We start from the raw sequence: 115343 nt of genomic DNA, 5'->3' as shown, positions 1-115343 counted from the left end.
TAGCCAAGCCGCGATGGAGTGCTGATGCTGTTCACAATCCTGATACTCGTCTATCAGCACTCGGTCATAGGAGGCCTTGATAACCTCTTGGACGACCGGGCTCATCAGGATGGATACCGCGCCAAGGTACACATCGTCCCAGTTGGGTTTGTTAAGGCTCAGCGCCGGCCTTCCCGAGCGACTTGGGAATGCTTGAGCATATCGTCGGGCCCAGGATGCGATCGTATCGACCACCACGGTATCTGTGGGCACGTGCATTCGCTTTAGTCGCGCCCTGATGGCATGAACACCTGCGTGGGTGTGAGTAAGTACTAGAGTTCTTCGGCCTAGCGCTGCGACCTTGGCGATCAGCTCTGTTTTCCCATGGCCAGCCGGGGCCACTATGGCCCTGCGGCTAAGGGAGAGGATGGACTCAGGCGTTACCATATAGCCAGTTCTCGACGGTGTTGAAACATGCGCCTATCGCCGATGCAGGCGAGCCATTCATGATCTCCAACACAATAGGAGATATGGCCCGACCGCGTTCAGCAGTCTTGAACCAGCTTTTCTCGGCAGCTAAATCGCTCATGCGAAACCGAAGGTTAGCGTCGTCGCCTACCAGATCCCACTCGTCGAAGCTCTCTGTCACATCTATGGCTGGAAATCCTTTTTCAAGATGATCCATCAGCGTAGGCTCGCTTATGAAGCCAGTCACCAGTTCAAGGAGGCTCTCGATTTGAGTGTTATTGGCTGATTGGAAGACCGCTCGCTCAGTATTGAGCTCCCCACCGTATTCGATGACCCGCACGCCTTGCGCTTGGAGTTTGGTAGCAAAATGAGCATCTAGCTTTCGATCCGAATCTCTGAACAGACCGACGTGGTATCCGAGAGCCCGCAGAGCGAGTGCCAATGGTGGGCCCGCTGATCCACCGCCATCGATGATGGCAGAGCCCAGCTGCTCTATAGGGACGCCACCATGCCGATCTGGGTAGTGCTCCCTAACTCCGAGCATTAACCCCAACTCCGTTGCACCCTCACAGAGTAAGATTCGCCTAGCAAACAATGCCTGTGGCGCGCCTTTCAAAACTCGGGAGATATCGCCACTGGATAAAGCATGCTTTATTTCGGAAACCGAGCCTAAAGAGCGGGAAACGATAAAAAGTGAGGGGGCGGGTAACTCTGCCAAGACGACATCCGAGTGAGTCGTCATTAGGATCTGACCTTTAGCGAGATGTGCGCTTTCTGCTTCATTCTGCCATTTTTTCAACTGGGCCATCGCCCCAAGAACACGATGAGGCTCAAGCCCTTGCTCTATCTCATCAACCAGCACAATTGCCCCTTCGCTGATTGCTGAACGCTGCACTGCCAGAGTGGCTAAGCGCCTGGTGCCGAGCCCTGCTAACCGCAGCGGCACGGAGCCGTCGTGTAGTGCAATCGAGCCCGAGCTGAACCCGCCGCGACCCAGTTCAAGATCAGGGTTGTAACTCTCATTGATATAGGCCCCGAGTGATCGAGCCGCAGTCTCGGCGGATATCGCTGCCCGAGCCAGCTCTGGGATAGAGCCAAGATCTGCGCTTTGACGAGCTGAGCGATAGGCATTAGCCAGCATTTGAGCAGTCTCATCGTTCGCTTCTGTCATCTTCGACAGCACTGATCCTTGCGCCCAGGTCAAATGCCGTGCTTCGTCACCAGCAAGGCGAACGAGACAGAACATTGCTTTGTCTCTGTTCGATAGAATCCTAGGAACGGGATAACGATTGCAGACCAATGACCACACTGGCTCCATGGTCGCATCGACCGATAACCTTACCGTGAGAACAGGGTCGTCTGTGTCCTCAGGCTCATCGTTGAGCTGTCCTTCGGAAGAAAGGCCACGAAGGTAAAGGCCGAAGCGCCCGTCGGAAAGCAGTGCACGCGACAACTCTCCGATCGTGACCTCAACCTCGATGTCCTCCGCTGTGTTGGCATGGTGGAAGTCGGCTTCGTTGAAGGTCATCCAACGTGGGGACAATGCTGCCTCTACGGCATCCAAAATGGTGGTCTTAGCGCTGTCTCCAACGCCGATCAGGCAACAGATCGACTGCGCCATGAGGTTCCATTCGAGATGTTTAATGCCCCTGAAATTCTTGACCTTCAACTGTTCAACGCGCATCAATCACCCGAAAGAAATGGCCTAATGCAATCAAGGGTAGCTGCAGCGGTAGATAACTCAACAAATCACTGTCATTGCAAGGCCATGCCCCTTCGACAAAAAGGGCTTACCGCTTCCACGACCCTGAAAGAAGCCCCAACTCTCCCCGATCTACTGCGAGTCACTTCGCATTAAGGTAAGCGCGAAGTCGATCAATCGATCTGCTCTGCTTTGGAGAATGTTACATGGCAAGTCTTGAGAAGATGTTCTCCCAAGCAAAGGCGCTGATTTTTGACTGCGATGGAACACTGGTGAACAGCTTTCCCGTTTACTCAATCGCTTGGTCAGCTGGCTTCGCGCTTTCTGGCGTAATGATGAGCTTCGATTGGTACGAAGCTAGGAACGGCCTTTCCGAGCAAGTACTGATGGATCAGTTTGAACGTGACCACAACGTGATCCTCAGCAGAGATGATGTGATCGACACCATGAGGCGTCACTATCTGGATCATCTGTCGATGAACCTTAAGGAGATTGCAGCTGTGACCAACATCGTCAGACGATTTTCCGGAAGGATACCCATGGCAGTGGCCTCAGGCGGTTCTCGTGAAATAGTCACTACTTCCCTTGAAGCGCTGGGTCTTACACATTTGTTCGATACGCTCGTCACCTTCGACGATGTGCAAGTGGCGAAACCTGAACCTGCTTTGTTCCAAGAAGCGGCGATGCGATTGGGAATAATGCCGGAAAGATGCTTGGTTTTCGAAGACAGCCCCCAGGGCATCGAAGCTGCCAGGCGCGCAGGTATGGCGGTTTGGGATGTGGCGCAGCTGCTTTGAGCTTCATTATGTATAGGGCAAAACGAAAACTGTACTTCAAGCAAACTCAAAGCAGCACGGCGCTTACCCGCGATTCCCGTTCCCCCTATAACAACAGTCGTGAAAAATCACAGCACTCCACCGCCAGTTGTGCGACGTTCTGATTTAGGCCGAACTGACGATCCGTGCGGTGTAGCGCCGCGTAGCGAATGCGCGGTAACCCTGGCTTCGTGACCAATGCGCGTAATGCACCACGTTCGATCAAGTGGGACAGACAAGCTTTAGGAAGGTAACTGACGCCGACCCCGGATAACGTCAGTCCGACCTGCACAAGCAAATTGTGACTGGTGATGGTCTTAGGCATTTGCACGTTGTGCGAGGCCAGCCATCGCTCGTAGATCAAACCAGTGCCGGATTGAGAGCCTTGGGTCAATACTGTGCAGCCAGCCAGAACTTCGAGACTCACAGGATCTGGATCAGAGATCAGGCTCGGGGCGCACATCCAGGCATTCTCAACGCTTTTCAGTGGCGTACTTACGAATCGAGCATCGCTATAAACGTCCGGAACAATGACCAGATCGAGCTGATCATTTTCCAGTTTGCGAAATAACTCACTGCTGAGCTCCACCGACGGTTCGATCTGCACTTTGGGATAAGCCTGCCGTAGTGCCTCGACAAGTGCAGGCAACCAAGTTAGCGCAGTGAGTTCAGTGACTCCGAGGCGAAACCTTCGCACCAACACTTCACGGGCACTGACTCGTTCCAGCAAATAATCGCGGCGCTCCAGCAAGTCCTTGGCGTAATCGAGCAGTTCCCCGCCTTTCTCTGTCAGCCTCGCGTTGCGCTTGCTGCGGTCGAAAATCTCCACGTCGAAGGTTTCTTCCAGTTCCTGGATACGCTTGGAAATAGCCGACTGGGACATGTTCAGCTTGTTCGCTGCCGCCTCGAAACTGCCCAATTCGGCGATCCAGTACAACGCGTCAATCTGTTTGAACGTGATCATCGAAACCACCACATGAAAAAAAGCGATGATACTTCATAATAAAATATCGCTAAAACTGTTTGTTTATCACTCCTAAGATCGAGCCACAGCCCTGATCGGCTGCTACCTCATTCTTCCGGAGATCAGCCATGTCCTTGCCCGGTTCACGCATTCTTCCTAATCCGCCGCTAGCAGCTACTGAAGTGCTCGAAGCATTCTCCAATGTCGTTACCCCGCACATCAGCGACAACCTCGGTCGGCACATTGGTGCTCGCGGTCTGACCCGATACAACCGCAGCGGCAAACTGGTGGGCACAGCCCTGACCGTTAAAACCCGCCCTGGCGACAATCTGCTCATCTACAAAGCAATGAGCATGCTCCAACCCGGCCATGTGCTGGTGGTGGACGCTCAGGGTGATACCAACAACGCAGTGATCGGCGAGTTGGTCAAGCTATATGCCCAACAACGCGGGTGCGTCGGTTTCGTCATTGACGGGGCGATTCGTGATGTCGCCAGCTTCGACAATACGCCCTGCTATGCCCGCGCCATCGTTCACTGCGGCCCTTACAAGAGTGGCCCAGGCGAAATCAACGTGCCGGTGTCAATTGGCGGAATGCTGATCCAGCCAGGTGATCTGCTGGTAGGCGATGAAGACGGTCTCGTGGCGTTCCCCCAAGCGGATGCTGCCGAGGTTCTACGACGCGCCGCGCAACACGCAGCGCACGAAGAAGACGTCAAAGCCGAAATCGCAACCGGTGCTGTCCGCCAAAGCTGGATGGACAAGGTCTTGCAACAAGCCGGCCTGGCCGATTGAGGAGAACGTCATGAGCACTGTCTTTTTGTCTGACCGGGTGCTGGGCATCGAGCCCTCACCGAGTATTGCCGCTAATGCACTGGTGACCGAGTTACGCGCCCAAGGCCGGGACATCGTCAATTTCACAGTGGGCGAACCGGATTTCGACACCCCCGCGCATATCCTCGAAGCTGCCAGTGCCGCGATGCACGCCGGCGACACACACTACACCGCGACCAACGGCACACTAGCGCTGCGCCAGGCGATCTGCCGCAAACTTGAACGCGACAATGGTCTGTATTACGCACTGGATGAAGTGGTCGCAGGTTGCGGCGGCAAGCACATCATTTACCACGCCCTGGCCGCGACTTTGAACCCAGGCGATGAAGTGATCGTTCATACGCCTTACTGGGTGTCTTACCCTGACATCGCAAGATTGAACGACGCCACCCCAGTCATCATCCCCGGTGACGAAAGCAACGGCTTCAAACTCTCGCCCGAGGCGCTGGTGGAGGCGATCACGCCGCGCAGCAAATGGGTGATTCTCAACAGCCCAAACAACCCCAGCGGCGCTGTCTACAACGAAACCGAGCTGTTGGCACTTGCTGCCGTGCTGCGAAAGCACCCGCATGTGCTGATCATGGCCGACGAGATCTATGAGCAATTTGTGTATGGCGATACCGGTCACGTGTCGCTGACCAAACTCGCCCCAGACCTCAAAGCGCGCACGTTGATTGTCAACGGAGCATCGAAGGGTTACGCAATGACCGGATGGAGGCTGGGATTTGGTGCAGGGCCTGCGTGGTTGATCGGGGCCATCGGTAAATTGCTGTCGCAGACCACTACTTGCCCCAGCTCGATCAGCCAGGCCGCAGCGGTGGCGGCATTTGCTGGTGACCAGGCACCCATTGCCGGCATGCGTGAGGTCTATCAGCACCGGCGAGATCGCATGCTGGAACTACTGAAGTCGATAACGGGGTTGAGTTTCACGCCGCCGGATGGCGCGTTCTATGTGTTCGCCAATGTTAGCGGGCTCATGGGCAAGACCACTGAAAGTGGCGAAACCATCCAGAACGACTCAGAACTGGTCACCCACCTACTCAAAGAGCACGGACTGGCCACGGTCAGCGGCGCGGCGTATGGCATGTCGCCCTATATCCGGCTGTCGTTCGCCAGCTCCCTGGACGTCATCGAAGAAGGCTGTCGTCGCCTCAAAGAAGCGTGCCAACGATTGCGCTGACGGTTGATTGCAACACTCGACAGCCACCGGACGGCTGCTCATTGACTGCCTAGAACAACACTCATAATCATTGTCATCAAATGAGGCATCCCCATGCACAAGCCCCGTATCGCGCTGGTATGGCAAATCATGATTGGCCTGCTCGCCGGCATTGCCATCGGCGCCCTGCTGCACCGTTTTCCTGAGTCCCGTCCGTGGTTGGTCGACAACCTCCTACAACCGGCGGGCGACATTTTTATCAAGTTGATGAAAATGATTGTCGTACCCATCGTATTTTCCTGCATGGTGGTCGGTATCGCCGGTCACGGTGACGGCAAATCCCTTGGCCGCATCGGCGTTAAATCGCTGACCTATTTTTTCAGCATTACTACCTTGGCGATCATCGTCGGACTGGTGATTGGCAACCTGCTTAAGCCCGGAGCCGGCACCGATCTGGCGAGCCTTAAAGCCGCTGCAATCACGCTCCCTACCAGCAATGGAGCCGGTCATAGTCTTGGGCAGATTATCGTCGGAATCATCCCCGACAATGTGATCAATGCCATGGCCCAAGGCAGCCTACTTTCAGTGCTGTTCTTCGCCGTGATGTTTGGCCTGGGCGTTTCCAAATTGAGCAACGAACGCAAGGAACCAGTGATTTCACTTCTGCGTGGGGTGTCGGAGGCGATGTTTAAGGTCACATCAATGATCATGGCCTACTCGCCTATCGGCGTGTTCGGAATGATCTCCGTGACTGTGGCCAATTTCGGTTTCAGCTCTCTCCTGCCATTGGCCAAGCTAATCATGGTCAGCTACGTTGCCATTGCCTTCTTCGTACTGGTGGTACTAAACCTGGTTGCACGATTCTGCGGAATCAATCTGTTCGCCCTAATGCGCCACATCAAAGATGAATTAATCTTGGCCTTCTCTAGTGCCAGCTCGGCAGCCGTGATGCCCCAATTGATGAAGAAACTGGAAACCTACGGCGTACCATCATCGCTCGTGAGCTTCGTGGTACCGGTAGGGTATTCCTTCAACCTTGATGGTGCCTCGCTGTTCCTTGGTATCGGCACCTTGTTCGTGGCTCAGCTATACGGCATTGACCTGAGCTTTGGTGATCAGGCTTTGCTCGTGGTCACCATGGTGCTGACATCCAAGGGGGCTGCCGGAGTACCAGGGTTCATGTTCGTGATTTTGTCAGCCACGTTGGCCAGTGCCGGTTTGCCTTTGGAGGGGATTGCCTTTATCGCAGGCGTATACCGCCTGATGGAAATGCCAACGACTGCATTGAACGTATTGGGTAATGCCCTAGCACCATTGGTAATCGCCAAATGGGAGGGGCGCGCCGCACATTGCCTGAAGGTTACACCTGCCTAGATTTAAGCCGTCAGAGTTCGATAAAGTAGTGGCGTAGGTGACTCACTAAATCCGCATGTAGACCAACAACTCTGCGCCCTTAAACGTAAGGCGCTGTGCCCTACTACTCAGACTGAACTCGTAAAAAAACTTCTACAAAAAGGGCCCTCAAAAGGCCCTTTTTGTGCTCAAAGCAAAATCACTTGGACAGCCAAGACTCGACGATAGGCGACCGAGCTTAAGTGGTGGACGCGGGTCACGCGAGCTTGTTGGCTCCGCCCTGGATATCGTCACGCGCCATTCGCAAGTCATTGGCGTCTTGGTTGAGCCGATGAATCAGGTTGAGCAATCGCTGGCGCAGCACCTCATCATGAAGCTGCTCAGCAGCACGCATCACATCAAGCGCCGCTGCCTCATTATTGGAGGCAACGGCGTCCAGCAGTTTGCGCATGCTTCTTGATGGCCGATTCATCTCCAACCCTCCTAGGTTTCGGTGACGCGAATCATATGGCCGGAATGTTTCGTCAGTGTTTCAGCTGCTCGAACAAGTTATGAATCACCGACTCTTGTCGAAGGGGGCTCGGCAAGCGGGTTCAAGATCAGAGCTGAAGTAGAGTCTGTTTGCATCGACTGAACACCGAGCATCCATGTGAGATAGCAGTATGCAGCTCCGCACCGCTAAGCCCCCGCTGATCTGCTGGTCACTCAAGGGCCAAGCGCAGGGTAACTGTTTTGAATTTATGAATGCCGAAAGAACCGGCATGGATTCTCGTTCAGAAGGGACGCTATTGACCTTCTTGAGGTTGAGTCGCTGACACTCATTTTCGGATTCTTCTCGGGTCTGGTAGGTCAGCTTCAGTCGACGCTCAATCAGCTATTGTTAATCCTAGGCCTTGATACATGATTCAACAATCAGGGGCCTGCTACACAGCCTTATGAAGGTTATTCACCCATTCATATTTTCAATACTCGGTCACTGAATTTTTCTCGACGAATTACTGAATTGAACTCACAAGGCCGCGCGTTTTTGAAGGACTAATCATCAAGCGCCTCTCACCGTAGAGTGGAATCACACCATTGTAGGAAAATGAAAATGACTGATGTAACTGTAGTAATCGGTGCTGGTTCAATTGGCCAAGCCATCGCTCGGCGCGTGAGCGCTGGCAAACATGTATTGCTTGCCGATCTGCGGCAAGAAACCGCTGATGCAGCCGCGAAAGTTTTGAGCGATGCAGGTTTTGAAGTCACCACGTCCAAGGTTGATATCTCGTCCCGCGAGTCTGTCCAGGCACTCGTCGCACTTGCTGCAAGCATTGGTGACATTACCGGAGTCATCCACGCAGCAGGTATTTCTCCATCTCAGGCTGCACCTGCCACCATTCTCCTGGTCGACCTGTATGGCACCGCTTTAGTGCTGGAGCTGTTTGGAGATGTAATCGCAAAAGGTGGTTCGGCAATCGTCATCGCCTCGCAGTCAGGTCACCGCTTGCCGGCGCTCACCGCCGAACAGAACAAAGCCTTGGCGTTAACCCCGACTGAAGATCTTCTTGCTTTACCGATGCTACAGCCCGAGCTAGTAACCGATCCCCTGAACGCCTATCAGATATCCAAACGTGGCAACTCTCTGCGTGTGGCTGCGCAAGCCGTTCGATGGGGAAAGCGTGGGGCGCGTGTTAACACGATCAGCCCTGGCATTATCTTCACTCCTTTGGCCCGGGATGAACTCAATGGCCCGCGTGGGGATGGGTACCGCCGCATGATCGAATCGTCCGCAGCCAAGCGCGGAGGTACGCCCGATGAAGTGGGTGCGGTCGCTGCTCTGCTTATGGGCCCTGAAGGGACGTTCATCACCGGCAGCGATATCCTTATGGACGGCGGCGTTACCGCTCAATACTTGTATGGCGATGACCAGTAGCGCCACAGGCCAGCAGGAGTGGTTTCATTCTTGCTGGCGTGCCCACTCGCGCACCGCTTCCGCGAACATCCGCAAGGCCATAGGCGGGTGCCGATTAGCTGGGTAGTAGAGACATGCGCCGGCATAGTAAGGGCCCCAGTCAGGCAGCAGATGGACTAGGCGCCCGGCCTGCAAATGTTCCTCGGCCTGATGCTCAGGTACCCACGCAATACCAATGCCGGCCAAAGCAGACTCTATCATCAGGTTGATGTTATCCATGGTCATGGGCCCGTCGACATCGATGCTGGCTGATCTGCCCAGATGATCGAGATCCCAACGAAACAGCGTGCCGCTGGCAAAGCGAAACCGGATGCATCGATGAGCCTTGAGGTCGTGTGGTGCCATGGGCGCCGGATGCCGACTCAGGTACTCGGGCGAAGCCACTGCAGCAAATCGCACATCGGGGCCGAAGCGCACCGCGATCATGTCGCGCGGAACATCGTCAAACAGCCGAATGCCCGCATCGAACCCATCGGCAACGATATCGACCAAGCGGCTTTCAGCCACGCACTCGATATGGATCTGCGGATTGTCCTGGAGAAATTGAGGCATGACGTGACGGATCAAAAGTTTGAATGACGATTCGGATGCACTCAGTCGTATCAGGCCTGAAGGGGTATTGCGCTCTGACGTGACGTCGTTGACCGCACATTCGAGTTCGCCCAACAGTGGCTGCACTCGCAAGAAAAGTTGCTCCCCCGCCTCGGTCAAGGCGACTGAGCGGGTTGTCCGATTGAACAAGCGAAGTTCAAGGCGCGATTCAAGCCCGCGCATTGAATGGCTCAGTGCCGAGGCCGAAACACCTAACATCCTGGCAGCGCCGCTGAAGCTACGTTGTTCTGCGATGGCTACAAAAGCAGTTAATTCCGGAAGGCCGGCACGGATCATTAGTGAATTCTCCTCAACTCCCCATGAAACGGTGCGCCAATTGTTGAATTAGGCACAGGAATTTAAAGTGTACCTGTCAGCCACAACTTTGCGAAGGAGACGAAACATGCAGAAACGTCAGCTAGGCAAAAGCGGTTTGGAAGTGTCCTCCATTGGCTTGGGCTGCATGGGCCTGAGCTTCGCGTATGGCCCCGCCTTGGAGCGTAACGCAGCAATTTCTCTGATCCGTAATGCTTTCGACAAGGGCGTCAACTTCTTCGACAGTGCAGAGGCTTATGGGCCTTACACCAACGAGGAACTGTTAGGCGAAGCATTGGCCTCGATCCGGGATCAAGTCGTCATCGCGACCAAGTTTGGCTTCAAAAATGGAGTTCCTGGTGAAGGTCTCGATAGTCGCCCCGACACCATAAAAGCGGTGGTCGAGGCCTCGCTGAAGCGGCTCAAAACCGACCGCATCGAGCTGCTCTACCAGCACCGCATTGATCCTCAGGTGCCGATTGAAGACGTTGTGGGTGCCGTGAAGCTACTGGTCGAGGAAGGCAAAGTTCTGCACTTCGGGATGTCAGAAGCGGGGCCAGATGCAATCCGCCGCGCGCACGCCGTGCTTCCTGTTGCCGCCCTACAAAGTGAGTATTCGTTATGGTGGCGCGAGCCTGAAGAGCAAATTTTGCCGGTGCTGGAAGAGCTCGGAATCGGCTTCGTTCCATTCAGCCCGCTGGGCAAAGGCTTTCTGACCGGAACCATCGACGCCGACACCAAATTCGCGGACGACGACTTCCGCAATGTGGTTCCGCGCTTCACCGAAGAAAACCGCAAGGCCAATGCGAAATTGGTCGAGGTGCTCGGTCAGATCGCCGACGGTAAAGGCGCAACACGAGCGCAGGTTGCCTTGGCTTGGCTGTTGGCGCAAAAGCCTTGGATCGTACCCATTCCAGGTACCACCAAGTTGAATCGACTGGAAGAGAACATCGGTGCAGCCAACCTCCTCCTGAACAAGGCCGATCTTGTTTCCATCGCTACGGCACTTGAGCAGATCAAGGTCGTGGGTGATCGCTACCCTGCTCATTTGCAGAAGAACGTTAACCGCTAACTTCCACCGCCCCAGCCAACCGCCGGCGCCCGTAGATGGGCGTCGGCGGTCTTGTTTTATTCAACCCGATTTCAAGAGTATCGCTGACCATGCCACCGACAGAACGCCACATGGAGACAGCTCAGCCGTCCGACAAACAAAGCCTATGGATTCTGGCGACCCTCAGTGCCTTGATGGCCTTTGCTTCCATCTCAACCGATCTCTACCTGCCTGCCATGCCCGCCATGGCTAAGTCGCTGCACGCTAACACGGGCCAGTTAGAGCTTACGATTTCCGGCTACCTGATCGGCTTTAGCCTAGGCCAGTTATTATGGGGGCCGGTCGGCGACCGATACGGACGGCGGCTGCCAGTCGCGTTGGGGTTGCTGCTGTTTATTGCGGGTTCCGCCGGCTGCGGCCTGTCGACGACGGCGCCAATGATGATTGGCTGGCGTGCGGTACAGGCGGTGGGCGCATGCGCAAGTGTGGTGCTAGCCCGTGCAATGATCCGCGATCTTTATGAAGGGCACCGGGCTGCGCAAATGCTGTCGACCCTGATGACAGTCATGGCCGTGGCCCCGCTACTGGGCCCGAGCATTGGCGGGATAATTCTTAAATTAGGCTCCTGGCATCTGATTTTCTGGGCGCTGGCGGTGTTTGGCGGCGGGACGCTCGTTGCCGTGTATACGCTTCCGGAAACCCTTCCTTTCGAACGCCGCAATCACGCCCCACTCTGGGGGGCCTTTCGCCGATACGGAAAACTGCTGACCGATCGCCGCGTTCTAGGTTATGCCTCAGCCGGTGGATTCTTCTACGGGGGAATGTATGCCTACATCGCGGGAACGCCTTTCGCTTACATCGATTACTACCACGTATCCCCGCAGACCTACGGGATCCTGTTCGGTGTGGGTATCGTGGGGATCATGCTGGCTAACCAACTCAACGCCAGGCTAGTCAGGCAAGTAGGTACTGATCGATTGATGCGACTCGGAGCCCTGATTGCCGCTCTGTCGAGCTTCTGGCTGGTAATCGACGCATGGAGCGGCACTGGCGGGCTGGCGGGATTAGTCGCGCCGCTGTTCGTGTTCGTCGCAGCAGCGGGCTTAATCGTCGCCAACTCGATCGTCAGTGCGCTGGACAGTTTTCCCCATATAGCTGGGGCAGTTTCTGCATTGATTGGGGCGCTGCAGTACGGAACGGGGATACTCGGGTCGGGCTTGGTCGGCGTACTGGCAGATGGTACCCCGAAGCCCATGGCGACAGTGATCGCATTGTTCGGAGTAGCCAGTATGGTGTGTGCGTTCTGGGTGGTTAAATCGAAACCTGAAGAGGACATCGAAACCCAAGGTGATGAGACAGCTACAGAGCGTTAGAACCAGGGCAGGCAGCCACTACGCTGCCTGCCCTACCCCCAATCGGTTCAGCTCACTTTACGCCCTTCGACCGGGTAGCCCGGATCAGTGAAGCCGTGGGTCGATGCATGGCCCGGCACAACCAGGCTGTCGACCAGTTTTTCGTCATCCGGCCCTAGTTCCAGCCCCAGAGCTTCCAAATAGCTGTCCCAATGCGCCTCGGTACGAGGGCCTGCAATAGCCGCGCTAATCAGCTGATTCTTCAATACCCAAGCGATGGCAAAGGCAGCTGAAGTGATGCCGCGATCAGCCGCATGCTGGGCGATGGTCTGCGCGATCTTCAAAGACTCGGGACGCCATTCAGTCTGCTGGATACGCTTGTCACCGCGCCCTGCTCTTGTGTCAGCCGGTGGTGGCGCGTCCACGGCATACTTACCGCTGAGAACGCCACGGGCGAGCGGGCTGTAAGGGACAACCCCGATTCCGTAGTTGCCTGCAACGGGCAGTTGCTCGACCTCGGCGATGCGATTGACGATGTTGTACAAAGGTTGGCTGACGGTTGGCCGCTGGATCCCCAACGCATCGGCAATGCGCACCATCTCGGCGATTTTCCAACCGTGGAAATTGGAAACCCCGTAATAGCGGATCTTGCCTTGGCGAATCAGGTCGTCGATTGCGCGCAGGCCTTCTTCCATCGGCGCATCACTCAAAGTGCGATGGAAATACAGGATGTCGATATAGTCGGTGCCCACGCGCTTCAGGCTGGCTTCGACATTCTGCATGATCCACTTGCGCGACTGCCCTTGTTGATTCGGGCCTGCATCGGCCGACGACGGATAGCCGAACTTGGTCGCCACGACCCAGTTGTCACGCTGAGCCGCAATGGAGCGGCCCACCACCTCTTCGGAACGTCCAGCGTGATAAGCATCAGCAGTGTCGATGAAATTGATGCCTGCGGCACCCGCCTTGTCGATGATGCGCTTACTGGTAGCTTCATCGGTCTCGCCGCCGAACATCATGGCACCCAGGCACAAAGGCGATACTTTCAGGGCGCTGCGGCCCAGATAACGGTAATTCATCATTAACCCTCAAAGGCGTTTAAAAGATGAATTGATCCTAGACCCATTCGTATTGGTGATTAAGGTGCAAAAAAGGGATACGGCCATGAGACTAACTCATGAATGATTTACGCCTTGTAACGCAGTGCATCCACTACAAGAGCAAGTGCCCGTGAAGACTGCCGCCGGCTCGGGTAGTAGATGTGCAAGCCCGGGAAGGTCGGAAACCACTTCTCCAGCACCCAACAAAGGCGGCCGGCTGCAACGTACTCTTTAACCAGATCCTCAGGCAGATAAGCCACACCGCACCCGTCCAACGCAGCCGCGAGCATCGGGTATGTGCCATTGAAGGTCAGTTGCCCCTGCACCCGAAGCTGTAACTCGCGGTCACCGTTAGCCAGTTCCCATGGGTAGCAACCCCCATGAGTGGGGAGCCTTAGGTTGATGCAGTTGTGAGCTGCCAGATCTTCCGGTAACTGCGGCGCTGAATGCACTTTCAGATACGCCGGTGAGGCGACCATCGCCATGCGTAAGTCGGGGCCGATTCGAACGGCAATCATGTCCTGGGCAACTTGGTTCCCCAGGCGCACGCCAATGTCATAACGCTCTGCAACGATATCGGTCAGCCCGTAGTCGGTCATGATTTCAATCTTGATATCTGGATAGCGCGGCATGAAATCCGCCAGACGCGGCCACAGCACCGCGTTGGCGGCATAGTCCGTGGCCGAAATACGAAGCGTGCCGCGAGGCGAATCCCGCAGCTCGACCACTTCGGCAAGGTCGGCCTCGATCTCGTCGAAGCGCGGGGCCAACTTATTGAACAGCTGCTCTCCGGCTTCAGTAGGCGCCACACTTCTGGTGGTTCGCGTCAGCAAACGCACGCCAAGTCGGGCTTCCAGCGCGCGGATGGTATGACTCAGAGCCGACTGCGAAACGCCGAGCTGAGCGGCTGCGCGTGTGAAGCTGCGTTCCCGCGCAACAGCCACAAATGCCAAAAGGTCGCCGTATCCTTCGCGCGCCATTCATGAACCTCATTCATATAGTGATTGCTGAACAGCGTATCTCACATCAATTGGAAGATGTCATAGCGCTCCAGTCCTCCCACCTTATTGATGATCCTGGCTCATAACTCCATGCAGGTTATGCCTCTTAATCAATGGATCTCAGTTGCCTACCATGGGTTGGTCTATTCATTCGTTTCAAATGTTCGAGGTATGCAATGAAGACCATCGGTTACGCCGCACAAACGCCACAAAGCCCTCTCGCCCCCCTACGGTTCAATCGCCGCGAACTACGCCCCAACGACGTTGCCATGGAAGTGCTCTACTGCGGTGTGTGCCACTCCGATCTTCATACTGCTCGTAACGATTGGGGATGGACGGTCTACCCTGCCATGCCCGGACACGAGATTGTTGGCCGCGTCACCGCCATCGGAAATGAAGTGAGCCGCTACAAAGTCGGTGACGCTGTTGCCGTCGGCTGCATGGTCGATGCGTGCATGACGTGCGACCAATGCCGCAAAGGCGAAGAACAACTGTGTCGCGAGGGGAATACCAACACCTACAACGGCAAGGATCGTCTGAGCGGTGAGAACACCTTCGGCGGTTACTCCAAGCACCTGGTGGTGCGTGAAGAGTTTGTGCTGCGCGTCCCTGAAAGTCTTGACCTGTCAAAGGTCGCCCCGCTGCTGTGTGCGGGTATCACCACTTACTCCCCGTTGCGTACCTGGAACGTCGTTACCGGCAGCCGTGTTGGCGTAATCGGTCTCGGCGGCCTGGGCCATATGGCCGTCAAGCTGGCAGTGGGAATGGGGGCCGAGGTGACGGTTATCAGCCGCACGCGGGACAAGGAAGCCGATGCCCTGGCCTTGGGTGCCACATGCCTTCTGCCATCGAGCGACAGCGCTGCCATGGCCGCTGCGGCTTCAAGTTTCGATCTGATCATCGATACGGTGCCAGTCAAGCATCAGCTCGATGGTTATGTATCGCTGCTCGATGTCGATGCGACCCTGGTGATGGTTGGCCAAGTCGGGCCGATGGAAGAGCAGAACACCGTGCCGATGATTCTCGGCCGGCGCCGCATTGCTGGCTCGCCCATCGGCGGCATTCAAGAAACCCAGGAAATGCTCGACCTGTGCGCCGAGAAGAACATCCTGCCTGAGTGCGAAATGATCCGTATGGATCAGATCAACGAAGCCTTTGACCGGATGGAGCGCGCCGACGTGCGCTATCGCTTTGTCATCGATATGGGTTCGTTGCCAGCGCCTGCGCCAACCTGATCGCCAGCCGTACCCTCAGGTTCGCGGGCAACGGATCCAGGCCCGCGAGCATTTCGACACTCCAATGGGAACGCTCGATGAAACTGCTCACCGCTACGACCTTCGCCACCCTCCTCTTCGCCGCCGCCGTGGACGCTGATCAAGCTCAGCCGCGTCCCGATCCGAAGCCGTCACCCGACGTACTGGAAATCACCCCGCAGCTATACAAATACACCACCGAGCTGCTGTTCGGCGAAGTGTGGAAACGTGCAGAGCTGATACCGCGAGATCGCAGCCTGATTACCTTGTCTGCCCTGATCGCCAGCGGCCAGATCCCGCAACTCACAGGGCACATCAAACTGGGGCTCGACAATGGTCTCAAGCCAAGTGAGATCAGCGCATTGATTACCCACTTGGCGTTCTACTCTGGCTGGCCTAACGCGATGTCTGCAGCCGGCGTCGCCAAGCAGATATTCAGCGAGCGACATATTCCAGCTGATCAGATTTCGCCACCAGCGGGCGCTCCCCTGACACTTGATCCAGAGAGTGAAGTAAAACGCCGTGCCGCAGTCGAGGCTGGTGTTGGAGGCGTGGCGCCGGAGCTGGCTCGATACACCAATGACGTGTTGTTCGGTGACCTTTGGCGGCAAAGCAATCTCAACGCCCGAGACCGCAGCCTGGTCACCGTCGCCGCTCTTATTGCCCAGGGCCAAGCGGCACAGCTCCCGTTCCACCTCAACCGAGCCATGGACAACGGCCTGAGCCAAGCCCAAGCCGCCGAGGTGGTGACGCATTTGGCGTTCTACGTTGGCTGGCCGAAGGCGATGTCGGCGGTGCCGGTGCTCAAGGACGTATTAGCTTCACGCAAGCAAGGCTGATACTCAAAGCTAGAGCGCGTGACGCTGTATACCGTTGGACACCCGCAGGATATCGGCCATCACCGCCATGGCGATTTCTGCAGGGGTCTTGCTGCCCAAGCGCAGGCCGATGGGTGCATGGATCCTTTTCAGGCTCGCGTCATCGAGACCACCAATCCGCGCCAGACGTTCAAAACGTTTACTGCTTGTGCGCTGCGAACCCATCGCGCCAATGTAGAACGCCTGAGTACGTACTGCTTCAAGCAGTGTGAGGTCGTCCAGGCGCGGATCATGCGTCAGAGCTACCACGGCTGTTGACGCATGGCATCCGCCATTGGCGATGTAGACCGCCGGCAGCACCTCATGTACTTCAACCCCCGACAGTGTGAAGCCGGCAATCAGTTCTTCCCGTGGCTCGCACAGAATCACCTCATAGCCCAATGCAATGGCAAAGCTGGCGCAGAACTCCGCGACGGGTGAAAGCCCGGCCAGCAGCAAACGCTGCACCGCGCCAATACGAATTGCCATCTGTTCCACGCCGACTTCGACTCTCGCTACATCCATGCTGCCAGGGTCAATGCGACGGTGATCGGTGCCCAGCAGCACTTGACGAGTTATCAAGCCCGATCCAGCGAAAGCCGCCTCAACGGCCGCAAGATGCGCGTCGGTATCGCTGGTCGGAGCCAGATATTCCACAAGCACGTCTAGAACGCCACCGCATGGCAACGCCAAGTTTGGTGCCAGACCTCCCTCGCCATAGCGAACCACTTGGTTCACCGGCCTGAAGAATTGACTAGCGACCCGCTCAAGAAAATCATCCTCGACACACCCGCCAGACAGTGAGCCCCGATGCTCGCCAGAACTCAGACAGACCAACATCGCCCCAGGGCCGCGCGGCGCCGAGCCGAAGGTGGCAAGGACAGTGCAAAGCCATACAGGCTGGCCCTGTGCGATCCAGGCTCGGGCCTGCTGAATGACCTGAAGATCAAGCTGTTTCATGGCATCGATCCTCAAATAGTCATTAGCTTTTCCTTGGTGATGGGCAAGCTGCGAATGCGTTTTCCAGTTGCGTGGTAGACTGCATTGGCAACCGCTGCTGCAAGGCCGGTAACGCCGATTTCACCGATCCCTCGGGCACCGAACTCACTGAGGTTGTAATCCGGATAGTCGAGCAAAGTCACGTCGATGTCGGGCAAGTCTCCATGCACGGGCACCACGTATTCGGCATAGTTGTTGTTGACCGGCAAACCGCTGCTGGGGTCATTCTCCGACGCTTCGAACAGCGCCATCCCCACGCCCATGATGATCGCTCCTTCCACCTGATTTCGCGCCGCCAGCGGGTTAACCACCTTGCCCACATCGATGGCACTGACTACCCGTGCTACGCGCAGGCGCGAAATGCCTGGATCCCAACGCACCTCGACAAAGTGCGCGCCGAAGGAACGATAGGAAAAGTCTCCGCCCTTGGCTCCGCTCTGGAAGTGCCCCTCGGCTCGGCCCAATCGCTTGTGACGAAGTACATCGGCAAAACTTGCACGCTGGCCATCCTTAACTAATTGACCACCCTCCACCGTCAAGCTATCTGGCTCACCACCCACCAGTAGCCCACCGTCCATGACAGCGTGCTGCCGCAACTTTGCGAGCGCAGCCCGGGTGGCGCCTGCGATGGCCGGCAAGATACTTGCAGTGGCCCACGAACCACCCGCCAACGCGCCCGGCGGAAACGTGGAGCTGCCCAGCTCAACCTCAATACGCTCGAACGGCAGGCCAGTCAGTTGAGCGACGGTCTGCGCCACCACTGTATAGGTGCCGGTGCCGATATCCTGCTGACCGCATTGCACCAGGGCGCTGCCATCCGAGCGGATGATCACGCGGGCGTCGGTGGGAACCTGGAAGGCTTCCCAGTTGCAGGCGCCCATGCCATAGCCAATGACCTCATCACCGTCACGCATTGAACCGACCGCTGCGTTCCGTGCGTGCCAGCCAAATCGTTCGGCGGCGGTATCAATCGCTTCGGGGAGATGATTACTCGACCATTCCAGGTTGAGGCTTTCGTCTCGCGTGGCCAGATTCAGCTTGCGAAACACCAGCGGATCAACACCACGCAGCAGCGCCAATTCGTCGATCGCCGACTCCAGAGCAAACAGGCCAGGTGCGGCACCAGGTGCACGCATTGATGTGGGAGTGCCTCGATTAAGCGGACTGTTCTTGTGATTCACCAGCACGTTCGGACAAGAATAAAGGCTACGTGTGACGCCGCCGCATGCTTCGGTGTAGGCATCGGTGGTCGAAGTGCTATTGAATGACTCATGCCGAATAGACACCAACTTGCCGTCCCCATCAGTGGCAAGGCGAATGCGCTGCAAGGTTTCAGGACGATGCCCTGCGGTTGTAAACATCTGCGCCCGGGGCAGCATCAATTGCACCGGACGCTTCACGACCTTGGCGGCGGCGCAGGCTGCTATCGAGTGAGGCCACGGCCACAGTTTGCTGCCAAATCCGGAACCGATGAAGGGTGCATGCACTTCAACGCGGTCTGAAGGCAGGTCGAAGACATTGCCCAGCACGTTGCGGTGATTGACGACTCCCTGCGTGCCCTCGTAGACATACAGCTTGCCGTCGCGCCAATACGCCGTAGTGGCGTGCATCTCCATCGGGCTGTGGGTTTCCACCGGAGTGGTATAGGTCTGATCCAGCCGCGTGGCCGCCTTCTGCCAGGCTGCATCCGGATCGCCTCGGCTGTGCCCGCGCCCTCCCTCGCGCGCACCCTTTTGCCGCAGTGCATCTTTGAGGTTGGTGATGGCCGGACTTTCGGCATATTCCACCTTGACCTGATGCGATGCCGCTCGGGCCTGCTCGAAGGTATCAGCCACAACTAACGCTACAAACTGGCCCGGATAGGCGACCTTGTCATCCTCGAAAGGCAATCGGCGCTCGTCGACCTTGGCGGCGCTGAGAATGTCCTTGAAGGTCATGGCTACATCAGGTGTGCGGTGCAGCGCGGGGAAGTTTCCGTGGTGCAGAACGGCGACCACGCCCGGCATCGCGCGTGCCCGTGTGTCATCGATGGCCACGACCCGGCCATTGGCGATCGTGCTGTAGACGCCGTAGGCATAAGCCATGTCTGGAAAGGGATGGTCTGCAGCATAGCGTGCTGCGCCCGTGACTTTAAGGCGGCCGTCGATACGCTTATACGGGGTGCCGATTATGGACTGGCTCATCAGAGTGCGCTCCTATGCTGTCAGATCGCGAAGGTTGCGAGTCACGACCTGTTGGCCGAGCGGGATCTTGAACGCGTTATGCTCGTAAGCGCGGGCGCCCTGCATGGCGCGCTCCCCCACCTGCGTAAACAGCCCAATATCGGCTTTCTGGCCGACCAGGGCACGCTCGGCTTCGAGGGCTCGCCAAGGCTTGGTGCCCACCCCGCCCAAGGCAATCCGTGCATCAGTAATGCGCTGGCCGTCCATCACAACAACGACGGCACTCGACGCCAGGGCGAATTGATAGGAGTCCCGGTCACGCAGTTTCAGGTAGGCCGAGCGACTATTCGCCAGCGGTGCATCCAAAGTCACATGAGTGATGAGCTCATGGGGCTGGAGCGCATGTTCGATCCAGGGCGTCTGACCCGGCAACATGTGGAAATCGCCGAAGGGTATCTCGCGTTCCCCATTCGGGCCCTGCACTGTCACCTGCGCACCGATGGCGACCATCGCCACGCACATGTCCGAAGGGTGAGTCGCGATGCATTGCTCGCTGGTACCTAGCACGGCGTGGACGCTGCGGTTGTGACCACCGATAGCCGCACAGCCGGATCCAGGCTGGCGCTTGTTGCAGGGCGATACACCGTCGCGAAAGTAGTTGCAGCGCACTCGCTGCATGACATTACCCCCGGTGCTGGCCTTATTGCGCAGCTGCGTAGAGGCACCGGCCAGAATCGCCTGAGACAACACGGCATAGCGATCGCGGATCAGCGGATGGCTCGCTAGTTCGGTATTGCTAACCAGCGCACCAATGCGCACGCGGCCATCAGCAAGCGGCTCGATTTGCTTGAGAGTGAGGTGATTGATATCCACCAACCGGTCGGGTTTCATGACATCAAGCTTCACCAGATCCAGCAACGTAGTACCGCCTGCCAGATAGAACGGCAGGCCCGGTGCGGCATGGCTACTGATGGCCTGAGCAGGCGATTGCGCGCGGGCATAGTCGAAAGTACGCATCAGACCGCCCCTCCCATCTTCCCGCGTGCCGACTGAATCGCCGCGAGAATGTTCTTGTAGGCACCGCAGCGACAGATATTGCCGCTCATGGCCTCCTTGACGCTGGCATCGTCAGTGCCGATGTTTGGATCATTGAGCAGCGCCACGGCGCTCATGATCTGGCCTGAAGTGCAGTAGCCGCACTGATATGCATCGTGATCCCAGAAGGCTTCCTGTACTGGGTGCAGGTCGTCTCCCTGGGACAAGCCTTCAATGGTAGTGATGCTGTCTCCATCGTGCTGCATGGCGATTGAAAGGCAGGAGTTGATCGCGACACCGTTGACCAATAAGGTGCACGCGCCGCACTGGCCGTGATCGCAACCCTTCTTGGTGCCGGTCAGTTGCAGGCGGTCGCGCAAGACGTCCAGCAATATCGCGTTAGCCGGGACGTTGAGCTTGTGCAACTTCCCATTTACCGTCAGTTGGATGCGTTGCTCACCCGCTTTGGGCGCGCCTTCGTCTTCGATCACTTGTGGCGCCAACTGTGCAGCAACCACACTTTCAGGGATCCAGGTCGACACGGTCGCTGCGGCGATTCCCGAAACGCCAAACTTCAGAAAGTGACGTCGTGAAGGTGTGACGCCGGATAGCACCGCAGCCGGTGAACCTTCGGGCTTGTCTAAATCTTTAGTCTCAGTCATCAAGTTCAACCTTTAACAGTCGCCGCTGCGGTGAACGCGGTGCGCGGTGTGAATCAAAAGGCCTTGGCGTAGTCTTCGTCGGACACTTGCTCTAGCCATTGAACCGCGCTGCCTTCGAGCAACTCGGCGATTGCGACATGACTCATGCCATTTGTGGGCGTTGCGCCATGCCAGTGTTTGACGCCAGGCGGAATCCACACCGTGTCGCCCGGGCGAATGACATGAATTGCCTGTCCCTCCTGTTGCACTAGGCCGACACCGGAAGTGACTATCAACGTCTGGCCCAACGGATGGGTGTGCCATGCGGTACGAGCACCAGGCTCAAAAGTTACGGTACCTCCGCTGACGCGAGCACCATTTGATCCCTGGAACCGTGAGTCAACTCGGGCCTTCCCTGTGAAGTATTCCGCAGGGCCTGTAGTGGACGGTTGAGAGCCCACCGGGGTGACCGTCACTGATGAGAACTCTTCACCGCGAACACTGAATGCAACAAGCATTAGCGCCACGCCGATCACTTGAAACAAAGTTGCATATTTCAGTCTGTGTGCCCTGAGTGCGGGAAAGCCAACAGCAGACATAGGATGTCCTCGAATTGGGGGAAGCCTGGCGTGGGTGATGCAGCGTTTGAATGTAGCCTTTACGGATACAGGTGATTAGTAGGTAGAATCCACATAACCTCATGAACTGGGCTCATCAATGCTTCGGGAAAATGCTAACGACTTGCTTGCCTTTCTCGCGGTAGCCCGGGAGCGCAGCTTCACCAAGGCGGCAGCCAAACTAGGCGTATCGCAATCGGCCCTTAGCCATACTGTCCGGGCGTTGGAAGCTCGATTGGGACTGCGCCTGCTGACCCGCACCACGCGCAGCGTATCGCCCACCGAAGCGGGCGAGCGTCTGATCAAAAGGGTTGGCCCACGATTCGAGGAAATCGAGTACGAATTGGCGCTACTCAGTGATCTGCGAGACACCCCTACCGGGAAGATCCGGATCAACGCCATGGACTATTCATTGGACTTGGTACTACGTCCGGCGCTAAAAAATTTCTTACCGGAGTATCCCGACATCTCAGTGGAGGTTTGCTGCGACTACAGCTTCGTCGATATCGCAGCGCAAGGCTTCGATGCCGGCGTCCGGCTCGGCGAAGACGTCGCCGAGGGCATGATTGCCACTCGAATTGGCCCGGACTTGTGCATGTCGGTTGTAGGGGCGCCCGTTTATTTCGCTACCCGCACGCTGCCGCAGACACCTCGTGATCTCGTACAGCACCAATGCAACAATCTGCGCCTACCCACAAATGGTGGTCTGTACGCCTGGGAATTCGAAAAAGACAACGAGACTCTGAAGGTTCGCGTATCAGGGCAAATCACGTACAACGGCGTTTATCATCTACTGGACGCTGCACTAGACGGCTTTGGTCTGAGTTACGTGCCCACGGACATTGCCGCTCCTTACATTGCAGAGGGACGCTTGATCCACGTGCTTGAGGATTGGAGCCCTCGGTTCCCTGGCTTCCACCTTTATTATCCAAACAGGCGCCAGGTGTCCCCTGCATTTGCTCTTTTGGTGGAGGCTTTGCGTTACCGGGAGTAGTGCATTTATCTACTTCGCTGCAGTGGCCTCTACCTGGGCAATTCGCACCTGGTCACCCGAACTTAATCCGTCAGGCGGATTGGCAATGACCTGGTCGGACTGGCTAACTCCATCGGCGAGTTCAAGGTAAGTGCCGTAGTCGCGAGCCACCCTGACCTTCTTTAGCTGCACTGTTCCAGCTCCATCCACCGTCGCCACCTGCACGCCATTCTTACTTACGATCAGTGCACTAGGTGGCAGACTGAGCGTAGTGGGTGTAAGCACACCTTCAAACTGCACGGTGGCGAACGATCCTGGAAGCAGTTCATTACCCTCGTTTTCAACACTGAGTTGAACGCGCATTGCCCCAGATCCCACATCGACCGCTTGGGCCAACGACTGCACCGTGGCATCGAACGTCTTTCCAGGACGCTCGGGAACGCTGAGCTTGGCGCGACCACCTACTTTTACCCACGCAAGTTGACGCTGAGGGACGCTGACATAAACGCGCAGCCGACTCATATCGGAGACGACGAACAATTCGCTTCCTGCTGTCATACCGACGTTTATCAATGCGCCAACGTCCGTGTTGCGGGCAGTCACTACTCCATCAAATGGCGCCACGATTCGGGTGTAACGCTGCAGCGCCTGCAGCCGGTCTACATTGGCCTGAGCTTCGTTGACCTGAGATCGCTTGGTGGCGAAATCGCCGAGGCGCTCCTCAACTTCTTGAAGCGATACGGCTTCGCTCTCACGCAACTGCTCCCAGCGTTTGGCCGTGGTGCTGGCCAATGCCATTTCACTGCGGGACGTGGCCAACTCTGCGCGGGCCTGGCGCAATTGCTGGTCTAGATCCGGGGCATCGATCTCGGCCAAAAGCTGACCAGCCTTGACCGGCGACCCTATGTCCTTGTCCCAACCCTTAAGGTAGCCACTGACTCGCGCATACAGTGGCGCGCGTGACCAAGCTTCGATACGCCCAGGAAGCTGCAGGGAAGCTGGCGTCACAAGGCTGGGCATGACCAGTGCGACCGTAGCGATCCGTTTACGCTCCGCAATCTGTTCCAACTGGCCAGCTTGCGAGTGGCGGCTAACAATCCCAACGATGATAATCACGCCGGCAGTCGCTACCGCCCCGAGGATGAACAGAAAGCGGCCGGATGTGCTGAAGTTCGCGAGGGCTTTCACAGGCATATCAGATTGCTCCAGAAACAAGGTGCTGCTTGGGTTCAGTACGGAAATCGTTGCGGTGAGCCAGGCTGAAAAGCACTGGAACAAATAACAAAGTCGCGACGGTTGCGAACAGCAGACCGCCGATCACTGCGCGGCCCAGTGGGGCGTTCTGCTCCCCCCCCTCGCCCATGCCCAATGCCATGGGCAGCATGCCGAGGATCATTGCCAACGCGGTCATAAGCACTGGTCGTAAGCGTGCGATGCCGGCTTCCAACGCTGCTGCGGTCGCATCACCCAGCTCCTGCAGGCGTTCGCGAGCGAAACTGATCACCAGCACGCTGTTGGCAGTAGCCACGCCCATGCACATGATCGCCCCGGTCAACGCAGGCACAGACAAGGTGGTACCGGTGGCAAAGAGCATCCAGACGATTCCCGCAAGAGCAACGGACAATCCGGAAACGATCACCGCCGGGTCAACCCAGGATTGAAAATTGACGACGATCAACAGGTAGATCAGCACAACGGCGCCGAGCAGGCCGTACAGCAGACCGGAAAACGCGCGCTCCATGGTCTGCACCTGCCCCATCAGGTTAACCGTGCTGCCGCGTGGTACCTCATTGGTCATTTGCGCAATGACCTGCCGGATGTCCTTGGCGACGGCGCCAAGGTCACGGTCTTGGGTAGCCGCATGGATTTGCACCATCGGTTGCACGTTGTACTGGCTGACCATGCCGCTGCCGGTCGTTCGCTCAAAGTCCGCTACCGCCCCGAGCGTCGTGACGTTCACGGTACTGCCGTTGCCGACAGGCAGGTTGGCCAGGGCAGCTAACGAATCCAGTTTGGGCTGTGGCGTCTGTAGCACGATCGGATAGCTCACCCCGTTAACGGGATTGAGCCAGTAGGTGGGTGCTACCTGGCTGCTCCCCGCCAGGTTGACGACCAGGCTGTTGGTGACATCGCGAGTGGTTAGGTTCAGCAACTGGGCCTGGGTGCGATCCAGGTCGACATTGAATACCGGCGCTTTGTTCGATTGCAGGATGCGAGCATCGGCCAATCCCGGCACAGTGCGGATTCGCTTGAGCAACTGCTGCGCATAGGCGAAGTTCGCTTCTACGTTGTTGCCCCGAATCTGAATGTCGATAGGCGCAGGGGCACCGAAGTTGAGGATCTGACTGACGATGTCCGCTGGAGGAAATGAAAAGGTACTGTCCGGGAATCGTTCAGGCAAAACCTCACGCAACTTCTTCACATAGTCAGCCGTGGGCTGATGGCCAGTGCGCAACGCGATCTGGAAATCGCCATCCTGGGAGCCCATGACCCCAGTATTGTTGTAGGTCAGGTTGATGTTGCTCGGTGGCAGGCCGATGTTGTCTACCAAGGTGGTGATCTCATCGGCCGGGATGATGCTACGTATCGCCTCCTCTATCTGCGCGAAGCGTGAGGCGGTCTCCTCTACGCGAGTGCCCACAGGTACCCGCACATGCATCAGCACTTGTCCGGAATCCACCGTCGGGAAGAAGTTGCTACCAATAAAAGGTACCAACCCGAACGACAGTGTCACGACCGTCATGAAACCCAGGAGGAATGCTTTGCGACGGCGCAGTGCACTTTCGAGCACTTGCTGATATCGCTGGCGTAGTCGGTCGAAACGGATCTCAAAACCCCTTTGAAAGCGTATCAGCGGGTTCCGTGAAACCGGCTGTGGCTCATGGTGTACTTGATGCGGCTGCAGCAGGTACTTGGCCATGGTCGGTACCAGCGTCCTGGACAGAATGAAGGAACAGATCATGGCAAAGATCACTGCTTCGGCCATCGGTACGAACAGATACCGCGAAACGCCTTCGAGAAAGAACATCGGAACAAACGCGATACAGATGCAAAGCAGCGACACGAAAGCAGGCGTAACGATCTGGCGTGCCCCGTCCAATATCGAGGTCTCGACGTCCTTGCCCTGCTCCAAGTGCCAGTTGACGTTCTCGATAGTCACCGTTGCGTCATCCACCAGGATGCCGATGGCTAGCGCCAAACCGCCGAGGGTCATCAGATTGAGGGTTTCACCCAAGGCAGCCAGAATGATCAACGAACCCAAAATCGCCAGTGGGATCGACACCGCAATGATCAGGGTCGACCGCCAGCTACCGAGGAACAGCAGAATCATCACGCTCGTTAGCACAGCAGCGATAGCGCCTTCCAGGACTACACCCTTGATTGCCGCACGCACGAACAGCGACTGGTCATTGATGGGTTGAACATTCAGCGCCTCGGGCCAACCTGGCTTGAGGGCTTCGATTTGTGCTCGAATCCCATCAACGATGGCCAGCGTTGATGCCGATCCATTCTTGAGCACCGACATCAACACCGAACGGCTTCCGTCGACGTGGACAATATTGGTCTGCGGAGCATTGCCATCATGGACATCGGCGACGTCTCGGAGATAGATCGTGCTGCCGTCAACAACTTTGACCGGCAGCAACCCCAGATCGTCGATCGCCGACGGAGCACCATTGAGCAGCAGGGTATATTCCAACTCGCCGATCTTTTGTGTGCCAATCGGCACCAGGATATTGTGGGCAGCCAGCGCAGCAGAAACATCCTGAGCCGAAAGTCCACGGGCCTGCAGCGCTTCAGGGTTGACGTCAATCTGAACTTGGCGTTGCTTGCCACCATAAGGCAGAGGCATCACTACACCAGGCACGGTAATCAAGGGCGTCCGAACGGTGTTCATACCCAGGTCGAAGAGTTGCTGCTCCGATAAGCCCTCACCCGAAAGCGCCAGTTGCAGAATCGGCACAGTGGCAGCGTTGTAGTTGAGGATCACAGGCGGCTGGATACCAGCAGGCATCTGCCGCAACGCGACTTGCGAGGCGGCCGTGATCTGCGCGTTTGCAACAGCAATATCTACACCCGGCTGGAAAAAGATCTTAACGACGCCCACGCCCGGGTACGTGTTGGATTCTATGTGCTCGATGTCGTTAACCGACGCGGTTAGCAAGCGCTGAAAAACTGTAGAGATTCGCCCTGCCATCTGGTCTGGCGGTAACCCCGTGTACTGCCAGGCCACGGCAATCACCGGTATCCGAATTTCCGGAAAAATATCGGTCGGTGTACGCAAAGCAGTTAAAGGGCCAACAATCAAAACGAGCAAGGCCATCACTACAAATGTATAGGGGCGGCGCAAGGCCACCATCACGGTACGTATCAGCACTGATGGCTCCGATGACTTAATCGACGAAAGTTGAATTCAGTTCAGCTCTTCGACTGGAAGTGTCCCAGAGCAACTTCGATGTGCATGAACGCTGGCGTGAGTTCGTCAGCAATAGTTCGAGCTCGTCGCGTTGGAACCAGGGCTCCGGCGTCTCGAATGAACAGCGGATCACGAAAGTAGATCCGTAGTTTGGCCAGCGTGTTGCTGACGGCTGGCTGGCTGATATCGAGACGAAGAGCGGCGCGGCTGACACTGTGCTCGTGGTAAACCAGCAAAAACGTCAGCAAGCTATTCAGATCGATGCCGTGCAGCATCTGCGCGTTAATCGCCATGAGTTACGGCCGTCTGGGGAACAAAGCTCCAGAAATTCAGGCTTGCGCCCTCTTCGACCAGGCAGTTGAGCAACTGCATCATGGGCACGCTTTCGTACGATAGGGTCATTTTGGATTCACTGTCCCAATAGCCGGTGAGCCACCAAAGACCGGCCTCTCGCGTGCTTCGAGTCAGGGTGTAGTCGAGACACCCAGCGGAATCTTGAAGTGTTCCGATGCAAGACTTGGCGGTTTCTTCGAAAGTCGATTCAGCGGTCTCGAAAAGACGTATTTCAATAGTATTGACGCATTCGATAGCCATCGGCTGATCCTGCTTAATAGGCTTAGCGCGAATCTAGCTGCGACGAGGTAAAGCGACTACGCCACTCAGTCAACATATGCCTATGAGCTCAGCTCATGAATAGACTCAAAGCCACGTAATTCGTGACATTGGAACTGAAACTTCCAATTGATAGACACAATTTGAAATCAATACCGACCGTGCACCTCGGAGATAGGGCCGGCTGCCGGGAGGAAGTGCGCTACAGCTCAGAGCGCTACCGGCGTAGCAAATCTGTTGAACGCTGCACTAATAAAAAAGGCCCTCTCGGGCCCTTTTGTACTCAAACCAAAATCACTTTGTCAGCCAGGACTTGACACCAATCAGGTAGAAATCGGTGATCACGTGATTCATTCACGATGGATCCGATGGCGTTAGTCCTTCCTCCTCCGCAACCGCAGGCATCAGTGTCGCAATTAACGCCCGAACAGCCCCCGGCAACGCATCCAGCTCCCTGACCAAAATACTTCGTTCGCGAATCGCCCAAGGCTCATCAAGTTCAACAATCTCAAGCTCCATGGTACGACTGTGCCGAAGCGCAGCAGACTCGGGAATAATCCCGATCCCCACCCCGGCCTCAACCATCCGGCAGATCGCCTCGAAACTCGACACCTGAATCCGTAAAGACAGGTTCTGCCCGAGCCGCTCCACGTGGTCACGTAGAAAGCTCAGTAGCGTGGTACCTTCATGCAAACCAATGTGCTGGAACGCCAGCGTTTGTTTCAACTTCACCGGTTTCGGCCCAGCCAACGCGTGTCCCGCAGGCACCACCAACACCAGTCGATCGGTACTGAAATGCATCACCTGTAGCCCCGTAGCTTCCACCGGCCCAGCGATAATCCCCATATCAGTGCTGCCGTCCAATACCCCTCGCACGATATCCCGCGACATACGCTCTTGCAGGTCAACCGTCACCGCAGGCCGCTTCGCCAGAAAGCCAGCCAACACTTCCGGAAGGAATTCGGTGACTGCCGTGGTGTTGGCAAAAATCCGTATATGCCCAGCCGAGTCGGCATCGTTGGTGCTGAACTCGGACTTCAGATAATCCACCTGACGCATGATCAGTCGTGCATGTTTGAGCAAGCGTTGTCCGGCTGGGGTCAACTCGACACCCCGGCTGTCCCGGTACAACAAACGTGTATCGAGTTGATTCTCCAACGCTTTGATACGGGCACTGGCCGCCGCCGGTGACAGGAACGCTCGGCGAGCCCCCTGGGTCAGGCTTGGTGATTCGCCTATGTGGATAAACAAGCGCAAGTCGGCCAGATCGAAGTGCATGATCGTTTCCAAAAAAACACTGAGCGTTCAGCATACATGAACGCTGGTATACGGAAATGCAAATTCTCAGAATACCAAACGCCTTGCATGATCCCTCTCAGAACAATAACTGGCGAGGGTATCCCGCATGGGTGATACAGATTTTACTGCTTGGCTGGGGCGCACCGAAGAAGCTCAGGATCATTTGAGCCGAAATCTGATCAAGCGCATCGCCGCTACCTTTGGTGAAGACACTCCAGCTAACGGCGCAGCACTACCGCCGCTTTGGCAGTGGTGTTTCTTTCAGGAGCCAGTGGCGGAGTCCCAACTCGGCACGGACGGTCATCCAGCACGCGGCGGATTCTTGCCCCCGGCTGACAACCGCAACCGCATGTGGGCCGGTGGCCGTATCGAGTTTATCGAACCGCTGCGAGTCGGCGCTGACGCCCATCGCTTGTCGACCATCACCCATATCGAAGAAAAGATAGGTCGCACCGGCGCGCTGTTGTTCGTCACCGTGCGCCACGAGTACTCCCAAGACGGTCGTTTGGCGATCCGCGAAGAACAGGACATCGTTTATCGCGAACCGAATCCACCCAAGGAAAGTTGCGGCCATGCGCTTGATGAGGGTGACTGGAACGAAAGCATCGAGCCAACACCGACGCTGCTTTTTCGCTACTCCGCCGTGACCTTCAACGGCCACCGTATTCACTACGACTACCCCTATGTCACCGAAACCGAAGGTTACGCCGGACTGGTAGTCCACGGGCCGATGATCGCCACCCTGAACCTGCGTGCATTTTCACGCGCCAATCCCGATGCGCGTCTTCGCCGCCTTTCCTATCGCGGTGTCCGTCCTCTGATCGCACCTCAGCCTTTCAACGTGGGCGGGCGAATTGTCGAGCCCGGAAAAGCACAGCTGTGGGCTGGCAACCATGCCGGAATCGCTCAAAGCGCTGAAGTCCTGTTCGACTAACACCGTCGTCCAGTTTTTAAAAATGTGTCCTTGCCTGACCCATGAGAACCTAATGATGAACCCGAATGACAACGAAGAACTGAATGCCATCCGCGAAGGCGTGCGCGCCTTGTGCGCCGAATTTGATGCTGCCTACTGGCGCAAAATCGACGAAGAAAAAGGCTTCCCGGAAACCTTCGTCAAGGCCCTGACCGACGCCGGTTGGTTGGCGGCGATGATCCCGACAGAATACGGCGGATCTGGTCTCGGGCTGGCAGAAGCTTCAGTAATTCTCGAGGAAGTGAATCGCTGCGGTGGTAACTCCGGTACCGTTCACGGGCAGATGTACAACATGTTCACCTTGCTGCGTCACGGCAGCGAGGCGCAGAAAAGCTACTACCTGCCAAAACTGGCCAACGGTGAACTGCGCCTGCAATCGATGGGTGTGACCGAGCCCACCACCGGCACCGATACCACCAAGATAAAGACCACCGCAATCAAGCGCGGCGACAAGTACGTGATCAACGGGCAGAAGGTATGGATCTCACGCATTCAGCATTCCGATCTGATGATCCTGCTAGCGCGTACCACACCATTGGCAGAAGTGAAGAAGAAGTCCGAAGGCATGTCGATCTTCCTGGTCGATCTGCGCGAAGCCATTGGTAACGGTCTCACCGTGCAACCGATCGCCAACATGGTCAACCACGAGACCAACGAGTTGTTCTTCGACAACCTGGAGATCCCTGCCAGTAGCTTGATTGGCGAAGAAGGCAAGGGTTTCCGGTACATCCTCGACGGTCTGAACGCCGAACGTACCTTGATCGCCGCAGAGTGCATTGGCGACGGTCGTTGGTTCATCGAAAAGGCCAGCGCTTATGCCCGCGACCGTGTGGTGTTCGGGCGTCCGATCGGGCAGAACCAGGGCGTGCAGTTCCCCATCGCTGAAGCGCACATCGAAATCGAAGCAGCCGACCTGATGCGCTGGCGTGCTTGTGAGGAATACGACAGCGGTATCAACGCTGGAGCCAGCGCCAACATGGCCAAGTATCTGGCAGCGAAAGCCTCCTGGGAAGCGGCCAACGCCTGCCTGCAAACCCACGGTGGCTTTGGGTTTGCTTGCGAATACGACGTCGAGCGCAAGTTCCGCGAAACGCGCCTTTATCAAGTCGCGCCGATCTCTACCAACCTGATTCTTTCGTATGTCGCCGAGCACTTGCTCGAACTGCCGCGCAGCTTCTGAGGACGCAATAATGAGCCATACCCAAGCCCTGGCCGGTTTCCTGGCCAAGCTGAAATACGACGACATTCCCAACTCTGTTCTCGACCGGACGGAAGACCTGTTTCTTGACTGGCTTGGCTCTGCGCTGGCCAGCCAAGGCTCGCACCCGATCCCGCTGTTCGAGCGTTATGCGCAGCGTATGGGGCCTAGCAATGGCCCATCGAAAATCCTGGTCAACGGCCGTGGGACATCTGCGTATTTCGCTGCATTCGTGAACGCTGCGTCGTCGCATTTAGTTGAGCAGGATGATCTACACAACAGTTCGGTGCTGCACCCGGCCACTGTAGTGTTTCCTGCAGTATTGGCGGCCGCTCAAGACTTGGGTAAGTCCGGACGCGACTTGCTGCTGGCGTCAGTTGCCGGCTATGAAGCGGGTATCCGCATCGGCGAATTCTTGGGTCGTTCGCATTACACGATATTTCACACCACTGCCACCGTCGGCACGCTGGCGGCAGCGGTCGCCGTTGGTAAGTTGCTTGATTTCGATACAGAGAAATTTATCAATGTGCTGGGTAGCGCTGGTACTCAGGCTGCCGGGCTGTGGGAGTTTTTGCGCGACGCAGCAGACTCCAAACAACTGCACACGGCTAAGGCGGCGGCTGATGGCTTGCTCGCTGCGTATATGACTCTCGATGGTCTGACCGGCGCGCGCAATATTCTCGAAGGTGACCAAGGTTTGGCCGCCGGAATGTCCCGCGACTCTGTCCCTGAGAAGTTATCTGACCGCCTGGGTACGCGTTGGGCACTGGCTGAAACCTCGTTCAAATTCCACGCGTCTTGCCGTCACACCCATCCTGCGGCCGACGCCCTATTGCACCTGATGCAACGCGAAGACCTGCATCACGAGCAGATCGCCAAAGTCAGAACCCTTGTTCACCAAGCAGCCATCGACGTGCTAGGTCGCGTAGTCGTTCCACAAACCGTGCACCAGGCCAAGTTTTCCATGGGCGCTGTGCTGGGTTTAATTGCTGTACATGGCAGCGCTCAATTAATCGAGTTTGAGCAACAGGCGCTGACCGACCCTGCTGTGGCCGCGTTTCGCGAAAAAGTCAGCATGGAACTCGACAGCGAAGTTGATGGCGCCTATCCGGCTCGTTGGCTGGGGCGAGTGATCGTCACCACTACAGACGGTCGCACGTTGTCAGCAGCCATTGACGAACCCAAGGGCGATCCGGGCAACACTCTGTCTAGGCCTGAACTGGAAGACAAATTCCAGCGTCTTCTGGCCTTCTCGGGAGCGCGAACAGTTGACCAGGGCAAAGCCTTGATACAACAGGTCTGGCAGCTGCGCGATGCCACCGCCCTGAATAACCTGAACTAGAAGACAGCCCATGCAAGCGCTGCCATAGGCTGTGATCGGCCGGAAATCGGTCGTGCCGCCTAAGGCAGTTCCTACACGTGTGGCATCATCCGAGGTACAAAAAATGACCACCCAGAATAACTTGCGTCCACTGGACGGCATCACTGTTATCAGCCTCGAACACGCGATTGCTGCACCGTTCTGTACCCGGCAACTGGCCGACCTCGGTGCTCGCGTGGTGAAGATCGAGCGCCCTGGCAGCGGTGATTTTGCCCGAGGATATGATGAACGGGTAAACGGTCTGGCATCGCATTTTGTCTGGGCCAATCGCTCCAAGGAAAGCCTTACCCTTGATCTGAAACAGGGCGAGGCAGGAGACATCCTTATGGGGCTTCTTGAAAAAGCCGACGTGCTGGTTCAGAACCTGGCGCCGGGTGCCTCGGCGCGGATGGGCTTGTCGTTTGAAGCGTTGCAGGAGCGTTTTCCTCGCCTGATTGTCTGTGACATTTCAGGCTATGGCGAAGGCGGCCCCTATGAGAAGAAAAAAGCCTACGACCTGTTGATTCAAAGCGAGGGCGGGTTTCTCTCTGTGACAGGCGGGCCGGGTGAAGATGAGATGGCTAAGGCTGGTTGCTCCATCGCTGATATCGCTGCCGGCATGTATGCCTACACCGGAGTTTTGTCCGCGTTGATGCTGCGCGATAAAACCGGGGTTGGCAGTCGCATTGATGTGAGCATGCTCGATAGCCTGGTGGAGTGGATGGGTTACCCGATGTACTACGGGTTCGAGGGCGCCGCGCCGCCTCGTGCAGGTGCTTCTCATGCGACGATTTACCCGTACGGCCCCTTCCCTACCAAAGGCGGCGATACCGTGATGCTTGGGTTGCAGAACGAGCGTGAGTGGGCACTGTTCTGCGAAAAAGTGCTGCTGGATGCGGCACTGGCGACTGATGAACGCTTCTCGGCGAACTTCAAACGTTCGGCCAACCGCGAAGTGCTACGCCAGATCATTGTTGAAGGTTTTTCGCAACTGAGCGTCGACGAAGTAGTGGCCCGACTAGAATCCGCGCAAATTGCCAGCGCTCGGGTCAACGATATGCAAGGTGTGTGGGATCACCCACAACTCAAAGCCCGCGACAGTTGGCGTGAAATCGACAGCCCCGCCGGCAAATTACCCGCGCTTTTGCCACCTGGCCGGAATGCATCCTTCACCCCGCGTATGGACTCGGTGCCGGGATTGGGAGAACACAACACGGGAATACTCGCTGAGTTGGGCTTCTCCGACGAAGATCAGGCGCGATTGCAGGCAGCGGGGGTCATCTGAGACCAGCCCCTCCGACGATCTCTTTTAGGAGTCGACTTGTTGACGCGAGGCCAGACGCAGTGTGTCCGATAAAGCCTCGCCAACAAGCTGGCTCTAACAGAGGTCAATGAAGCAATCCAACCGCTAAACAATGACAAAAAAGGAAGCCTTCCATGTCCGGTTCCACCATTCGCTCCGCACTCTTTGTGCCTGGTAGCCGCCCTGAACGCTTTGCCAAAGCACTGGCCGCGGGTGCCGATGCAGTTATCGTCGATTTTGAAGACGCCGTCGAAGAATCCCTCAAGCGTCAGGCACGGGACAATCTCGCGGCATTTCTGCAGGCCGAAACACAAGCATCGGTCTGGGTGCGAATTAATGCTCCCGAGCACCCTGAACATGCCGCTGATATCGTGTTCTGCCAACAGCAATCGGGCATTGCCGGAGTGCTGTTGCCAAAGGCTGAATGTGCGGCTCAGGTCGCCGCTGTTGCTGTCACTGACAAACCGATATGGCCAATCATAGAAAGTGCACGCGGGGTTTTAAAACTCGCTGAAATCGCTGCCGGACAGGGTGTTCAACGCCTGGCATTTGGTGCATTGGATTATGGGTTGGATTTGAACCTGAAGATTGACTCACCCTCAGCTCAGTTCGTACTCGATCAAGCACGCGTTGAGTTGTTGCTGCGCTCACGGGACGCCGACTTGCTGCCGCCGCTGGATGGTGTCTACCCAGGCATTGATGACTTGGAAGGTCTGCATCACGCTATCTGTCACGCCCATGAAATGGGCTTCGCTGGCGCTATGTGTATCCACCCCAAGCAAATTCCAGTGATCCATCGGGCGCTGACCCCGGGTGCAGAAATGTTGGCTTGGGCGCAACGGGTCGTTGACGCCGGCGCACACGGTCGTGGCGCCTTTCAACTTGATGGGCAGATGGTCGACGCGCCAGTGCTGATCCGCGCGCAACGGATACTCGCGATGGCTTCAATCAATCTGAATGCTCAGCGATGAAGGTGAGATTCTCTTAAGTATCCGGTCTTGTGTGCACTGCCTGTACCCACGCACTACATTCGCTGAGGTAGAGTGCCGTGCACATATGACTTGTCTTTACGATGAGAAGATGACTTGCCCAAACGTAGACTGAGTTTCGGTTACATCTTTGACTTGATCCTTTCAGAGACCAAAGTTGCGAGCATATCCAGGCGCCCAGCGAAAAAATGATCCGCACCTGGTACGACTCTTACTGACGCGTTACTCCGCTCAGCCCACCGGAGAGCTTGCGACAGCGGAGCGCTCTCGTCCAACTCCCCGTGTATCAAACATGCTCCAGCGACTACCGGTGTTGCGTAGTGTCTCTTGCCAGGAACCTCGCCATCTGGAAGCCCACAGAGAATGATGTCATCACTGGATAGAGAGGCCTGTGCCAATGCCTGCTCTACCCTTGCGGCAATGAAGGCACCAAAGGAAAATCCCATCAGAATGAAGGGTAACCTACCCTCCTTTTCGCGCAGCAGGTTGGTCAGATCGATGATGTCCTGAGTCTCAAGAACTCCACCATCATATTGACCTGATGATTTCCCGACACCTCGGAAATTTGGACGATAGACACTCACACCTAGCGCGTTAGCGGCACGCATCATCGTGAAGGGGACTTTGTGATTAGCATTACCCCCCAGTAACGGATGGGGGTGGGCGATCAACGCAACCGCTTTCGGTGATTCCAGACGGTCGATCAACACTTCTGTGACGCCATTGGATACTTCAAATAACTCATGGGTTGCCATGGAAAACACCGCCGGCTAATTTGCATTTCCCTCTGCCTGGGCGCTCGCATCAGCGTCCGTCGCGGGACTTAACTCTGGGACAGGTACATCTTCAACAATGCGCGACAGCAGCACCATCGGTTTTTTGCTATTTATAACGGCAAACATCATACCCCTAGAGCTTCTGGGCAATTTCTTGACAAGACTCTTGGCCGTGTCCCTGAGCGCTTGATCCGTCCCGTGAATCTTGGTCGCCAGAAGTAGACAGATAGTTGCATCGATCATATTCATGAAACGTTGGTCTCGACAGCTACAACAGGGTTTATAACGTCCAGAAGACACCGTTTTCCCGATAGTTCATTACTGGATACGCTATCGAGGCTGAAAATCAGCCTCATGTGTCGCTCAGCACGACGCAGTAGAACTAACATCGTGCTGGCTCATTGGCCGAGTATTGGAACTAGACGCTAAGGCACAGGTATTTGATTTCCAGGTAGTCTTCAATGCCGTATTTGGAACCTTCTCGTCCCAACCCGGAGGCTTTAACACCGCCAAATGGGGCAACTTCGTTAGAGATCAGTCCTGTGTTGATGCCAACCATCCCATACTCGAGTGCTTCAGCAACGCGGAACACTCGACTCATATTTTGTGCGTAGAAGTAAGAAGCCAAGCCGTACTCTGTGTCGTTAGCCATCGCAATGACTTCGGCTTCGTCTTTGAAACGGAACAGCGGCGCCAGTGGCCCGAAGGTCTCCTCCTTGGCTACGGCAGCATTCGTGGGCACATCAATCAAAATAGTTGGCTCGAAGAAATTACCCTCCAAGCCGTTCCCACCCGAAAGAATCCTGGCCCCCTTACTCACTGCGTCAGCGATGTGCTCTTTGATCTTCGCCACAGCTTTTTCGTCAATCATTGGCCCAGTGGTCGTACCCAAATCCATACCGTTACCAACCTTCAGCTTAGCCACTCCTGCTTTTAGCTTTTCTGCGAAGGCATCATAAATAGCTTCCTGTACGTAGATCCGGTTGGCGCACACACAGGTTTGCCCGTTGTTGCGATACTTGGAAATGATCGCCCCCTCAACGGCTTTATCAAGATCGGCATCATCGAACACAATAAACGGTGCATTACCGCCCAACTCAAGAGAAACCTTCTTGATGTCCTTGGCACACTCACCCAACAACTGCCGGCCAATTTCGGTGGATCCAGTGAACGAAAGCTTACGCACGATCGGATTGCTGGTCAGCTCTGAGCCGATATCGCCAGCGCTCCCGGTGACCACGCTGAATACACCAGCAGGAATTCCTGCTCGTTCTGCGAGTGCCGCTAAAGCGAGTGCTGAATAGGGGGTTTGAGAAGCGGGTTTGAGCACCATGGTGCAACCGGCGGCCAGTGCAGGGCCAGCCTTGCGAGTAATCATCGCCGACGGAAAGTTCCAGGGTGTAATGGCTGCAGTAACGCCGATGGGCTGCTTTAAAACGATCAATCGCTTGTCCGGTTGGTGGCCAGGGATCACATCGCCATAAATTCGTTTCGCTTCCTCAGCAAACCACTCAAGGAAGGAGGCCGAATAAACAACCTCCCCTTTAGCTTCAGACAAAGGCTTGCCCTGCTCCAGCGTCATCAAACGAGCGAGATCGTCTTGATTTGCAATAATCAGCTCAAACCAGGCCCGCAATTTACTTGAACGCTCTTTGGCAGTCAGAGCACTCCAGGCTGGAAGTGCGCGGTTTGCAGCCTCAATGGCACGCCGAGTTTCTGCTGCGCCCATTTTAGGCACAGTGCCAAGAATCTCATTGGTGGCTGGATTGTTCACCTTGATCGTCTGGCCACTGTCGGCGTCAACCCACACGCCATCTACATAGGCTTGCTGACGAAATAAACTGGAGTCTTTGAGCTGCATGATCACTTCCCGTCTTATGATTTTGTGTCGAAAACTGCTCCGGTGAGCGGGCCATCATCGTTGGACTCCAACGAGGGAAACTCGGCCACTGTGGTTACTTAGGGGGCATTAAAGTCTACCCCTAGCGTCACAGACACGAAGCAGCTTCAATCCTATCTCCAAAAGTTAACGGTCTGTTTTTTCGCGCATTCACATTTTCCGATGCCCCCGTTCACCGAAAAAATATTCAATCGTTAGTTTTAAATAGTTTCCTTCGGAGCCCACTCAATATACGAGCATATTTTGGGCTAACAACGATGACTTCGCTCAGGGAAACTACTCTTTTAAAAGGTTCGGCCCCTGATGACTTGGCCTGCACTATGCAGAAACCAGCGGCTAACTGACCGTATTCCTGCAAGCCGTCGCCAAAAGTCGCGGATAGACTGACCATTCCACTCGAAGATCCCGCTTACCGCGGAAATCTGACTGATCCAACAACAAGAAAAAGCTCAGTTGATTACAAAGCGGGTTCGTCCCGCCCAGATACAAGCTGTCCTTACCGTCCTACCTCTAACGCTGTGCGCCAATGATGTGTCACAACTCGTGCGTGGCCGCTGTTTGTTCACGCTTTCGAATGGAAGAAAAGAATGTCAAACCTCAATAATCTCAAACGCAAATTATCCCTACTGGATCTCACACTTATAGGACTGGGGGCTACATTCGGTTCTGGTTGGCTATTCGCATCAAGCCACGTTGCAGCCATTGCCGGGCCCGCGGGCATCATCTCTTGGATAATTGGTGCTGCTGCCGTGTTTCTCCTGGGTCTCATGTACTGTGAGCTTGGGGCGGCGATGCCAACCACTGGCGGGATATTGCAGTACCCGATCATCAGCCATGGCCCAATGCTGGGATACATGATGGGGTTTATCACACTCGTTGCTTACTCCAGCGTCGTAGCGATCGAGGTAGTAGCAGCAAGACAATACGCAAGCGCATGGTTTCCATCTTTGACCGAGGTGGGGTCAAGCTCACCGACAATGCTAGGGTGGATGGTTCAATTTTGCTTGCTTTGTTTGTTCATGTTGACGAACTACTTCAGCATCAAATCGTTCGCCCTCGCCAACAACATCATCAGTCTTTTCAAATTTATAGTGCCCATCTGCGTCGTTGTGGTGCTATTCCGACATTTCAACAGTGACAATCTGACTCAGTCTGGATTCGCTCCAAATGGTGTTGAAGGTATTGGCGCTGCGATATCCGCAGGCGGCATTATTTTCGCATACCTCGGATTGACTCCAATCATCTCAGCGGCAAGCGAGGTTAAAAATCCTCAACGCAATATTCCACTGGCTCTCATGCTCTCCATCGCTTGCTCAGCCGTCATCTATTTGCTTTTACAAATAGCCTTCCTGGGCAGCTTGCCCACTGAGATGCTGGCCAATGGCTGGAGTGATTTGGGTAGCAAGCTTCCACTCCCCTTCCGTGACATTGCGTTGCTGCTGGGAGCAGTATGGCTTGCGACTATTGTGGTTGCTGATGCCGTCGTGTCCCCAACAGGTTGTGGCAACATCTTCATGAACTCCACGTCACGGATCGCTTGTGGTTGGGCAGGATCGACAACTCTGCTTAATGCTTTTGCTAAGGTTGACCCAAAGTCAGGCATCCCGCGTCGGGCATTGTGGTTGGCATTTGCACTCTCAGTCGCCTGGACGCTGCCTTTCCCATCCTGGGAAAAATTGATCAGCGTCGTTTCAGCAGCGCTCGTGCTTAGCTACGCAATCGCTCCAATTTCGGTTGCGGCATTGCGGGAACGGAAGTTCACTCGGCCATTCAAGGTAAAAGCGCTTTTTTTGCTTGGGCCGTTGTCGTTCTTCGTCGCTAGCTTGCTGGTGTTGTGGTCAGGATGGGACGTCATCTCCTGGTTGGCAGGCTTGCAGATCTTGATCTTTATCGTGCAGTTGGCGCTTAAGTCAGTAAGCAGTACACGTTCTACGATGCCAAGAGAAATCAGATCTTCACTTTGGTTAGTTGTTTATTACGCCGGAATGATGGGACTTACCTGGGCATGCGGGCCTGGGAAAGTAAGCGAAGCAACCGTCATTTCTATCCTTGCGATTTTCTCGACTGCGATTTATTTCTGGGGGGCCGCGAGCTCTTACCCAGTCACCGAGAAAACAGACTCCCTTGTTATGCCATATGGCGCTTTAAAACCAGATACCGTCTAATCAATCATATATTTGCCCCAAGCCGGCCATCATGGCCGGCTTGTCACATGTGAAGTCTGCAACATTCCCCCCCGTTTTCCCATCATCCACGATTATTGACCTCCTTCTCCCCCCTCAGGCTCAGCGCCTCGTGATTTCGGATCCGTGAATCAGCGTCGATGCTGCATATGGGAAATGGCATTGTATTGACCACCTGGTTGCGTTCTCGTTGACCAGGTATTTGCATTCGCACTGACCAGCAGTTGCACAAACTGCAACTCAGACCAAGACTACTTGAGCGACCGGGCCCGTCGATCGCCCGTCCCTTTTGGAGACAGGATGAAGCAACTTAGGTCGACTCAGTCGATCGACCGCAGGCGATATTGCGGCGGCAGTTGCTCAAGGCCGCTGATGGTTGCGTTCAAGCTCTTCCAGCGGCCATCCTTGATACCATAGATGCAACCATGGATCGACAGGCTCTGGCCGCGGTGCCAGGCGTTCTGGACAATACTGGTATGGCCGACGTTGGCCACTTGCTGGATCACGTTCAACTCACACAGCCGGTCGACACGCTCTTCTTCTGTCGTAAACTGGCCCAGCTCCACGCGTTTCTCGTAGTACAGGTCGCGAATCGAACGCAGCCAGCCATCGATCAGGCCCATTTGGCGATCCTGCATCGAAGCACGCACACCGCCGCAGCCATAGTGACCGGTCACGAGAATGTGTTTGACCTTGAGCACATCGACCGCGTACTGAATCACCGACAGGCAGTTAAGGTCGGTGTGCAGCACCACGTTGGCCACGTTGCGATGTACGAACAAATCGCCCGGGAGCATGCCTACGATTTCGTTGGCAGGCACTCGCGCATCCGAACAACCGATCCAGAGGTATTCGGGGGTTTGCTGACGTGCCAGCTTGGCGAAAAAATCAGGATCTTCCTGCTTAATTGCATTGGCCCAACGTGCGTTGTTATCGATCAGTTCTTGTAGATCGTTCATGTTCAAACCTCATAAATGATCCGCAGCTTTGGCGCGCGGCAAGCGCCCGAGGTCACGTTTCCTTTCGCGGGTCGCGGGCAAAATCTCCGAATTCTCATGTTGAATGCCGGGCCTATTCTCAAATACAGCCCCAAGCATGAGTAGTAGTCATAACTTGGTCATTGCGCCTGATGGCGATTCAGTCGTTCTGCAAATTTGCATCTCCTCTCATAACCAAATTGCATCGTAGCAAGTCAGTACAAACGCAAATTCCTGGTCAACGGAAATACTTCTGGTGGTCAATTGGCGTGCAATTTTGCGACATTGCGATACTGACGTGCCTAACACCACCCCTTCCACTTGTGCCAAACGTGGGGCGTTTGAATCATTGCTGACACTCACATCAGAAACTCACCTGGCCACACCTAAGCAACCAAATTCGACGCATAAAAAAACCGCTTGGTATTTGCTAACCAAGCGGTAAAAAGCGCTGACCAAGCGCAAGCCAATAGTTCAAAGTTACTCGTCAACCATGCCGTGTTGTGCATAGCGAAGATGATAGCTTCATAAAAGCAAGCATTACTATCGTAACTGAGATGGTCATCAGCCTTCGCAAACGTTGATAAATCATACAACGACCCATATTCATTCGCTGTATGATCTCTCCGTGATATTTTGCGGCATTTAGCACAGCAGCCAGCGCCTGCACAAATTAATCTCATGCATTGCGAGAAAACTAACACCTTGGCTTCTTACTAGAGCGGCGTTTTAAATGATCGACAGTAAAGATTTGCTACATTGGATCGACAGAGATCTCTCCTTGATGGACAAGCTCTTTGATCGCATGCCTGACTTGATGTTTTATGTCAAGGATACGTTAGGTCGATACGTCGTGGTTAATCAGACTCTCGTTCGGTATAGCGGGAAACGAACAAAACAGGATGTCATCGGCCTGACAGCGGACGATTTGTTTCCAATTACGAGTTCGAGCATCGTCGCTCAAGATCTGAGTGTCATCCACACAAGAAAAGAGATAATTGATGCTTTGCGACTTTTTCGCTCTGCCGATGGTCATCGACAATGGTGTCTGAGTTCAAAATTCGGAATTGTTGATGGTAGCGACCAGGCCACTGGACTGGTCGGGATATCTCGAATGCTTGCACGACCTGATGAGAAGCATCTGGGCTATAAGCGTCTAATGGAGTTCTCTAGGCTGGTTAAAGAAAACCTTGGCCAGCCGCAGCTGATTGCTGATATTGCCAGAGAGGTTGACCTCTCAATGGATACTTTGCAGCGATTAACCCGTGAGGTTTTTCAATTGTCGCCAAAGCAGATATTGATGAAGGCAAGGATCGAAAAGGCATGCGACATGCTCGAGCATAGCGAGACGAGTATTACCGACATAGCCACCGAGTGCGGGTATTCGGATCACAGTGCATTTAGCCGGCAGTTCAAGGCAACGTTACATTGCACCCCACAGCAATACCGCAGCACAACGATTAAAAATACGGTGCAAGAAAATTTGGCGTCAGCATTGTAAAGTGCTGCCCCCAAAAAAATATCCGCGATCATTGGAGGTCGATGTCGCGGACAAATATTACTTCAGAAGGTTGGAAGTTCTCCCAAGCGCTCAACAATGTCGATACACCAGCACTTGAAACGTATACACCAGAATTTTTTTATCATTATTGTCTCCACCCGAGAAGCAGTTACAATTCGACCCAGCGCCAATAAGGGCGCCCACGGCCTCCCTTTTTAATCGGTTACAACAAAGCAAAAATTGAATGACTCACCAGATTTGAAGCAAATACATTGATAGCGCAGGCACGCCATCAATGTATTGAAGGTTCCAAGTACGCCGATCATCAAACGTGACTGGCGCTTCCCATAAGGGCCTCTCTGAAACGACTTCTCAGGTAAGGGCCATCGCGAGGTGGCAATGCTGTCGGTGCTGGATCCGTCGTAACCTTCACACACAGCGTAACCGGGCCCTGGTGGCTATAAAGTGTGTCGATTGCCTTCTCAAGACCCTCCTGGTCGTGCACGAGAATGCTTTGGCTAAAGCCCACGGCAGTAGCGACAGCGTTGATACTGACACCGCGCCCCGCGTGGGCTGGCTGCATGCCAGTTTCTGCGTAGTGCTCGTTGTCAATTACGACAATGCTGAGGTTGTCAGGGCGATGGCACGCAACTGTAGCCAACGAACCAAGGCCCATCATCATTTCGCCGTCGCCGACAAATACAATGACACGTTTGGTCGGCTGAGCCAGAGCTATCCCCATGCCGAACATCACTGCTCCACCCATTGCCCCCCACAGGTAAAAATTCTGGGCGCAGTCGCCTGCAGCAGCAACGTCGAAAGTGGGGTTGCCGAGACTGGTAACAGCTAGTGCATCACCTCGATCTTGTAGGATCCGGGCCACGACTTCACGGCGATTAAGAGTCGGTTTAATCTTCTGAATAGCCTGCATGATCACACTCACTTATTAAAGTTTTTGGTGCCGATGACGCGCTGCCCAATCAGGACTGCAACCATACGGCCGGTCTGGTAAGCGAAGCGTGCGCCGGCGCTGACTGTCGCCTCGACCTCTTCGGCAGAATCGGCGCGGTATACATACACACCAGACGCTTCCAAAACTTCTTGAGTAGACTTACCCATAGCGACCTGCCATGGGTTGAACTCGCCCCATTCTCCTCTCATGGTAACAATCATGAAAAGTGGCATACGGGTTTCATGCTGCAAGGAAAGCATGTTGATGCAGTTACCTACACCGCTTGACTGAACCAGAAGAACGCCACGCTGCCCTCCCGCCCAGGCACCACCCAACTGAGCAACACCCTCTTCTTCTGTAGTCAGTGAAACGGAGTGAATTTCCGGATCAGCATCACACATCTGGATCAACTTGCTGTGTCCGGCATCCGGAACATACACAACTTGCTTTACATCCAGTTTTTTAAACTCGGCAAATATTTGCTCTGGCCAATTTATCGTCACGTCTGCTCAACTCCAGTTGTTATTTTTGGCAAGAAAAAGCATGCAGCCACCGCGAATTGCGGCAGCAAAATAACGTTGCTTAATAAATTACAGGTACATCGATATACAAGCCTTCGGGCAACCTGAAAGCTGACAAGAAACGCTCAACCAGACAACTTAGTTTCGCTTTATTTTCCACGACAGGCCTCCTTCGCGAGATGTTTTAGATCTCGCTAGTGTTCAATAAAATTTGATGCTACTTAACGGCGCGAACTTGGAGTGTCACCCCTGAACCATGCTCGGCGGAGTCAAAGTAGGTAAAGCCATTTCTGTTAGGCAAGCGACCGCGAAGAATCGGTGTCAGCCCGACAGCAAATGCCTCGGATTCCGCAACATCGCAGTCTGGAACTGTGAACCCTAGATGGAACACTCCCTCACCTCGTTCCTCAAGGAAACGACGTTGAAGAGTGTTTCCTTCGGGCGGCGCACATAATTGAAGCTGGAAATTTTCGAGGTTGGCATATTTGTAGTGCAGCTTCACAAAGTCTTCGGCATTCGGAGCAAGCAACTCCCCTTTGAAAGCTTCCAATGAAGGAAATTGATTCCAAGGGCCTATTCCGAGAGACTCGTAGTAAGCGACAGCCTTGTCCATGTCGCGAACAATTACGCAGACATGATGAAGAGTTTTGAAGATGCTTGTGTCGCTCATCACTTCACCTGTTTTTTTGCAAAGGCATCAGCGGATTCGACAAAGCTTTGACCGATCAGCGGATTCCATTGCACACCGGATTTAGCTTCTACTCCTGGTTTAAGACGCTGAGTTTCGTCATAGTCACTCCACGGGTGCATGAACAAGGGTTCAGCACTTTCCAACGTCGCTAGACGCTCCGCATAGCCAGCGAGGTAAGCCACTCGCTCCTCAGCAGTCACACGGCCTGGCATCCATGCCGCAAATGGCGGCAGGACAGAGAAGCCGGTATATGCCAGAAGGCCGTTGTGAATTGGCCAAAGTACATGCAGCAAATCCCCATCAATGCCGTTGGGCTCATAGAGTGTCGACGCAGTCCCTGTCGTCAGGCACAGCATTGCCTTCTTGCCTTTGAACAGGCCCGAGTCGTATTTGCGGCCGGCAGCATAGGCAAAACCACGACTGAACACGCGATCGCACCAGCCCTTCAGGATCGAAGGCATGGAGAACCACCACACTGGAAAGTGGAACAAGACAAGGTCAGCCTCTGCGACTTTCTGTTGCTCACGAACAACGTCAGCACTTTGGGCATTCTGAGCAAATGCGTGCTCCTGCTCACGAGAGAGATCCAGGAACTCCGCATTCTCGCGGTCAGCAAAATCTGCTGCCGACAGCACTGGATTCCACCCCATTGCGTAGAGGTCGCTGACGACAACTTCATGACCTAGGCGGGTCAACGTTTCCACCGCTGTGTTTTTTAGCGATGCGTTGAACGATGCCTGCTCCGGGTGTGCATAAACGATGAGAGCTTTCATTAGGTACCACTCTGGATCTGAAAAAAGGAGGCTTAAAAAACAGCCGAAACGAATCTGCTGTGGTCAACTTTAGGTCGCAAAGGGTTCAGTGTCTTGATGATCCTCGACCAGTTTCTGCGGTTTTTTGCATAGTCCGAGTTTTCCTTTTCACCGCAAGGTTGGCCGCACAGGTGGCACCGCGCCTAAGAGCCCGCTCAACAATTGCAACGGTTAAGCCAGCTTTTGTTCACAAGCGGCCAACAACATCGACGCACAAATGACTTCCGAAGCTGTCCGCAGTGCGTCAACGGCAGGTGATGAAGGTGCTATGCGCAATTGCCGATCCAGAGGATCGATGCCATAGGGGAAGCACGCGCCCGCGTCTGTCAATTGAACGCCCGCTGCTTTAGCCAGTGCCACAACATGTTTCGCGGTTCCGGGGTAAGCATTCACGCTAATGAAATACCCGCCCTTGGGCGTACTCCACTGCGCAAAAGCGTGTTGGCCGAGCTTCGCTTCCAGGATTTCGAGCACCGCGTCAAAACGAGGTTTGAGAAGAGCCCTATGGCCATCCATTAGCGCCCTGAGGCCACTCAAGTCACGCAAGAACCGGACATGGCGCAGCTGATTTATTTTGTCGGGCCCGACGCTGCGCACGGAGGCATGTTTCAACCACCATTTAATATTGGCCTCCGAGCTGCCAAGCATGGCCAGTCCAGCCCCAGCCTGGGTGACTTTGGAAGTCGAGGCAAAGACAAGCGCACGATCTGGATAGCCATTTCTCGTGCAAGCTTCATGGACGTTTTCAATCTGGATATCCTCGTTGGTTAGGTGATGCACGCTGTAGGCATCATCCCAAAACAAGCGAAAGTCCGGCGCAGCCGTAGGCATTGAAGCGAGCGCTTCAATAACCAAATCACTGTAAACAGTACCCGTTGGGTTGCTGTACTTCGGGACGCACCACATCCCTCGGATGGAGGTATCTTGGGCAACCAGGGCGCGGACTTCATTCATGTCCGGGCCATCGTCCAGCATCGCAACAGGGATCAAGCGAATGCCGAAAGCTTCACAGAGCGTGAAGTGACGATCGTATCCCGGCACAGGGCAAAGAAAGGCCACCGACTCCTTTTCTTGCTGCCACGGCCGTATAGATCCGGGTACTCCGCCGCGCATGGCGAACGACAGACAGTCATACATAAGCGCAAGGCTTGAGTTGCCGCTGACCACTACCTGGCTTTCAGGCACTCCCAGCACTGGTGCAAACAGCCTACGAGCTTCAGGGATACCCTGTTGCCCCATGTAGTTTCGGCAATCCGTACCGTCCTCTGCGAGGTAATCCCCAATCCCTGGCAGCTCTAGCAACTTATTCGAGAGTTCGAGCTGCTCGCTACTGGGAACCCCGCGAGCCATGCTAATCGACAATTTCAACTCGCAGAGGCGAATGTAATCATTCTGCGCGCGCGCATGCAGCTGTGAAAGATCTTCCCTGGAGAGATCATCCAGTTTCATTTGTTAAGCCTCTGACTATTTTGAATACCCAGCAAACGTCGGGACAGTTCGGTAAGTGTCTGTACAGCAAGTGATTCGGAATCAGCTATAAAAGTTGCTCCGCCGGCCAACAATCCCATCAGAGCCCGAGCGGCAATATCGACATCTGAAACATTGAAAATGCCAGTTGAGACGCCTCGCTTGATAATCGCGATAAGCTCCTTGCGGTACCGCTCATCTTGAGCAACGACCGTCGCGCGCTGGGCCCCTTTTAGATTTTTGAGCTCGAGCATTACCAAGTCTTCCTCTCTAGCGTTTCGCAATACGCGACCCACATGGAACGAGATGAAGGCATTGAGCTGCGTTAACGCGCTGGCGCGTTTTGGCTTGATGGTCAGCCAGTCGTTTAGACGCTGCTGTAGCAAGGAATCCAGCACCTCTTCGAGCACATCGATCTTGCTAGGAAAATGGTAGTACAGGCTGCCGGCCTGCATGCCCGCCTTCCTAGCCAAACTGCGCATCGACATTGCAGAAAAGCCGCCCTCCATAATCAGATCAATAGCAGCGTTCACAATGAGCTGATCAGAGCCCACCTCAGTTGTTACCGCATTTGCCTGGTGCATATGGATAAAAACCTTGAGTTAACGGAGTTCAAATAGGGGCTGCGCGAAGCCAATGACTTGCCCTTCATGAGCAATAGCCGCGACCAGAACTCCTGAACAATTTGCTTTAACTTCCTCCAGCAGCTCGTCGTTCTGCAGAAAGGCAACGATCTGACCTTCCTTGATCTCACTCCCGACCTTTACAAACGGCTCATCTCGCTGAGGATGAGCGAGATGCAGGACGCCCATGGACGGCGAGTGGATAATTTTGCAAGGCTCCTCCCCTACTTTCTCAAGGTGATCAGTGGGTGATGCAGCGTTCGCCTTGGCGTCGAACTTGAGGCTTAAACAGGCACCCGCCTGCTCAAATTCAAACGCTCTCAGAGAATGCTTTTGAAGCAGAACCACAACCTTTTCGATGAATTCGGGGCTCATTGCGACGTCTCCTTATCCTGATCGAGATAGCGTTCTAGATGGTGAATATCGAATCCCCCTTGAACGAAACCTGGTTCGCTCATCAGGCGTTGATGCAGCGGGATATTGTGTTTTATGCCAGTGAGCTGCGCCTCTCCCAAAGCACCAGCCATACGGTTGATGGCTTCCTCTCGGGTGGCACCATGCGCGAGAAACTTGGCGACGAGCGAGTCATAGTGGGGAGGTACCTGATAGCCCGAATACAGGTGACTATCAATGCGAATACCTGGCCCTCCAGGTGGTAGCCAAGACTTCACAGTCCCTGGGGCCGGGACAAAACTGAACGGATCTTCAGCATTAATCCTGCATTCGACAGCATGGCCCCGAAGGATGACTTGGCTTTGATTGATCGACAGCGGGAAGCCTTGAGCGATCAGCAGTTGCTCGCGCACGATATCTACCCCTGTTACCAACTCGGTAACAGGATGTTCAACTTGAACTCGGGTGTTCATCTCGATGAAAAAGAACTCACCGTTCTCATAGAGGAATTCGAATGTGCCGACGCCCCTGTAACCAATCAGTTGGCACGCCTTCACACAGCGCTCGCCGATGAATTCAATAGCCTCTCTATCGACGCCTGGTGCCGGGGACTCTTCGATAATTTTCTGATGGCGCCGTTGCATCGAGCAGTCGCGCTCGCCAAGCCATACGGCGTTGCCAAAATTGTCAGCCAGAATCTGGATTTCGATATGGCGGGGATGCTCTAGAAACTTTTCCAGATACACCTCAGGATTACCAAAGGCTCGCCCGGCCTCCTCACGCGTCATGGCCACCGACTCATTCAGCTCAGCCGGCGTGCGGACAATGCGCATACCGCGCCCTCCACCGCCTCCAGATGCTTTTACAATGAGCGGATATCCACACGTCTCAGCAATGTGGCGAACCTGCTCAGCATCATCAGGCAGTGCACCTGGTGAGCCCGGGACACATGGAACACCTGCTTCCAGCATCGCTTGCTTGGCCGAAACCTTATCGCCCATCAGGCGGATGGATGCAGAGCTGGGCCCAACAAAAACGAGTCCTGCTGCTTCGATGTCGGCAGCAAATCCTGCATTTTCAGCCAGGAAGCCATAGCCCGGGTGGATAGCCCCGGCGTCTGTCAGCTTCGCAGCTTGAAGCAGGCGCTTGGAGTTCAGATAACTTTCGCTTGCCGCAGCCGGGCCGATGCAAATGGCTTGGTCAGCCAATGCCACATGGCGCAGACCTGCATCAGCTTGAGAGTGCACTGCGATAGTTCGCAATCCTATGTCCCTGGCAGCTCGCAATACACGTAACGCAATTTCACCGCGGTTTGCGATAAGTACACTGTCAAATAGCGGCTTACTCATGATCGTCCATCGCCTCGATTGTGAACAAAGGGCTGCCGGCTTCAATCATCTCGCCGTCATTTTTAAGGATTGCCACAACGCGACCACTACGATCAGCCTCAATGGGATTGAGCATCTTCATGGCCTCAACGATTGCCAGCGTCTGCCCTTCCTCGACAACATCCCCCACCTCAACAAAGGGCGGTTTGTCTGGTGAAGGGGAGCGATAGAAAATTCCTACCAAACTGGAGGACACTGAATAGCCTGACTTATCTGATGACACGGATGGAGTTTCTTTTGAGTCATCTTGGGTCGACATGCCAGCAGGAGTGATGTTGGCGGTAACCAGCCCACGCTGTGCGGGAACGCCTTCGGTCAGACCGTGCAAGCCGAGGCGGATGCGACAGTCTCCCTCGCTGTATTCCAGCTCCGCTACTTTCGAGCGTTCGACAATTTCGATCAGGCGCTCGATAAACTCTATGTTCATATCTCTTCTCGCTTTGACGATACCGTCAGTCATTCGCTTAACGCTCAAACGAAACTGGCAATGACAACGTTTTGGGTTTCCAGAGTGCTTCGCACATGGGCGGCGATTGCGACAGCAGCCGGTGTATCGCTATGGACACAAATTGAATCGATGGGGCATGGAATGATCTTGCCCGATAGGGTTTCGATACCTTGAGCACGCACCATTCGTACAACCCGATCTGCAGCTTCGTTAGGGTTGTGGATTACTGCACCAGGCAATTTGCGTGAGACGAGATGCCCTTCTTCGGTATAAGCACGATCGGCAAAAATCTCCGAGCGCACTTCAAGGCCCATTTCGGAAGCAATGCGCGCCTGGTGTCCCAGGGCAATAACCAGACAGATCAAAGAAGGGTCTACAGCATGGATAGCGCGGCATACTGCGGCAGCGACGTCCGGATCAGTTTGCGTCAGATTTCCGAGTGCGCCATGAGCCTTGACGTGCGTGAGCGTATGCCCGGAAAAACTCGCCATAGCTTGCGAGGCACCGATCTGGTACGCCACTAACCGCTCAATTTCTGATACTGAGAATGGAATATTGCGACGGCCAAAACCCCACAGGTCGGGAAAGCCGGGATGTGCGCCCACGGCAACTCCACGATCTTTTGCCAATGCGTAGGTAGCAGCCATGATGTCAGGGTCGCCACCATGAAAGCCGCAAGCGATATTGGCAGAACTGACGATGTTCAAGATGGCTTCATCATCGCCCATCGTATATGCGCCAAAACCTTCGCCCATGTCCGAGTTCAAATCGACCGTCAATGAGTGTTGTGACATGAAAATATTCTCATAAAAAAGTGGGCCTGCCGGCCAGTCAAAGGGTCAGGCCCAACGTCCGTTCCAGCGTATTGAGTTCATGATCCAGCTGCTTCTGTGCTTCGATAGCTTCAGCCAGGTCAATCTCCAGAAATCGCAGTTTGCTGCCGACCGGCGCTTGAGCGAGCAGCGACAAGTCCGCGTCGATGACGTTGGCAATTTTTGGGTAGCCACCACACGTATTGGCCTCCGCCATCTGAATAATGGGCTGGCCAGAAGGAGGTACTTGAATCGTGCCGGGAAGAATTCCATGCGATAAAAGTTCCAGCGGGCTGCGTAACTTGAGCTCCGCACCGCTAAGTCGCATGCCCATGCGATTGGTTTCCTGGGTCACCTGCCAGAGCTCAGAAAAAAAACGCTCACGGGCCTCGTCCTTGAAATCCTCATACTGCGCAGCAGGCAATACACGGATGACGGTTTCTGTAGTCAATGACGGCATCTCACGAACACCAGAGAGTCCGTAGCTTCCGGGACTTTTCGCTCGGGGAGGATTCATCGTAAGTTGGTCGCCACGGATAAGGCCACGCCCCTGAAAACCTCCAAAACCACTCTTCAAGTCCGTCGCGCGTGAGCCCATTAGCACCGGAACATCGATGCCTCCTGCAAAGGCCAAGTAAACGCGCGCGCCTCGACGCGGGGCGTGAATAATCAATATCTGGCCAGCTTTGCCATTACACGCCCAATTGGGTGGTAACTCGAGGTCATCCAAGAGAGTTGGAGCGTCTGCACCGGTCATCGCAAAACGACAGTCCGTTACGAACCTCAGACGCATCGGAAAAAGGACAATCTCCAGACCCGCGTAATCAGCTGGATTACCCACCATGATGTTGGCAGTGCTTAACGCCAGCCTGTCCATAGCACCCGATTGGCCAACCCCAATATTGAGGTAACCCTTACGCCCTAAATCCTGAACAGAGTTCAAGGCGCCAGTAGATAGAATTTCGATCATGATTCAATTCCAGCGATGCTGAAGCGAATGCGATCACCTGGTTGCAAGAACGATGGAGACTCACGCTGCTGGTCGAATAGTTTCAGTTCTGTTCGACCAATGACGTGCCAACCGGAAGGGGCCGCGCACGGCATGATCCCCGCCTGGGTACCACCAATAATGATCGCGCCCTCCTCCAGCCGCATCCGCGGAACTGAGCGGCGGGGGGTTGCGAGCTTAGGGTTCAATCCAGATAAGTATGGGAATCCCGGCATCGCGCCGACACAGGCAACCTGATAAAGCGCCTCGCTGTGCAGCCGTATGAAAGTTAGGACGTCCATCTTCGCTAGCTCGGCGATGACAGCTAAATCCTCACCCTGATGACCACCATAGATAACCGGTACGTCGATCTCTCGTCCCACTTGCTCATTCACAGTCACATGCGACCAAGCGTGAAAAAGCTGCTCCGTGAGTGCACCGACTGAAGTGTCCGCGGGTGAGTAAACGACCAGCAAATTGTTCATTCCTGGCACAACTTCACGCACACCCGGCAATTGAGTCATCAGGTTCGCCGTCGCTAGCACACGCTGTTGTACTGGCTCACTGAATCCAGCTGAAGTGGCATCAAGAAATAGACCTTGGCTGCCCGCAATGCAGATTTTTGGCAAGGGATCGAGAGAGGACATATCAACGACTCACTCGTTAACAGGAACGGTGTAGTTGAGGATGAGGCGACCGCCATCTGGATAGATTGTTTGACCAACAATGTAAGACGCGTCCTCACTCGCCAGGAATGACGCAACACTGGCCACCTCTGACGCTTGACCTACGCGTGCGATTGGAGTGCGAGACAATACGGTGTGCCGCTGTGCAGGGCTGGCCATTACCGAGTTCATCACCAGATCGGTCGCAATCGTTCCTGGGCCGATGGCATTGACCCGGATTCCATGCGAGATCAAACCAACGGCCATAACGGCTGTCAGTTGCTTGATTCCACCTTTCGAAACTGCGTACGCAACCGCGGTAGGGTTGGCGAGCACTGCATTGATAGACGACATGTTGATGATCGAACCTTTGATCCCCTTTTCGATCATGACGCGGGCGGCAGCCTGGCCGATCAAAAAAGGAGACTTCAGGTTAACGCGCTGAGTTTTATCAAAGGCGTCTTCGGGGTAATCAACGAAGTCCGCGGTGATGATAATTCCGGCGTTGTTTACGACGATATCCAGCGAGCCAAAATGATCCACTGCCTTCGCTACAATGGCCTTGGCCATGGCTGAGGAAATATCGCTCAGATCAGCGGCATACCACGTTGCGTTTTCACCCAGGCGCTCGGCCTGTGCACGAACTTTATCCTCTTGCACATCGACCAATACCACCTTGGCGCCGTCAGCCAAAAAGCGCTCGGCACAAGCCAAACCCAAACCCTGAGCAGCACCCGTTACCAGTGCGACCTTGTTAGCATGTTTCATAGGTACTCCCGTTCACTTTGGATAATAGAAAACTTATTTCGAAGTTTTTTAGGCAGGCACATCAACAAACTCATTAACGAGTTGGAACGACATGGTCAGTGGCCTCCCAGGTATGCGTTGCGAACTTCATCGTTGGTCAGTAGCTCGTGGCCGGTGCCTGTGAGACGAATCTCACCGTTGACCATTACGTAGGCACGATCCGACAGCTTCAGGGCGTGGTTGGCGTTCTGCTCCACCAGGAAGATCGTCATCCCGGTTGCCGCAAGCTCACGCAGAGTGGAGAAAATCTGTTTAACGACGATTGGTGCCAGCCCCAGGCTTGGCTCATCCAGCAGCAACAGCTTGGGACGGCTCATCAGGGCACGTGCAATGGCCAGCATTTGCTGTTCGCCGCCGGACATCGTCATCGCACGCTGGTTCCTGCGCTCCTTGAGGCGTGGGAACAGTTCGAACATGCGCTGCATGTCTTCGCTGGCGTGTTTGTCCCCGATCGGGATGGTGCCCATCATCAAGTTCTCTTCCACCGACATATCGGGGAACACACGGCGACCTTCCGGCGACTGCGCAATGCCGTTAGAGGCAATGTAGTGCGACGACTTGTGGGTGATCTCGGTGCCTTGAAAGATGATCTGCCCGTAAGCTGCACGCGGCTGACCGAAGATCGACATCAGCAGTGTGGACTTACCCGCTCCGTTGGAACCGATCAGGCTGACAGTTTCGCCTTCGTTAATTTCCAGCGAGACTTTCTTCAGCGCCTGAATCGGCCCGTAGTACACGTCAATCTCTTTTAGTTCGAGGATCGGCTTTCTCATACCAACTCCTCCTCATCTGCGCCCAGATACGCAGCAATCACTTTCGGATCGTTGCGGATCTGTTCCGGCTTTCCCTTGGCGATTACATTGCCGTGGTCGAGCACGACGATATCGTCAGAAATCCCCATGACCATGCCCATGTCATGCTCGATCAGCACGATGGTCATGTCATGGTCGTCGCGTAGGTAGCGAATCATCCCGCTCAGCGCTTCGGTTTCCTGTGGGTTTAGACCGGCAGCTGGTTCGTCCAGGCATATCACCTGCGGACGGGTGCACATGGCGCGGGCGATTTCCAGCCGGCGTTGCTGACCATAGGAAAGCTCCCCGGCCAGGCGGTTGGCGCAATCCACCAGATCGACCACTTCCAGCCAGTAGAAAGCGGTGTTCATGGCGTCCTCCTCAGCCTTGCGGTAACCCTTGGTGTTGAGGATCCCGGCAACCATGCTGCGGTTGACCCACATGTGCTGGGCGACCAAAAGGTTCTCGATAACGGACATCTCCTTGAACAGACGAATGTTCTGGAATGTCCGTGCAAGCCCTGCACGGTTCACCAGGTGCGTACCGCCGAACATCTTGTAGAACAGACGTCTGGCGAAGCGGTTTGGCGAGATGAAGTCGGTGGGGAGAAATTGTTCACCAAGCAACTGAATTACATTGGTCTTCTTGCCGCGAGCATTAAGTTCTATACGCCCGCCTGTTGCCTTGTAGAAACCGGTCAGGCAGTTGAACACGGTGGTCTTGCCCGCACCGTTAGGGCCAATCAAGGCAAAAATAGAATTACGGCGCACCTGCAGGCTAACGTCGCTCAGGGCTTTGATGCCACCGAAGTGCATCACCAGGTTTTCAACAGACAGAACGATTTCGTTGCTCATGACGCGCCCCCTACTTTGGCCATCACGCCCTTGCGTGGACGTACACCGGTACGGCTGACACGGATCAGGCCACGTGGGCGCCACATCATCATCAGCACCATCAAAACGCCGAACAGCAGCACGCGGTACTCTGCGAAGCTGCGTAGCATCTCCGGCGCGACAGTCAGCACAAATGCGGCGATCACAACACCCACAGTTGAGCCCATGCCGCCGAGTACGACGATGGCGAGAATCAGCGCAGACTCAAAGAAGGTGAACGAGGTCGGGTTGACGAAGCCTTGATAGCTGGCAAAGAACACCCCGGCCAGACCTGCAGTCGAGGCACCAATGGCGAACGCCGAGAGCTTGACCAGGACGTGATTCAGACCCATAGAGCGGCAGGCGATTTCATCTTCACGCAAGGCCTCCCATGCGCGACCGATCGGCATGCGGGTCAGGCGATGCTTGATGTACAGCACAGCCAGCACCACCAAAAACAGCACGACATAAATGAAGATGAATTTGAGGTTGGGGTTGTAATCCATGCCCAGCAATTGGTGGATCGGTATTCCCCCCCCTTTCGCCTGCCTGCCGAACTCTATGCCCATGAATGTAGGTGCGGGCACCGGCAAGCCGTTAGGGCCGCCAGTGAAGGACAGCCAGTTGTTGAGCACCAGTCGAATGATTTCACCGAAGCCCAAGGTCACAATGGCCAGATAGTCGCCATGCAGCCGCAACACTGGAAAGCCCAATAGGCAACCGGCGAACCCGGCAGCAATCGCGGCCAGTGGCAACACAGACCAGAACCCGAGCCCCAGGTACTGATATCCCAATGCCAGGCCATAAGCCCCGATCGCATAAAAGCCGACATAACCCAAATCCAAAAGACCGGCCAGACCGACCACGATGTTCAGGCCAAGCCCCAGAAGCACGTAGATCAGACCAAGGATGACCACGGTAATCAGGTACTTGTCAGCGAAGGCAGGAAAGATCAGAGCGGCGAGCACCACCAGTGGCATGATCCAGAGCAGGCGTGATCTGTGATCAGGCTTTAGGACATGCACACCACTGTCGGCGTGAGTGAAGCGATGGGATAACCGCTGCCCTGTTTGAGTTTGTAGAAACAGGCTCAACGCAAAACGTCCAGCCATGACAATCGCTGTCATCCACGCTACTCGTGCGGGTTGCCAGTTGAAGCTGTAACCGTCCAGAACAACACCCACAACTGGGCCAAAAACGATCAACGCCAAGAGGCCAGCGACCAACGTCTCGATAAGGCTTTTTTTGATATCGTAGGATTTGAAGCGATGCGCTTCATTCCCTAGTGCTTTATTCAGGGTTATGGAAGACATGCTCACACCTTTGTAACTAGGGGGCGGCCAAGCAGGCCTTGTGGTCTCAGGATCAGGATGAGTACCAGCAGCGCGAAGCTAAAAACGTCCTTGTAATCGCTGTTAACCATCCCGGCGAATTGCGATTCAGCAACACCCAAAATCAAACCACCAAACATGGCCCCTGGTAACGACCCAATCCCACCGAGTACTGCTGCTGTGAATGCCTTTATGCCGATGATGAAACCTGCATAAAAATCAAACGTGCCGTAGTTCATCGTGATCAGAACACCTGCCAAAGCGGCCATGGCAGCGCCAATGATGAACACGTAAGAAATAACCCGATCCGTATTGATCCCCAGAATCGAGGCCATTTTTCGGTCTTGCTGCACGGCGCGACACATCCGTCCAAGCTTCGTGCACTTGATCAGCCACGTGAGGATCGCCATGCCGACGAAAGCTGCAATCAGGATGAAAATCTTGGTGTAGGTAAGCTGAACAAAGCCGGTGCCGATCGAAAACCTCATCGATCCTTCAAGCAAGGTAGGCACGCCCTGCTGATGCGCGCCCTGGCTGATTTGCACATAGTTCTGCAGGATCAGAGACATGCCTATGGCACTGATCAACGGTGCCAATCGGGTCGAGTTACGCAGCGGTTTATAGGCCACGCGCTCAATCACCAAGCCATAAACACCGGTGACCACGATTGTGAAAACCAGAGTGCCTAGAATGAGGAAGGGAAACGACTGGACGCCAAAAAAAGAAAATACTGCCAACCCGATAGCGGCCAAATACGCAGAGACCATATACACATCGCCATGGGCGAAGTTGATCATCCCGATAATGCCGTAGACCATGGTGTATCCGATCGCAATCAGCCCATACACAGAGCCAAGCGTCAGGCCATTCACCATCTGCTGAAGAAAGATGCCGTCCACGATTAGAATTCCGTCAGTGAATTGAGAAACACGCACCCTGCGCTCGACCCGTTAACGGGTCGAGGCAAGTGAGCACCCGGTCAAAGTTGCTTGTATTTGCCGTCGGGGCCCCACTGGTACATCACATAATCGGAAACCTTCAGATCACCGTTTTTATCCCACTCTTTATTACCAATCGCAGTAGGTACCGGATGGCTCTTCAACCAAGCAGAAGCCTTCTCACCGTTGGTGCTTTTGGTCGCATTGAACGCTGCCGCTAATGCTTGAACCGAAGAATAGGAATACAGGGTGTAGCCTTCAGGCTCGTACCCATTGGCTCGGAATTTTTCAACAACCGATTTGCCAGCAGGGTTGTTACGCGGATCAGCCCCGAACGTCATCATCACGCCGTTGACGTACTGAGCCCCCCCGGCGGCGCTGACTAGCTCATCAGTCACGATGCCATCGCCAGAAATGAATTTCGCTGTCACACCCTGCTCACGCAGCTGCCGTACAAGCGGGCCAGCCTCTGGGTGCAAACCACCGAAATAAACCACTTCAGGATCGGTCGCTCGAATTTTAGTAACGAGGGCATTGAAGTCTTTCTCTCCACGGGTCAGTCCCTCGTAAAGCACTTCCTTTACACCCTTTTTGTTGAGCTCAACCTTTGTTGCGTCGGCCAGGCCCTGACCGTATGTGTCCTTGTCATGAATAATCACGACTCGCTTGGCTTTAAGGACATCAACGATGTAATCGCCTGCGACAATGCCCTGCTGATCGTCACGTCCACAGTTACGGAAAACTGTCGGCAACCCACGCTCAGTCACTTTGGGGTTGGTTGCTGCCGGACTAATGGTGATGACTCCAGCATCAGCGTAAATCTCATTCGTCGGAATAACCGAGGACGAACAGAAGTGACCGACCACTGCGACCACTTTGTCTGATTCGATCAGCCGGTTCGCAACAGCCACAGCTTGCTTTGGGTCACAAGCATCGTCGCCCTTCACGAGGCGAATCTTGTCGCCATTGACACCACCATCTTTATTTATGACGTCAGCGGCAGCCTGTGCCCCGCGCCAAACCTGATCCCCGTAAGCTGCATAGGTGCCCGTAAAAGGCCCTGCCACACCGATCACCACATCAGCATGAACGACACCACTGACTAACGCAGCTGCCAAGGTTGTACTCACCAAAAACGGTTTCGCTTTACCACTCATATCGCTCGCTCCAAGGTAGAACAGCTCTATTGCGACCCTCAGCTCCAAACCGCAAACTGCACAACGCGACTGAAAAAGAAGGTCTTTAAGGGATCAGCAGAAGAAAGTTGGCAAACTCTGGGAAGCCGCCCGCCAACATCAAGGGCTTATTTTATTGATCTTCATATGGGTGCCGGCCCTGGCATGTGTGCTCATTCTGCCGACAACATGCGGGAACTGGCTTGCACTAACACAGCCGATTCGATGCGGTTTTTTGCATAGCATGCGGGCAAGCGGGCGCGAAATCCCCCACCTGGATACAGCAGCGTCCAAATGAAAAAAGTCGGATAAGCGAGGAGTTACTGAGCCTGAAGGCTCAGTCGGTACTGCTGAGGGGTGAAGTGCGTTGCGGCTTTGAACTGACGAGAAAATGCGCTGTGATCAGCATAGCCGCACTCGCCAGCGATGTCGGTGATACTGGCTTGCGACTCCTCCAACAATCGACAGGCCTTGTCTATACGAATCCGGATGAGCATCTGCTTGGGCGTAAGCTGGAAGATCTCTTTCGTTAAACGCTCCAGCGTATCAACGGACAGATTGACGCTCTGGGCAACATCCGAAATAAGTAGTTTTTGATCGCTATCTGTTTCCAGAATTCGTATGAAATCCATCAGTCTTTTATAGCTACTTTTTTTCTCATCCGGTCTGGGCAAAATTCGCGATATCCCGACCAGGCCAAAATTCCCCGTCACCGGATCCTTGAATTGGAATTTAGAGCTGAGACACCATTGCTTCCTTCCGTCAGCAGAGAAATACAAACGAAGCAGATCCACGATTTTTTTCCCGTCGTTGATCACGCTCATATCCTGAGCCAACGTGTTGTGACCTGTACCAGGAAAAAGCTCATCGGCGGTTAAGCCTATAACCTGCTGCTTGCTACGCATTCCTGCCTGATCAACGATCGCCTGATTGACCATTACATAGCGTGCTTGACTGTCTTTGACGAAAAACATCACATCAGGGAGTCGATCAAACACCTGCTCCAGCAATGGCAGGTTTTCGTCGACGCTACGTAGCAAATCATCACACCTGAACATGTTTGCATCCGATCCAACACTTACTGGGATTTACCTTACACCAGCCTAGCCAGAGGCATAGGGGAAAATCAAGGTATCTCATTGTGCAACCTCCCGCTAGAAGCCCGCCAAGGATACCGCACCCCATGGGGGCATCATCTACCAAGCGCGCACCGAACATGCTCAAGAAATGCTAGTAAACATACAAGCTGAGGAGGAACCTGCGTTAACTCAACGTGACAATCCTAGATCGCGCGGGCAAAAATGACTATGCAGAAAGCCGTAAAAATCCACGGAGTAAATCACAAGCCACCGCTACCCGGTTACAGCAGACTGTGCCGAGTTCGCTACTTGAGGATTTCCCCGTGACCCACCCAACCGATTCAGTTGTCATCATCGGCGGCGCCATCATCGGCAGCTTCGTCGCTTACTTCCTGCGACGTGAGGGCCATAAAGGTTCGATCAAAGTTATCGAGCGCGATAGCACCTATCAGTTCTCTTCCACTGCGCTATCCGCGTCCTCGATCCGCACCCAATTCGGCTGCCCATTCAACATCAATATGAGCCTGTTCAGTGCAGGAGTTTTCAAAGACATCAAGAAGTGGTTTGGTGAAGATGCCGACATTGGTTTTGAGGAGCGTGGGTATCTCATGCTCGGTTCGCCAGATGGAGCCGACGTGCAACGCACCACAGCTTTGATGCAACGCGAACATGGCGCCACGGTTGATATTCTGACCCCTGAACAAACCAAAGAGCGCTTCCCCTGGATCAACGCCGAAGACCTTGGAATCGCGACCTATGGAGCCGCCAACGAAGGCTGGTTTGACGCTTGGGCGCTACTGCAATTGGTTCGCCGTGAAGCCAAAAAACTTGGCGTTGAATATGTACAAGGTGAAGCCTGCGGCATCACCCAGAGCGATGGCAAAGTCGAATCCGTTCAACTCTCCGACGGAACCAGTTTGCCATGTGCCTGGTGCGTCAACGCCGCTGGGCCGGCAAGCGGAAAAGTCGCAAGCTGGCTGGGGATTGACCTTCCAGTAGAGCCCCGTAAGCGAACCGTCTTTCACATCAAAACACCGGTGCCGACCGAAGGCTTTCCAATGCTCTTTGATAATTCGGGTGCGTGGATTCGTCCGGAAGGCGATGGATTCATTGCTGGTATTGCTCTGGAGGAACCGGTGGACGTACATGCCGAGGGCGACTTCGAGCCGAGCCATCATTTGCTCGAAGAAACACTGTGGCCACTTTTGGCACACCGCATCCCTGAAATGGAACAGATTCGTCTGCAACGGTCGTGGGCAGGTCACTATGAAATGAATCTGCTGGATCATAACGGCGTCGTTGGCGCACACGACCAAATCACCAACTTCGTATTCGCAACCGGTTTCTCCGGCCATGGAGTCATGCACTCCCCCGCAACTGGCCGCGGAGTGGCTGAACTGATCGTTCACGGCAAATACCAGACTCTGGATCTGTCGCCCTTAGGTTATGAGCGCATACGTGACAATCAGCCCATCGTTGAGTCGGTTATCTACTAACTCCTGCGCGAGCCGGCATCGTCCGGCTCGCTATGCGATGCATCCTCGGTTACCTAGCGGAATTGAACGTGACAGCTGTCTCGAAAGTACTCATCCCCTCCTCCTCCCACCAGCAAAACCAAGTGCCATCTGACTTACCAGCTGCCTCGGGATACATCGAGACAGGAACCCCTGAGTTTCGTAAAACCTCATGGGCACTTCTAGCGGGTGGGTTTTCCAGTTTTGCTCTGCTTTATTGCGTTCAACCGATGATGCCTGCTCTGTCAGAGGCTTTTTCAATCAGTGCAGTCCAGAGCAGTCTCATCTTGTCTGTTTCAACCATTACCTTGGCAATTGGCCTCCTTTTTACTAGCCCAATTTCAGATGCCTTAGGTCGAAAGCGTGTGATGGTGGTCGCATTGATGGGGGCTGCGCTATGCACGATCCTGGAATCGATGATGCCAAACTGGCAAAGCTTGCTAGTGATGCGTGCGCTCCTCGGGTTGTCGCTTAGCGGCATAACGGCGCTTGCTGTGACCTACCTGAGTGAGGAGATACATCCTCGCAACATAGGCGTCGCGATCGGCTTATACATTGGCGGCAGTGCGATTGGAGGTATGTCAGGACGCCTGTTCAGTGGCCTGATTCTGGAGTACGGATCATGGCGCATCGCGGTGGGTGCGATAGGCATAGTTGGTGTGTTTGCCGCAGTACTTTTCTGGCGCTATTTGCCGGAGTCCAGGCATTTCACTCCGCGCGCGATCAACACGAAAAATTTAGTGGGAGGGTTTCTTCTCCACTTCCAAAATTCGGCATTGCGCCTCCTTTTCCTTCAAGCATTCTTGCTGATGGGCAGCCTGGTAACCTTTTTCAACTACATCGGTTATCACCTACTCCAAGGCCCGTTCTTTCTCAGCCAGCAGACAGTCAGTCTGTTGTCTTTTGTGTACCTGACAGGCCTCTACAGTTCGGCCAAAATTGGCTCTTTGGCAGACCGAGTCGGACGACCAAAAGTGTTCTGGAAGATCATTCTCCTGACATTGATCGGCGTAGTGCTCACGCTAGTGAATAATCTCTACTCACTCGTCATTGGCACAGTGATTTTCACCTTCGGTTTTTTTGGTTCTCATGCTGTTGCCAGCAGCTGGATCGGTCGATGTGCGAAGACTGCAAAAGGACAAGCTACGTCCCTTTATCAGATTTTCTTCTACATAGGAGCCAGCGTTGTGGGTACTTGGGGAGGGATGTTCTGGCAGCGTGCTCACTGGCTCGGCGTTGGACTTTTCATCGCTGGCCTGCTGACCGTTTCTCTTCTGATCTCACTGAAACTCGCTCAAAAGGCGGCCAGCCAATCCTGACACTCTGGCCCCGATCACAAAGGAAGAGGTCTGTCCTGAACGACCCGTTTCATGACAAGCGTTGAGGTCAGACGTTGCACGTTGGGCAGCGTTGAAAGGCTCTCATCATAGAGCCTTTGAAACGCAGGTAAATCCTGAGTAATGACGTGCAACAGGTAGTCCGGCTCGCCAAATAATCGTTGAGCGTCGACCACTTGCGGGATATCAACCAGCGCCCTCTCGAAAGCCTCAACCGCTTGCCTGTCACCTTCACGCAATGTGGCAAATACCATGGCGGAAAAGTTAAGGCCCAATGCGCCTGGATCAAGTTGTGCGCGATAACCGAGCAACACACCCGACTCTTCCAGTGCCCGCACCCGTCGATGGCAAGGGGAAAGGCTTAGCCCCACGCGTTCGGCGAGTTCGGTGACCGAAAGGCGACCGTCCTTTTGCAGTTCAGAAAGAATCTTGCGATCAATTCTGTCCATTTAGAAGAATCTCCCCATCTGCAGCAATCCGATGATTATCTTTGGAAGTAAATTCTAACAAGATTTCATTATTCTTCCTCGTATCAGTAATTATTGGAGCGAGACGATGCAGCGAGCGATATGCCAGCAACTGAGGTGGGCAGCACCATGACCTTGAGCGTTTTTGTTGCCTTTTGGGCCGTGTCGATTCTATTCGTCATCACGCCGGGCGCAGATTGGGCCTATGCGATTTCAGCGGGCCTAAAGGGCCGAGTCGTCATACCTGCCGTGGGCGGACTCTTGTCCGGCCATTTGATCGCAACCATGATCGTTGCCGGTGGTGTCGGCACGCTGGTGGCCAACCACCCCACTGCCTTGGCCGTGCTGACCGTTGCCGGGGCAGGTTATTTGCTTTGGTTAGGTCTAAATATGCTTGCCCACCCCGCTACACCACATTCTGATGATGTTCAGGCGTCGAGTTCCTGGAAGCACTGGGCGATCAAGGGGCTTTGTGTAAGCGGGCTGAATCCGAAGGTATTCCTGCTGTTCCTGGCGCTGTTGCCTCAGTTCACCGACGCCGCCGCTGCCTGGCCTGTTCCGATGCAGATGATTGCCCTGGGGCTCATCCACACGGTCAGTTGCGGCGTGATCTATCTGCTGGTCGGATTTGGCTCGCAGGTGGTGCTGCAAGCGCGTCCAGTCGCGGCTCGTTTCGTCAGCCGTTTCTCCGGCGCGGCTATGATCATCATCGCGGTCGTTCTGCTCACCGAGCAGGTGCTGGGTTGATCCATTTTCTAAACGAGGCAAACACCATGACCGATCAACCTTCACCATATGGCGGTGCTCCACAAGTCTCCAAGGCGCCACGAATCCGGATTCCGCATCTGAAACAGATGAAAGTAGAGGGGCAGAAATGGGCGATGCTCACCGCGTATGACATGTACAGCGCAGCTATTTTCGAAGAAGCCGGAATACCCGTCCTGCTAGTCGGCGACTCTGCGTCCAACAATGTCTACGGTAATGAATCCACGTTATCCATTACCGTTGACGAACTGATCCCTCTGGTTCGTGCAGTAAGCCGTTCGACACAACGAGCACTGGTAATTGCTGATCTTCCATTCGGCTCTTATCAGGCCTCGGCGGAGCAGTGCTTCCACACAGCCGTACGTTTCATGAAAGAAGCTGGAGCGCATGCGGTCAAACTCGAGGGTGGTATCGAAATGCTGCCTCAGGTCGAGAAACTCGTGAGTTCAGGCATACCCGTCATGGCGCACATTGGCTTCACCCCACAGATGGAACATCAACTGGGAGGCTACCGTGTCCAAGGTCGGGGCGAAGATGCGCAGCGCTTGATAGACGCAGCCAAAGCGCTTGAGGCCGCCGGTGCCTTTGCTGTTTTGATTGAGATGGTGCCCGGTGATGTGGGTCGAGCGATCTCTGAAGCCATTTCAATCCCGACTGTCGGGATTGGAGCAGGTAACCAATGCGATGCCCAGGTGCTGGTCTGGCAGGACATGGCCGGGCTACGCAGCGGATGTCTGCCGCGATTCGTCAAACAGTACGCAGATCTTCGATCGGTACTTCACACGGCAGCGAGGGACTTTGCGCTTGAGGTGAATGCAGGAACATTTCCAGGCCCTGAACATACTTTTTAGGTGCCTCCCCTCACCTTCCAAGGAGTTGTGATGAAAAGTCCAAGAGAACGTGCTGCCGAAGGTCTTGAGGTCGGAGACCGGTTCACGATAGTCCGCTGTTTTTCCGAGGACGATATTCGTCAATTCGCTCAGATTTCTCGCGACTACAACCCGGTTCACTGCGACGCACGCTACGCGGATCTGCGCAAGTTCAAGGCGCCTATTGCTCATGGCCTGCTGACAGCCAGCCTCCTCACCGAGATTGGGGGGCAAATAGGATGGCTAGCAACAGGAATGAGTTTCGAGTTTAAACGACCGGTATACGCGGAAGAACAGATCACCTGTCACTGGCTCATCACTGAAGTAGATGAACGCGGTCACGCAAAAGCCGAAGTCAGGATACTTAACGCAGAAGGAATCCCGGTGATGGAGGCGACGACTTCCGGCGTTCTGCCTGGAACTGAAGAGCGTAAGCGCCTGAAACAGATGCTTGCTGATGGAGATCCCACCAACGGCGCTACTCACGTCCTCAGTTGATCGCTTGTAACAGGTGGAGGGTGTCGGCGTTCTGTTGCTTGATTTGGATGGCAGCCCATCGAGATGAGCTGCGTTCTCAAGCGCCCTTTCGCCACCAGCCAATATCAGCCATCAGCAACAACCTACGCCTACCGGTTATACGGTATCGGTTGTGTAGCAGTGATAATCGATGTGTGTCTGAACTACTAATAGCGTCGTAGGATTCTTCAACGAGAGCAGAACTCACAACAGGAAGCAGCAAACTTGCAACGCAAAACGTTGAAGAGTGATGGCAAGCTACGATCGCGGCGCATTATCAACGATTGCACGTCCGGATGAGTCGCCACGCATCGACGTTTGGGAGTTTTCAGCGTTCATATCAACCCCCGTCGCGTTGGGCAGGCACATCGCCGCAAGGAAGGCGATCAGATATGAACAGATAGCGAATACTCCCATGGCGGTGGAAAGCCCCATGCTCGTAGAAGCAAAACCGACGGCGGCTGGCATGATCGAGCCGAAGCCGCGGCCAAAACTGGTACAAAAACCTGCGCCATTGGCACGGATGCGCGTGGGATACAGTTCAGCAAAGGCTACCGGCAACCCAGATGCCAGTCCACCCTGGAAAGCTCCCAGCAACAAGCCCAGGCCCAACGTTACAGCCATGTTGATCGGTGCGAAGGTATAGACCGAAACCACGCAGGCCTGGCAGATCAAAAACAGCATGAACGCCTTGCCGCGACTGATGTTGTCGCTGATACGGCCATAGATGAAGGGCCCCAACAGCGAACCGATGATGTTCACTGCCAGATATCCGGATGTCGACGCCACAGGCAGGTTTAGCACCATGCGCATGTATGTAGGGAGCCAGGTGATCATGATGTAGGCGCCGCCGAAGATACCGCTGGCCAGTACCGTGCTGATTAACGTCACACAACGGTGCTCACTGCCGAAAATTTCCCGCAGGTTCATTTTCTTCGGCGTGCGGCTGGCTTGAGTAAGCGCCTCGGATTCCGACACCAGCCGCCGAATGAACCAAATCAGGAGCGCCGGCAAAAGCCCAATGGCAAAGAAGGCGCGCCAAGCGATGTCTTCTGGCAGCCAGGCGAATACGACCGGCATCAAGGTAAGCGAAATCGCGTATCCGACGGCGTAGCCACTTTGCACCGAAGCAGCAACACGCCCCCGCAAGGCCGGCGAAATGGCTTCACTGATCAAAACCGCGCCGACCACCGCTTCCCCGCCGTAGCCGAAACCCTGTAGAAACCGCACTGGCAGGAACTGCCAGAAGCTACTGCATAAGACTCCCAACCTGGACTGGCCAGGGTTGATGATCAGCACAAGCAAGATCGCAGAAAAAACTCCAATCCCACTGCGGCGCATCTGAACACACCTCAAGCTCCTCGGCGAAGCCGCTCAGAAATCTTCGAAGCGAGTCTTGAGCTTCGACAAGCGATTGACCATATCGCAGCGGATCGAGCTGCGGTAAAACGTTCTGGATAACGAAATCACTGCATTCCTCGACTGTATAGCTATCCGTCAGCTCGACATAGAACTCTTCGCCTGACTCCGATACCAAGACGAGAGATATCAGCTTTGAGTTCTGTTTGAGCTGGGTAAATTCGCAATCTAGGAATATCTTCAACGCCTTATCCTTTGCAACGTCAGTCGTCTCCCCAGGGATCGAATTTGTCTCCATACCTAGCGTGTAAGGCGCGATTGCGCTCGATCCGCCTGATCCACGGATCGTAGTCCTCTGGCAAAGCGGCGAGCTTAGCGCTGATGATCATTTGCACCGTGTCATCACGCAGTAACCTGCTGGTCAGCTCAAGGTATTCGCCACGCGTAACAACACCGTAAAAGGCGTGATTGTCTTTTACGTAGCGGTCGGTCATTCCCACCCGTAAATGGCCATATTTTTCTACGTCAACGGGGTAGATGTCCTCTAGGCTGAGGTATCCCATATCGAACTCCAAGCTAGAAATGTAATCGCTGAATAGCACTGCCTGCGCACACCTCAATATTCAAAGACGCAACCGATAGCGTGCACCCTCAGTGAAATCGTCTTTTCGCGCCAGCGCCTACAAAACCCGGCCAACATCAGGCGACTTAGTGTGCGCTGATAGCCTCCGCTCAGTTACCACCGTTCCGAGAATTCGCTTGAACACACCAAACGCACGTGCCGATTTCAACAACCTGATCAACGCACCGAAATTTTCCGATGACCCCATTGGGCACCGCCAGAGAAAGCGGTGGCAGCTCATCGCTGAAGACATCTACAAAAGCACATCCAAAGAGGCGTTGCTCGAAGCCAGGGGCAGAGCCGAAGGCTACATCCACGGTCTTGTGGACGCTGGGCATTTGTCGACGAGAGACACCGATCGCGACTATCTCATTTTGAGCATCGTCCAGCGGAGGCGTGAGTTTTTGCAGAAACTGCTGAACGAGTACGGTTACTGAGCCAAGGTGAGCGGTGAATCCGCCCGATGGCGCGAGCGTTACGGGACAGATGCCGCTTGAAGCGCTCCGCATGGTTAACTCGGAGCGCATCAGACTAAAACCGTAAGAGGCCTAGCAAGCGAATGTTCAAAGGTCTGACGGAGCTCGAGCAATGAGCTTGTCCTGAATGGACTCCCATTCCTCCATTGAAATGAACACCACAGTCCCGCGTTCTCCATCAACGAAAACCGGTTTGCGAGTCGTGATCACCTGGTCGAGCAACTCGTCAAAATGGGCTATTGCCTTAACGACTGACCATCGTTCATCTGCCATATGCCACGGCCCTACCAGGTAATCAAATGATGGCTTTCATACTATCGATTAAAATCTATCGGCGGACTGGAGAAGCTTCAAAAAGCTAGCTCTTCCGAGGCCTCGCTTGAAGCTTGCGATGACGTAATTGCCATCTTGAGTCTCGAGCAACCAAAACCGGCCTTCCTTTCTCGCTGACTGAATTTTACCTGTGAGGAGAATGGAACCATCCGCTCTCTGATAAGCATCGTCATGCTTAGAGTGGTCGAAGGACACCCCGAGGCATGTGTCATCTGCGATCGTCGCGTCGCTGATAAAAGCTGTGATGGGTACGGTGTATTTTCGAAGACTAGCTCGCACCAAGCGACTCATTTGAAAGTCGCTCACATCCTTACTATGGAACTCCAGCTCAATTACTTCAGGCATCCAATCCAAGCTCCAATACGACTCTGTATAAATTGTCAGCGAGCATCGCTTAACCTGCCTTCATCGAAAAAGCAGCACCCACACTGGCTTCCTTTCTCAGCCCTGGCCCAAGGAGGAGATAGACAGTTTTTTTGGTTTCAAACATGTAAGGGCTGGAATAGACGCCGAAATTACTGCGCACCCACATCGAAGGCTGGAAGCGACTTTGGCTGTCGAGGACAATTTCGTGGGCGAAAAGCGTCGCGGGAAGGAGACCGAGCCCGCTTAGCTTTTCTTTCTCATCCGAGTTGACCGTGAGGTCGATTAGAATCCATTGCCGCACTACGCAAAATGCTTTACCTGGGAACGCCTTTGCTGCCAAAGAGATCAGGTCTTCTTGCGTGCCCTGCCAGCCATGCACTTCCTTTCCGGCGCCGTAAAGGAGCTGCGAAATCTCTTCTAACGTGACCATGTAATTTTCCCGAATTCGTACACAGCGAAATTCAGTTCGCTGAGGTTCGTTGGTGAACGACTATTCATCAAATCTCGATCAGAACATCCGGATTGAAACCGGTTTGTTGATTCGGATAGCCGCGAGGATTGGAAACCACACGGCACCCATTCTTGTGGAAATCCGCGGCGACGTGGGTATGCCCATAGATCCAAAGGTCAGCCTTATCCAAAAGCTCGGGCCAATCGTTCGCATAGGCTGCAATCAAGTTTTCAGGAAGCGTGTCACCTACGTAATCCAACAAAGGTGCATGGTGGGTAACGACAACAGTTTGTCCGTCAAAGGGCTTTTCCAATTCTTGCGTTAGCCAGGCAAAAGCAGCCTTTGATTTAGCGATCAGGTCATCCGGGTACAAACGCCGATAACCCTCATCGGCTCTGATCACAGCGAAGTCATTCATGCATTCCCATGCAGCGCGTTTCGAGGCAACGACATCGCCAGTAGACGAGTAATCTGTCCACGCCGTTGTCACCAAAAACCGGGTGTGATCAAGAATCAGCGTTTCGTTCTCGAGTACGTGCACGTGAGGAGCTGCCACCTCCTTCATCTTCCGCAGCGTGTGATCAATGTGGCCGCCGTAGTACTCATGATTTCCGCAAACGTAGGTCACCGGGCACTGGAATGTGTCGTTCGCCCAAACCACGCCGCGCGATTTGATATCAATGTCACCAGCGAGAATGACTACGTCTGCGTCGCTTGGCGCGGGCTCGAATCGAGCGAAACCGAGGTGCAGATCTGAGTAGATTTGGAGCTTCATGGATTAACCATCTGGTGGTGTTGTCGTGGCAGGGTTCACTTGCCTCTATCAGAGCGTCACTCTTGTTGGGGTCTGATAGTTGGTGCTATGGAAATGCTTCCCGGCAGCAGTCGTGGCGTCGTAAATCATTCGAATATTGCTGAGCAAACCTGCGTCGGTCACACCGGGAGAGCTGCTGTAGATTGCTCCGCTATCGACTTTATGAAGCAGTACGTACTCACCGTTTCCGTCGTAGCCGACGATCGCACTGATTAACTTTTCCATACGTTCTAAAGAACTCCCATTCATGCAAGGGGGAGTCACAACCTGAACCACCTCAATCTTGTGCTCTGGGCTCCGCTGCGAGAGTAGGTGTTTCAGCATCGAAGGGTCTGATGGCATCAACTTTTTGAACCGAGCCCTCGCTCCTTCACAAATGCGAAAGCGAACGTGATACCAAAAATCTTCCGAATGTCGCTCGACCATCCGCCAAGCCGTGCGGCCAGGCCCGGGAAAGCCCGGTAGGCCGACAAGACAAGTTTCATCTGAAATAAACATGATGGTTATACCCGTAACATCAATATCTGGTTTGAGAGCTCTGAAGGCGTGAGTGATGCCATAACACGCCCTACGGCGCTTCTTCTGCATTCAACGAGCCTGGGGAATGTGGCTTTCGGCCAAAAAGGAATGAGTCCATGCCGGCTTTTCGCGTCCATTCGCCAGGTGTCAATTTATGCCTAATGTTTTTTGTTGCATCCTTCTTGAAAGTATGATTAAGACAAGAAGACGATCACGATAGCAGACCCATAGGCTCTATGTACAGAGTGGCTGGGTCAATAATTTGCTGGCCTTATCCTCCGCTTTGAGGACAAGTCGTCATGCTGACTCAGAGTCTCGCGGTGGTGCTTCGCGCGCTACGAAAAACTAGAGAGCTCACTCAGGAACGACTCCCCTCTAGTAGGAGCTATGCCTTTGCCTTAGAGGCTGGTACGCCGAAAAATATATCGCTAGGCAAGCTACGGGAGCTTTCAAGCAGCCTCGAGATCACTCCCCTCGCGCTTATGGTTTTGTGCGAGTCAATCGAGAGTGGACAGGATTCTCTGGATGTCATAGGCAAGCTGAAGGAGGAGCTTCGTCATCTCCGCTCGATCGGCCTAGATGAAAAAATACGCGAGGAGCAGCAAAGCTCCAGCCTCGTATCAAAAGCTAAGGCTCGCGAAATTGCTGACAGCAAGAGACTCGCGGTTAAGCGTCTCAAAGAGGAAGGTAAATCAAGAAAGGAAGTCGCCGAAGCGCTAGGTATTTCAAAGTCTTCTGTCCAGAGATTCTGGGTTTGATTAATCCAGCTACTCACCTGGGCTCAAGTCATCGCTGGCTAGATCCGTTGTGTTGAAACCAGTAGCGTACAAAAAGCGCGCATTGTCACAATCGAGTCGTTTGTGCGCATGGATGTCTTGGCTCGCCTGGTCAAGTCAGTCCAACGCCCGTTTATAGAGCGACTCAGCAGCCCAAGCACGATCTTCCAGACATCTTGGGCGACCTAGGCCCTCCTAGGGTGTCACCATTTCACCTTCCCTGAAACGACGATGGCTTCCGTGATAGATAACCGCCGTCCCGCCTGCCATGTTCGTGATCGTGATCGTGATCGTGATCGTGATCGGACAATGAAGGCGTCGATCCATGAGCGCAAAGCTCAGGGATTGACTCAGCATGCAAACATCACAGAGCCTTAGGGTTAACAAGATGGCGGCCCTTAGGCATTGGCGCCATTCTTAATGGCACTCCTCAATCACTTCAGACTCCGTTCTACACGACTTAAGGTAAGGGGCCGGCGAACACACCTTCCGAACTCCAGCGTTAAGGACGATGGTGTCCGCGTATTTTTAAGCGGACGCCATTGCCCTTATCGCCAGGATTTCCATGCGCCAACGAAGCTCTTACCCCAAACCGTTCAAAGCCCAGGTCGTCCAGGAATGCCTGCAACCTGGGGCGACGGTCTCCAGCGTTGCCATCAACCACGGCATCAATGCCAACGTCATCCGCAAATGGTTGCCGATTTACCGAGATCAACCACCCGCAGCGCTGCCCGCATTCGTACCTCTGAAAACCACACCCAAGCGGGCCACGGAAGACATGGCGGTCATTTCGCTACTGCTGGGCGATAAATCCATCACGGTGAAATGGCCAGCCTCCGACCCGGATGGCTGTGCGCGTTTTATCAGTGGGCTTGCACAATGATCCGTATCGACGCCATCTGGCTCGCCACTGAGCCCATGGATATGCGCGCCGGTACCGAGACCGCGTTGGCCCGGGTGATTGCGGTATTCGGTGCGGCGAAGCCGCATTGTGCTTATCTCTTCGCTAATCGCCGCGCCAACCGGATGAAAGTCCTGGTGCATGACGGTGTAGGCATCTGGCTTGCAGCGCGACGACTAAATCAAGGCAGGTTTCACTGGCCAGGCATTCGAAACGGCTCGGAGATAGAACTTGATACCGAGCAACTCCAGGCCTTGGTACTGGGGCTGCCTTGGCGGCGGGTTGGCGCAGGCGGCTCGATCACAGTGCTGTAGCACCTGCCATTAGCCTATCGGTTTATCGCCGCTGACTGCCTGCTCTGGCACAATCAGCGGCATGACTTCCTTGCCCAACCTCGACCAGATGACACCGGAACAGCTGCGCACCTTGGCCGAGCAGGCCATGCATTTGCTGTCCCAGGTCGACTCGATGGGCCAGAAGATCCACCGCCTCGAAACGGTCAACGAACAACTTGCCCACGAAATCGCGCTGCTCAAACGACACAAGTTCGCCAAGCGCAGCGAGCAACTGAGCCCCGACCAAGGCAACTTGCTCGACGACCTGCTCGACACTGACATCGCGGCTATCGAAGCCGAGTTGAAGGCGGCTAATCCGCCAGCCGCACCCGCCGAGCCACGTCAACAGCCCAAGCGCACACCGCTGCCGCCACAGTTCCCACGCACCGTAATCCATCACGAGCCGGAAAATACCCAGTGCGCCTGCGGCTGCCAGCTTCAGCGTGTCGGCGAAGACGTCAGCGAGAAGCTCGATTACACGCCGGGCGTGTTCACCGTCGAGCAGCACGTGCGTGGGAAGTGGGTCTGCCGCAAGTGCGAGACACTGATCCAGGCACCCGTACCGGCTCAGGTGATCGACAAGGGCATCCCGACCGCAGGCTTGCTGGCCCACGTAATGGTGGCGAAGTTCGCTGACCACTTGCCCCTGTACCAACAGGAGAAAATCTTTGGCCGCTCTGGGCTGAAGATCGCTCGCTCGACGCTGGCGCAATGGGTCGGACAAACCGGCGTGCAGCTCCAGCCTCTGGTTGATGCGCTGCGTGAAGCGGTGCTCGCCCAGGGCGTGATCCACGCCGATGAGATCCCGATTCAAATGCTCGCGCCAGGCGAGAAGAAAACTCACCGGGCTTACGTCTGGGCCTACAGCACCACGCCATTCTCGGCACTCAAGGCCGTGGTCTACGACTTCAGCCCATGCAGGGCGGGCGAGCATGCGCGCAACTTCCTCGGCCCGTGGAATGGCAAGCTGGTGTGCGACGATTTCGCTGGCTACAAAGCCGGTTTCGAGAAAGGCATCACCGAAGTTGGCTGCATGGCCCACGCCCGCCGCAAGTTTTTCGATCTGCACGTGGCAAACAAAAGCCAGTTGGCCGAACAGGCGCTGCGCTCGATTGGCGGCTTGTACGAAGTCGAGCGGCAAGCACGGGACATGAGCGATAAAGATCGCTGGCGAATACGGCAGGAAAAGGCTGTCCCTATCCTCGATGCGTTGCACAACTGGATGTTGGCCCAGCGCGACCTTGTGCCCAACGGCTCAGCAACAGCTAAAGCCTTGGATTACAGTCTTAAACGCTGGGTAGCGCTGACGCGCTACCCGGAAGATGGGGCCGTGCCCATCGACAACAACCAAGTGGAGAATCAGATTCGGCCGTGGGCACTTGGGCGCTCGAACTGGTTGTTTGCGGGATCGCTACGCAGCGGCAAACGGGCAGCGGCTCTCATGAGTTTGATCCAGTCGGCACGCATGAATGGGCACGATCCATATGCCTATCTCAAAGATGTGCTGATGCGGCTGCCAACGCAGCGAGCGAGTGAGATCGGGCAGTTGCTGCCGTATCAGTGGGTGCCGGCCTGACTTACGCAAGGCAAGTTGGGCGGACGCTTGCCCAGTGTCTGATACGACCACCGGCAGTCGCCTTGCAGCAGCCGATCATTGCGCAAAGGAGTCCAAAGGAGACTCAGTGAATCGATTGAAAGTCAGCGAACGTTTTCACGATTGCCTTCGTTACAGGGCTCGACTCAACATCGCGAAATCGCTTCCAGTGGCTCCACTTGCACGCGGCAATCTCATTTTTCGGAGACGGCTTCTCACCAGGCTGGAGTGCGGTCATGAAAACGAAGTGGGTGGTGTCGTCCTTCTCAAAGCGTGCGAGATAGATTAGGTTGTCAGCAACCAGTCCTGTTTCCTCTTCAAGCTCACGCGCGGCGGCTTCAGCAGGTGTTTCGCCTGTCTCTATCTTGCCGCCAGGTAGTGCCCATTTGGATTTTGGCTTGCGCACATAGAGAACATGATCATCTTTGCGGCATATCACTGTGGCTCTGGCCTTCATGTTCACCTCCATTACCGTGCACTTAAGTCTTGGTAGGCTCAATGGAACTGCCTAGCTATAAGACTGCGCTGTCATCAAATCGTCACAATTAGAAAAGCATTTTTGATGCCAACACTTGACGGCTAACCTGCTAGCTGAAGAGTAGCTCGTGCTGTCGGAGAGGTGACGACATCCATCCCCCGAAGCGATGAGGCAGGAAAGTGTGTTCGCCGGACACTTACGACTTAAGTTGCGTCCTGAAAGAAATCCGACAGAGAACCTTCTAGCCGGTCGGGATAGAGCGGTCTGCAAAGTTAATTGGTTGGTTTGACCTAATTACGTCGGGCTGTGGCTGCGTTACATTGAATTGAATTGATTTGATTTGCCCTTAAGGGTGCTCATAAACCACCTCAGTCGGAACAAATGCGGACATACCTATTGCGACTCCTCCCTTTTCCCAGACCTGGGATAATTACCAAATGCTGATCACGAGCGTATTCTGAAAGGAGCCACGACCATCTACAAACCTCATAATGCCATGCGTGCTGGGAACATAAACATTGCGGCTACCCGTTTCAACGAGCATTAATATTCGCTGCTGGCCACCGAACAAGCACCTCTCCTGTGACCGAAATTTAAGCTGGCGGGGAGATATGATGTAACTTTTTTCCTTATTGAATCTGCCAGCTATTTTATCGCGGTGCGTCAGCGTATACGAAGCATTCATACAGGCGAAGGATTCATTGGGTATCGATGCCCTGGTGATGATTATGTCAGAATATTTTTTCTGATCAGTGTTAGCAGTCTCCAATGCCCCCCACACATCGAAGAAAGACACAAACTGAGTGATGAGGATGCTCCGTAGGCCTAACGGATTGCGCAATATCAGTTCGTAGATCTCCTCCATAGGCTTGACTGACCGCACACCGCTGTGCTCAGGAAGTGTCGACACCCCTCCTGATGAAACCAACCATGCACAGTAAGCAGAAACGCATGTGCATCTGTTCGAAAAGTTGAGGAAGTTGAGCTGGTCGTGGCTCAGTTTCTTTATGGCGTTAAAGCATTTTCGATGTGGCGTGATGTAATTTTTGAAAAAATGGCGTCGCATCGATTTGATACACGTGATGACATCACCTACTGTGGCAACCGGATCAGGATTATGGGCTGGACAACCAACACCATTGGGCGAAAGAAAGATGCCTGGAGTTAAACTATCAGAATTATTGGCACCATTGCGAGCAGCCGTATAGTTAACCTGATAGACCTCATGAGTAAACTTAGCGCTTTGCCAGTAAAGGTCGAAGGGAAGGCCAATCCGGCTCCGAACATATTCGAAATAGAATTCTATAGCATCTAGATCTCTCATATCATTTACATTATTGAGGACGTCAGAAACCGACCCGAGATTCATGCGCTTGATCCCGTCTATCCAAGCTCGATATTCGTCGCCCAATAGTTCGAATGCCTTGCTATCACCCTCAGATAATTTTACCATCGGCACTCGTGATCGCGCGAGATTTTTCAAGTGCTCGCAGGTTTGTTGTTTAATCAGCGGCCTCGTAAAAAAACTCCCATTCTTTACTAAAGCGTTTGTACAGCACCTGCAATATTTAAGTAACTCTCCATGTACCGGACACCTCTCCAAAAGAGGGTTTTGAAATAGTGATGAGTGGTAGTTTAGATCAATACAAACCTGACAATGCCGAATGGTTTGTCGACGCCCATGCACCGATGAATGGAAATTTGAACTTATACACGCCTGTTCCAGAACCAAGCTTGGGAGATTCAACCTTGCGTTCAACCTAGAAACTAAGTCCTCGGGCGAGTTCCCCATGTCGACACTTGACGCTGCCTTACCGGTAGAACATTGAAGATCAATCAGCACGGTTTTCAAGCAAATGCGATTAATAATCAGAGCTTTTGTCATAATTAGCCAGCATGACTGATAAGGAGCGCCAGCTTTGGGGTATGATAAAACTTTATCCATCACGACTCCCCCTTAGTCATCTCTATAATATCTGCAAAGTCAGCCATGCCCGAAACACTTATGGCTTTAGCCACCATTGCCTGCGTAAGTATTAAGTCAGCTTTATCCTCCGGCCTAGCGGTCGCTAGAATAAAACCGATGGCTGTGAAAAGATGGGCAGTAGGGATAATTCTTGCAGTAGAGCCTGAAACAGCTTTTTTTGCTTCCCTGTAGATAAGTTCCGCAGAGTTTCTGAGCCTGAAGCCTGCACCATATGCATTTGGTAGAAAAAAATTGGTATAAGTACACGCGCTCATTTCTGGATATACTAGTTCCTCATCAAATTTTTCAAGGGTTGAAGATAACCAGGCTGCATTCACACACCCCTTAAACACTTCTCGTCTGCTCAGAAACCTGGCAACGAGTGCAATCTTACCTCCTGCGGCCAACGATGTTCGCACGCTATTAATCTCTTTCTGTGCGAAGCCAATGGTAGTAAGAGATATGTTATTTAGCTTCAACTCATTCTGAATAGCCTGCAGAATTTGATAGTCTCTGTCTGCCATGGCTTGCATTTCATCAATCATTAGCAAGCAGTGTTTACCGCTTTTTCCAGACAGTTCACAAATGATATGGTCGACAACACGATCTCGGATTTCGGACTTTGGTTGCCGAGAATAATCTTTCTCTAATCGTAAGCTTTTGAATATTGTCGGCACAATTCCTACGTCTCTTGAGGGATCGCAAGATGCTAGAATTATCATTTTTTCAGGAAATTCTTGACCAATCATATACTTGATCGCCTTGGCGCATTCGGTCTTTCCCATCCTTGGTGTTGACCAGAAATATATGCTTGGTTCGCTTAGAAAAATCAGCTCTCTCACTTTTTCATAAATGCCCTCTATTGTAGGCGTCAGAGTAAGATAGTTCTTGAGCATCAATGGATGCTGGGCAATTAACTCATCCCGTCGAGACGTGTCTAGCGGATCGAAATTTCGCATCTACCGCTCCTACTATCAAAATCCTTTGATAATTTTATTCAAGTCTGGCATTGGATATGGAATTATGGTCGCAGTTTTATGGGTTGTGGCCTCCGGCGTGCTTTGATCTGATTCACGCTCAGGCTTTTGCAGCCCCTCAGACGGATCAAAAATGCTTCCTATCTCAGCGCTAGACTCAAGATCTTTAACCTCTAGTCCCATTCCCTCAGCGACTTCCAACTCAACGCGCTTGAACTCTGTAGCTGCCCGGGCGGGAGACTTAGCAGCTTTTACCGGGCTCGTAATCTTGTCCTGTGCAATTTCTTTTAGTTTTTCCAAGTACAGAGTAACTGGATCATCAAACTCAGAAACAATCAGATCTCTTTGAGAAATCATACTATTAATCGCCTTGCGTGTTGCTCGGCTATGCTTAGTCCGCGACCATTTTCCGGCGGCCTTCAGCACATCCATCACCGTCCCATTAGGCCAGTATGCTGTTGCAAATCGCATATCTTGCTCATCGATTTCAACAGTAATCTCCTGACCCGTAAGCCAAGTCGCTTCTCTCAACAGGTCAGATGAATAGTGAACACGATCAATTTGAACAAATGGCCTGATCCCTCGATCCGGGTAGGATCTGACCGTGATCAACTCTCTAATGCGATAATGAGTCATTTTCGAAATACTCTCCTGAAGAAGAGTTCGAGGAATGTAGTGCCTACCCTTTTGCTCGATTTTTTGGCGAATGTATTCATGAGGTGAAATAAACCCAATCCCCTCTGACGGCGTGGCATTACTTAAAGCAAAATGGTGGTAGGCGAGCTCTTCTATCACACTTGCATCCATCTTGAGCTTAGCTGCGATCTCTACACCATCTTTCGCACGTCCTGATCCTGGCCCAGCCCCTGTGGTACTTGGTAAGCGCTGAAACAGCTTGGTAGCCAATTCTTTAAACGTCCGCTCTACGTTTGGCCTAAATTCAAAGTGGCCGGGTGGCCCATAACATAGTGTGTATCCCAGTGTTTTTCGAAGAATGCTGGAAACTGCAACTGCCAGATTTGATAACGCATTGTCCGGCATCAATACAGTCGGTATCGTATGCGCTAGTTCTGGGAAGACTTCCGTCGGAAAACCTATGTCCCCTTTGAAGCTCATCCCTAAAATTTCCTTCTCAGGGCGAGGGAGTTTGGCTCTTAGGCTTTCTGTCAATAATCTGACCACGTCGGAGGCACGTACTTCACTTCTATATACTACCAAAAACCACCACACAGCTGTAGAAGCTCTATCGACAAGCGCCAATATATTGATGCGCTCTATTGGGACATAAGTTATAAGCCCGTCTGCATTTTCAAATCCTATAGTGAAATGTGCATCTATGTGATAGCTGTCAACCTCAGCAGCTTCCATCATATATTCATAGGTAAGCATTGCGTCTTTACCGCTACCTACCGCTAAATGAGCCTGGGCGGCGGCCTCACTATTCACCATTACATTGCGATCAAAGTTTTGGTCTAATACTTTCTTAACCAATGAACCGATGCTCTTTGAACCCAGCAACTTAGTATTATAAGGCCACTCATCTTTTGGATGATCATTTCGCTTCAGAAAATCCAGCATCGCTTTATGTACGTGCTTGCGGCTGATGCGAAACTCATATACAGCTCCCTCATATTTCAGTTTGAGTATTTTTCTTACCAGTAGTGGTTCAAGATCAGGATACCTCGCTAGCAAATTTGAAAAGACTCCCGCATATCCACTTTTGCTTTCCGGGAGTTTGGGCTTGAGGGGACTTACTCGCTCATAACTGCCCAACCGAAAATTGGGTATCAACGCTTGGTAACCCCATACTAGGCCATTATTGGACGCTGATAGGCATCTGTTTATGAGCCTATACACCTCGGCACCGTGAATTCCTGTTGCTTCCTTTATTGCTGCAATACTGTCTCCTTCAACGTAAAGCTCAATCGCTTGGACACGACGGTCAAATAGATATTTGCAATGGGCGTCCATCCCATCAGTCAAAACCGTCGCCCATGGCTGGGTTGACCTGATAGCAGATTCGATCTGGTGACGACTTCTCCTGGCGCTCATCTGAGCTTCCAGTAGCTATGGGATCCGAAAGCGTGCTCTGCAAGATCTATCTCAATTCCCCCTGCAAGTATCTTCTCCGCAAAAACTCCAAGTACGACCATAGGATCATGACGGGATAATGACAGTAAGATCTGTTCCACCCACCCTGCTTTCATATAACCAATGGCTAACTCTACGGCAGCAGTTGTGATATCATGTTGATGCTCCCTTATTTGGGACGCAAATCCTATCAGCTTTAACATTCTGGTCGCCTTTAGAGCATGCTGCCTTAGATATTCACTATACACTCTGACAAGGGGCACTTGGCGCTCCTCCACCACTGCCCTGCTAGCAAACCGTTCACGCAGATTAATGGTGCCTTTAATAATTCCGCCGTCACCTGTTGATAAAAGATGAATTTCAATTTCCCCATTGTTAAGCTCTACGCGAATGGCCTCTCGTTCTCGAAAACCATCCTCACCCTCGAATTTTAGTTCTCCATGATAACCAAACTTAAAAGCTCGTACTCCAGGGTCGGTTTCTAAATGTGTTATCCAATACACACATTCATTATTGCTCGCAAGGGTGAGGTCTGCCCGGGATTTAGGACTGTAGGCGACCCATAGTGCGTTACGAGTATTTTTTCGAGCTCCATGCGAGGACATCAGATTGGCGCGAAGCTTAGATTTCAGTGTTGCCATCACCACCTCTATTAGTTGATTTCACCTCACGCATCTGAACCTGATGCCTTCGTTCGAACTTAGACTATTGATGTCAAAAACCCCAAATAACATTTTCATCTATACACCACTAGAAATCCTTGGCATAGGCATAACTAAAAAACCAATACCTATATATTGACACTTATTCAATGTTAAAAAATGCCATAGGTTTCGAATGCTTTCCGCAGCAATTATATTGTATATATTGGATCTGTTTTTTGCAGCGATCATATTGCATGTATTGGAGCTGTTTCTACAGCAATCATATTGCATATATTGGAGCCCCCGATAACGTACACAAAACTTGTTAAATCCAGTTAGAAATCCAAGGTTTTCAGGTATTTCGGATGCCGTTGAATTGTGGCTGGGGCAATACCCGTCACCTCAGCGCCCTTTTCAGGGTGGCCCCACCCGATGACATACTGTATGGCCAAAAGGCTACTTACATTTTTATCACTATGTTTACCAGGGAACGTTTTTCGACTGCCCCCGATTAACGTCTCGCATCTCACGGATGCTGAAAATACCGACCCCTGCCCCAGCGTCGCAGCGGTCTCCGCGCCGATAAGGTCGTGGAGAACCCCCATACCTGGCGTTGTTTGCAAAAAAACGTCGAATTCCCAAGCCATTGCCGGTGGGGATATCCCGATGATCGTATTCCAGTAGAACGAGGCGTATAGCCATCTACAGGCTCGGACGAAACGGCGCCGGCAATGAAGCGGATCCTTCAACCTTAGCGGAGTAGCCTCGGCGCGGGAGCGTTGCCACTGGCTTTTTCAGCCTTGTAGGGCGCTTCAAGTTGTCCTGGTGAGAAAGGCAAATGCTGGTTGCTGGTTACTGGTCGACCGGGGTCGTCCTGTGCATATCGTGATTTCTTGTGTCAGGGCAGACTAGGGGCGGATCACAAGATATGAGACTTTGCGTCTTGGGATTGAGGGTAGCTATTTCCCGAGCTTGAAGCACTGGCACGGTATGCCTCAACCTCCCGTGACACCTGAGGGCCAAGTTATTTGAGGCCGCCAGAGGGTTCACTCTCCATTTCTATTTTTTGCTGCATCCTTTCTCCATTTCTACTCTTTACTGACGGAAAAATGGTCAACAAACACGCATTCTGATCTCCAACGACACTTAGGACGTAGCTGTGGTTGGTTGATTTTACTAGATTTGACGTTCGCGAGCTGTGTCTGAAGATTTACTTCCGCGTACTATACCTGGCGATCGCTCTATTTGGAATGTGCTGCTCTCAATCCTCGTCACGAGTCAGCTTTTCAATCAGCGCTCGATGCTGCGGATACTGCGCCGTAAGCTTCCGCCGATTCCCCATTTCCATATCCGCGAAATCAAATCCTGGCGAAACCGCTTCGCTGATCAAGCCAAATCCATTCTCGCCATTCAACAGTCTGGAGGCTTTCCAGATTCCGCCCGGTACGTGCAATTGCAGATATTGTCCTGCCAATATGTCGCTGCCCATCACCAATGTCTGTAGCGAACCGTCAGGATGAATCAGGCTGTACTCGATGGCGTCGCCCAGATGGAAATAATGCAGGATGTCTGACTGGTTGAAATGAAACTGGCCCACGGGCGATTCTTCGGTCAACAGGTAATAAATGGACGTCATCAAATAACGTGAGCCGCCTTCGGTTTCGAGCATTTCTCGATGGTCGGCCTGAAATGTCCTGCGGAAATAGCCGCCTTCAATATGAGATTCAAGTTTCAGGGCTGCAATGACGTCTTTTGCGCTCGCCTGGCGTTTCAACATAGCCTTCTCCATTGATTTCACAGTAGATTTTCGCATAGCTCAACTAAAGGCTCATTTAGTGTAGTTAACCTAATATGTCGACACATTCGAAGATGTTAGCCTCATTTAGCGTCTTCTTCGTTAGCTTGTGCTTACCAAACCGCAATATGCGAATCCGCCCTGGGCTCAGTCCCACCACAAAGCACACCACTGACCGGATCACGAATAATAATCTGCCCTCTGCCGTAATCCGTAAGGTCAGAGGCGATCTGTACCTCATGTCCCCGTCGCGCCAGCGCATTGGCCAAATCCCTCGAAGCCCCCTGCTCGATCCCCACCTTCATCCCTCCCAGCCATTGCCAGCGCGGAGCGTCCAGCGCCGACTGCGGGTTCAATCCGAAATCCACCAGGTTCATGACCATCTGCACATGCCCCTGAGGCTGCATATAGCCGCCCATCACACCAAACGGCCCAAGCGCCTGGCCATCCTTGGTCAGGAAGCCCGGAATAATCGTATGGAACGTCTTCTTGCCCGGCGCCAGACAGTTGGCATGTTCCGGATCAAGGCTGAATTCTTGCCCTCTGTTCTGCAGCGCAATGCCGCTGTCAGGCAGCACCACACCCGAACCAAAGCCGTGGTAATTGCTCTGGATGAACGACACCATGTTGCCTTGTCCATCGGCCGTGGCCAGATACACAGTACCGCTGGCATGAGGATCACCTGGCTTGGGTGGCTGAGCCTTCTCACCGATCTGCCCACGGCGCCGAGCGCTGTAGCCATCACTCAACAGATCGGCCACCGCCACGCGCATGTGCAATGGATCGGTGATGTAGTGCAAACCATCGCTGTACGCCAGTTTCATGGCCTCCAGCTGACGGTGCCAGGTCTGTTGGCTGTCACGATGATCAAAGTCGAAACCCTCGAGAATCTTCAGCGCCATCAACGCGACCAGGCCCTGGCCGCTTGGCGGGATTTCCCAGACATCCACACCGCGATAATTGACGTGGATCGGCTCCACCCATTGCGCACGGTAATGTTCCAGATCCGTAGCTCGCAGATACCCGCCAGTAGCGCGCGAATGCGCATCCAGTCGTTGGGCCAAAGCGCCGCGATACAAACTCTCGCAACGGCTCTGCGCCAACTCTTCAAGCGTCCGCGCTTGCGCTGGATTGCGAAACAGCTCCCCTGCCCTCGGCGCCCTCCCCTCAATCAGGAAAGTATCGAACCAGGCGTCCAGCACCTCGTCGCGATGGGGACTGAACTCATCCAAAGCGACTTGCCACTGATGGGCAACCACGGGCGACAGCGGAAAACCATCCCGTGCCAGGCTGATGGCCGGCTGCAACAAATCCGCGAACGGCAGCACGCCAAAGCGTTGCGAAAGTTCGGCCCAGGCCGAAGGGCAACCGGGCACCGTCACCGGCGTCCAGCCATACAGCGGCATCTGTTCATGGCCGGCCGCCTTGACCGCTTCGATGCTCAAAGCAGCCGGTGCATGGCCGTTGGCGTTGAGCCCATGCAACTGATCCTTGAACCAGACCAGAGCAAAAGCATCGCCGCCAAGACCACAACCTGTAGGCTCGACTACGGTCAGCGCTGCTGCGGTTGCGATGGCGGCGTCGATCGCATTGCCACCCTTTTGCATCATCTCGATGCCGGCCTGGGCGGCTAAAGGCTGGGACGCCGCCACCATGCCACGACGGGCAAAAACACTCTGGCGTTGCGACGGATACGGATACTCGTGAGCAGAAAATTTCAGCATGGCAAAGACTCTTCAAAACAAGGATTCATTGGCCGGACTTGATCCGGTTCCATTCGCGGGTCATCAAGCGCTGGATGTTTTCCGGCAGATCGGCGGAGACAAAGGTGTGACTGATCACCTCGTCACCCGGGTAGATTCCCGGGTTGCCGCTGACCTTGGGATCCATCAAGGGCGTGGCGTCCTTGTTCGGATTCGCATACCCCACATAGTCACTGACCGACGCAATGACCTCGGGCCGCAGCAGATAGTTGATCACCGCATGGGCGTTGGCCACGTTGCCGGCATCCTTGGGAATCGCCAGCATGTCGAACCACAGGTTCACGCCTTCCTTGGGAATCAGGTAGCGGATATCGATGTTTTTCCCGGCCTCGCGAGCCCGGGTCTGGGCCTGCATCACATCGCCGGAATAACCGATCGCCACGCAAATGTCGCCATTGGCCAGGTCGGCGGTGTACTTCGATGAGTTGAAGTAAGTCACCGAGGGCCGCAAGGTCATCAGCAGTTTCGACGCCTGCTTGTAGTCGTCCGGCTTGACGCTGTTGGGGTCGAGCCCGAGATAAAGCATCGCTTGAGGAATGATCTTCACCGGCGCATCGAGAAAGGCCACGCCGCAGCTCTTGAGTTTGGAAAGGTTATGCGGATCGAACACCATCGACCAAGAGTCCAGCGGCACGTCCTTGCCCAGCACCGCGCGCACCTTCTCCTCGTTGTAGCCGATGCCCACGGTGCCCCACATATAAGGCACGGCATAGCGGTTGCCCGGATCGGCCGCTTCCAGACGCTGCATCAAACGCGGGTCGAGGTGCTTCCAGTTATCCAGCAACCCTCGTTGCAGCGGTTGATAGGCACCAGCCCGGATCTGTTTCGACAGAAACTGGCTGGAAGGCACCACCACGTCATACCCCGAGTGCCCGGAAAGCAACTTGGCCTCGAGCATTTCATTGGTGTCGAAGATGTCGTACTGAACCTTGATGGCACTGTCTTTTTCGAAGTTCTTCAGGGTGTCGGGACCAATGTAGTCGGACCAGTTGTAGACCTTCACCACCGAGTCGGCAGCCTGAATCATGGGCACCACGGCAGCGCAGCACAGGGCCGCAAACACGCTCGATAAACGCATCGTCATTATCCTTGTGAGTCTCACAGCACGCGGCTGAGAAAGGCTTGGGTACGGGGATGAGAGGGGCGACTGAATATCTGTTCCGGCGGTCCCTGCTCGATCAGTTCACCCTGATCGAGCACCACCACACGATCCGCTACTTCACGGGCAAAACCCATTTCATGGGTGACCACCACCATCGTCATGCCCTCCTCCGCCAGTTCCTTCATCACCTGCAGAACCTCGCCGACGGTTTCCGGGTCCAGGGCACTGGTGGGTTCGTCGAACAGCATCGCCTGCGGTTTCATCGCCAAGGCCCGGGCAATCGCCACCCGTTGTTGTTGGCCACCGGAAAGCATCGAGGGGTAATGGTTGGCCTTCTCCGCCAGCCCGACACGTTTGAGCAGTGCCCGCGCTTGTTCCTCCGCTGCTTTGCGCGGTACACCCAACACCTGAATCGGTGCTTCGATGATGTTTTCCAGCGCGGTCATGTGCGGGAAGAGATTGAAGCGTTGAAACACCATGCCGATGTCCCGCCGCTGACGGGCAATGTTGCGCTCAGAATCCCGCACCAGGCTGCCATTGGCCTTCGTGCGATAGCCCATGGACTGACCGTTGACGCGGATCTGCCCGGACTGAATGTCTTCCAGCAAATTGATGCAGCGGATAAACGTGGTTTTACCGGACCCCGAGGCGCCGATCAGCACCACCACTTCACCGCGCCGGACTTGCAGGGAAATCCCTTTGAGAATTTCGAGGTTGCCGAACGACTTGTGAATGTCCAGCGCTTCGATGATCAGTTCGTCACTTTGGTGCGCCATGATTAACGTCCCCTCAGCAGTTTCAGCGTGCTGCGACCGAACATCCGACTGGATGCCGGCGGCGGCGACGAAGGCCGATCCGACTGGCCGAAACGTGTCTCCAGCCAGCGCTGGAAGAAACCCCACAGCGTCGTGAGCAACAGGAAATAGATCGCCACCACGAGGTACAACTCGAATACCCGAAAGGTCGCCGAAGTCACCATCTGCGTGCTGAGCAACAGTTCTTGAACACCGATCACACTGACCAGCGTGGTGTTTTTAAGCATCACGTTGAACTCGTTACCCAGCGGCGGCACGATGACCCGAAACGCCTGCGGCAAGACGATACGGCGCATCAACTTGGCGAAGGTCATGCCCAGCGAGCGCCCCGCCTCGTACTGCCCCTTGTCGACGGCACCGATACCGGCGCGAATGATCTCGGCCATGTACGCGCCTTCGTTAAGGCCCAACGCAATGATCGCGGCCTGGATGTTGCCGGGGATCATCAGCCCGAACAGTTCAATGTCTTCAAAGCGGAAAATCCCGCCCGCCGCCAACGCCGTATAGAGGAAGACGATCTGCACCAGCAAGGGCGTCCCGCGCATCAGCCACACATAAAAACGCACCGGCAAATGCAGCAAAGGGTTCTTCGACAATCGCAGCAACGCCGCCGCCAACCCCAGGACACAACCCAGCAACATGGCCAGCACACTGATCAGGCACGTCAGCCAGAGCCCGGTGAGGTAGACCCCGCTGGGCTGCAACAGGTACTGCCAGAACACATCCCAATTGAAGTTCATCAACGCTTACCTCAATCGAGAGTGTCGCTGGAGATGTGCCATTTGCTCAGGAGCTGGCTATAGCTGCCATCGCTGCGCATGTCGGTGATCACTTGCTGCACCGCGGCACTCAGTTGCGGATCGTCCTTGCGAATGCCCAGACCGGTGAGGATCCGGCTGAAGGCTGGAACGCCTTCCTCGAACAGGTCCGGCGCCATGGCGGCGTAATACCCGGCGGTTTCCACCGTGGTGCCGTAAGCATCGACCTGACTGATGCGCAGCGCCTGGAATGCATCGGTGTCGGTGTTGTAGACCACCAGTTTCATCGGTGGCTTGCCGGCCTTGGTCAGGCTTTCATTCTCGGTATCGAGCAAGGTCTTGATGGTCGAACCGTTGAGCACCGCGATCTTGTGCGCGCTGAGATCAGCCAGCGTCTTGAGCCCCTTCGGGTTGCCCTTGGGCACCACTACCGCCTGGCTGGAATACATGTAGTTGACGATGTCGATCACCTCGCGGCGCTCGGGTTTGTCGAACAACTGGTCGACGATCAAGTCGCATTGCTTGGCCAGCAAGGCCGGCAGCAATCCGGAAAACGGGATCACCCGCCACTCGACCTTCTTATCCCCCAGGCGCCTGGCGACTTCCAGACCCAGGTCGACGGTCAGGCCTTTGGGCTTTTGCGCCTCATCGAAGGACACCAGGGGCGGCGAGTCCATGCCCGAGCAATAGGTGAGTTTGTCGACCTTGAGCAAGCGCTCCGGCACAGTGGGTGCGGCGATCGCCCACTGCGTACAGAGCCCCAGGGAAATTGCAGCCAACAGCAGGCGAGACGTATGCATGACCAGACACTCCAGTTCGGTTAGTAACGGGGCAGTTCTCAAAGTCAAAACATCGGCGGGCTCGGTGCCCGCTCTGTGGTTATCGTTCCGATTGCAGAAACTTGATGAGCTCAGGGACCGTGCCTTCGATGTGCTCGCGCACCACGGCCTCTGCCTTCGCGGCATCACCGGCACGAATTGCGTCGAGGATCACCACGTGTTCCTGGCGTGCACTCAGTGGCTTTTCAACGTGCTGCAGCCAAAGACGCATGGGAGCTTCGATCAGCGAGTAGAGCGCGCTGATCTGTTTCACCAGACGAGGTCGTCCGCTGAGGCTGCACAGGTACTCATGGAACTTGCGGTGGCGACTGACCCAGGCCGCACTCTCGTCGCGGTAGTCATCCATTTCATCGAGCAGGCGTTCCAGGGCAGTCAACTGACGTTCACTGATCTTCGGCACCGCGACTCGAATCGCCAGTCCCTCAAGGGCGCTGCGCATCTCGAAGACTTCGTGCATTTCCTCGACATCCAGACCGCTGACAATCGCGCCGCGATTGGGCCTGAGCGTCACCAGCCCCTGGGCGTCTAGACGGCGAAAGGCTTCGCGCACGGGCATCCGGCTCATGCCGATTTCACTGGCAATGTCCTCGGCGATCAGCCGGTCACCTTTGCGATAACGACCGCCGCAGATGCCTTCCAGAAGAAAGTTGTAGGCCTCCTCCTCGGCAGTCATCGGTTGGCGCTGGTCGTAGGCGGGAGCGAATTGCATGGCGGCACCTTTTGTCTTTTTGTATCCAATTATCCACGGATACATAAAAGCAGAATGCATGCCAAAACCTGCATCTTCCCGCCAAGCGATTGATTCGAATGAATTAAGGAAAAATAGCAGCGCGCACAGCGATCAGATCTGCCGGTGCGACACTGGAGATTTGCTACCTAATGGCTCATTGCGAGACCCGGAAAGGTGCAGAACGGTAGCTGAGTAACACCTCTTGAAAACACTTCGGTCGGCACCCACTCGCCTGCCAACGCAGCAGGCGAGTGAAATGAGACATTGCGCAGTGCCAATCAGCGCTTCACGCCAAAGCAGTGCGAAAGCTCAGGGAAACTGCCCTCACGCACATCCGATGCGTACTGCCCCACCGCATCGCGGATCACCGCATGCACATCGGCATAACGTTTAGCGAAACGCGGTATGAACTCTCCCCCCAGCCCCAGGATATCTTCGATCACCAGCACCTGACCGTCGCATGCGGGCGAGGCGCCGATTCCGATGGTTGGCACGCGCAAGGCTTCGGTCAACTCGCGGGCCAGCGGCTCTGCTACGCCCTCCAGCACAATGCAAAACGCACCGGCCGCTTCCATCGCCAGGGCGGCCTCACGGATAGCATCTGCCGATCGTTCGTCCATGCCCTGGGCCTTGAAGCCACCCATGGTGTTGACGAACTGGGGCATCAACCCGATATGCGCCATCACGGGAATGCCCCGCTCCACCAGAAACTGCACAGAGGGCGCCATGACCGCACTGCCTTCCAGCTTCACGGCAGCGATATTGGCCTCCATCATCAACCGCGCGGCACTGCGAAAAGCCTGAGCCGGTGACTCCTGATAAGAGGCGAACGGCAGATCAGCCACCACGCACGCGCGCTGTGTGGCACGCACCACCGCACGACTGTGCTGAATCGTCTGATCCAGTGTGAAATCCAGTGTGTTGGGCTGCCCGTAGGCAACCATCGCGGTCGAATCCCCCATCAGGATAACGTCGACAAATTCGTCAACGATCTCGGCAAGCGATCGATTGTGCGCGGTCAACGACACGATCTTGCGTTTGCCCTTGCAAGCCCTGATGTCGGGTACGGTCAGACGGCGGGTTTCATTGACTGCGGTACTCATGACGTGAGCTCCTCGCGAAAACAGCGTTAAAGGAAGGACCTCTTGAATCGACGCAGACGCCAAATACGATCTCCGAACAAGGCTGGCCTCCACTTCTGATTTAATGTTCCCCGTCCTTGTATCCGGACGTTTTTCGGGGGCGATGGTAGAAGCATTTCTCCAGCCGGAGTGAGCGAACATTTTTTCTGAACCGTATGCGGAAATGGAATACAAGATGGACCTGAAGAACTTGCGCTATTTCGTGGAAGTGACAGAGCATGGAAGTTTCTCGAAGGCATCCCGCACCCTTCACGTCACCCAGTCGGCATTGAGCAAAGCCGTTCAATTACTCGAAGAGGAACTGGGCGCGACGCTATTGGTTCGCAGCCGTCCGGGCGTGCCGTCACGCTTGACCCCGTCGGGCGAAGTGGTCTTCCACCACGCCAAGGGATTGCTGAGTCGCAGCAAGCAAATGCTGACGGACGTGAACTTGCTCAACAGCCTCGTCACCGGTGTCCTTCAGCTGGGGCTGCCACCCTTGGGCAGTACCGATCAAGTAGCGGCCGTGTTGACCGAATTTCGGCGGCGCTTTCCCCAAGTGGAACTGCAATTGCGTGAGCAAGGAGGCCAGGCTCTGGAAGAGGCCGTTCGCAAGGGCGAGATAGAACTGGCGATCAGTCTGCGACCCGACGGAGACGACCTGGCCTGGCTGCCGATTTGTGAGGAACCACTGGTTGTCGTCCTGCCACCTCGCCACCCACTCGCCAACCGCCATCGACTGACGCTGCCGGATTTGGCGCATCACCCATGGGTGCAGTTGCAGGGCGCCTCGATTCTCAATCACCGCATCAAGCTCTGCTGCCCTGCTGTGGACGTCAGTCGCCTACAGGCAGCCAAAAGCGACAACCTGGCTTTTTGCTTGTCATTGGTGGCCGCGAACGCAGGCCTGCTGGTATTGCCTCGACTATTGGCGCAACACCACATCCCGCCCGGTGTGGAAATCGTCCCGCTCGAATGCGCGGAACTGGAATGGCAACTCGTCGCTATCTGGCGCAAGAACGCACAGCTGTCGGTCGCGGCACAGCAGTGGCTTGAATTGTTGGCCTCTTGAATAGCGAGTCTGGTCTGGGCGATGCATAGCGCAATCGTCAGGCTTGGCTGGTCTGAATGGGGATGCCGAATGTTTGAATGAATCGGTTGTTCGTACCGCAACTTTCATTCAATCATTCGTCAAAACTTAAAAGCCCTGACACGCACCCATTCACCCAACGAATCAATCAACGTAAGTTCTTATAGCCAGCGGCAATAACTCAAATAACAAAAAATAATGCCACATCGCCACCATCTCAATAGCTTGCTAATTAATCCCGTTGAAAACTCTTCTCATTACGCTGAATAAACAGCATTTAAGCGACTGCAACAAACTCACTCATCACCCTGAATGCATTAGATATTTTCTCAGTAAACAACCGCCAGCTCCCGAAACTCCCACACCCACTAAACACCTCCTGAAAAAGCCCCTTTCTCAATCGACTTGCAAAACCACAACAACCGTCTAGGTTCATGAATATCTTCAAAGGCACGATCAACTGAACAATAAAAACAGCCTACTTGGCCGGAGATTTCATTCCCCTGAAATAATTCAGACTCTGCTTTAGTTGCTGAACGGAACTCAGTCATAACAATTCAAGAGGGATGCTTGATGAAGCACAGCCGTTGGTATCGTGCGCTCTCGAAAAAGGCGCCAGCCGAACATTTTTGGCTGTCACTGTTTTGCTTTGCGGGTCTTGTGATCGCCAGCTTCGTGTTGTTCGAACAGCAGATCCAGGACTTCCTCACTCATCTCGACCTGTACCTTCCGTCTTCCCCCACCCAGCAACTCAACCTGGCGCTTTTGCTGATCGCCCTGTTGGCGCTGGACGTTGTGCTGCCCGTGCCTTCCAGCGTGGTCGCGCTTCTGGCCGTGGCCATGCTGGGCAGTGTCGGCGGTTATCTGGTGATTTTCGTTGGCCTGTGTCTGGGTGCCGGGTTGGGTTATGCATTGGGCGCCGGTTATTTCCGGATGCTGTCCAGTCGCCTCGGTCTGCATCAGCGCAAGCCTGGGCAACTGGCGTATCGGCTGGGTACGCTGTCGTTGATCTGCCTGCGCGGCGTGCCGGTATTGGCTGAAACCTCTGTGGTGGCGGCCGGCATGCAACGCTATCCGCTACGGGCGTTTCTGCTGGTGACTACCCTGGCCAACGCCGGTCTGGCACTGGCCTACAGCGCCATCGGCACGTTCCTCGTCGAAGAGAACGCGCTGCTGGTGACCATCCTCGCCAGCATGGTGTTGCCGGGGCTTTTCATCGCCGGCTACAGCCTGTTCAAGACCTTGCGCAAACGCGGCGCCGAGCAAGCACTGCACGGGCGTTTCGAGGTCAGTTACGACTACCCGGTGGTGTTCACTGATCACCTGTTCGATCCGCTCAACCCGTGTCTGCATCAACAACTCACCGCCCGGCAAAACGGCCGGGTGACGGTGATGGTTTTCGCCGATGAACAACTGCTGAAAAGCGCTCCGCAACTGCTGGAACAGATCGATAGTTACTTTGCCGCCCATGCGTCGGACCTGCATTTGCAGGCGCCGCCGATTGCCGTTCCAGCCGGGGAGCTGAGCAAGGATTCACAGGTGTTGCAGCAGCTCTACACCGACATGCTGAAACATGGACTGGATCGGCATTGTTATGTCCTGGCCCTTGGCGGCGGTGCGGTACTGGATTCCGTGGGCTACGCCTGCGCTACCTTCCACCGTGGCATCCGGCTGATCCGCGTGCCAAGCACCGTGCTGGCCCAGAACGACGCCGGCATCGGGGTGAAAAACGGCATCAATGCCTTCGGCCAGAAAAATCTGCTCGGGGCCTTCTACCCTGCCACGGCTGTGATCAATGACTTCCAGTTGTTGACCAGCCTGACACGCCGCGACCAGATCGCCGGGCTGGCCGAGGCGGTAAAAGTCGCGCTGATCAAGGACCAGGCGTTCTTCGAATGGATGGAGCAACAGGCCGACGCCCTCGCCCGCTTCGATCACCCGGCCAGCCGTTATGCGATTCGCCGCTGCGCCGAACTGCACCTGGCGCACATCACCGGCGCCGGCGATCCCTTCGAGCGCGGTAACGGGCGGCCTCTGGATTACGGGCACTGGGCCGCGCACAAACTGGAAAACCTCAGCCATCACCGGTTGCGCCATGGCGAAGCGGTCGCGGTGGGCATGGCCCTCGACGGGCTCTACGCCAATGCCCTCGGGCTGTTGAGCGACGCCGACTGCGAACGGGTGATGAGTCTTTTGACCAAGCTCGGTTTCAACCTGTGCCCGCCGGAATTGACCCTGAAAGATACGCAAGGTCGCTCACCGGTGTTGCTCGGGCTGGAAGAGTTCCGCCAACACCTGGGCGGACAACTCTCGATCCCGATGCTCAGCGGAATCGGCCAATCGGTGGACCTGCATGAAATCGACGACGTGCAAATGGAACAGGCGCTGCAGAAGTTGTCCGCCCGCAACGCTCCGGCGCTCGACCTGAGCGAGGGCTTTGCGAAATGAGCCAGACCCCGCAAAGCCTCAAAACCTGGTTGACGCTTGGCCGTGTCTCCAACCTGCCCACTGTGTGGACCAACACCCTGGCCGCCGCCCTGTTGGCCAGCAGCGCCGGTGCCCTGGCGCCGCCCTCGTGGCTGGTGTGGATTCTGCTGCTGTTCACCCTGTCGCTGCTGTATCTGGCCGGCATGTTGCTCAACGATCTGCTGGACGCCGACTGGGACCAGCAACACCACAATCCCCGGCCCATCACCCTGGGTCTGGTGAGCCGCCAGCAAGTGCGCCTCGCCACCGTGTTGTTGCTGACACTGGCGGCCGCCTCGGTGCTGGGCCTGAGCCAATTGATCGATCAGCCGCATTGGTTGCTGGCCAGCGTCACCCTCTTGGTGGGCTGCATCATCGGCTACAACGTGCTGCACAAAAAATACGCCCACAGCGTGTGGTTGATGGGCGCCTGCCGCTCGGCGCTGTACCTCACGGCGGCGGCCAGTCTGGCGGTGCCACCGGAGCCGATCTGGCTCTGTGCGATGTTGCTGGGCGTTTATATCAGCGGGCTGACCTACCTGGCCCGCAATGAGCACAACAATGAGTTGCTCAGTCGCTTGCCCCTGATCCTGATGCTGAGCCCGCTCGCGTTGGCGATCTACTCCGACAACCTGTGGTTCTGGCCGGTGCTGCTGCTCTGGCTCGGCTGGCTGGGCTGGCACTACTGGCGAAACTTGGCCAACCCGCAGCATCGAAAGGTCCGCGCTTTTATCGGCGCCGGCCTGGCAGCGCTGCCACTGTTCGACGCGTTGGTGATGGCCGTGGCCAACCAGCCGTTGGGCAGCCTGCTGTGTGTCCTGGTGTTTTTCCTGCTCCCACACTTTCAGCGCTGGATCAAACCGACATGAACATGGACGTCACTGCGCCGCCAACGGCGGCCCTCGGCATGCGCCACGATTGCCTCGCCGAACACCTTCAGGTCTTGACCCGGCAACTCGATGACACCGAGCTGCACTGGTGGCGTCAGGCACAGGCGCAACTGGCCCGGCAGCCGGACGCCAATACTGCGGCGCTCTTGAGCGGCCAGTGCAAGCGGCATCTGCGTGACCGTGCACTGCCCGACAGCCACTGGAGCCTGATCCAACTGGCTCGCGCGTTGTTGCTGGCGCAGGTCCTTGAACTGTCCTCTGAGGGCGGACAATTGTCCCTGCTGCGCCAGCTTTTTCTCTGGGGCGACGATCAGGAAAAGATCGCCACCCTCAAAGCCTTCGACTGGCTCGACAGTCACGGGGTGTGCGTCGAACTGGCGTTGCAGGCCGGACGTACCAGCAACAGCCAGGTGTTTGCCGCCCTCGCCCTCGACACCCTTTACCCGTCGCGTCATTACCCGGAAAGGGCCTTCCACCAACTGGTGCTGAAAGCGCTGGGCATGGGGCTCGATGTCCGGCGCCTGATCGGCCTGCCGCAGCGACGCAGCGTCACCCTCAATCAATTGGCCCTCGACCTGCTGGAAGAACAGCTCGCCGCTGATCGAACCGTGTCCACCGGATTGCCCCTGGCGATTGCCTTCGACCAGCTCAGCCAGGCGCAACGCCAGCGACTGATCGACCTGAACCAACAGCAACGCTTGCCGCCGGAATGGCGAAGCCATCTGAACTGATGCCCAACGATTCCTTTCCCTTGACGAGGATTCACCATGCCCAAGTACTTTGATCCGCATATTCATATGGTCAGCCGCACCACCGACGACTACCAGAACATGGCCGCGGCCGGCATCACCGGAGTGATCGAACCGGCCTTCTGGCAGGGCCAGGCCAGGACCAGCGTCGGCAGCTTCATCGATTACTTCGACACCCTGCTGGGCTGGGAGCGCTTTCGCGCCAGCATGTTCGGCATCCATCATTTCTGCACCATCGGCCTCAATCCCAAGGAGGCCAATGACTTGTCGGTGGCCAACGAGGTGCTGGAGATTCTGCCGCGGTATCTGGTGAAGGACGGCGTGGTGGCGGTAGGCGAAATCGGCTACGACGACATCACGCCCGAGGAAGACCGCTTTCTCGCCGCGCAACTGGAACTGGCCAGACAGTTCAACCTGCCGGTGCTGGTACACACGCCGCACCGCGACAAGATCGGCGGCACCAAACGCACCCTGGCGGTGATTCGCGAGGTGGGGATCAATGAGAACCTGGTGATCATCGACCACCTCAACGAACTGACCCTGCCGTTGGTGCTGGACAGTGACTGCTGGCGCGGTCACTCGATCTACCCCAACACCAAAATGTCGGAACAGCGCATGGTCGCCCTGCTCCAGCAGTACGGCACCGAAAAAATGGTGGTCAACAGCGCCGCCGACTGGGGCATCAGCGACCCGCTCAAAGTGCCGAAAACCGGTCAGGCGATGTTGGCGGCCGGCTTCAGCGAGGCGCAGGTCGAGCAAGTGCTGTTCCACAACCCGGTGGATTTTTTCGCCCAGAGCGGTCAACTGGACAAAACCCTGATCAGCACCCCGCTGCCCATCGATCAGCGCCGGCAGTGGCAGGAAAACTCCGCCCTGCGGGGCCAGGAACCGGTGATCAAATGAATGCCGGCATGGGCTGGACGCCCGGGCAGATCGGCTATTGCAGCAATGTGCACCCGACCCGCGACCTGGCCGGGTTGCAGTCTTCGATCGAGCAGCACTTTCAGGGCGTGCGGACCCTGCGCGGGCTGCCGGCGCAGGACAGCGGGCTGTGGATCAGTGCCCTCGCCGAGTCCAAGCTGCAACAGAAGTCGGCGCGTTCGGCGTTCCTCAGCCTGCTGCAAAACAGCGGGCTACGGCTGACATCGCTGAACGGGTTTCCCTACGGTCAGTTTCATGACCGTGCAGTGAAAGCCGAGGTCTACCTGCCGAGCTGGGCCGAGCCGAAACGCCTGGCGTACAGCCTCAATCTGGCGCACATCCTCGCGCAGGCCTTGCCGCCGGATTGTCATCAGGGCGTGATTTCCAGCGTGCCGCTGGGCTATGCCGCCACCTGGAATCCAACGCTGCAACAACGGGCCGAGTATCAACTTCGCGAACTCACGGCTTCACTGGCCCAGCTGCATCGGGAGACCGGCAAGAAGATCGTGTTCTGCCTGGAAATGGAACCGGACTGCGTGCTGGAAACCACTGACCAGGCCATCGCCTTCTTCCGCCGCTGGCAAACCACGGACCCGAACCATGCCTATCTGGCGCTGTGTTTTGATGTCTGCCATCAGGCGGTGATGTTCGAAGACTGCTATCAGTCGCTGGAACAGCTGCGTCAGGCGCGGGTGCCCATTGGCAAGATCCAGCTGTCCAACGCCTTGATCTGTCGTCTGCCTTGCGATGACGACAAGCGCCGCGAACAGGTCCTCAAGACCTTGAGCGACTTCTGCGAAACCACCTACCTGCATCAAGTGAAGGCGCGCGATGCACTGGGTCAGCTGCAGGCCTGGGCGGATCTGCCCGCCGCCCTCGTCGATTGCGCCAAACACCCGCAGCGATACCCCGAGCTGAGGATTCATTTCCACATCCCGTTGTTCAGCGAACAGCTGTTGTTGCCCGAGCTGAGCGGCAGCCAGATCGCCCTGTCGCAGACCTTCGATTTTCTCGCCAGCCATGAGGATTTCAGGCCGGTGCTGGAAGTGGAAACCTACAGTTGGGGCGTCCTGCCCGCGCAACTGCGGCCGACGACCGAGTCCGCCCAGCTTCAGGGAATCGCCGCAGAGCTGAAATGGGTCGAGGACCAGTTGCGGCAACGGCAATTGCTGCAACCACAAGCGCAGGAGGCGTACGCCGATGCGCTCTGATCATGCACGTCAACCGCTGCTGCTGATCAATGTGGTCGGGCTGACGCCATCGCTGCTGGGTGACGCGACGCCGCACATCAATGCCCTGCTGAAAACCGCAAAAATGGCCAGCCTGCAACCGGTGTTTCCGGCCGTCACGTCGTCGGTGCAGGCTTCGATCCTCACCGGGCGTCCGCCGTCCGAGCACGGCATCGTCGGCAATGGCTGGTATTTTCGCGATCAGGCCGAAGTGCGTTTCTGGCTGCAACCCAACGCGCTGATCCAGGGTGAAAAGGTCTGGGAGACGCTCAAGCGCGAGCTGCCAGGGTTCCGCTGCAGCCAGTTGTTCTGGTGGTTCAACATGTACGCGGACGTGGATGCCGCCATCACCCCGCGCCCTCACTACCCGGCCGATGGCCGCAAGATGTTCGGTCTGTATTCGTCACCGGCTTCGTTGCACGAAACGATCGAACGGCAGATTGGCGAGTTTCCCTTTCCGGGTTTCTGGGGCCCGGCGGCGGGCATTGCATCGAGCCGCTGGATCGTCGATTGCGCCATCGCCGAATTTCAGATTGATCAGCCCGACCTGCAATTGATCTACCTGCCGCACCTCGATTACAGCCTTCAGCGTGTCGGGCCCGATCATCCGTCGATTGCCGACGAGGTTCGGGCCATCGACCAGGAAGTCGGTCGTCTACTGACCTTCGCCGAGGAACAGGGCGCGGCGGTGATGCTGCTGTCGGAATACGGGATCGAAGCGGTCAATCAATCGGTTTCGATCAACCGCCTGTTGCGTTCGGAAGGTTTGCTGGAGGTGCGCCAATCGCTGACCTGGGAATTGCTCGACCCCGGCGCCAGCGCGGCGTTTGCCGTGGCCGATCATCAGATCGCCCATGTCTACGTGAAACGGGCCCAGGACATACCCCGCGTCAAAGCGCTGTTGCAGCGCCAGCCCGGTATCGAGCAGGTGCTGGATAAAGCCGAACAGCGGGCGTTTCAGCTGGATCACCCGCGCAGCGGCGAGCTGGTGGCCGTGGCCGCAGCCGGTTACTGGTTCGATTACTACTACTGGTTCGATGATCGCAAGGCGCCCGACTTTGCCCGCACCGTCGACATCCACCGCAAGCCGGGCTACGACCCGCTGGAACTGTTCATCGACCCGGCCATTCGTTTCCCGAAATTGAAAGTGGCGCGGCGCCTGCTGCAGAAGAAACTCGGCTTTCGCTACTACATGGACCTGATTCCACTGGACACCGGACTGGTCCGTGGCAGTCACGGTCGCCTGCCCGAGCGCGAGGAAACCGGCCCGCTGCTCATCACCAATTGCGATCTGCCATTGCCGCAAACCCTGGCGGCAACGGCAGTGAAACAACTGCTCCTTCAGCATTTTCTGGGGCACTCATACACCCACTCGGCCAATGCCAAGGAGCTTCCATGCGGCGAGCCATTTCTATAACTGTTCTCAGTGCACTGGCCGGTTTGGCTCAGGCACAGGACACCACCCCTTTCGATTGCAGCCAGTTCCTGAAGTTTGGGAATGACATCCCCACGACCAAAGCAGCGTTCGAAAAGAACCCCGAGACCATGGCCTGGAACTGGTTCGTCTGTCTGAACCAATTCAGCCCCACCCAGGCCAGCAACCGGGTGTGGGAAACCATGAAGCCTTCGGACCAGGTTTACCTGCCCGATGGCGCTGCGCCCGGCGCCTACGCCAGTCCCGTGCCGCCTCCGACCGAGGTGATAACACAGGCCCGAACGCTGGGGATGGACCTGAACCGGACCTTCCACAACATCAATGCCACGCAACAGGTCGATGGGCTGGCGCTGCACATGGGCGGCTCCGTGCCGGCGGCGCAAAAAGGCAACCCGGTACGCTTTCAACTGCTGATGGGTCAGGACACCTTCGATTACATCGTGCAGCGTCAGGTCTACAACATGAACGGTCAGGCAGCCCTGGCCGGTGACCTGCACTTCCCGGCCACCTCGTGGGAGTTGAAGGCGGCGTGGCTCTGGATCGGTTCGGACACGACCTATCGGCAAACCCTGGCCAACGACGGTTACTACATTGGCCAGGCCTATTTCCAGCAGGACGACGGCACCTATCAGGTCGGTTATGCGGCGCTGAGCGGGCTGCACGTGGTCAACAAACTGGATGACAACTGGGTCTGGACCACCTTCGAAAACATCAACAACAGCAAATACACCGTGACCAACGCGCCGACACCGACGCCGATGACCAACACCACCGGGCCGACCCCGGCCGCCAAACCGGTGAACGTCAGCTTCCAGGCCAGCAACCCGACGCTGTCGAAGTACGAATTGATCGGGGTCGAGTACCAGCCCGTCACTCAGGTGCTGGCCAACTCGCAGCTGGAATCGGCGTTCCAGAACACCTCGTCCTGCCTGGCCTGCCATGGCACCGCCGCCTACTCGAACGACAAGGGCTACTTCAATTTCGCCCTCAAGCAAGGTGGCGGCATCGTCTACCCGACCACTCCGCTGCCGGCCTCCGACTTCGCAGGCTACAAAAAACTGGACTTTGTCTGGTCGCTGAAACGCGCCCAGTGGCAACGCTAAGGAGCATGACATGAGCGTATTGAACTTCCCCCGCATCTACCTCAACGGCCATATGTTCTGGAACCCGCCGACGGCCAACAACAACGATGTGCTGCCGCTCTATGACGCGGTGAAGATGGATATCAACTGGCCGTTCACCAGCTACTACGACATCACGCAGGAGAACGCGCCCACCACCCTGATGCCCTGGATCATTTCACCCGTGCAGCAGAGTGATCTGCCGCCCTATGTGCAGCAGGTTCCGACCAACGGAAGCCCAAACACCTTCCCATTCATACCCGCCGAATGGGACCTGTTTGGCGACAACGCCTGTGGGACAGTGAGCTACCAGAGTACCCGCTCGACCATTATTGGCGGCGAGTTGCAGGCCAACACCTACATTGCTCAGGACGCGCTGGTCGGCAGGGACTTCCAGCTGCTCGGCAATCCCTTTGGCAGTCAGAGCCCGACGGCCGCCCGCTTCGTCGATATCAGCCCGTGGCAGAACACCTTCACGGCGCTGTACTTCGACAAGCTGCAGCTGGGGGATGCCACCTGTGGCCTGACCCTGAACCGTCAATACCGGATGCTCGACCGCTTCCTGACGTTCAATTGGGCCGGTGACTTTGGCGGTCTGGCGTATGTCACCACCACCTGGCAGACCTGTTTTCCCCGGGACAATCTGGAATGGGTCATCGGCGATTCCGTCCTGCTGAGCAATCTCCAGCAACAGATGGAGGCTCAAAACGCTCAGGGCCTGATGTTCAGGTTCGCCACGTACCTCACCTGTTACGACAGGAACGGTGTGTTCAACGACTTCCCGTACATCAACACCCGCAACAATGACCCATCGGCGCTGGCCCGTATGACAGCGATGTATCAAAAGGGGCTGGACAACGTTTCCGATATTTTCTTCAACCCCGCCTACAACCGTACCGTAGCGACCCTGGGTCTGTGGTTCGACCACGAATACCCCACGGCGCCCGCCGGCCCGCGTCTGGTCACCGACCAGAAGATCATGGTCACTCGCCCCGGCATGTCTCAGCCGACAAGCACCAATCTGGGTGTGACATCGGCGCAGATCACCAACAACACGCTGTCGCTGGATCTGGCGAACACGTTTCCGTTCTATCCGCTGGACAAGAACGCCGATGTCCTGACTGCCGAGAAGTTCCAGGCCGGCGACTATAAGCTGGGCGTATCGCAGAACGGGAATTTCGTGCCGGTGGTCGACATCGGTTTCGATCAGTACCGACAGTCGGCATTCGACAAGCGCTCGGGCCTGCTGGATATCCCTCTCAACGCCACGCAAACGGCCACCTTGCAATCCGGTCCGCTGGAGTTGCAGCAACAGAACTCGACAGGATCCGTGAAGGCCGCCGTTCAGCAAGTCTGGACCGCCGAGGTGGTAGAAAGCGGCACCTTCGTCGACGTGAACGATCGCAAGACGCTGAACATCATGGTGCAGAAAAATGGTCAACCGGCCGCCAACACCACGCTCTGGGTGGTGGAATACGGCAACCCTTACAACGTGACCACCAGCGACTACTACCTGACGTTCAGAAACAACCCCGACTTCACGCTGTTCTACGACAACGCAGACCGCAACAAAAACACCGCCCACCTGCCACAGTTCAAGGGCGCGGCGCCTGTAGCGAACTACCTGGCCACCGGCAGCGGTCGTCGACTGGTCAATCTGGAAACCAAAGACAAACCGGTGGGCGTTCCGGTCAGTTATCAGTCATTCATGAATGGACCGAGCAAACCGATTACGGTCCCCCTGACCCCTTGCCTGGAGTTCGACGCCGGCGTCTACGTCAGCGGAACGCTGGATAACGATCAGACGGTGGAGTACTCCTACGTCGCCACCACCACCGACGCCAACGGCATCGCCCAGGTGAGTTTCAAGGCTCTGGCTCCGGGTTTCCCTACGCTGCGCTTCATCGTCAAGGAAGGCACCAGCGACCCGGTCATCCCGTTCAGCTTCGCGCTCAACAAGGCTCAGATCGACTTCCTCACCCCACTACGCGTCCTGCCTCTGGACATGCAGTTGCAACAGGACTTCGTCAATTACTGGAACGACATCTACAAGGACAAGAATGCGCCCGAAGCGATCTGGGATGACTTCATCTACCCAAGGGTGCTCAAGACCTTCTACTACCTGTACCCGATCATGAACAAGTTCATGCCGCTCAACTCCCGCACGCGGGTGGAAGGCGCTGTCGATCAGTTGATCCGGCTGATCAGCAAGGAGTACCAGGAAGAAAGCACCCTCGCGATGCCCATCACCCGCGACCTGTCGCAAAGCCGGCGCGCCGTGCTGGAGTTGTGGGCGCAGAAACTGGTCAAGCGCAACTTCCCGCCCATGCCACTCCATATGAGTGATTACGACAACCTCTGACCCACGCTGCTCAATCAGGAAAGATGAGCCACTGCGGGAGTTCGCTCCCGCCGTGCGCTTTGCCAAGGAGTGACCCATGAAAGTCAGCCTCTTGAATCGTCTGTTGCTGCTGATCCTGCTGTTCAGTCCGCCTGTATTTGCCCAGGACACCGGCGCCGTGTACTTCACCATGGGGGTGCACAACACCGAAGGGTGTAATGAGCAGAATGGCAACTGCATCGCCACGCGTCTTCCCGGCGAGCCCTCCGATCCGTTCTTCCCGGCGTTCTGGATCAGCAACTGGACCATGTACCGGGTGATGCACAACTACGAAAAGAACCCGCCGCCCTACAGCAACCCACCTTCGACCCTGACGCCTGCGGACTACACCGTCTCTCGCGGAACCAGCTACTACGACACCACGTACATCCCGCCGGATGGCGACGGCTTCGGCGCGATGATGGAGCACTACGAGAAATACTGTTTGCCGATCTTCCCGATCAAGAACAACAACTACACCTGCTCGTTCGTGTCCCTGGGCAACAAGGCGTACTTCCTGACCTACCCGCAAGACCGCCCGAAAGACATGCCGGCCTGCTGCATGTTTTCCCCGATGAATCATCCGCCACGGCAGGACTTCATCGAACACCTTCCTTACAGCGCCGAGCGCAGTAAAAACCTCAACGGCAGCGTGCAGGCTTACGCCCTGGATCTCGATTCGCCGCAAGGTCCGATCCTGTTCGGCTATGCCTTCTACAAAAAAATGTCGGGACAACCGCCCTACCGGCCACCGCAATCGTTCTTCTTTTCCGGCGATAGCAGCGTCGCCAACGCGCCGATCGTCAGCCAGAACTACACCGACTTTCACATCGCCAAACCGGACCCGGCAAAGACCTGGGCGCAGGTCGCCGCCATGTGCCCGTCGAACCCGCCGCCCTGCCAGTTGTTCGAGCCACCGGAATCGCAGAGCAATGGCCACAAAGCGCAGTGGAACAAACTCATGCAGCGTAAACCGTGATCAACGACGAAGGATCGCCATGAAAACCACATTCCGTTATTCCGTGATATTGCTGGGTCTGGCCAGCCTGCCGGTGCTGGCCAGGGAACAAGCCATGACATCGACGCAGGCCAGCCAGTTGAACTGCCAGCCGCCCAGCACCGCACCGGCCGCCACGGCCGGACAGGATCAGTTCGATCAATACAGCTGGCAGATGTTCATCGCCTTGAGCTGGCCGGCAAAGAACGGGCAGCGCGGCAATCCCGACTGCACCAAACAGCCCGGTGCGGCCGGCTACACCGTCTGGCAGACCTACAAGACCGTCGGCGAAATCTTTCTGCCGAATGCCGCCAATCCCGGGCCTTGGAATTCCCCGCAAATCGCAAAAAGCTTCAACATCATCAACATCGCCTCGTTGAAAAACAGCGCTCAGGTGAACGCCGTCGATCAGGCGGTCGGCGGCTGGTTGATCGATCAGGCCCGGAACCCGACCTACTACGACATCTCGGCCAACGAGACTTCGTACAACTACATCGTGGGCAACAACTTCTATAACGCCGACGTCGTTTCCAAAGCCAACAACATCCAATTCCCCTGGGGCGTCATCGAGATCAAATCGAGCTGGCGCATTCTCACGCCTCGTGACAACGCCCGCCGTTACCTGACCATGATCGCGCGCGTGGCCAGGTTCAATGACCAAGGCGAGAAGATCGGGGTCAGCGAGGCGTTTCTGGGGCTGGTGGGTCTGCACATCATCACCAAGGCGAACGGTTATCCGCAGTGGATCTGGTCGACCTTCGAGCAAGTCGACAACGTTCCGCCGAAGGTGCAGGTGAACGGTCAGTGGGTCGATCAGCCCGCGTCTGGCACGGCCTATTCCTACTTCAACGCCGCTGCGCCCGCCGCAACGCTCAACCAGTCGCCGTGCGACTGGCAGACTCAGGGCCCGCATCAGGTCTGCGTGCCCAAACCCGGCACCACGTTCCAGACCCCGAATCCGCTGAACCGGGTCACCCCGATCGCCGACATCACCAACCAGATCAACGCCAGTTACCAGGCCGACCCGGGGCTGCAAAAAAGCGTGTTGAAGTACTACCAGCTCATCACCACCCAACGCCCGCTGATGCCCGACAACCCCGGCAACCCGCTGGGTCAGCCGACGCCGGCACTGTCGGCCAACGTGACCATGGAAAGCTACATCCAGCCCAACAGCAGTTGCATGAACTGCCATTCCATGGCGACGCCGGTCAAGAGTCCCTACAAGTCCGATTACTCCTATCTGTTCAAATTCGCCAATTCGCCACTCGGCAAAACCATCAAGGACGGGAAATAAATCATGAGCATCCTCAATGGCCCGCGACTGAATTTCTGGGGTGGTATCCGCACTGATGTCAGCCTGCCGAACAACTCACCCACCATTCCTTATAACGGCGATGACAACTGGCCGATCTTCGACCTGACCACCTCGACCCTCGCAGCAGGGGCCCAGTCTTACACCGACGATCAGTTGAACAACATGATCAATGCGCCCACGGGCGACTACTACACTGCCGGCGGCTGGAATCATTACGGGCAGCATGTCGTCGACATGCAAAACGCGCTGATCAGTTCCCAGGGCAGCCCCGGCAGCGTCAGTACCACCGGGGATATGGTGGGCCAGCCGGTCTATCTGCTGGGTTCTGTGGACCCGGTGACCGGACAAGGGCCGGTATCGGGCCCGATGATGGTGGATCTCGACCCCACCTCGACCACCACCACCCAGATATTTGTCGGTGGTCTGCAAATCGGTGGCAGTAACAACATCCAATTGCTGATTCGCGCCAATACGGTTTGCAGCAGTCTGGATCTCGGCATGCGGGTGCTGCAGCCACTGCCGAGTGAGATGGATTCACCCGGCTCTTGCCGTATCAGTGGCACCTTCCAGCTGACCTTTCCCCTGAGCAGTATTGTCAGCTGGAACCAGAACAGCAGCGGTTTGCGATCGATCATCCAGGCACCGGGGGCCACCGGTATCGTCCTGCGCTTCGTGATGTTCGAAATGTGCCCGACGATGACCACGCCCCAGTTGCAAGCCGATTATGCCGCCGGCAGAGACACCCCGAACCCGAGCATTGGCCGGGTCATCGGTACATTGGCTCCGGCGTTCGCCAATGAGCCGCTGAACTGCCAGGCGGGCCGTCAGATTGTCAATCAGGACACCGGCGGCACCGGCTACGCCGACCTGAGCAACGCGCAAATGCTGAGCGTCGACATGGTCAACATCATTCCGAAAGAGACGTTCAGAGTCGTCAGGGATGACATCACCAGCCCTATCGGACCTAACGGGAATTACGGTCCTGTCACTCTGGCAGCCGGTGAGACCACCCTGACTACACTCGATCCGACCAGCAGTCCCCTGTTCGACTATTACGTGTATGGCGGCATTGTCGACCTGCCTCTCAATACAGCCCAACAGTCGGCGGTCAGATCCTCGGCGCTGGCCATCAGCGCCCCCGGCACGGTCGCCGGGACTACGTTGCAGGCAACAGAGTCCGTCTATCGGATCTATGCCGATCAACGCAGTGTCTATACCGAGGACTACCCACAGGGCCTGTCGATTACGCTGCAGGTCCGGTATCTGGGTGCTGCGGTGACCAGGACAACTGAAATCGATCTCACCGCCGCGCCCTCGGGACCGTATTACACGCAACAGCGGTACTGCGACTTCCTTTATTTCCCCCCGGCGTTGACGGTGAGCCCCGGTCAATTGGCCGTCACTTTCTCCGTCAACGTAAAACCCGCAGCAGCTCCCTTCGCCGGTTTCGTCGCCCTGACCTACACCGTCAACGGTCAGGAAAGCGGCACGTATTTCACCAACTTCCGCAAATACGCCCAGACCGACTTCGGCATCCCCAGGGGCACCACCATCACCTGGCAACTGATGTATCCGAACGTCCTGCGCTTTCACTACCTGGCATTCCCGGCCATGTCTCGCTACATCCCGCTGAACCAGCCCGACGCGATCATGGGCGCGAAGAACCCGATCCTCGCCCGAACCTCGGATGCCTACAAAGGCACCACGCTGTTCATGCCCGTGGTGCGCTCGATGTCGCCCTGTCAGCGGGCACTGCTGCGGGCCTATCTCACGGGCGAGCCGTGGCAACCGCCGCAGTAATCGCGTCCATCAGCCCATGGAGAGAAACCTATGACTGTTCATATTCCTGCGCGCCCCCGCGAGACCCTGCGCCCGAGCACCATCATCGCCGAAGGCCTGCTGAACCCTCGCGGCGCCTGCGTGCAAGCCGACGGCAGCCTGCTGCTGGTCGAAGCCGGTTCAGGCCTGCCGGACCAGACATTCAGCGGCCGCATCAGCCGACTGCGACCTGATCCACTCAAACCGGGCGCCTGGCTCGCCCGCGAAACACTGGCGCAAGGTTTCCGCGCCATGAACATGCAGGCCCGCATGCTGCGCGATGAAATCATGGGGCTGTCGGACATCGCCTGCGGTGACGGGCGCTGCCTGGTCAGCCAGACCGACTATGTCGAGGGCTCGAAACTGCTGGACCTGCAATACACCCCGCCCGAGCCGGTGTTTCACAGCCGGGGCAATCTGAATGCGCTGTGTTATCACCCGACTCGCCGCAGTTGGCTGGCCGTCAAACCCGATACCAATCAGTTGGTGGAGTTCAGCACCGGTGAGGATGAACAGGTGCTGGTGCAGTTGCCCGATCTGGACATGGGCCAGGAAGCCGTGCCCGTCACGCTGGTGCACGAACCGGCGACGGACGCCGTGCTGATCAGCCTGTTCTCCGGAGAGCTGCAAAGCGACCCGAGCCGCAAAGGCATCGACTTTGATGATCAGGCCGGCCAGGTGATCCGGGTCTGGCCCGACACCGGCCGGATCGAAGTGCTGATTCGCGGCCTGCAGCTGCCTACCGGACTGGCACTGTGTCCGCAAGGAAACGTCTTGGTGCTGGAGCTTTGCAGTCGTCTCCAACAACCTTTGCCGCCTGACTGGAACGGCGAAACCCTGCATGGCGGATTCACCCGATTCAGCGGGCGACTGTTGAGCTGCAACCTGCAAACGAGTGAAGTGACCGTGCTCGCCCGGGACCTGGATACCCCGTCCAACCTGTGCCTGGTGCAGGATGCGGTACTGGTGAGCGAAGGCATGGGTTTGACGGGGCGCCCGCTGCCCACGCCGGATAACAAGGTGGTTGCGTTGAGCGGCAGGCTGCGCCGGGTGCAGCTCTGACAGAAACGGCTTTGAGTCGACTCGACTGCGGGTCGACTCAAACCGAAAAACGCTGCGCATAGTCTTTCGGGCTGATACCAATCCGTCGAATGAACGCCTTTCTCATGACATCGACACTTTGGTAACCGGTGCGGCGCGCGACCTCCTCCATCGATTGACCGCCCAGTTCAATCGATCGGCAAGCCGCTTCTATGCGGACGTTTTCGACGTATTTCGCAGGCGTCGTCTGCAACTCTCGCTGAAACAGGCGAATCAGCGTTCGGACACTGGTGGAGAGCCTGTCTGCCAGGATCTCGACCGTGAGTTCCAGACTCAGATGTTCACTGATCCAGACGCATAACTCATCCAGATTCGAATCCGCGACGTGCTGGGATTGAAGCGCCACACTGAATTGCGCCTGCCCGCCAGGACGTCGCAGAAACAGGACAAGGTTCTTTGCGACCTCCATTGCAACCTCGTCACCCAGGTCCTCGCTGACCAGCGCAAGGGCCAGATCGATCCCGGCCGAGACACCGGCCGAGGTGTACACATTACCGTCCTTGACCCAGATCGGATCCGGATCCACCCGTACCCGCGGATAGCGTTCAGCCAGTCCTGGCGCCATCTGCCAGTGAGTCGTTGCCCGTCGACCATCCAGAAGCCCCGCCTTGGCCAACGCGAACGCTGCGACACAGATCGAGCAAACCCGTCGAATATTCCCGGATCTTGCCCTGATCCAATCGATGGCGGCGGTGTCCAGTTGTTCGTGAGCTTTCCACCCCGAGGCCACGATCAACGTGTCGATGACAGCATTTTCATCAGTTACCTGTTGCAGCGTCTTGTGTGCCACAAGCGCAATGCCGGTGCTGCTTTCCAGGTGCAGTTCACTACCGGCAGCTACCAGTTCGAGCAAGTAGGGCTTTGCATCACCGGCGTGCAGTCTGTTGGCGAAAGCAAACACCTCGGCAGGACCAGTGACGTCAAGCGAGTCCACAGGAGGCAGGCCCAGAATCACAATGCGCTTGCGTGACATGCCTGGATGCGCAGGCTTCGCTCTCGTCGATTTGCTCAAGGTTTTTTCTCATCGGGTCATGGCGGCCACAATGGCACAAATCATCTGAAAATAGTCAATTGCGCCAAATTCGACTGCATACACTGGACGTCCAGCCCCTTCCATTCAGGAACGTAACCATGAACTCTCCTGTCATCATTGGCGGTTTCAGCGCACCCGACTCTGAACTCGCCCGCAAAGCGACCTCGCTCGTTGAGCGCGTCCACACCAGCGCCTTGTTGAACCATGTACACCGCACGTGGTGGTTTGCCGAATTTCTCGGGCAACAACGAGGCCTGAAGTATGACCGCGAGGCCGTCTACCTGGCCGCGCTGCTCCATGATCTGGGACTGACGAATGAGTTTGCTGCCGAGCAGCGCTTTGAAGTCGACGGCGCCGATGCGGCCAGCCGTTTCCTGGTGGCGAACGGTTATTCGCAGGCGAAAGCGGAGCTGGTCTGGGATGCCATCGCGCTGCATTCCAGCGCCGGCATCGCCGACCGCAAACAGCCGGAAATCGCCCTGATTTACCTGGGTGCGCATGTCGATGTCATGGGTCTGAACCTGGAGCAAATCCCCACCGCGCTGATCGATGACACGCTGGCGCTATATCCAAGAATCGGGATGAAGGCCGCGTTTACCCAGGCCGTGGCGGAGGTCGCCAGGAAAAAACCGTTCACCGCGATTGGCACCGGCCTTGGCGATGTCGCCCGTCGCCATGTGCATGGCTTCGATTGCCCGAATGTGTGCGACCTGATCGAAAACGCGCCCTTTGACAGCTGAAACATTGCAGCCGAACAAGGATGTTCAATCACTCGCGGCAGAACGCCTTTCTCATTCATCCGCCACCCCACTCACATCACCGACTTTCACTTGAGCCAGATCCAGTCGAAGCGACGCCACATTTTCAGCGCCGTTCAATTGCTCGAACTGACGTTGAGCTTCTTGCCAGAGAGGTGCGGTCCGGTTGAACAGGTTCCTGCCTTCCTTCGTCAGCGTTGCGAGGCGACTTCTGCCGTCCGTGGGTGAGGGGCTGATCGAAATCAGTCCGCCCTTCTCCAGGAAACCCGTCATTTTCCCCATCGCCGTGCGCTCGATGTCGAGACGTTCAGCCAGGGTATTGATGGAGGCGTTCCCCAACTCGTGAAGAGCCGCCAGGGTCAGGAACTGGGTAATGCGCAGGCCTGATGGTTCAAGCTGCGCATCGTAAAATCGCGTGATCTGCCGGCTTGCTTTCCTTATCGCGGAACAATTGCACTGGTCGATCCCTAACGATTGGCTAACCGGCAGCATGCGTGTATTTCCTCGTGACGACTGATGATTATTTCAAGTACCCGGCGGGCGGGTTACGCGTAGGCATCCCGGTATTTTTCGATGAACGCCTGAACGGTCAAGGCAGGTGTACCGGTAATCTTTTCAACGATGTCATTCACACCGGCGAAAACGCCCACCTGGTAATCCTGCGCGACCTCGACCAGATGTTGCGTCAACGCGGCCGGGAACTGGTATTCGTGCGTCATCTTACGCTCGAACTCTGCGATCGATACCGGGGCGTATTCGATTTTCTCACCCAGCACTTCACTGACGGCCGCCGCGATTTCGCTTTGATTCATCTCGACCGGGCCATGGAGGGTGTAGATCTTGCCTCCATGCTCTGCAGGATTGGCCAGGATATGGGCGATCACACGCCCCTGATCGTCGGAGGCGATAGGCGCATGACGACCATTGCCGAAGGGGAACTCGATTTTCTTGCTGGCCCGGATTTCCCTGGCGAAATGAGGGTACGCAAGCCAGTCGGCGAAGAACGTTGGACGCAGGTGTGTGGTCGGCACACCCGACCAGTCGAAGACCCGCTCGGAGATCCAGTGATCCTGCGCCAGATGACTCCGGGACTCGCGCCGTGCGGAAATCTGCGACATGTTCACGATCGCTTCCACTCCGGCCTCTTTCGCGGCCTGGGCAAAATACGCCGCGCCTTCGATGATTCCCGATGCCAGCGGATAAAGGAAATAGGCTGAACGGATGCCTTCCATCGCGGCGCGAATGTCATCGATATGGGTGAAGTCGCCAACGGCGATTTCGACGCCACGCGCCCTGAGTGCGGCGGCTCGCTCATCGTCCTTGCGCACGTAGGCGCGGACACGTTTACCCAGTTTCAACAGTTCATCGATGGTCGCCCCACCGGTACGCCCCGTTGCACCACTGACAAGAATTTCCGCTGCGCTCATGATCCTGGCTCTCTCGATTGGCTGGAGCAGATGCCCCTGAAAAAATCACATAGGAGCATCTGCTCCCATGTGATTCAATTTAAGTGCACATGCTCTTATCGTCAATCGATACGCATGACCGTTCAGCGGATGACGGCACGTTCATTGGTGGATCAAAGCTGCTCCTTGACCACAATCTTCCCGATCATCTGCGGATGCAGCACGCAGAAATACTCGAACTCGCCCGGCGTATTGAACACCCAGGAAAAGCTGTCATTGGTATCCAGCGCCCCGGAGCGAAACACCTTGTGGGTTTCAGCCACCGTGTGCGGGATCTGGTCGTCATTCACCCACGTCACCTTGGTGCCCACGGCCACGGTCAGATCCTTGGGGCCGAACATGAACTCCTTGATATCGACTTTCACCTCCTGCGCCCACGCTGGCATCGACAGCATCAGGCACAGCACAGCCAACAGTCGCGTTTTCATCTGGCTGCCCTCCCCTAGACCAGTGTCGAATCGATCAGCGCCAGCGGATGATCGCCTTGTGTCGCGCGCACATCGGTGATCCCCAGATAGTTGCGCAACTGATCGGCTGCCACGGTCATCGGCCCCGGAGACGGCGCCGCGCCCGGTGCCGGTTGTGGATACGCCGTGCCACGGGCGGTGTGGAAGGTGATGTTGCCTTCGACCTTCTGGATGACCTGATGGATGTGACCGTTCAACACCGTCACCGAGCCGTATTTGCGCAACATCGCAATCGCCTGATCGCCATCCTCGGTGCCCCAGCCCCATGGCTGGTAAATCGTCCACAGCGGAATGTGGGTGAACACCACAATCGGCGTACTGGTCGAAACCGCGCGCAGATCATCGGCCAGCCACGCCAGTTGATCGGCGCCGAGGGTGGCTTCATGGCCGGCCTGGAAGTTGAAGACATTGACCAGCGCGATGAAATGCACGCCATGATCATCGAAGCTGTACCAGCCGTTGCCTTTGGTGCCCTTGCCGTAACGTTCCAGATAGAGCTTGCCGCCGCCCTCGTCGAGGGTGTCGTGTTCACCGGGGATGTAATGCACGGTAGACGGTAGGCCTTTGAGCACCTGCGCCGCCGTATCGAACTCCTCGGCCTTGGACAGGTGCGTGATGTCGCCGGTGTGCAGGATCAGCGACGGCCGTTTCGGCAGTGCGATGACCTTGTCGATCGCCACTTGCAGCGTTTTCACCGGTTCCGGATTGGCTTCCTTGTTGAAGCCGATGTGCGAATCGCTGATCTGCACGAAATGAAAGGTGCTGGCCAACGCCTTGGGGTCGGTGACGTTACCCGCCTCATCCATCGCAAACGCTCTGGGAATGCCGCCGCTCAATGCCCAGAGGACCCCGGCTCCGGCCCACGCCGAGCATTTGAGCAGCGTTCGCCGGTCAGGGTTGTGCAGCAGGCCGTCGGTGCGCAGTGGATGTTTTGCTTGATTGTCCATGGGGATGTCCTCGCTGGCGGACTACAGTGATGTAGCTGACACCAGGTAGAACCACGCGGGGCGAACGTTTATTCCACGCTGCAAAACAAATTCTTTTCAGGGAATAAAACACGACGCATCACGGTTATAGGGGTGTGACGGTGCGGAAACCACTATGAATCGATTTGAGGAACTGATTGCGCCGCACCTGGACGCGGCTTACAACCTCGCGCGCTGGATCACAGGCAACGACAGCGCTGCACGGGACGTCGTGCAGGAAAGCGCCCTGCGCGCCTTCAGGTTTTTGCAGCGTTTTGCCGATCGCAACGCCAAGGCCTGGTTCCTGACCATCGTGCGCAACGAAAGCTACACCTGGCTCAAAGCCTCGGCCGGACGCCACTGGGTCGCTATCGATGACGAAACCGGCGATAGCAGCGATAGCGGCGGCGCACTGAGCCACAGCCAGAGCCCGGAACTGCTGGCCATTCACACGGAAAACGCGGCGTTGCTCCAGCAGGCACTGAGCGCCTTGCCGCCGGCGTTTCGCGAGGTCATTGTGCTCAAGGAACTCGAAGACATGCCCTACAAGGACATCGCCCTGGTGGTCGATATTCCCATCGGCACCGTCATGTCGAGACTGGCCCGAGCGCGTGCCATGCTCAAGCTGGAACTACTGAAGTTGCACGATCATGAATGAACTCCACTGCACGGTTTGCCAGACACAACTGCATGGCTACCTGGATCAGGAACTTGATCCGGCGATGGCTGCGGATGTCGCTACGCATCTGGCCACATGCGCTGACTGTGCGCGGCTGCATGATGAGGCCAAATTACTGAAGGTCAGCGTGAAACGCCATGCGCCGTATTACTCCGCGCCGGCATCACTGGCGGCTAGTGTGTTTGCCGCAGTCGCTCCGGCATCGCCGAGCCCGTTCGAACGCTGGCGAAAATGGTTCGCCCCGGCATTTTCCGCAGCGGCCCTGGCCTTGGCGATGGTGCTTTACGTGGCAACGCCGGGCAGCGAACAACCGTTGATGGACGAAGCCGTCTCCAGCCACGTGCGCTCGTTGATGGGTCAGCACCTGAACGATGTGGTGTCGTCGGATCGCCACACCGTAAAACCCTGGTTCACCGGCAAACTCGACTTCTCGCCGCCCGTCGTCGACTACTCGGCGCAAGGCTTTCCACTGCTCGGCGGACGGCTCGATTACCTGCAACACCAGACCACCGCTGCCCTGAGTTACGGCCGCGCCAAACACATCATCAATGTGTTTATCCTGCCGACAACGGACGCCGACAAACCGTCGCAGAGCCAGACGATTCGCGGCTTCAACGTGATTTCCTGGCAGGCCGGTCACATGCGTTTCGTGCTGGTTTCCGATGTCGAGAAAAGTGAGCTGGAGGCGTTCAGCCAACTGCTCAGAAATGGGGTCTGAAGCAGGCGCAGCCCGTCGCTTGACCGACTGCGCCCGGCCCTCAGTTGATCATGAGGGCGTTGTAATCCGCACTCAGCGTGACCAGGTGCGTCTTGTACCGATTGATCAGCGAAGACAGATCGCTGCGCGAGTAGTCGCTGTTCTTCAGGCGCTCAAGTGCCAAGGCAAAGCCTTTCCAGACATTGGCCACTGCGGTGATCTCTTCACCCGCGACCCGCCGCTGACGGCTGATCTCGACGATCGCACTGGCATCCGACAGCACATCGTCAGCCGCTTGCAGATCGGTATTGAGCACATTCATTGCCTGGGAAATGCTCTGGATTTCCTTTTCCAGATTGTTGCGCGCAGTCGCCAACTCGCTGTACTTGATGCCATCGGACACCACGCCCAGCACTTTGCGCACCAGTTCGATGCCCTGCTTCACCGCCTCTTTCTTCGGGTTGGCCATGTCGATGCTGTCGAGCGCCTTGCCCGACGGGATCGCGTTCTTGTACATCTCGGCCAGATTGAACTCGCGAATCACCTCCTGAGCCTTGACCAGGGTGTCGCGTTGCTCCACACAGGTCGCCTTGCTCCGGCAATGTTCATCCAGATGCGCCAGGATCCGTGCCTTGCGCTGTTTGGCAACGCTCAACGGCTCATTGGCGCGCTCACCGATTTCGACGCTGTAGACACTGCGCACATCGTTGTCCAGACGCTGCGCGCACTCTGTAAACCGAGCCTCCACACGTTCGAACATCGCCTCGACGATCCCTTTGATATTGCGGATTTCAGCGTTGAGCAAGGTCCGGTCTTCGGTCGTCAGGTCATCCCGGCCGAGGGTGTCGCGCAATTCTTCGAGCGCCGAGAAATAGCTGTCCCCGGACGCGTTGCTCAATGCCGTCAACAGAACCGGAAACGCTTCGCGCAGGGTCTGATCGGTGTTGTTCAAATACGCGGCGACTTGTTGCGCGCGCTCTTGCAGCACGTCGGAATGAACATTGCGAAAACGCGCCAGGGTCGAAATGTCGCGAATGGTCTGCACGATGCTCTTCGCGTCGACCGTCGGGATATGCGGGGTATTGATGGGTGTAACGCCGTTCATGGCAATAATCCTCAAAGCGAATGGGCAATCAGTTGAATGATTTCTTGTATTCATCCAGGGCGGCATTGAAAGTTGCCAGCAACTCCCCGGCGGTGCTTTTCACATCACGCCACGGGTCGATCACCAGCGCGAACTCGGCCACGAACGTGGTCAGGCGCAAGGCATCGTTGATGCGCTCGAACTGCTGCGCCGAGGCATCGATCTTGCTGAGCATGGTTTGCCACATGGTGTTGAGGATGTTCAGCGCGGCTTCCGCACCGGCCATGCGAATGCCGATATCACCGAAATTCGACATCGAACTCTCGATGGCGCTCTGCAGGCTTTGCTTGCCGCTGACGCTCTCTTCCAGCGCATCGACCTCGGCCTTCAGAACATTGCGCTCCTTGCGCGCGGTCTCGGCCTTGGGGCCGAAGATCGAACCGGAAATCGGCCAGAAGATCGGCAGCACGCCGGAGAACGACATGCCGACGTAATAGTCGTAGTCCTTGTCCAGCTGGGTGATCCGCGCCTTCTTTTCCTTGATGGTCTGTTGGGTGCTGGCGATCGACTCCACCAGGTTGTTGCGTTCCATCAGGTCGTATTTGCCCTTCACTTCCGACTGCAGGCCGAACACCCGCTTGCCGGTCGACAAATCACCACCGGACAGTTCGATCTTGAAGTTGGAGATGCGATCCTTGAGTTCCCGCGTCGCACCTTGCTGGCGCTGAATGTCGACCTTCATCAGCTTGATGATTTCAGTCACTGCCGAGGCCACTTCGCCGTCGTCCGACGTGTACGTGATGCCGGCCAGATCATTCCCGGTCATTTGCCCGAAGGTGGTCCTGACGCGCTCCATGATCGGCATTTCCTTGATCACGGATATGATTTCCCCGCCGCTGCTGACGATGTTTTTCGCCGCCGCCGCCAGATCGCTGCTCTGCTGGAGGATCTTGGTTTCAACCGCATCCCAACTGGCGGCGTGAATGCGGATCTTTTTGAACAGCACCTGGATGTCGGCCGGCTCCAGACCTGCGACATCGATCTTCTTGTACTTGAGGTACGACTCGACTTCCGGCAGGTCGCCGGGCAGCGACAGGCCCTTTTTCACGTACTGCTTGATCTTGATCACATCTTCTCGGGTCAATAACCCGGCATCGCGTGCAACGCCCGGATATTGCCCGGAGATAAGATGAAGTACCGCTTGCGGCAGGTTGTTACTGCTTTCCGACTCTTTCAATGGAACAGCCATCTTGAATGCCTCTATTCATACGGCCGGTGCAACCATTGCACCGGTCCGCAGAACGCTAGATGACTTTTCTGAAGGAGCAGGAGAAACAGAACGATTCGATAAAACCTTCGCAAGCCTTTGATTTTTATTGATTTAAATCAGAATAATCGTACACATGAAACATCGAGCAACAGACGCCGGAAGGGTCTTACAGACAACGGTTACTTTCGGGCCGTTAAACACACGGCAATCCGTACTCAACGCAATAAAGCGCACTTTTCATAGTGCGCTTTATTTGCTCGAACGCTTGAGCGTCTCACTGGGAAGTTCATTGAACAGCGCCCGATAGCTGTTGGAAAACCGCCCCAGATGCCAGAACGACCAGTTCATCGCCACTTCGGCCACCGTGGTGCCTGAAGCCGCTCCCTTGAGTAACTCCCGGCGGGCACTGTTGAGCCGGCGCAGGCGCAACCACTGGGTCGGTGACATCCCCGTGTAGGCCTTGAAGGTCTGCTGCAGTTGCCGCAACGAAACGCCGGCGACCTGGGACAATTCCAGCAGATTGAGGGTTTCCTCCGGCGAATCCGCCGCCCATTCCCCCACCCGTTTCATGGTCGTGCGCTCTTCCGCGCGGCGCTGCAAACCGCCGCTGTCGAGGCACACGCAAGCGTTGTCGAGGATGAACAGGCAGTCCTCCAGCAACTGTTGGGTCAGTGCTTCTTTGCTTGGTTGATCAAGGGTTTGCGACAACTTCGTGAGGGTCGAGCTTAACCAGCGACTGAACAGCGCGTTCTGCGCGCCGTTGAGCGGCGCCATGAACAAACCTTCCAGCCGGGCCACGTCCAGGCCGTTGCGGCGCACGAACTCCGGGCCGAACACCACGGCGATTTCCTGGTAGTTCTCCGGGGTGATCCAGATGTTGCGGCTTTCTTCGTTCAGCAGATAC

The 115343-nt window shown here is 55.6% G+C and carries 110 protein-coding genes (2 of these 110 only partly in view); 43 read left to right on the top strand and 67 right to left on the bottom strand.

Annotated features, from left to right (window positions below; genetic code table 11):
• Both AC1RR7_RS05395 and AC1RR7_RS05390 read right to left on the bottom strand, forming a co-directional pair.
• Positions 1–258 carry the start of a UvrD-helicase domain-containing protein gene (locus tag AC1RR7_RS05395; protein ID WP_493156489.1) on the bottom strand. Its footprint begins 963 nt before the window's first position, so only the first 258 of its 1221 coding nucleotides appear in the window; its start codon is at positions 256–258; its stop codon lies off the left edge, out of view.
• Positions 259–412: 154 nt separating this feature from the next.
• Positions 413–2131, bottom strand: a complete 1719-nt coding sequence (locus tag AC1RR7_RS05390; RefSeq protein WP_493156487.1) for an ATP-dependent nuclease — start codon at positions 2129–2131, stop codon at positions 413–415.
• 224 nt (positions 2132–2355) lie between these two features.
• Here AC1RR7_RS05390 and AC1RR7_RS05385 point away from each other — a divergent pair, with 224 nt between their 5' ends.
• Positions 2356–2946 carry an HAD family hydrolase gene (locus tag AC1RR7_RS05385; protein ID WP_493156485.1) on the top strand — a complete coding sequence of 197 codons (591 nt, stop codon included), beginning with the start codon at positions 2356–2358 and terminating at the stop codon, positions 2944–2946.
• A gap of 85 nt (positions 2947–3031) precedes the next feature.
• Here the strand turns inward: AC1RR7_RS05385 and AC1RR7_RS05380 are convergent, their stop codons facing one another.
• On the bottom strand, positions 3032–3928 hold the full coding sequence (locus AC1RR7_RS05380) for a LysR family transcriptional regulator (protein ID WP_493156483.1): 897 nt from the start codon (positions 3926–3928) through the stop codon (positions 3032–3034).
• A gap of 128 nt (positions 3929–4056) precedes the next feature.
• Between AC1RR7_RS05380 and AC1RR7_RS05375 the strand changes: the two genes are divergently transcribed.
• The 3 genes from AC1RR7_RS05375 to AC1RR7_RS05365 all read left to right on the top strand — a co-directional run bounded on the left by AC1RR7_RS05375 (position 4057) and on the right by AC1RR7_RS05365 (position 7294).
• Positions 4057–4722, top strand: a complete 666-nt coding sequence (locus AC1RR7_RS05375) for an RraA family protein (protein ID WP_493156481.1) — start codon at positions 4057–4059, stop codon at positions 4720–4722.
• 10 nt (positions 4723–4732) lie between these two features.
• The gene (locus AC1RR7_RS05370) at positions 4733–5941 is read left to right on the top strand and encodes a pyridoxal phosphate-dependent aminotransferase (RefSeq protein WP_493156479.1); all 1209 of its coding nucleotides are present in this window, start codon (positions 4733–4735) and stop codon (positions 5939–5941) included.
• Positions 5942–6034: 93 nt separating this feature from the next.
• On the top strand, positions 6035–7294 hold the full coding sequence (locus AC1RR7_RS05365; RefSeq protein WP_493156477.1) for a cation:dicarboxylate symporter family transporter: 1260 nt from the start codon (positions 6035–6037) through the stop codon (positions 7292–7294).
• Between the two features lie 235 nt (positions 7295–7529).
• Here AC1RR7_RS05365 and AC1RR7_RS05360 read toward each other — a convergent pair whose 3' ends face one another.
• Positions 7530–7745 (bottom strand): hypothetical protein, encoded by a 216-nt coding sequence (locus AC1RR7_RS05360; RefSeq protein ID WP_493156475.1) that lies wholly within the window; start codon positions 7743–7745, stop codon positions 7530–7532.
• Between the two features lie 621 nt (positions 7746–8366).
• Between AC1RR7_RS05360 and AC1RR7_RS05355 the strand changes: the two genes are divergently transcribed.
• Complete coding sequence (locus tag AC1RR7_RS05355; protein ID WP_493133886.1) at positions 8367–9188, top strand: SDR family oxidoreductase; 822 nt, start codon at positions 8367–8369, stop codon at positions 9186–9188.
• A 24-nt stretch (positions 9189–9212) separates the two neighbouring features.
• Here AC1RR7_RS05355 and AC1RR7_RS05350 read toward each other — a convergent pair whose 3' ends face one another.
• A complete protein-coding gene (locus tag AC1RR7_RS05350; protein ID WP_493156473.1) occupies positions 9213–10115 on the bottom strand; it encodes a LysR family transcriptional regulator in 903 nt (300 codons plus the stop codon).
• Between the two features lie 106 nt (positions 10116–10221).
• Here AC1RR7_RS05350 and AC1RR7_RS05345 point away from each other — a divergent pair, with 106 nt between their 5' ends.
• On the top strand, positions 10222–11205 hold the full coding sequence (locus AC1RR7_RS05345; RefSeq protein WP_493133882.1) for an aldo/keto reductase: 984 nt from the start codon (positions 10222–10224) through the stop codon (positions 11203–11205).
• Positions 11206–11240: 35 nt separating this feature from the next.
• Positions 11241–12557, top strand: coding sequence for a Bcr/CflA family multidrug efflux MFS transporter (locus AC1RR7_RS05340; RefSeq protein WP_493133880.1), 1317 nt, complete (start codon positions 11241–11243; stop codon positions 12555–12557).
• 47 nt (positions 12558–12604) lie between these two features.
• On the opposite strand, the gene AC1RR7_RS05335 is transcribed toward AC1RR7_RS05340, so the two are convergent.
• Together AC1RR7_RS05335 and AC1RR7_RS05330 are read right to left on the bottom strand one after the other, a co-directional pair.
• Entirely contained in the window at positions 12605–13615 is a 1011-nt protein-coding gene (locus AC1RR7_RS05335; protein ID WP_493156471.1) for an aldo/keto reductase, read from the bottom strand.
• 107 nt (positions 13616–13722) lie between these two features.
• Complete coding sequence (locus AC1RR7_RS05330) at positions 13723–14616, bottom strand: LysR family transcriptional regulator (protein WP_493133878.1); 894 nt, start codon at positions 14614–14616, stop codon at positions 13723–13725.
• A 197-nt stretch (positions 14617–14813) separates the two neighbouring features.
• On the opposite strand from AC1RR7_RS05330, the gene AC1RR7_RS05325 reads away from it, so the two are divergent.
• Positions 14814–15872, top strand: coding sequence for an NAD(P)-dependent alcohol dehydrogenase (locus AC1RR7_RS05325; RefSeq protein ID WP_493156469.1), 1059 nt, complete (start codon positions 14814–14816; stop codon positions 15870–15872).
• 77 nt (positions 15873–15949) lie between these two features.
• Positions 15950–16729, top strand: a complete 780-nt coding sequence (locus AC1RR7_RS05320) for a carboxymuconolactone decarboxylase family protein (RefSeq protein WP_493156468.1) — start codon at positions 15950–15952, stop codon at positions 16727–16729.
• 9 nt (positions 16730–16738) lie between these two features.
• Here AC1RR7_RS05320 and AC1RR7_RS05315 read toward each other — a convergent pair whose 3' ends face one another.
• Genes AC1RR7_RS05315 through AC1RR7_RS05295 form a run of 5 tightly spaced genes read right to left on the bottom strand, consistent with a single transcriptional unit; the run spans position 16739 to position 22102 of the window.
• On the bottom strand, positions 16739–17707 hold the full coding sequence (locus tag AC1RR7_RS05315) for an XdhC family protein (protein WP_493156466.1): 969 nt from the start codon (positions 17705–17707) through the stop codon (positions 16739–16741).
• Positions 17708–17718: 11 nt separating this feature from the next.
• Positions 17719–19929 carry a xanthine dehydrogenase family protein molybdopterin-binding subunit gene (locus AC1RR7_RS05310; protein ID WP_493156465.1) on the bottom strand — a complete coding sequence of 737 codons (2211 nt, stop codon included), beginning with the start codon at positions 19927–19929 and terminating at the stop codon, positions 17719–17721.
• Between the two features lie 12 nt (positions 19930–19941).
• Positions 19942–20925 (bottom strand): FAD binding domain-containing protein, encoded by a 984-nt coding sequence (locus tag AC1RR7_RS05305; protein WP_493156463.1) that lies wholly within the window; start codon positions 20923–20925, stop codon positions 19942–19944.
• A complete protein-coding gene (locus AC1RR7_RS05300) occupies positions 20925–21605 on the bottom strand; it encodes a (2Fe-2S)-binding protein (RefSeq protein ID WP_493156460.1) in 681 nt (226 codons plus the stop codon). The genes AC1RR7_RS05305 and AC1RR7_RS05300 overlap by 1 nt, the downstream gene beginning before the upstream one ends.
• A 53-nt stretch (positions 21606–21658) precedes the next feature.
• Entirely contained in the window at positions 21659–22102 is a 444-nt protein-coding gene (locus tag AC1RR7_RS05295; protein ID WP_493134769.1) for a (R)-mandelonitrile lyase, read from the bottom strand.
• A gap of 199 nt (positions 22103–22301) precedes the next feature.
• On the opposite strand from AC1RR7_RS05295, the gene AC1RR7_RS05290 reads away from it, so the two are divergent.
• A complete protein-coding gene (locus tag AC1RR7_RS05290) occupies positions 22302–23195 on the top strand; it encodes a LysR family transcriptional regulator (RefSeq protein ID WP_493133864.1) in 894 nt (297 codons plus the stop codon).
• 9 nt (positions 23196–23204) lie between these two features.
• On the opposite strand, the gene AC1RR7_RS05285 is transcribed toward AC1RR7_RS05290, so the two are convergent.
• The 5 genes from AC1RR7_RS05285 to AC1RR7_RS05265 all read right to left on the bottom strand — a co-directional run bounded on the left by AC1RR7_RS05285 (position 23205) and on the right by AC1RR7_RS05265 (position 29481).
• Positions 23205–24368, bottom strand: a complete 1164-nt coding sequence (locus AC1RR7_RS05285) for an efflux RND transporter periplasmic adaptor subunit (RefSeq protein WP_493133862.1) — start codon at positions 24366–24368, stop codon at positions 23205–23207.
• A 1-nt stretch (position 24369) separates the two neighbouring features.
• Positions 24370–27549 (bottom strand): efflux RND transporter permease subunit, encoded by a 3180-nt coding sequence (locus AC1RR7_RS05280; protein WP_493156973.1) that lies wholly within the window; start codon positions 27547–27549, stop codon positions 24370–24372.
• Between the two features lie 44 nt (positions 27550–27593).
• Positions 27594–27884, bottom strand: a complete 291-nt coding sequence (locus AC1RR7_RS05275) for a LysR family transcriptional regulator (protein WP_493133860.1) — start codon at positions 27882–27884, stop codon at positions 27594–27596.
• The gene (locus AC1RR7_RS05270; RefSeq protein ID WP_493133858.1) at positions 27874–28185 is read right to left on the bottom strand and encodes an antibiotic biosynthesis monooxygenase family protein; all 312 of its coding nucleotides are present in this window, start codon (positions 28183–28185) and stop codon (positions 27874–27876) included. The genes AC1RR7_RS05275 and AC1RR7_RS05270 overlap by 11 nt, the downstream gene beginning before the upstream one ends.
• A 372-nt stretch (positions 28186–28557) precedes the next feature.
• Positions 28558–29481 (bottom strand): LysR family transcriptional regulator, encoded by a 924-nt coding sequence (locus AC1RR7_RS05265; protein ID WP_493133856.1) that lies wholly within the window; start codon positions 29479–29481, stop codon positions 28558–28560.
• A 127-nt stretch (positions 29482–29608) separates the two neighbouring features.
• On the opposite strand from AC1RR7_RS05265, the gene AC1RR7_RS05260 reads away from it, so the two are divergent.
• The 5 genes from AC1RR7_RS05260 to AC1RR7_RS05240 all read left to right on the top strand — a co-directional run bounded on the left by AC1RR7_RS05260 (position 29609) and on the right by AC1RR7_RS05240 (position 35307).
• Positions 29609–30436, top strand: a complete 828-nt coding sequence (locus tag AC1RR7_RS05260; protein ID WP_493133854.1) for an HTD2 family dehydratase — start codon at positions 29609–29611, stop codon at positions 30434–30436.
• 55 nt (positions 30437–30491) lie between these two features.
• Positions 30492–31655: an acyl-CoA dehydrogenase family protein gene (locus AC1RR7_RS05255; protein WP_493134765.1), complete on the top strand. Its 1164-nt coding sequence runs from the start codon at positions 30492–30494 to the stop codon at positions 31653–31655.
• Positions 31656–31665: 10 nt separating this feature from the next.
• A complete protein-coding gene (locus AC1RR7_RS05250) occupies positions 31666–33015 on the top strand; it encodes an MmgE/PrpD family protein (RefSeq protein ID WP_493156456.1) in 1350 nt (449 codons plus the stop codon).
• A 103-nt stretch (positions 33016–33118) separates the two neighbouring features.
• Positions 33119–34318, top strand: a complete 1200-nt coding sequence (locus AC1RR7_RS05245; protein ID WP_493156971.1) for a CaiB/BaiF CoA transferase family protein — start codon at positions 33119–33121, stop codon at positions 34316–34318.
• 152 nt (positions 34319–34470) lie between these two features.
• Positions 34471–35307, top strand: coding sequence for an HpcH/HpaI aldolase/citrate lyase family protein (locus tag AC1RR7_RS05240; RefSeq protein ID WP_493156454.1), 837 nt, complete (start codon positions 34471–34473; stop codon positions 35305–35307).
• A gap of 140 nt (positions 35308–35447) precedes the next feature.
• On the opposite strand, the gene AC1RR7_RS05235 is transcribed toward AC1RR7_RS05240, so the two are convergent.
• The 3 genes from AC1RR7_RS05235 to gabD form a co-directional block, all read right to left on the bottom strand.
• The gene (locus AC1RR7_RS05235; protein ID WP_493156452.1) at positions 35448–36080 is read right to left on the bottom strand and encodes an alpha/beta hydrolase; all 633 of its coding nucleotides are present in this window, start codon (positions 36078–36080) and stop codon (positions 35448–35450) included.
• A 15-nt stretch (positions 36081–36095) separates the two neighbouring features.
• Positions 36096–36350 carry a DUF7740 domain-containing protein gene (locus tag AC1RR7_RS05230; RefSeq protein WP_493156450.1) on the bottom strand — a complete coding sequence of 85 codons (255 nt, stop codon included), beginning with the start codon at positions 36348–36350 and terminating at the stop codon, positions 36096–36098.
• A gap of 169 nt (positions 36351–36519) precedes the next feature.
• A complete protein-coding gene (gene gabD, locus AC1RR7_RS05225; RefSeq protein ID WP_493156448.1) occupies positions 36520–37962 on the bottom strand; it encodes an NADP-dependent succinate-semialdehyde dehydrogenase in 1443 nt (480 codons plus the stop codon).
• 626 nt (positions 37963–38588) lie between these two features.
• Between gabD and AC1RR7_RS05220 the strand changes: the two genes are divergently transcribed.
• On the top strand, positions 38589–40166 hold the full coding sequence (locus tag AC1RR7_RS05220) for an APC family permease (RefSeq protein WP_493133842.1): 1578 nt from the start codon (positions 38589–38591) through the stop codon (positions 40164–40166).
• 338 nt (positions 40167–40504) lie between these two features.
• Here the strand turns inward: AC1RR7_RS05220 and can are convergent, their stop codons facing one another.
• Complete coding sequence (can, locus tag AC1RR7_RS05215) at positions 40505–41143, bottom strand: carbonate dehydratase (protein WP_493133840.1); 639 nt, start codon at positions 41141–41143, stop codon at positions 40505–40507.
• A gap of 751 nt (positions 41144–41894) precedes the next feature.
• Here can and AC1RR7_RS05210 point away from each other — a divergent pair.
• Positions 41895–42662 carry a helix-turn-helix transcriptional regulator gene (locus AC1RR7_RS05210; RefSeq protein ID WP_493156446.1) on the top strand — a complete coding sequence of 256 codons (768 nt, stop codon included), beginning with the start codon at positions 41895–41897 and terminating at the stop codon, positions 42660–42662.
• A gap of 325 nt (positions 42663–42987) precedes the next feature.
• On the opposite strand, the gene AC1RR7_RS05205 is transcribed toward AC1RR7_RS05210, so the two are convergent.
• The 19 genes from AC1RR7_RS05205 to AC1RR7_RS05115 form a co-directional block, all read right to left on the bottom strand.
• On the bottom strand, positions 42988–43593 hold the full coding sequence (locus AC1RR7_RS05205) for a thiamine pyrophosphate-dependent enzyme (protein ID WP_493133836.1): 606 nt from the start codon (positions 43591–43593) through the stop codon (positions 42988–42990).
• Between the two features lie 8 nt (positions 43594–43601).
• Positions 43602–44117 (bottom strand): thiamine pyrophosphate-binding protein, encoded by a 516-nt coding sequence (locus AC1RR7_RS05200; protein ID WP_415769031.1) that lies wholly within the window; start codon positions 44115–44117, stop codon positions 43602–43604.
• Positions 44118–44352: 235 nt separating this feature from the next.
• Complete coding sequence (locus tag AC1RR7_RS05195) at positions 44353–44805, bottom strand: VOC family protein (protein WP_493133834.1); 453 nt, start codon at positions 44803–44805, stop codon at positions 44353–44355.
• Positions 44805–45599, bottom strand: a complete 795-nt coding sequence (locus tag AC1RR7_RS05190) for an NAD(P)H-dependent oxidoreductase (RefSeq protein ID WP_493133832.1) — start codon at positions 45597–45599, stop codon at positions 44805–44807. Before AC1RR7_RS05190 ends, AC1RR7_RS05195 begins: the two co-directional genes overlap by 1 nt.
• 210 nt (positions 45600–45809) lie before the next feature.
• Positions 45810–47087, bottom strand: a complete 1278-nt coding sequence (locus AC1RR7_RS05185; protein ID WP_493156444.1) for an aspartate aminotransferase type Ic — start codon at positions 47085–47087, stop codon at positions 45810–45812.
• On the bottom strand, positions 47084–47689 hold the full coding sequence (locus AC1RR7_RS05180) for a TetR/AcrR family transcriptional regulator (RefSeq protein ID WP_493133828.1): 606 nt from the start codon (positions 47687–47689) through the stop codon (positions 47084–47086). The genes AC1RR7_RS05185 and AC1RR7_RS05180 overlap by 4 nt, the downstream gene beginning before the upstream one ends.
• Positions 47690–47707: 18 nt before the next feature.
• Positions 47708–48103: an acetyl-CoA carboxylase biotin carboxyl carrier protein gene (locus AC1RR7_RS05175; protein ID WP_493133826.1), complete on the bottom strand. Its 396-nt coding sequence runs from the start codon at positions 48101–48103 to the stop codon at positions 47708–47710.
• Complete coding sequence (accC, locus tag AC1RR7_RS05170; RefSeq protein WP_493156442.1) at positions 48100–49470, bottom strand: acetyl-CoA carboxylase biotin carboxylase subunit; 1371 nt, start codon at positions 49468–49470, stop codon at positions 48100–48102. Before accC ends, AC1RR7_RS05175 begins: the two co-directional genes overlap by 4 nt.
• The gene (accB, locus tag AC1RR7_RS05165; RefSeq protein ID WP_493133822.1) at positions 49463–49969 is read right to left on the bottom strand and encodes an acetyl-CoA carboxylase biotin carboxyl carrier protein; all 507 of its coding nucleotides are present in this window, start codon (positions 49967–49969) and stop codon (positions 49463–49465) included. The genes accC and accB overlap by 8 nt, the downstream gene beginning before the upstream one ends.
• A gap of 11 nt (positions 49970–49980) precedes the next feature.
• Entirely contained in the window at positions 49981–50751 is a 771-nt protein-coding gene (locus AC1RR7_RS05160; RefSeq protein WP_493156440.1) for a LamB/YcsF family protein, read from the bottom strand.
• 37 nt (positions 50752–50788) lie between these two features.
• The gene (locus AC1RR7_RS05155; protein WP_493133818.1) at positions 50789–51739 is read right to left on the bottom strand and encodes a 5-oxoprolinase subunit C family protein; all 951 of its coding nucleotides are present in this window, start codon (positions 51737–51739) and stop codon (positions 50789–50791) included.
• Entirely contained in the window at positions 51736–52404 is a 669-nt protein-coding gene (pxpB, locus tag AC1RR7_RS05150; RefSeq protein WP_493156438.1) for a 5-oxoprolinase subunit PxpB, read from the bottom strand. Before pxpB ends, AC1RR7_RS05155 begins: the two co-directional genes overlap by 4 nt.
• A gap of 9 nt (positions 52405–52413) precedes the next feature.
• A complete protein-coding gene (locus AC1RR7_RS05145) occupies positions 52414–53190 on the bottom strand; it encodes an SDR family NAD(P)-dependent oxidoreductase (protein ID WP_123364314.1) in 777 nt (258 codons plus the stop codon).
• A gap of 95 nt (positions 53191–53285) precedes the next feature.
• Positions 53286–54002 carry an ABC transporter ATP-binding protein gene (locus AC1RR7_RS05140; RefSeq protein ID WP_493156436.1) on the bottom strand — a complete coding sequence of 239 codons (717 nt, stop codon included), beginning with the start codon at positions 54000–54002 and terminating at the stop codon, positions 53286–53288.
• Positions 53999–54874 (bottom strand): ABC transporter ATP-binding protein, encoded by an 876-nt coding sequence (locus AC1RR7_RS05135; RefSeq protein WP_493133812.1) that lies wholly within the window; start codon positions 54872–54874, stop codon positions 53999–54001. Before AC1RR7_RS05135 ends, AC1RR7_RS05140 begins: the two co-directional genes overlap by 4 nt.
• Positions 54871–56205: a high-affinity branched-chain amino acid ABC transporter permease LivM gene (gene livM, locus AC1RR7_RS05130; protein WP_493133810.1), complete on the bottom strand. Its 1335-nt coding sequence runs from the start codon at positions 56203–56205 to the stop codon at positions 54871–54873. The genes AC1RR7_RS05135 and livM overlap by 4 nt, the downstream gene beginning before the upstream one ends.
• Positions 56206–56207: 2 nt before the next feature.
• Positions 56208–57122 carry an ABC transporter permease subunit gene (locus AC1RR7_RS05125; RefSeq protein ID WP_493133808.1) on the bottom strand — a complete coding sequence of 305 codons (915 nt, stop codon included), beginning with the start codon at positions 57120–57122 and terminating at the stop codon, positions 56208–56210.
• Between the two features lie 80 nt (positions 57123–57202).
• Entirely contained in the window at positions 57203–58318 is a 1116-nt protein-coding gene (locus AC1RR7_RS05120; RefSeq protein ID WP_493133806.1) for a branched-chain amino acid ABC transporter substrate-binding protein, read from the bottom strand.
• Positions 58319–58656: 338 nt separating this feature from the next.
• The gene (locus tag AC1RR7_RS05115) at positions 58657–59394 is read right to left on the bottom strand and encodes a helix-turn-helix domain-containing protein (protein ID WP_493156434.1); all 738 of its coding nucleotides are present in this window, start codon (positions 59392–59394) and stop codon (positions 58657–58659) included.
• A 344-nt stretch (positions 59395–59738) separates the two neighbouring features.
• Here AC1RR7_RS05115 and AC1RR7_RS05110 point away from each other — a divergent pair, with 344 nt between their 5' ends.
• Positions 59739–60911: an NAD(P)/FAD-dependent oxidoreductase gene (locus AC1RR7_RS05110; protein WP_493156432.1), complete on the top strand. Its 1173-nt coding sequence runs from the start codon at positions 59739–59741 to the stop codon at positions 60909–60911.
• A 68-nt stretch (positions 60912–60979) separates the two neighbouring features.
• The gene (locus AC1RR7_RS05105) at positions 60980–62248 is read left to right on the top strand and encodes an MFS transporter (RefSeq protein ID WP_493156430.1); all 1269 of its coding nucleotides are present in this window, start codon (positions 60980–60982) and stop codon (positions 62246–62248) included.
• 14 nt (positions 62249–62262) lie between these two features.
• On the opposite strand, the gene AC1RR7_RS05100 is transcribed toward AC1RR7_RS05105, so the two are convergent.
• Complete coding sequence (locus AC1RR7_RS05100; protein ID WP_008004522.1) at positions 62263–62715, bottom strand: Lrp/AsnC family transcriptional regulator; 453 nt, start codon at positions 62713–62715, stop codon at positions 62263–62265.
• A 147-nt stretch (positions 62716–62862) separates the two neighbouring features.
• Here AC1RR7_RS05100 and AC1RR7_RS05095 point away from each other — a divergent pair, with 147 nt between their 5' ends.
• From AC1RR7_RS05095 to AC1RR7_RS05085, 3 genes are read left to right on the top strand one after another with little or no spacing between them, the layout of a single operon-like run.
• Positions 62863–63480 (top strand): LysE family translocator, encoded by a 618-nt coding sequence (locus AC1RR7_RS05095; protein ID WP_493156428.1) that lies wholly within the window; start codon positions 62863–62865, stop codon positions 63478–63480.
• A gap of 26 nt (positions 63481–63506) precedes the next feature.
• Positions 63507–64349 (top strand): 3-methyl-2-oxobutanoate hydroxymethyltransferase, encoded by an 843-nt coding sequence (gene panB, locus AC1RR7_RS05090; RefSeq protein WP_248795886.1) that lies wholly within the window; start codon positions 63507–63509, stop codon positions 64347–64349.
• A gap of 30 nt (positions 64350–64379) precedes the next feature.
• Positions 64380–64865, top strand: coding sequence for a MaoC family dehydratase (locus AC1RR7_RS05085; RefSeq protein ID WP_493156426.1), 486 nt, complete (start codon positions 64380–64382; stop codon positions 64863–64865).
• Positions 64866–65141: 276 nt separating this feature from the next.
• Here AC1RR7_RS05085 and AC1RR7_RS05080 read toward each other — a convergent pair whose 3' ends face one another.
• Both AC1RR7_RS05080 and AC1RR7_RS05075 read right to left on the bottom strand, forming a co-directional pair.
• The gene (locus AC1RR7_RS05080) at positions 65142–66224 is read right to left on the bottom strand and encodes an MFS transporter (RefSeq protein WP_493156424.1); all 1083 of its coding nucleotides are present in this window, start codon (positions 66222–66224) and stop codon (positions 65142–65144) included.
• Positions 66225–66505: 281 nt separating this feature from the next.
• Complete coding sequence (locus AC1RR7_RS05075) at positions 66506–66805, bottom strand: hypothetical protein (protein WP_493156422.1); 300 nt, start codon at positions 66803–66805, stop codon at positions 66506–66508.
• A gap of 196 nt (positions 66806–67001) precedes the next feature.
• Here AC1RR7_RS05075 and AC1RR7_RS05070 point away from each other — a divergent pair, with 196 nt between their 5' ends.
• Positions 67002–67301, top strand: coding sequence for a hypothetical protein (locus AC1RR7_RS05070; RefSeq protein WP_493156420.1), 300 nt, complete (start codon positions 67002–67004; stop codon positions 67299–67301).
• Positions 67302–68067: 766 nt separating this feature from the next.
• Here the strand turns inward: AC1RR7_RS05070 and AC1RR7_RS05065 are convergent.
• The 3 genes from AC1RR7_RS05065 to AC1RR7_RS05055 form a co-directional block, all read right to left on the bottom strand.
• The gene (locus AC1RR7_RS05065; RefSeq protein WP_493156418.1) at positions 68068–68469 is read right to left on the bottom strand and encodes a DUF6957 family protein; all 402 of its coding nucleotides are present in this window, start codon (positions 68467–68469) and stop codon (positions 68068–68070) included.
• Between the two features lie 67 nt (positions 68470–68536).
• Entirely contained in the window at positions 68537–69265 is a 729-nt protein-coding gene (locus AC1RR7_RS05060; RefSeq protein WP_493156416.1) for a metallophosphoesterase family protein, read from the bottom strand.
• A 48-nt stretch (positions 69266–69313) separates the two neighbouring features.
• Positions 69314–69892: a hypothetical protein gene (locus AC1RR7_RS05055; RefSeq protein WP_493156414.1), complete on the bottom strand. Its 579-nt coding sequence runs from the start codon at positions 69890–69892 to the stop codon at positions 69314–69316.
• Between the two features lie 230 nt (positions 69893–70122).
• On the opposite strand from AC1RR7_RS05055, the gene AC1RR7_RS05050 reads away from it, so the two are divergent.
• The 4 genes from AC1RR7_RS05050 (at position 70123) to tnpC (ending at position 73411) form a co-directional block, all read left to right on the top strand.
• Positions 70123–70581: a helix-turn-helix domain-containing protein gene (locus AC1RR7_RS05050; protein WP_493156412.1), complete on the top strand. Its 459-nt coding sequence runs from the start codon at positions 70123–70125 to the stop codon at positions 70579–70581.
• A 583-nt stretch (positions 70582–71164) separates the two neighbouring features.
• Positions 71165–71482, top strand: a complete 318-nt coding sequence (tnpA, locus tag AC1RR7_RS05045; protein ID WP_493156410.1) for an IS66-like element accessory protein TnpA — start codon at positions 71165–71167, stop codon at positions 71480–71482.
• Positions 71479–71814 carry an IS66 family insertion sequence element accessory protein TnpB gene (gene tnpB, locus AC1RR7_RS05040; protein ID WP_493156408.1) on the top strand — a complete coding sequence of 112 codons (336 nt, stop codon included), beginning with the start codon at positions 71479–71481 and terminating at the stop codon, positions 71812–71814. Before tnpA ends, tnpB begins: the two co-directional genes overlap by 4 nt.
• Positions 71815–71875: 61 nt before the next feature.
• Positions 71876–73411: an IS66 family transposase gene (gene tnpC / locus AC1RR7_RS05035; protein ID WP_493156406.1), complete on the top strand. Its 1536-nt coding sequence runs from the start codon at positions 71876–71878 to the stop codon at positions 73409–73411.
• A 103-nt stretch (positions 73412–73514) separates the two neighbouring features.
• Here tnpC and AC1RR7_RS05030 read toward each other — a convergent pair whose 3' ends face one another.
• The 13 genes from AC1RR7_RS05030 to panB (AC1RR7_RS04970) form a co-directional block, all read right to left on the bottom strand.
• A complete protein-coding gene (locus AC1RR7_RS05030; protein ID WP_493156404.1) occupies positions 73515–73886 on the bottom strand; it encodes an NUDIX domain-containing protein in 372 nt (123 codons plus the stop codon).
• 451 nt (positions 73887–74337) lie between these two features.
• Complete coding sequence (locus AC1RR7_RS05025; RefSeq protein ID WP_493156402.1) at positions 74338–75360, bottom strand: hypothetical protein; 1023 nt, start codon at positions 75358–75360, stop codon at positions 74338–74340.
• Between the two features lie 491 nt (positions 75361–75851).
• The gene (locus AC1RR7_RS05020) at positions 75852–76832 is read right to left on the bottom strand and encodes a P-loop NTPase family protein (RefSeq protein ID WP_493156400.1); all 981 of its coding nucleotides are present in this window, start codon (positions 76830–76832) and stop codon (positions 75852–75854) included.
• 15 nt (positions 76833–76847) lie between these two features.
• Positions 76848–78902 carry a hypothetical protein gene (locus AC1RR7_RS05015; RefSeq protein ID WP_493156398.1) on the bottom strand — a complete coding sequence of 685 codons (2055 nt, stop codon included), beginning with the start codon at positions 78900–78902 and terminating at the stop codon, positions 76848–76850.
• Positions 78899–79582: a hypothetical protein gene (locus AC1RR7_RS05010; protein WP_493156396.1), complete on the bottom strand. Its 684-nt coding sequence runs from the start codon at positions 79580–79582 to the stop codon at positions 78899–78901. Before AC1RR7_RS05010 ends, AC1RR7_RS05015 begins: the two co-directional genes overlap by 4 nt.
• A gap of 1264 nt (positions 79583–80846) precedes the next feature.
• A complete protein-coding gene (locus AC1RR7_RS05005) occupies positions 80847–81362 on the bottom strand; it encodes a cupin domain-containing protein (protein WP_102619997.1) in 516 nt (171 codons plus the stop codon).
• A 131-nt stretch (positions 81363–81493) separates the two neighbouring features.
• Positions 81494–83104 (bottom strand): gamma-glutamyltransferase family protein, encoded by a 1611-nt coding sequence (locus AC1RR7_RS05000; RefSeq protein WP_493156394.1) that lies wholly within the window; start codon positions 83102–83104, stop codon positions 81494–81496.
• A 25-nt stretch (positions 83105–83129) separates the two neighbouring features.
• Entirely contained in the window at positions 83130–84221 is a 1092-nt protein-coding gene (locus AC1RR7_RS04995; protein WP_493156392.1) for a polyamine ABC transporter substrate-binding protein, read from the bottom strand.
• Between the two features lie 20 nt (positions 84222–84241).
• Positions 84242–85021: an amino acid ABC transporter ATP-binding protein gene (locus AC1RR7_RS04990; RefSeq protein ID WP_493156390.1), complete on the bottom strand. Its 780-nt coding sequence runs from the start codon at positions 85019–85021 to the stop codon at positions 84242–84244.
• Positions 85022–85023: 2 nt separating this feature from the next.
• Complete coding sequence (locus AC1RR7_RS04985) at positions 85024–85800, bottom strand: amino acid ABC transporter permease (protein ID WP_085730925.1); 777 nt, start codon at positions 85798–85800, stop codon at positions 85024–85026.
• 11 nt (positions 85801–85811) lie between these two features.
• Entirely contained in the window at positions 85812–86618 is an 807-nt protein-coding gene (locus AC1RR7_RS04980) for an ABC transporter substrate-binding protein (protein ID WP_493156388.1), read from the bottom strand.
• Positions 86619–86697: 79 nt separating this feature from the next.
• Positions 86698–87366 (bottom strand): GntR family transcriptional regulator, encoded by a 669-nt coding sequence (locus tag AC1RR7_RS04975; RefSeq protein ID WP_096821385.1) that lies wholly within the window; start codon positions 87364–87366, stop codon positions 86698–86700.
• A gap of 299 nt (positions 87367–87665) precedes the next feature.
• Entirely contained in the window at positions 87666–88490 is an 825-nt protein-coding gene (gene panB / locus AC1RR7_RS04970; RefSeq protein WP_493156386.1) for a 3-methyl-2-oxobutanoate hydroxymethyltransferase, read from the bottom strand.
• A 214-nt stretch (positions 88491–88704) separates the two neighbouring features.
• On the opposite strand from panB (AC1RR7_RS04970), the gene AC1RR7_RS04965 reads away from it, so the two are divergent.
• The 13 genes from AC1RR7_RS04965 (at position 88705) to AC1RR7_RS04905 (ending at position 105981) form a co-directional block, all read left to right on the top strand.
• Positions 88705–89580 carry a LysR family transcriptional regulator gene (locus AC1RR7_RS04965; RefSeq protein WP_493156384.1) on the top strand — a complete coding sequence of 292 codons (876 nt, stop codon included), beginning with the start codon at positions 88705–88707 and terminating at the stop codon, positions 89578–89580.
• A 591-nt stretch (positions 89581–90171) separates the two neighbouring features.
• Positions 90172–92046, top strand: a complete 1875-nt coding sequence (locus tag AC1RR7_RS04960; protein WP_493156382.1) for a 3-dehydroquinate synthase — start codon at positions 90172–90174, stop codon at positions 92044–92046.
• Positions 92043–92933, top strand: coding sequence for a UbiA family prenyltransferase (locus AC1RR7_RS04955; RefSeq protein ID WP_273541249.1), 891 nt, complete (start codon positions 92043–92045; stop codon positions 92931–92933). The genes AC1RR7_RS04960 and AC1RR7_RS04955 overlap by 4 nt, the downstream gene beginning before the upstream one ends.
• On the top strand, positions 92930–93685 hold the full coding sequence (locus AC1RR7_RS04950; RefSeq protein WP_493156379.1) for an EboA domain-containing protein: 756 nt from the start codon (positions 92930–92932) through the stop codon (positions 93683–93685). Before AC1RR7_RS04955 ends, AC1RR7_RS04950 begins: the two co-directional genes overlap by 4 nt.
• A gap of 36 nt (positions 93686–93721) precedes the next feature.
• Complete coding sequence (locus AC1RR7_RS04945) at positions 93722–94606, top strand: TatD family hydrolase (protein WP_096821431.1); 885 nt, start codon at positions 93722–93724, stop codon at positions 94604–94606.
• On the top strand, positions 94603–95835 hold the full coding sequence (eboE, locus tag AC1RR7_RS04940; RefSeq protein WP_493156377.1) for a metabolite traffic protein EboE: 1233 nt from the start codon (positions 94603–94605) through the stop codon (positions 95833–95835). The genes AC1RR7_RS04945 and eboE overlap by 4 nt, the downstream gene beginning before the upstream one ends.
• On the top strand, positions 95825–97270 hold the full coding sequence (locus AC1RR7_RS04935; RefSeq protein ID WP_096821433.1) for an alkaline phosphatase family protein: 1446 nt from the start codon (positions 95825–95827) through the stop codon (positions 97268–97270). Before eboE ends, AC1RR7_RS04935 begins: the two co-directional genes overlap by 11 nt.
• Complete coding sequence (locus AC1RR7_RS04930) at positions 97249–98391, top strand: hypothetical protein (protein ID WP_273539207.1); 1143 nt, start codon at positions 97249–97251, stop codon at positions 98389–98391. Before AC1RR7_RS04935 ends, AC1RR7_RS04930 begins: the two co-directional genes overlap by 22 nt.
• A gap of 10 nt (positions 98392–98401) precedes the next feature.
• Positions 98402–100771 carry a hypothetical protein gene (locus AC1RR7_RS04925; RefSeq protein WP_273539208.1) on the top strand — a complete coding sequence of 790 codons (2370 nt, stop codon included), beginning with the start codon at positions 98402–98404 and terminating at the stop codon, positions 100769–100771.
• Between the two features lie 76 nt (positions 100772–100847).
• On the top strand, positions 100848–101768 hold the full coding sequence (locus tag AC1RR7_RS04920) for a hypothetical protein (RefSeq protein ID WP_096821436.1): 921 nt from the start codon (positions 100848–100850) through the stop codon (positions 101766–101768).
• A 19-nt stretch (positions 101769–101787) separates the two neighbouring features.
• Positions 101788–103080 carry a hypothetical protein gene (locus AC1RR7_RS04915; protein ID WP_102620011.1) on the top strand — a complete coding sequence of 431 codons (1293 nt, stop codon included), beginning with the start codon at positions 101788–101790 and terminating at the stop codon, positions 103078–103080.
• Positions 103081–103083: 3 nt separating this feature from the next.
• Entirely contained in the window at positions 103084–104901 is a 1818-nt protein-coding gene (locus tag AC1RR7_RS04910) for a hypothetical protein (RefSeq protein ID WP_493156375.1), read from the top strand.
• 30 nt (positions 104902–104931) lie between these two features.
• Positions 104932–105981, top strand: coding sequence for a hypothetical protein (locus tag AC1RR7_RS04905; RefSeq protein WP_493156373.1), 1050 nt, complete (start codon positions 104932–104934; stop codon positions 105979–105981).
• Positions 105982–106018: 37 nt separating this feature from the next.
• Here AC1RR7_RS04905 and AC1RR7_RS04900 read toward each other — a convergent pair whose 3' ends face one another.
• Positions 106019–106993: a GlxA family transcriptional regulator gene (locus AC1RR7_RS04900; RefSeq protein ID WP_493156969.1), complete on the bottom strand. Its 975-nt coding sequence runs from the start codon at positions 106991–106993 to the stop codon at positions 106019–106021.
• 158 nt (positions 106994–107151) lie between these two features.
• Between AC1RR7_RS04900 and AC1RR7_RS04895 the strand changes: the two genes are divergently transcribed.
• Positions 107152–107793, top strand: coding sequence for an HD domain-containing protein (locus tag AC1RR7_RS04895; RefSeq protein ID WP_493156371.1), 642 nt, complete (start codon positions 107152–107154; stop codon positions 107791–107793).
• Between the two features lie 51 nt (positions 107794–107844).
• Here AC1RR7_RS04895 and AC1RR7_RS04890 read toward each other — a convergent pair whose 3' ends face one another.
• From AC1RR7_RS04890 to AC1RR7_RS04875, 4 genes are all read right to left on the bottom strand, one after another.
• Entirely contained in the window at positions 107845–108303 is a 459-nt protein-coding gene (locus AC1RR7_RS04890; protein ID WP_273540902.1) for a MarR family transcriptional regulator, read from the bottom strand.
• Between the two features lie 53 nt (positions 108304–108356).
• A complete protein-coding gene (locus tag AC1RR7_RS04885; RefSeq protein WP_273540903.1) occupies positions 108357–109238 on the bottom strand; it encodes an NmrA family NAD(P)-binding protein in 882 nt (293 codons plus the stop codon).
• A gap of 152 nt (positions 109239–109390) precedes the next feature.
• Entirely contained in the window at positions 109391–109705 is a 315-nt protein-coding gene (locus AC1RR7_RS04880; RefSeq protein WP_493156368.1) for a cupredoxin domain-containing protein, read from the bottom strand.
• Positions 109706–109719: 14 nt separating this feature from the next.
• Entirely contained in the window at positions 109720–110691 is a 972-nt protein-coding gene (locus AC1RR7_RS04875) for a metallophosphoesterase family protein (protein ID WP_493156366.1), read from the bottom strand.
• A 154-nt stretch (positions 110692–110845) separates the two neighbouring features.
• Between AC1RR7_RS04875 and AC1RR7_RS04870 the strand changes: the two genes are divergently transcribed.
• Both AC1RR7_RS04870 and AC1RR7_RS04865 read left to right on the top strand, forming a co-directional pair.
• Positions 110846–111367 carry a sigma-70 family RNA polymerase sigma factor gene (locus AC1RR7_RS04870; RefSeq protein WP_493156364.1) on the top strand — a complete coding sequence of 174 codons (522 nt, stop codon included), beginning with the start codon at positions 110846–110848 and terminating at the stop codon, positions 111365–111367.
• On the top strand, positions 111360–112106 hold the full coding sequence (locus tag AC1RR7_RS04865; RefSeq protein WP_493156362.1) for an anti-sigma factor family protein: 747 nt from the start codon (positions 111360–111362) through the stop codon (positions 112104–112106). The genes AC1RR7_RS04870 and AC1RR7_RS04865 overlap by 8 nt, the downstream gene beginning before the upstream one ends.
• Before the next feature lie 40 nt (positions 112107–112146).
• Here AC1RR7_RS04865 and AC1RR7_RS04860 read toward each other — a convergent pair whose 3' ends face one another.
• From AC1RR7_RS04860 to AC1RR7_RS04850, 3 genes are all read right to left on the bottom strand, one after another.
• Positions 112147–113190, bottom strand: coding sequence for an alpha-xenorhabdolysin family binary toxin subunit B (locus tag AC1RR7_RS04860; protein ID WP_493156360.1), 1044 nt, complete (start codon positions 113188–113190; stop codon positions 112147–112149).
• Between the two features lie 28 nt (positions 113191–113218).
• A complete protein-coding gene (locus AC1RR7_RS04855) occupies positions 113219–114418 on the bottom strand; it encodes an alpha-xenorhabdolysin family binary toxin subunit A (protein WP_493156358.1) in 1200 nt (399 codons plus the stop codon).
• Between the two features lie 270 nt (positions 114419–114688).
• On the bottom strand, positions 114689–115343 hold the 3' portion of the coding sequence (locus tag AC1RR7_RS04850; protein ID WP_493156356.1) for a helix-turn-helix domain-containing protein. Its footprint extends 251 nt past the window's final position; only the last 655 of its 906 coding nucleotides appear in the window; its start codon lies beyond the right edge, outside the window; it ends in the stop codon at positions 114689–114691.

The organism is Pseudomonas sp. GW821-FHT11G12, assembly GCF_058808055.1.
Note: the sequence above shows the minus strand (reverse complement) of the source record. Positions and strands in the feature narration are given on the sequence as shown.

Coding starts and splice junctions, on each gene's coding strand:
- AC1RR7_RS05390 (WP_493156487.1), bottom strand. CDS start 2,131: ATGCGCGTTGAACAGTTGAAGGTCAAGAATTTCAGGGGCATTAAACAT.
- AC1RR7_RS05385 (WP_493156485.1), top strand. CDS start 2,356: ATGGCAAGTCTTGAGAAGATGTTCTCCCAAGCAAAGGCGCTGATTTTT.
- AC1RR7_RS05380 (WP_493156483.1), bottom strand. CDS start 3,928: ATGATCACGTTCAAACAGATTGACGCGTTGTACTGGATCGCCGAATTG.
- AC1RR7_RS05375 (WP_493156481.1), top strand. CDS start 4,057: ATGTCCTTGCCCGGTTCACGCATTCTTCCTAATCCGCCGCTAGCAGCT.
- AC1RR7_RS05370 (WP_493156479.1), top strand. CDS start 4,733: ATGAGCACTGTCTTTTTGTCTGACCGGGTGCTGGGCATCGAGCCCTCA.
- AC1RR7_RS05365 (WP_493156477.1), top strand. CDS start 6,035: ATGCACAAGCCCCGTATCGCGCTGGTATGGCAAATCATGATTGGCCTG.
- AC1RR7_RS05360 (WP_493156475.1), bottom strand. CDS start 7,745: ATGAATCGGCCATCAAGAAGCATGCGCAAACTGCTGGACGCCGTTGCC.
- AC1RR7_RS05355 (WP_493133886.1), top strand. CDS start 8,367: ATGACTGATGTAACTGTAGTAATCGGTGCTGGTTCAATTGGCCAAGCC.
- AC1RR7_RS05350 (WP_493156473.1), bottom strand. CDS start 10,115: ATGATCCGTGCCGGCCTTCCGGAATTAACTGCTTTTGTAGCCATCGCA.
- AC1RR7_RS05345 (WP_493133882.1), top strand. CDS start 10,222: ATGCAGAAACGTCAGCTAGGCAAAAGCGGTTTGGAAGTGTCCTCCATT.
- AC1RR7_RS05340 (WP_493133880.1), top strand. CDS start 11,241: ATGGGCGTCGGCGGTCTTGTTTTATTCAACCCGATTTCAAGAGTATCG.
- AC1RR7_RS05335 (WP_493156471.1), bottom strand. CDS start 13,615: ATGAATTACCGTTATCTGGGCCGCAGCGCCCTGAAAGTATCGCCTTTG.
- AC1RR7_RS05330 (WP_493133878.1), bottom strand. CDS start 14,616: ATGGCGCGCGAAGGATACGGCGACCTTTTGGCATTTGTGGCTGTTGCG.
- AC1RR7_RS05325 (WP_493156469.1), top strand. CDS start 14,814: ATGAAGACCATCGGTTACGCCGCACAAACGCCACAAAGCCCTCTCGCC.
- AC1RR7_RS05320 (WP_493156468.1), top strand. CDS start 15,950: ATGAAACTGCTCACCGCTACGACCTTCGCCACCCTCCTCTTCGCCGCC.
- AC1RR7_RS05315 (WP_493156466.1), bottom strand. CDS start 17,707: ATGAAACAGCTTGATCTTCAGGTCATTCAGCAGGCCCGAGCCTGGATC.
- AC1RR7_RS05310 (WP_493156465.1), bottom strand. CDS start 19,929: ATGAGCCAGTCCATAATCGGCACCCCGTATAAGCGTATCGACGGCCGC.
- AC1RR7_RS05305 (WP_493156463.1), bottom strand. CDS start 20,925: ATGCGTACTTTCGACTATGCCCGCGCGCAATCGCCTGCTCAGGCCATC.
- AC1RR7_RS05300 (WP_493156460.1), bottom strand. CDS start 21,605: ATGACTGAGACTAAAGATTTAGACAAGCCCGAAGGTTCACCGGCTGCG.
- AC1RR7_RS05295 (WP_493134769.1), bottom strand. CDS start 22,102: ATGCTTGTTGCATTCAGTGTTCGCGGTGAAGAGTTCTCATCAGTGACG.
- AC1RR7_RS05290 (WP_493133864.1), top strand. CDS start 22,302: ATGCTTCGGGAAAATGCTAACGACTTGCTTGCCTTTCTCGCGGTAGCC.
- AC1RR7_RS05285 (WP_493133862.1), bottom strand. CDS start 24,368: ATGCCTGTGAAAGCCCTCGCGAACTTCAGCACATCCGGCCGCTTTCTG.
- AC1RR7_RS05275 (WP_493133860.1), bottom strand. CDS start 27,884: ATGGCGATTAACGCGCAGATGCTGCACGGCATCGATCTGAATAGCTTG.
- AC1RR7_RS05270 (WP_493133858.1), bottom strand. CDS start 28,185: ATGGCTATCGAATGCGTCAATACTATTGAAATACGTCTTTTCGAGACC.
- AC1RR7_RS05265 (WP_493133856.1), bottom strand. CDS start 29,481: ATGCACTTCGATCTGGCCGACTTGCGCTTGTTTATCCACATAGGCGAA.
- AC1RR7_RS05260 (WP_493133854.1), top strand. CDS start 29,609: ATGGGTGATACAGATTTTACTGCTTGGCTGGGGCGCACCGAAGAAGCT.
- AC1RR7_RS05255 (WP_493134765.1), top strand. CDS start 30,492: ATGAACCCGAATGACAACGAAGAACTGAATGCCATCCGCGAAGGCGTG.
- AC1RR7_RS05250 (WP_493156456.1), top strand. CDS start 31,666: ATGAGCCATACCCAAGCCCTGGCCGGTTTCCTGGCCAAGCTGAAATAC.
- AC1RR7_RS05245 (WP_493156971.1), top strand. CDS start 33,119: ATGACCACCCAGAATAACTTGCGTCCACTGGACGGCATCACTGTTATC.
- AC1RR7_RS05240 (WP_493156454.1), top strand. CDS start 34,471: ATGTCCGGTTCCACCATTCGCTCCGCACTCTTTGTGCCTGGTAGCCGC.
- AC1RR7_RS05235 (WP_493156452.1), bottom strand. CDS start 36,080: ATGGCAACCCATGAGTTATTTGAAGTATCCAATGGCGTCACAGAAGTG.
- AC1RR7_RS05230 (WP_493156450.1), bottom strand. CDS start 36,350: ATGAATATGATCGATGCAACTATCTGTCTACTTCTGGCGACCAAGATT.
- gabD (WP_493156448.1), bottom strand. CDS start 37,962: ATGCAGCTCAAAGACTCCAGTTTATTTCGTCAGCAAGCCTATGTAGAT.
- AC1RR7_RS05220 (WP_493133842.1), top strand. CDS start 38,589: ATGTCAAACCTCAATAATCTCAAACGCAAATTATCCCTACTGGATCTC.
- can (WP_493133840.1), bottom strand. CDS start 41,143: ATGAACGATCTACAAGAACTGATCGATAACAACGCACGTTGGGCCAAT.
- AC1RR7_RS05210 (WP_493156446.1), top strand. CDS start 41,895: ATGATCGACAGTAAAGATTTGCTACATTGGATCGACAGAGATCTCTCC.
- AC1RR7_RS05205 (WP_493133836.1), bottom strand. CDS start 43,593: ATGCAGGCTATTCAGAAGATTAAACCGACTCTTAATCGCCGTGAAGTC.
- AC1RR7_RS05195 (WP_493133834.1), bottom strand. CDS start 44,805: ATGAGCGACACAAGCATCTTCAAAACTCTTCATCATGTCTGCGTAATT.
- AC1RR7_RS05190 (WP_493133832.1), bottom strand. CDS start 45,599: ATGAAAGCTCTCATCGTTTATGCACACCCGGAGCAGGCATCGTTCAAC.
- AC1RR7_RS05185 (WP_493156444.1), bottom strand. CDS start 47,087: ATGAAACTGGATGATCTCTCCAGGGAAGATCTTTCACAGCTGCATGCG.
- AC1RR7_RS05180 (WP_493133828.1), bottom strand. CDS start 47,689: ATGCACCAGGCAAATGCGGTAACAACTGAGGTGGGCTCTGATCAGCTC.
- AC1RR7_RS05175 (WP_493133826.1), bottom strand. CDS start 48,103: ATGAGCCCCGAATTCATCGAAAAGGTTGTGGTTCTGCTTCAAAAGCAT.
- accC (WP_493156442.1), bottom strand. CDS start 49,470: ATGAGTAAGCCGCTATTTGACAGTGTACTTATCGCAAACCGCGGTGAA.
- accB (WP_493133822.1), bottom strand. CDS start 49,969: ATGACTGACGGTATCGTCAAAGCGAGAAGAGATATGAACATAGAGTTT.
- AC1RR7_RS05160 (WP_493156440.1), bottom strand. CDS start 50,751: ATGTCACAACACTCATTGACGGTCGATTTGAACTCGGACATGGGCGAA.
- AC1RR7_RS05155 (WP_493133818.1), bottom strand. CDS start 51,739: ATGATCGAAATTCTATCTACTGGCGCCTTGAACTCTGTTCAGGATTTA.
- pxpB (WP_493156438.1), bottom strand. CDS start 52,404: ATGTCCTCTCTCGATCCCTTGCCAAAAATCTGCATTGCGGGCAGCCAA.
- AC1RR7_RS05145 (WP_123364314.1), bottom strand. CDS start 53,190: ATGAAACATGCTAACAAGGTCGCACTGGTAACGGGTGCTGCTCAGGGT.
- AC1RR7_RS05140 (WP_493156436.1), bottom strand. CDS start 54,002: ATGAGAAAGCCGATCCTCGAACTAAAAGAGATTGACGTGTACTACGGG.
- AC1RR7_RS05135 (WP_493133812.1), bottom strand. CDS start 54,874: ATGAGCAACGAAATCGTTCTGTCTGTTGAAAACCTGGTGATGCACTTC.
- livM (WP_493133810.1), bottom strand. CDS start 56,205: ATGTCTTCCATAACCCTGAATAAAGCACTAGGGAATGAAGCGCATCGC.
- AC1RR7_RS05120 (WP_493133806.1), bottom strand. CDS start 58,318: ATGAGTGGTAAAGCGAAACCGTTTTTGGTGAGTACAACCTTGGCAGCT.
- AC1RR7_RS05115 (WP_493156434.1), bottom strand. CDS start 59,394: ATGTTCAGGTGTGATGATTTGCTACGTAGCGTCGACGAAAACCTGCCA.
- AC1RR7_RS05100 (WP_008004522.1), bottom strand. CDS start 62,715: ATGGACAGAATTGATCGCAAGATTCTTTCTGAACTGCAAAAGGACGGT.
- AC1RR7_RS05095 (WP_493156428.1), top strand. CDS start 62,863: ATGACCTTGAGCGTTTTTGTTGCCTTTTGGGCCGTGTCGATTCTATTC.
- panB (WP_248795886.1), top strand. CDS start 63,507: ATGACCGATCAACCTTCACCATATGGCGGTGCTCCACAAGTCTCCAAG.
- AC1RR7_RS05085 (WP_493156426.1), top strand. CDS start 64,380: ATGAAAAGTCCAAGAGAACGTGCTGCCGAAGGTCTTGAGGTCGGAGAC.
- AC1RR7_RS05080 (WP_493156424.1), bottom strand. CDS start 66,224: ATGCGCCGCAGTGGGATTGGAGTTTTTTCTGCGATCTTGCTTGTGCTG.
- AC1RR7_RS05075 (WP_493156422.1), bottom strand. CDS start 66,805: ATGGGATACCTCAGCCTAGAGGACATCTACCCCGTTGACGTAGAAAAA.
- AC1RR7_RS05065 (WP_493156418.1), bottom strand. CDS start 68,469: ATGGTCACGTTAGAAGAGATTTCGCAGCTCCTTTACGGCGCCGGAAAG.
- AC1RR7_RS05060 (WP_493156416.1), bottom strand. CDS start 69,265: ATGAAGCTCCAAATCTACTCAGATCTGCACCTCGGTTTCGCTCGATTC.
- AC1RR7_RS05055 (WP_493156414.1), bottom strand. CDS start 69,892: ATGCAGAAGAAGCGCCGTAGGGCGTGTTATGGCATCACTCACGCCTTC.
- AC1RR7_RS05050 (WP_493156412.1), top strand. CDS start 70,123: ATGCTGACTCAGAGTCTCGCGGTGGTGCTTCGCGCGCTACGAAAAACT.
- tnpA (WP_493156410.1), top strand. CDS start 71,165: ATGCGCCAACGAAGCTCTTACCCCAAACCGTTCAAAGCCCAGGTCGTC.
- tnpB (WP_493156408.1), top strand. CDS start 71,479: ATGATCCGTATCGACGCCATCTGGCTCGCCACTGAGCCCATGGATATG.
- tnpC (WP_493156406.1), top strand. CDS start 71,876: ATGACTTCCTTGCCCAACCTCGACCAGATGACACCGGAACAGCTGCGC.
- AC1RR7_RS05030 (WP_493156404.1), bottom strand. CDS start 73,886: ATGAAGGCCAGAGCCACAGTGATATGCCGCAAAGATGATCATGTTCTC.
- AC1RR7_RS05025 (WP_493156402.1), bottom strand. CDS start 75,360: ATGGTAAAATTATCTGAGGGTGATAGCAAGGCATTCGAACTATTGGGC.
- AC1RR7_RS05020 (WP_493156400.1), bottom strand. CDS start 76,832: ATGCGAAATTTCGATCCGCTAGACACGTCTCGACGGGATGAGTTAATT.
- AC1RR7_RS05015 (WP_493156398.1), bottom strand. CDS start 78,902: ATGAGCGCCAGGAGAAGTCGTCACCAGATCGAATCTGCTATCAGGTCA.
- AC1RR7_RS05010 (WP_493156396.1), bottom strand. CDS start 79,582: ATGGCAACACTGAAATCTAAGCTTCGCGCCAATCTGATGTCCTCGCAT.
- AC1RR7_RS05005 (WP_102619997.1), bottom strand. CDS start 81,362: ATGTTGAAACGCCAGGCGAGCGCAAAAGACGTCATTGCAGCCCTGAAA.
- AC1RR7_RS05000 (WP_493156394.1), bottom strand. CDS start 83,104: ATGCTGAAATTTTCTGCTCACGAGTATCCGTATCCGTCGCAACGCCAG.
- AC1RR7_RS04995 (WP_493156392.1), bottom strand. CDS start 84,221: ATGCGTTTATCGAGCGTGTTTGCGGCCCTGTGCTGCGCTGCCGTGGTG.
- AC1RR7_RS04990 (WP_493156390.1), bottom strand. CDS start 85,021: ATGGCGCACCAAAGTGACGAACTGATCATCGAAGCGCTGGACATTCAC.
- AC1RR7_RS04985 (WP_085730925.1), bottom strand. CDS start 85,800: ATGAACTTCAATTGGGATGTGTTCTGGCAGTACCTGTTGCAGCCCAGC.
- AC1RR7_RS04980 (WP_493156388.1), bottom strand. CDS start 86,618: ATGCATACGTCTCGCCTGCTGTTGGCTGCAATTTCCCTGGGGCTCTGT.
- AC1RR7_RS04975 (WP_096821385.1), bottom strand. CDS start 87,366: ATGCAATTCGCTCCCGCCTACGACCAGCGCCAACCGATGACTGCCGAG.
- panB (WP_493156386.1), bottom strand. CDS start 88,490: ATGAGTACCGCAGTCAATGAAACCCGCCGTCTGACCGTACCCGACATC.
- AC1RR7_RS04965 (WP_493156384.1), top strand. CDS start 88,705: ATGGACCTGAAGAACTTGCGCTATTTCGTGGAAGTGACAGAGCATGGA.
- AC1RR7_RS04960 (WP_493156382.1), top strand. CDS start 90,172: ATGAAGCACAGCCGTTGGTATCGTGCGCTCTCGAAAAAGGCGCCAGCC.
- AC1RR7_RS04955 (WP_273541249.1), top strand. CDS start 92,043: ATGAGCCAGACCCCGCAAAGCCTCAAAACCTGGTTGACGCTTGGCCGT.
- AC1RR7_RS04950 (WP_493156379.1), top strand. CDS start 92,930: ATGAACATGGACGTCACTGCGCCGCCAACGGCGGCCCTCGGCATGCGC.
- AC1RR7_RS04945 (WP_096821431.1), top strand. CDS start 93,722: ATGCCCAAGTACTTTGATCCGCATATTCATATGGTCAGCCGCACCACC.
- eboE (WP_493156377.1), top strand. CDS start 94,603: ATGAATGCCGGCATGGGCTGGACGCCCGGGCAGATCGGCTATTGCAGC.
- AC1RR7_RS04935 (WP_096821433.1), top strand. CDS start 95,825: ATGCGCTCTGATCATGCACGTCAACCGCTGCTGCTGATCAATGTGGTC.
- AC1RR7_RS04930 (WP_273539207.1), top strand. CDS start 97,249: ATGCGGCGAGCCATTTCTATAACTGTTCTCAGTGCACTGGCCGGTTTG.
- AC1RR7_RS04925 (WP_273539208.1), top strand. CDS start 98,402: ATGAGCGTATTGAACTTCCCCCGCATCTACCTCAACGGCCATATGTTC.
- AC1RR7_RS04920 (WP_096821436.1), top strand. CDS start 100,848: ATGAAAGTCAGCCTCTTGAATCGTCTGTTGCTGCTGATCCTGCTGTTC.
- AC1RR7_RS04915 (WP_102620011.1), top strand. CDS start 101,788: ATGAAAACCACATTCCGTTATTCCGTGATATTGCTGGGTCTGGCCAGC.
- AC1RR7_RS04910 (WP_493156375.1), top strand. CDS start 103,084: ATGAGCATCCTCAATGGCCCGCGACTGAATTTCTGGGGTGGTATCCGC.
- AC1RR7_RS04905 (WP_493156373.1), top strand. CDS start 104,932: ATGACTGTTCATATTCCTGCGCGCCCCCGCGAGACCCTGCGCCCGAGC.
- AC1RR7_RS04900 (WP_493156969.1), bottom strand. CDS start 106,993: ATGTCACGCAAGCGCATTGTGATTCTGGGCCTGCCTCCTGTGGACTCG.
- AC1RR7_RS04895 (WP_493156371.1), top strand. CDS start 107,152: ATGAACTCTCCTGTCATCATTGGCGGTTTCAGCGCACCCGACTCTGAA.
- AC1RR7_RS04890 (WP_273540902.1), bottom strand. CDS start 108,303: ATGCTGCCGGTTAGCCAATCGTTAGGGATCGACCAGTGCAATTGTTCC.
- AC1RR7_RS04885 (WP_273540903.1), bottom strand. CDS start 109,238: ATGAGCGCAGCGGAAATTCTTGTCAGTGGTGCAACGGGGCGTACCGGT.
- AC1RR7_RS04880 (WP_493156368.1), bottom strand. CDS start 109,705: ATGAAAACGCGACTGTTGGCTGTGCTGTGCCTGATGCTGTCGATGCCA.
- AC1RR7_RS04875 (WP_493156366.1), bottom strand. CDS start 110,691: ATGGACAATCAAGCAAAACATCCACTGCGCACCGACGGCCTGCTGCAC.
- AC1RR7_RS04870 (WP_493156364.1), top strand. CDS start 110,846: ATGAATCGATTTGAGGAACTGATTGCGCCGCACCTGGACGCGGCTTAC.
- AC1RR7_RS04865 (WP_493156362.1), top strand. CDS start 111,360: ATGAATGAACTCCACTGCACGGTTTGCCAGACACAACTGCATGGCTAC.
- AC1RR7_RS04860 (WP_493156360.1), bottom strand. CDS start 113,190: ATGAACGGCGTTACACCCATCAATACCCCGCATATCCCGACGGTCGAC.
- AC1RR7_RS04855 (WP_493156358.1), bottom strand. CDS start 114,418: ATGGCTGTTCCATTGAAAGAGTCGGAAAGCAGTAACAACCTGCCGCAA.